The 99,477-nt window shown below is 65.1% G+C and carries 94 protein-coding genes; 27 read left to right on the top strand and 67 right to left on the bottom strand.

Annotated elements, in window-relative coordinates; translation table 11 throughout:
- From gpmI to KMAL_RS04540, 4 genes are all read left to right on the top strand, one after another.
- On the top strand, positions 1-1,547 hold a 1,547-nt coding region (gene gpmI / locus KMAL_RS04525), incomplete at its 5' end, for a 2,3-bisphosphoglycerate-independent phosphoglycerate mutase (protein WP_408887889.1).
- Between the two features lie 41 nt (positions 1,548-1,588).
- Positions 1,589-2,902, top strand: a complete 1,314-nt coding sequence (locus KMAL_RS04530; RefSeq protein WP_110094577.1) for a murein hydrolase activator EnvC family protein — start codon at positions 1,589-1,591, stop codon at positions 2,900-2,902.
- 149 nt (positions 2,903-3,051) lie between these two features.
- Positions 3,052-4,683, top strand: coding sequence for a S41 family peptidase (locus KMAL_RS04535; protein WP_110094578.1), 1,632 nt, complete (start codon positions 3,052-3,054; stop codon positions 4,681-4,683).
- Complete coding sequence (locus KMAL_RS04540; protein WP_110094579.1) at positions 4,680-5,192, top strand: RNA pyrophosphohydrolase; 513 nt, start codon at positions 4,680-4,682, stop codon at positions 5,190-5,192. The genes KMAL_RS04535 and KMAL_RS04540 overlap by 4 nt, the downstream gene beginning before the upstream one ends.
- Positions 5,193-5,286: 94 nt before the next feature.
- On the opposite strand, the gene KMAL_RS17520 is transcribed toward KMAL_RS04540, so the two are convergent.
- The 7 genes from KMAL_RS17520 to KMAL_RS04570 form a co-directional block, all read right to left on the bottom strand.
- A complete protein-coding gene (locus tag KMAL_RS17520; protein ID WP_239019944.1) occupies positions 5,287-5,445 on the bottom strand; it encodes an NUDIX hydrolase in 159 nt (52 codons plus the stop codon).
- Positions 5,435-5,689 carry an NUDIX hydrolase gene (locus KMAL_RS17525; protein WP_239019945.1) on the bottom strand — a complete coding sequence of 85 codons (255 nt, stop codon included), beginning with the start codon at positions 5,687-5,689 and terminating at the stop codon, positions 5,435-5,437. The genes KMAL_RS17520 and KMAL_RS17525 overlap by 11 nt, the downstream gene beginning before the upstream one ends.
- The gene (locus KMAL_RS04550; protein WP_110094580.1) at positions 5,686-7,263 is read right to left on the bottom strand and encodes a DHA2 family efflux MFS transporter permease subunit; all 1,578 of its coding nucleotides are present in this window, start codon (positions 7,261-7,263) and stop codon (positions 5,686-5,688) included. The genes KMAL_RS17525 and KMAL_RS04550 overlap by 4 nt, the downstream gene beginning before the upstream one ends.
- Complete coding sequence (locus KMAL_RS04555) at positions 7,260-8,351, bottom strand: HlyD family secretion protein (protein WP_110094581.1); 1,092 nt, start codon at positions 8,349-8,351, stop codon at positions 7,260-7,262. The genes KMAL_RS04550 and KMAL_RS04555 overlap by 4 nt, the downstream gene beginning before the upstream one ends.
- A 148-nt stretch (positions 8,352-8,499) precedes the next feature.
- Positions 8,500-10,296, bottom strand: a complete 1,797-nt coding sequence (locus KMAL_RS04560) for an ABC transporter ATP-binding protein (RefSeq protein ID WP_239019946.1) — start codon at positions 10,294-10,296, stop codon at positions 8,500-8,502.
- 84 nt (positions 10,297-10,380) lie between these two features.
- On the bottom strand, positions 10,381-11,607 hold the full coding sequence (locus KMAL_RS04565) for a CCA tRNA nucleotidyltransferase (protein ID WP_110094582.1): 1,227 nt from the start codon (positions 11,605-11,607) through the stop codon (positions 10,381-10,383).
- Between the two features lie 49 nt (positions 11,608-11,656).
- Positions 11,657-12,247, bottom strand: coding sequence for a DUF1285 domain-containing protein (locus KMAL_RS04570; RefSeq protein WP_110094651.1), 591 nt, complete (start codon positions 12,245-12,247; stop codon positions 11,657-11,659).
- 207 nt (positions 12,248-12,454) lie between these two features.
- On the opposite strand from KMAL_RS04570, the gene KMAL_RS04575 reads away from it, so the two are divergent.
- The 5 genes from KMAL_RS04575 (at position 12,455) to KMAL_RS04595 (ending at position 20,232) form a co-directional block, all read left to right on the top strand.
- Positions 12,455-13,504, top strand: a complete 1,050-nt coding sequence (locus KMAL_RS04575; RefSeq protein ID WP_110094583.1) for an AAA family ATPase — start codon at positions 12,455-12,457, stop codon at positions 13,502-13,504.
- Between the two features lie 26 nt (positions 13,505-13,530).
- Positions 13,531-14,532, top strand: coding sequence for a DUF58 domain-containing protein (locus KMAL_RS04580; protein ID WP_408887890.1), 1,002 nt, complete (start codon positions 13,531-13,533; stop codon positions 14,530-14,532).
- Positions 14,529-17,387 carry a DUF4159 domain-containing protein gene (locus KMAL_RS04585; RefSeq protein ID WP_110094585.1) on the top strand — a complete coding sequence of 953 codons (2,859 nt, stop codon included), beginning with the start codon at positions 14,529-14,531 and terminating at the stop codon, positions 17,385-17,387. Before KMAL_RS04580 ends, KMAL_RS04585 begins: the two co-directional genes overlap by 4 nt.
- The gene (locus KMAL_RS04590; protein ID WP_110094652.1) at positions 17,387-19,528 is read left to right on the top strand and encodes a hypothetical protein; all 2,142 of its coding nucleotides are present in this window, start codon (positions 17,387-17,389) and stop codon (positions 19,526-19,528) included. Before KMAL_RS04585 ends, KMAL_RS04590 begins: the two co-directional genes overlap by 1 nt.
- 101 nt (positions 19,529-19,629) lie before the next feature.
- Positions 19,630-20,232, top strand: a complete 603-nt coding sequence (locus tag KMAL_RS04595) for an ankyrin repeat domain-containing protein (protein ID WP_110094586.1) — start codon at positions 19,630-19,632, stop codon at positions 20,230-20,232.
- A 79-nt stretch (positions 20,233-20,311) separates the two neighbouring features.
- Here the strand turns inward: KMAL_RS04595 and KMAL_RS04600 are convergent, their stop codons facing one another.
- The 4 genes from KMAL_RS04600 to KMAL_RS04615 all read right to left on the bottom strand — a co-directional run bounded on the left by KMAL_RS04600 (position 20,312) and on the right by KMAL_RS04615 (position 23,867).
- Entirely contained in the window at positions 20,312-21,571 is a 1,260-nt protein-coding gene (locus KMAL_RS04600) for a DNA adenine methylase (protein ID WP_110094587.1), read from the bottom strand.
- 23 nt (positions 21,572-21,594) lie between these two features.
- The gene (locus tag KMAL_RS04605; RefSeq protein ID WP_110094588.1) at positions 21,595-22,704 is read right to left on the bottom strand and encodes a site-specific DNA-methyltransferase; all 1,110 of its coding nucleotides are present in this window, start codon (positions 22,702-22,704) and stop codon (positions 21,595-21,597) included.
- Between the two features lie 7 nt (positions 22,705-22,711).
- The gene (locus KMAL_RS04610) at positions 22,712-23,404 is read right to left on the bottom strand and encodes a ribonuclease HII (protein ID WP_110094589.1); all 693 of its coding nucleotides are present in this window, start codon (positions 23,402-23,404) and stop codon (positions 22,712-22,714) included.
- A 160-nt stretch (positions 23,405-23,564) separates the two neighbouring features.
- On the bottom strand, positions 23,565-23,867 hold the full coding sequence (locus tag KMAL_RS04615) for a CsbD family protein (RefSeq protein WP_110094590.1): 303 nt from the start codon (positions 23,865-23,867) through the stop codon (positions 23,565-23,567).
- Between the two features lie 116 nt (positions 23,868-23,983).
- Here KMAL_RS04615 and KMAL_RS04620 point away from each other — a divergent pair, with 116 nt between their 5' ends.
- The 5 genes from KMAL_RS04620 to KMAL_RS04640 all read left to right on the top strand — a co-directional run bounded on the left by KMAL_RS04620 (position 23,984) and on the right by KMAL_RS04640 (position 35,027).
- Positions 23,984-25,453, top strand: coding sequence for an MFS transporter (locus tag KMAL_RS04620; RefSeq protein WP_110094591.1), 1,470 nt, complete (start codon positions 23,984-23,986; stop codon positions 25,451-25,453).
- A gap of 185 nt (positions 25,454-25,638) precedes the next feature.
- Positions 25,639-26,892, top strand: coding sequence for an MdtA/MuxA family multidrug efflux RND transporter periplasmic adaptor subunit (locus KMAL_RS04625; RefSeq protein ID WP_110094592.1), 1,254 nt, complete (start codon positions 25,639-25,641; stop codon positions 26,890-26,892).
- Positions 26,893-26,962: 70 nt separating this feature from the next.
- The gene (locus tag KMAL_RS04630; protein ID WP_110094593.1) at positions 26,963-30,139 is read left to right on the top strand and encodes an efflux RND transporter permease subunit; all 3,177 of its coding nucleotides are present in this window, start codon (positions 26,963-26,965) and stop codon (positions 30,137-30,139) included.
- Positions 30,136-33,435, top strand: coding sequence for an efflux RND transporter permease subunit (locus KMAL_RS04635; RefSeq protein ID WP_110094594.1), 3,300 nt, complete (start codon positions 30,136-30,138; stop codon positions 33,433-33,435). The genes KMAL_RS04630 and KMAL_RS04635 overlap by 4 nt, the downstream gene beginning before the upstream one ends.
- A 5-nt stretch (positions 33,436-33,440) precedes the next feature.
- Positions 33,441-35,027 (top strand): efflux transporter outer membrane subunit, encoded by a 1,587-nt coding sequence (locus tag KMAL_RS04640; protein ID WP_110094595.1) that lies wholly within the window; start codon positions 33,441-33,443, stop codon positions 35,025-35,027.
- A gap of 66 nt (positions 35,028-35,093) precedes the next feature.
- On the opposite strand, the gene KMAL_RS04645 is transcribed toward KMAL_RS04640, so the two are convergent.
- The 47 genes from KMAL_RS04645 to KMAL_RS04875 all read right to left on the bottom strand — a co-directional run bounded on the left by KMAL_RS04645 (position 35,094) and on the right by KMAL_RS04875 (position 76,660).
- On the bottom strand, positions 35,094-35,270 hold the full coding sequence (locus KMAL_RS04645; protein WP_110094596.1) for a DUF1328 domain-containing protein: 177 nt from the start codon (positions 35,268-35,270) through the stop codon (positions 35,094-35,096).
- Between the two features lie 97 nt (positions 35,271-35,367).
- On the bottom strand, positions 35,368-35,583 hold the full coding sequence (locus tag KMAL_RS04650; protein WP_110094597.1) for a hypothetical protein: 216 nt from the start codon (positions 35,581-35,583) through the stop codon (positions 35,368-35,370).
- A gap of 130 nt (positions 35,584-35,713) precedes the next feature.
- Positions 35,714-36,544: an ABC transporter ATP-binding protein gene (locus KMAL_RS04655; protein WP_180999740.1), complete on the bottom strand. Its 831-nt coding sequence runs from the start codon at positions 36,542-36,544 to the stop codon at positions 35,714-35,716.
- A gap of 2 nt (positions 36,545-36,546) precedes the next feature.
- Positions 36,547-37,311, bottom strand: a complete 765-nt coding sequence (locus KMAL_RS04660; protein WP_110094598.1) for an ABC transporter permease — start codon at positions 37,309-37,311, stop codon at positions 36,547-36,549.
- Entirely contained in the window at positions 37,308-38,348 is a 1,041-nt protein-coding gene (locus tag KMAL_RS04665; protein WP_167400055.1) for an ABC transporter substrate-binding protein, read from the bottom strand. The genes KMAL_RS04660 and KMAL_RS04665 overlap by 4 nt, the downstream gene beginning before the upstream one ends.
- Positions 38,349-38,524: 176 nt before the next feature.
- Positions 38,525-38,950 (bottom strand): 50S ribosomal protein L17, encoded by a 426-nt coding sequence (gene rplQ, locus KMAL_RS04670; protein ID WP_110094599.1) that lies wholly within the window; start codon positions 38,948-38,950, stop codon positions 38,525-38,527.
- 33 nt (positions 38,951-38,983) lie between these two features.
- The gene (locus KMAL_RS04675) at positions 38,984-40,003 is read right to left on the bottom strand and encodes a DNA-directed RNA polymerase subunit alpha (protein WP_110094600.1); all 1,020 of its coding nucleotides are present in this window, start codon (positions 40,001-40,003) and stop codon (positions 38,984-38,986) included.
- 133 nt (positions 40,004-40,136) lie between these two features.
- A complete protein-coding gene (rpsK, locus tag KMAL_RS04680; RefSeq protein ID WP_003621069.1) occupies positions 40,137-40,529 on the bottom strand; it encodes a 30S ribosomal protein S11 in 393 nt (130 codons plus the stop codon).
- Positions 40,530-40,616: 87 nt separating this feature from the next.
- Positions 40,617-40,994, bottom strand: coding sequence for a 30S ribosomal protein S13 (rpsM, locus tag KMAL_RS04685; RefSeq protein WP_110094601.1), 378 nt, complete (start codon positions 40,992-40,994; stop codon positions 40,617-40,619).
- 237 nt (positions 40,995-41,231) lie between these two features.
- Positions 41,232-41,891, bottom strand: a complete 660-nt coding sequence (locus KMAL_RS04690) for an adenylate kinase (protein ID WP_110094602.1) — start codon at positions 41,889-41,891, stop codon at positions 41,232-41,234.
- Positions 41,888-43,237: a preprotein translocase subunit SecY gene (gene secY, locus KMAL_RS04695; RefSeq protein ID WP_110094603.1), complete on the bottom strand. Its 1,350-nt coding sequence runs from the start codon at positions 43,235-43,237 to the stop codon at positions 41,888-41,890. Before secY ends, KMAL_RS04690 begins: the two co-directional genes overlap by 4 nt.
- Before the next feature lie 156 nt (positions 43,238-43,393).
- Positions 43,394-43,888 carry a 50S ribosomal protein L15 gene (gene rplO, locus KMAL_RS04700; RefSeq protein WP_110094604.1) on the bottom strand — a complete coding sequence of 165 codons (495 nt, stop codon included), beginning with the start codon at positions 43,886-43,888 and terminating at the stop codon, positions 43,394-43,396.
- A 1-nt stretch (position 43,889) separates the two neighbouring features.
- Entirely contained in the window at positions 43,890-44,078 is a 189-nt protein-coding gene (rpmD, locus tag KMAL_RS04705) for a 50S ribosomal protein L30 (RefSeq protein ID WP_110094605.1), read from the bottom strand.
- Positions 44,071-44,649, bottom strand: coding sequence for a 30S ribosomal protein S5 (gene rpsE, locus KMAL_RS04710; protein WP_110094606.1), 579 nt, complete (start codon positions 44,647-44,649; stop codon positions 44,071-44,073). The genes rpmD and rpsE overlap by 8 nt, the downstream gene beginning before the upstream one ends.
- 17 nt (positions 44,650-44,666) lie before the next feature.
- Positions 44,667-45,029, bottom strand: coding sequence for a 50S ribosomal protein L18 (rplR, locus tag KMAL_RS04715; RefSeq protein WP_110094607.1), 363 nt, complete (start codon positions 45,027-45,029; stop codon positions 44,667-44,669).
- Positions 45,029-45,562 (bottom strand): 50S ribosomal protein L6, encoded by a 534-nt coding sequence (gene rplF, locus KMAL_RS04720; protein WP_110094608.1) that lies wholly within the window; start codon positions 45,560-45,562, stop codon positions 45,029-45,031. Before rplF ends, rplR begins: the two co-directional genes overlap by 1 nt.
- A gap of 10 nt (positions 45,563-45,572) precedes the next feature.
- On the bottom strand, positions 45,573-45,971 hold the full coding sequence (gene rpsH / locus KMAL_RS04725) for a 30S ribosomal protein S8 (RefSeq protein WP_110094609.1): 399 nt from the start codon (positions 45,969-45,971) through the stop codon (positions 45,573-45,575).
- A gap of 12 nt (positions 45,972-45,983) precedes the next feature.
- Positions 45,984-46,289, bottom strand: coding sequence for a 30S ribosomal protein S14 (rpsN, locus tag KMAL_RS04730; RefSeq protein WP_110094610.1), 306 nt, complete (start codon positions 46,287-46,289; stop codon positions 45,984-45,986).
- A gap of 105 nt (positions 46,290-46,394) precedes the next feature.
- Positions 46,395-46,964: a 50S ribosomal protein L5 gene (rplE, locus tag KMAL_RS04735; RefSeq protein ID WP_110094611.1), complete on the bottom strand. Its 570-nt coding sequence runs from the start codon at positions 46,962-46,964 to the stop codon at positions 46,395-46,397.
- A 10-nt stretch (positions 46,965-46,974) separates the two neighbouring features.
- Positions 46,975-47,295: a 50S ribosomal protein L24 gene (rplX, locus tag KMAL_RS04740; RefSeq protein ID WP_110094612.1), complete on the bottom strand. Its 321-nt coding sequence runs from the start codon at positions 47,293-47,295 to the stop codon at positions 46,975-46,977.
- Positions 47,295-47,663, bottom strand: coding sequence for a 50S ribosomal protein L14 (gene rplN, locus KMAL_RS04745; RefSeq protein WP_003621089.1), 369 nt, complete (start codon positions 47,661-47,663; stop codon positions 47,295-47,297). Before rplN ends, rplX begins: the two co-directional genes overlap by 1 nt.
- 15 nt (positions 47,664-47,678) lie before the next feature.
- Positions 47,679-47,966, bottom strand: coding sequence for a 30S ribosomal protein S17 (gene rpsQ, locus KMAL_RS04750; RefSeq protein ID WP_110094613.1), 288 nt, complete (start codon positions 47,964-47,966; stop codon positions 47,679-47,681).
- 13 nt (positions 47,967-47,979) lie between these two features.
- The gene (gene rpmC, locus KMAL_RS04755) at positions 47,980-48,216 is read right to left on the bottom strand and encodes a 50S ribosomal protein L29 (protein WP_110094614.1); all 237 of its coding nucleotides are present in this window, start codon (positions 48,214-48,216) and stop codon (positions 47,980-47,982) included.
- Position 48,217: 1 nt separating this feature from the next.
- Entirely contained in the window at positions 48,218-48,634 is a 417-nt protein-coding gene (gene rplP, locus KMAL_RS04760) for a 50S ribosomal protein L16 (protein WP_048858897.1), read from the bottom strand.
- Positions 48,635-48,687: 53 nt separating this feature from the next.
- The gene (gene rpsC / locus KMAL_RS04765; protein WP_003621098.1) at positions 48,688-49,365 is read right to left on the bottom strand and encodes a 30S ribosomal protein S3; all 678 of its coding nucleotides are present in this window, start codon (positions 49,363-49,365) and stop codon (positions 48,688-48,690) included.
- A 3-nt stretch (positions 49,366-49,368) separates the two neighbouring features.
- Positions 49,369-49,776, bottom strand: a complete 408-nt coding sequence (rplV, locus tag KMAL_RS04770; RefSeq protein ID WP_003621100.1) for a 50S ribosomal protein L22 — start codon at positions 49,774-49,776, stop codon at positions 49,369-49,371.
- Positions 49,777-49,778: 2 nt separating this feature from the next.
- Positions 49,779-50,057: a 30S ribosomal protein S19 gene (rpsS, locus tag KMAL_RS04775; RefSeq protein ID WP_003621102.1), complete on the bottom strand. Its 279-nt coding sequence runs from the start codon at positions 50,055-50,057 to the stop codon at positions 49,779-49,781.
- 12 nt (positions 50,058-50,069) lie between these two features.
- Positions 50,070-50,900 (bottom strand): 50S ribosomal protein L2, encoded by an 831-nt coding sequence (gene rplB / locus KMAL_RS04780; RefSeq protein ID WP_048858898.1) that lies wholly within the window; start codon positions 50,898-50,900, stop codon positions 50,070-50,072.
- 16 nt (positions 50,901-50,916) lie between these two features.
- Positions 50,917-51,213 (bottom strand): 50S ribosomal protein L23, encoded by a 297-nt coding sequence (locus KMAL_RS04785; RefSeq protein WP_171791019.1) that lies wholly within the window; start codon positions 51,211-51,213, stop codon positions 50,917-50,919.
- A 35-nt stretch (positions 51,214-51,248) separates the two neighbouring features.
- Complete coding sequence (gene rplD, locus KMAL_RS04790) at positions 51,249-51,863, bottom strand: 50S ribosomal protein L4 (RefSeq protein WP_110094616.1); 615 nt, start codon at positions 51,861-51,863, stop codon at positions 51,249-51,251.
- Positions 51,864-51,875: 12 nt separating this feature from the next.
- Entirely contained in the window at positions 51,876-52,559 is a 684-nt protein-coding gene (rplC, locus tag KMAL_RS04795; RefSeq protein WP_110094617.1) for a 50S ribosomal protein L3, read from the bottom strand.
- Between the two features lie 10 nt (positions 52,560-52,569).
- Positions 52,570-52,878 (bottom strand): 30S ribosomal protein S10, encoded by a 309-nt coding sequence (rpsJ, locus tag KMAL_RS04800; protein WP_007282720.1) that lies wholly within the window; start codon positions 52,876-52,878, stop codon positions 52,570-52,572.
- 108 nt (positions 52,879-52,986) lie between these two features.
- Positions 52,987-54,177, bottom strand: a complete 1,191-nt coding sequence (tuf, locus tag KMAL_RS04805; RefSeq protein WP_110094618.1) for an elongation factor Tu — start codon at positions 54,175-54,177, stop codon at positions 52,987-52,989.
- Positions 54,178-54,270: 93 nt separating this feature from the next.
- On the bottom strand, positions 54,271-54,747 hold the full coding sequence (rpsG, locus tag KMAL_RS04810; protein WP_003621106.1) for a 30S ribosomal protein S7: 477 nt from the start codon (positions 54,745-54,747) through the stop codon (positions 54,271-54,273).
- 14 nt (positions 54,748-54,761) lie between these two features.
- Complete coding sequence (gene rpsL, locus KMAL_RS04815) at positions 54,762-55,133, bottom strand: 30S ribosomal protein S12 (protein WP_003621118.1); 372 nt, start codon at positions 55,131-55,133, stop codon at positions 54,762-54,764.
- Positions 55,134-55,579: 446 nt separating this feature from the next.
- The gene (rpoC, locus tag KMAL_RS04820; RefSeq protein ID WP_110094619.1) at positions 55,580-59,776 is read right to left on the bottom strand and encodes a DNA-directed RNA polymerase subunit beta'; all 4,197 of its coding nucleotides are present in this window, start codon (positions 59,774-59,776) and stop codon (positions 55,580-55,582) included.
- A gap of 105 nt (positions 59,777-59,881) precedes the next feature.
- The gene (rpoB, locus tag KMAL_RS04825; protein ID WP_110094620.1) at positions 59,882-64,054 is read right to left on the bottom strand and encodes a DNA-directed RNA polymerase subunit beta; all 4,173 of its coding nucleotides are present in this window, start codon (positions 64,052-64,054) and stop codon (positions 59,882-59,884) included.
- 290 nt (positions 64,055-64,344) lie between these two features.
- Positions 64,345-64,719: a 50S ribosomal protein L7/L12 gene (gene rplL, locus KMAL_RS04830; RefSeq protein ID WP_110094621.1), complete on the bottom strand. Its 375-nt coding sequence runs from the start codon at positions 64,717-64,719 to the stop codon at positions 64,345-64,347.
- Between the two features lie 102 nt (positions 64,720-64,821).
- Positions 64,822-65,340, bottom strand: a complete 519-nt coding sequence (rplJ, locus tag KMAL_RS04835; RefSeq protein WP_110094622.1) for a 50S ribosomal protein L10 — start codon at positions 65,338-65,340, stop codon at positions 64,822-64,824.
- A gap of 288 nt (positions 65,341-65,628) precedes the next feature.
- The gene (gene rplA / locus KMAL_RS04840; protein WP_110094623.1) at positions 65,629-66,324 is read right to left on the bottom strand and encodes a 50S ribosomal protein L1; all 696 of its coding nucleotides are present in this window, start codon (positions 66,322-66,324) and stop codon (positions 65,629-65,631) included.
- Between the two features lie 5 nt (positions 66,325-66,329).
- The gene (gene rplK, locus KMAL_RS04845; protein WP_110094624.1) at positions 66,330-66,764 is read right to left on the bottom strand and encodes a 50S ribosomal protein L11; all 435 of its coding nucleotides are present in this window, start codon (positions 66,762-66,764) and stop codon (positions 66,330-66,332) included.
- Positions 66,765-66,870: 106 nt separating this feature from the next.
- A complete protein-coding gene (locus tag KMAL_RS04850; RefSeq protein ID WP_408887891.1) occupies positions 66,871-68,499 on the bottom strand; it encodes an efflux transporter outer membrane subunit in 1,629 nt (542 codons plus the stop codon).
- The gene (locus tag KMAL_RS04855) at positions 68,496-69,791 is read right to left on the bottom strand and encodes an efflux RND transporter periplasmic adaptor subunit (RefSeq protein ID WP_110094626.1); all 1,296 of its coding nucleotides are present in this window, start codon (positions 69,789-69,791) and stop codon (positions 68,496-68,498) included. Before KMAL_RS04855 ends, KMAL_RS04850 begins: the two co-directional genes overlap by 4 nt.
- Complete coding sequence (locus KMAL_RS04860) at positions 69,788-72,970, bottom strand: efflux RND transporter permease subunit (protein WP_110094627.1); 3,183 nt, start codon at positions 72,968-72,970, stop codon at positions 69,788-69,790. The genes KMAL_RS04855 and KMAL_RS04860 overlap by 4 nt, the downstream gene beginning before the upstream one ends.
- Positions 72,971-73,157: 187 nt before the next feature.
- Positions 73,158-74,597: a sensor histidine kinase gene (locus KMAL_RS04865; protein ID WP_110094628.1), complete on the bottom strand. Its 1,440-nt coding sequence runs from the start codon at positions 74,595-74,597 to the stop codon at positions 73,158-73,160.
- On the bottom strand, positions 74,584-75,321 hold the full coding sequence (locus tag KMAL_RS04870) for a response regulator transcription factor (protein ID WP_110094629.1): 738 nt from the start codon (positions 75,319-75,321) through the stop codon (positions 74,584-74,586). The genes KMAL_RS04865 and KMAL_RS04870 overlap by 14 nt, the downstream gene beginning before the upstream one ends.
- Positions 75,322-75,373: 52 nt before the next feature.
- A complete protein-coding gene (locus tag KMAL_RS04875) occupies positions 75,374-76,660 on the bottom strand; it encodes a DNA recombination protein RmuC (protein ID WP_110094630.1) in 1,287 nt (428 codons plus the stop codon).
- 246 nt (positions 76,661-76,906) lie between these two features.
- On the opposite strand from KMAL_RS04875, the gene KMAL_RS04880 reads away from it, so the two are divergent.
- Both KMAL_RS04880 and KMAL_RS04885 read left to right on the top strand, forming a co-directional pair.
- Positions 76,907-78,244 (top strand): dicarboxylate/amino acid:cation symporter, encoded by a 1,338-nt coding sequence (locus tag KMAL_RS04880; protein ID WP_110094631.1) that lies wholly within the window; start codon positions 76,907-76,909, stop codon positions 78,242-78,244.
- A 46-nt stretch (positions 78,245-78,290) separates the two neighbouring features.
- Positions 78,291-79,592 carry an MFS transporter gene (locus tag KMAL_RS04885; RefSeq protein WP_110094632.1) on the top strand — a complete coding sequence of 434 codons (1,302 nt, stop codon included), beginning with the start codon at positions 78,291-78,293 and terminating at the stop codon, positions 79,590-79,592.
- Positions 79,593-79,713: 121 nt separating this feature from the next.
- On the opposite strand, the gene KMAL_RS04890 is transcribed toward KMAL_RS04885, so the two are convergent.
- Together KMAL_RS04890 and KMAL_RS04895 are read right to left on the bottom strand one after the other, a co-directional pair.
- Positions 79,714-80,889, bottom strand: a complete 1,176-nt coding sequence (locus KMAL_RS04890) for an FAD-dependent oxidoreductase (RefSeq protein WP_110094633.1) — start codon at positions 80,887-80,889, stop codon at positions 79,714-79,716.
- 172 nt (positions 80,890-81,061) lie between these two features.
- Positions 81,062-84,466, bottom strand: coding sequence for an AsmA-like C-terminal region-containing protein (locus tag KMAL_RS04895; protein WP_338043480.1), 3,405 nt, complete (start codon positions 84,464-84,466; stop codon positions 81,062-81,064).
- Between the two features lie 20 nt (positions 84,467-84,486).
- On the opposite strand from KMAL_RS04895, the gene KMAL_RS04900 reads away from it, so the two are divergent.
- Positions 84,487-87,549, top strand: a complete 3,063-nt coding sequence (locus KMAL_RS04900) for a bifunctional [glutamine synthetase] adenylyltransferase/[glutamine synthetase]-adenylyl-L-tyrosine phosphorylase (protein WP_110094634.1) — start codon at positions 84,487-84,489, stop codon at positions 87,547-87,549.
- 117 nt (positions 87,550-87,666) lie between these two features.
- Positions 87,667-88,164 carry a peroxiredoxin gene (locus tag KMAL_RS04905; protein ID WP_110094656.1) on the top strand — a complete coding sequence of 166 codons (498 nt, stop codon included), beginning with the start codon at positions 87,667-87,669 and terminating at the stop codon, positions 88,162-88,164.
- Between the two features lie 22 nt (positions 88,165-88,186).
- Here the strand turns inward: KMAL_RS04905 and KMAL_RS04910 are convergent, their stop codons facing one another.
- The 4 genes from KMAL_RS04910 to aat form a co-directional block, all read right to left on the bottom strand.
- Positions 88,187-88,426: a hypothetical protein gene (locus KMAL_RS04910; protein ID WP_110094635.1), complete on the bottom strand. Its 240-nt coding sequence runs from the start codon at positions 88,424-88,426 to the stop codon at positions 88,187-88,189.
- A 250-nt stretch (positions 88,427-88,676) separates the two neighbouring features.
- Positions 88,677-89,312 carry a DUF4412 domain-containing protein gene (locus KMAL_RS04915; protein ID WP_239019947.1) on the bottom strand — a complete coding sequence of 212 codons (636 nt, stop codon included), beginning with the start codon at positions 89,310-89,312 and terminating at the stop codon, positions 88,677-88,679.
- Between the two features lie 2 nt (positions 89,313-89,314).
- On the bottom strand, positions 89,315-89,899 hold the full coding sequence (locus KMAL_RS04920; protein ID WP_239019951.1) for a hypothetical protein: 585 nt from the start codon (positions 89,897-89,899) through the stop codon (positions 89,315-89,317).
- A gap of 148 nt (positions 89,900-90,047) precedes the next feature.
- On the bottom strand, positions 90,048-90,716 hold the full coding sequence (gene aat / locus KMAL_RS04925) for a leucyl/phenylalanyl-tRNA--protein transferase (RefSeq protein ID WP_110094658.1): 669 nt from the start codon (positions 90,714-90,716) through the stop codon (positions 90,048-90,050).
- Positions 90,717-90,838: 122 nt separating this feature from the next.
- Between aat and KMAL_RS04930 the strand changes: the two genes are divergently transcribed.
- Together KMAL_RS04930 and KMAL_RS04935 are read left to right on the top strand one after the other, a co-directional pair.
- Entirely contained in the window at positions 90,839-91,813 is a 975-nt protein-coding gene (locus tag KMAL_RS04930; protein ID WP_110094637.1) for a 2-hydroxyacid dehydrogenase, read from the top strand.
- 14 nt (positions 91,814-91,827) lie between these two features.
- Positions 91,828-92,016 carry a hypothetical protein gene (locus tag KMAL_RS04935; RefSeq protein WP_110094638.1) on the top strand — a complete coding sequence of 63 codons (189 nt, stop codon included), beginning with the start codon at positions 91,828-91,830 and terminating at the stop codon, positions 92,014-92,016.
- 36 nt (positions 92,017-92,052) lie between these two features.
- Here the strand turns inward: KMAL_RS04935 and KMAL_RS04940 are convergent, their stop codons facing one another.
- From KMAL_RS04940 to KMAL_RS04950, 3 genes are all read right to left on the bottom strand, one after another.
- A complete protein-coding gene (locus KMAL_RS04940) occupies positions 92,053-92,895 on the bottom strand; it encodes an EcsC family protein (protein WP_110094639.1) in 843 nt (280 codons plus the stop codon).
- A gap of 282 nt (positions 92,896-93,177) precedes the next feature.
- Positions 93,178-93,591 (bottom strand): EVE domain-containing protein, encoded by a 414-nt coding sequence (locus tag KMAL_RS04945; RefSeq protein WP_110094640.1) that lies wholly within the window; start codon positions 93,589-93,591, stop codon positions 93,178-93,180.
- A gap of 7 nt (positions 93,592-93,598) precedes the next feature.
- Positions 93,599-93,892, bottom strand: coding sequence for a YciI family protein (locus KMAL_RS04950; RefSeq protein WP_110094641.1), 294 nt, complete (start codon positions 93,890-93,892; stop codon positions 93,599-93,601).
- A 178-nt stretch (positions 93,893-94,070) separates the two neighbouring features.
- Between KMAL_RS04950 and KMAL_RS04955 the strand changes: the two genes are divergently transcribed.
- From KMAL_RS04955 to ccmI, 7 genes are read left to right on the top strand one after another with little or no spacing between them, the layout of a single operon-like run.
- Positions 94,071-94,859 (top strand): heme ABC transporter permease, encoded by a 789-nt coding sequence (locus tag KMAL_RS04955; protein WP_110094642.1) that lies wholly within the window; start codon positions 94,071-94,073, stop codon positions 94,857-94,859.
- Complete coding sequence (gene ccmD / locus KMAL_RS04960; RefSeq protein WP_110094643.1) at positions 94,856-95,017, top strand: heme exporter protein CcmD; 162 nt, start codon at positions 94,856-94,858, stop codon at positions 95,015-95,017. Before KMAL_RS04955 ends, ccmD begins: the two co-directional genes overlap by 4 nt.
- Positions 95,014-95,547 (top strand): cytochrome c maturation protein CcmE, encoded by a 534-nt coding sequence (gene ccmE, locus KMAL_RS04965; protein WP_110094644.1) that lies wholly within the window; start codon positions 95,014-95,016, stop codon positions 95,545-95,547. The genes ccmD and ccmE overlap by 4 nt, the downstream gene beginning before the upstream one ends.
- 8 nt (positions 95,548-95,555) lie before the next feature.
- Positions 95,556-97,535: a heme lyase CcmF/NrfE family subunit gene (locus KMAL_RS04970; RefSeq protein WP_110094645.1), complete on the top strand. Its 1,980-nt coding sequence runs from the start codon at positions 95,556-95,558 to the stop codon at positions 97,533-97,535.
- Positions 97,532-98,110 (top strand): DsbE family thiol:disulfide interchange protein, encoded by a 579-nt coding sequence (locus tag KMAL_RS04975; protein WP_110094646.1) that lies wholly within the window; start codon positions 97,532-97,534, stop codon positions 98,108-98,110. Before KMAL_RS04970 ends, KMAL_RS04975 begins: the two co-directional genes overlap by 4 nt.
- Positions 98,107-98,583, top strand: a complete 477-nt coding sequence (locus tag KMAL_RS04980) for a cytochrome c-type biogenesis protein (protein ID WP_110094647.1) — start codon at positions 98,107-98,109, stop codon at positions 98,581-98,583. Before KMAL_RS04975 ends, KMAL_RS04980 begins: the two co-directional genes overlap by 4 nt.
- Positions 98,584-98,590: 7 nt before the next feature.
- Positions 98,591-99,313, top strand: coding sequence for a c-type cytochrome biogenesis protein CcmI (gene ccmI, locus KMAL_RS04985; protein WP_110094648.1), 723 nt, complete (start codon positions 98,591-98,593; stop codon positions 99,311-99,313).
- Positions 99,314-99,477 lie beyond the last annotated feature (164 nt).

Below are 99,477 nucleotides of genomic sequence, written 5' to 3' on the forward strand. Positions count from 1 at the left end.
CCCATGCACCCACCCCCCAGACCCGCCGTCCCGTCATGCTGGCGATCCTCGACGGCTTTGGCTGGCGCGAGGACACGTCCGACAACGCCGTCGCCGCCGCCGATACCCCGACCTTCGACCGGCTGTGGGGCCATGACCCGCACGCATTCCTGCGCACATGTGGGGAGGATGTCGGCCTGCCGGAAGGGCAGATGGGCAATTCGGAGGTCGGGCACCTCAATATCGGCGCGGGCCGCGTCGTCATGCAGGAACTGCCGCGCATCACCACCGCGCTGCGCGATGGCAGCGCGGCCGAAGCGCCGGTCATGCGCGATTTCCTTGCCGCGCTGAAGGCCAGCGGCGGCACCTGCCACCTGATGGGCCTTGTCTCCACCGGCGGGGTGCACGCGCACCAGGCCCATGCCGTCGCACTGGCGAAGATCGTCTGCGCGCAGGGGATTCCCGTCGCGGTGCATGTCTTCAGCGACGGGCGCGACACCGCGCCACATTCGGGACGCGAATACGTGGCGCACCTGCTGCGCGACCTGCCGCCGCAGGCCCGCATCGCCAGCATTTCGGGCCGGTATTACGCCATGGACCGCGACCGCCGGTGGGAACGCGTGCAGAAGGTCTATGACATCATCACCGCCGCCCACGGCCCGCATGCCGACAGCGCCGATGCCGTGCTGGAAGCGTCCTATGCCAAGGGCACGACGGACGAGTTCATCGAACCCACCGTCATCGGCGATTACCAGGGCATGAAGGATGGCGACGGCATCGTGTCGTTCAACTTCCGCGCCGATCGCATCCGCCAACTGCTCGACGCGCTGCTGGAGCCGCAGTTCGAGGGGTTCCACCGCGAACGCGTCATCCATTTCTCCGCCGTCCTTGGCATGACGCGCTATTCCGACCGGCTGGCGCAGCTGATTTCCGTCCTGTTCCCGCCACAGGAACTGCGCGACCTGCTGGGCGATGTGGTTTCGGCGGCGGGACGCAGGCAGCTTCGCATGGCGGAGACGGAGAAATATCCCCACGTCACCTACTTCCTCAATGGCGGGCGCGAGGAGCAACTGCCCGGCGAAGACCGGATCATGGTCCCCTCCCCCAAGGTCGCGACCTATGACCTGCAACCCGAAATGTCGGCCCCCGAACTGACGCAGCGCGCGGTGGAGGCGATCGACAGCGGCGAATACGACCTGATCGTCCTGAACTTCGCCAATCCCGACATGGTGGGCCATACCGGCGTGCTGGCCGCCGCCATCAAGGCGGTCGAAGCGGTGGATACCGGCCTTGGCCGGATTGTCGAGGCCATCGACCGCGCGGGCGGCGCGCTGCTGGTCACGGCGGACCACGGCAATGCCGAAACCATGTTCGATCCCGAAACGCAGGGACCGCACACCGCCCATACCCTCAATGTCGTGCCGGTCGTGCTGCATGGGGTGGCGGGCGCGCATGTGCATGACGGGCGGCTGGCGGACCTTGCGCCGACGCTGCTGGCGCTGATGGGCCTGCCGCAGCCCGCCGCCATGACCGGGCGCTCCCTGCTGGATGGACCGACGCCATCCTGACGGCCGCCCCATCCGCCATCACCCTGCGTCGCGCTGTTTTCGTGGGGGTCTGCCTTGCCATCGCGCAGGCTGCCTTCCCCTGCCCCGGCGCGACGCCCCCGGCTACCCATACGCTCCATCATGCGCACGCCACCGCGGCCACGGCGGCCGATGGGCATGAAACCCAGGCCATCCGCCGCCAGATCGAGAATGCCCGCACCGCGCGCGAAGCCCTGCTGGCGCGTGAGAAACAACAGGGCGCGGAAATGCAGGCCCGCATAAAGGCCCAGCACGAAGCCGAGGCACAGGCCCAGCGTGACGCCGCCCGCGCCACCGAACTGTCGGCGGCGACGGTGGACGCCACGGCGCGCCTGCAGCGCACGGAACAGGACACCGCCGACCTCGACAGCAGGATTGACGCCCTGCACACCGAACAGGACACGCTGCGCCGCGCGCTGTCGCAGGATGTCGCGGCGCTGACGCCGCTGCTGCCGGTGGTCGAACGCCTCTCCCTCTATCCCGCCGATACGCTGCTTGCGGTGCCGCTGCCCGCCGATCGCGCGGTGACGGGACTGCTGGTCATGCGGGGGCTGACGACACGCATTGCCCAGCAGGCGCGCCAGATCCATGAGCGCCGCGCCCGCCTGGTGCAGCTTGACGCCGAACTGGCGCAGCAGAAGGGACGCATGACGCAGCTTCTGGCGCAGCAGGAAAGCCAGCGCGACAGCGTCAACCGCTCCGCCCATGCCGCGCTGGAGGCGCAGAAACAGTCCAACGCCGCCGTCCGCAGCGCCACCCAGCAGGTCGAGGACGCAGCCCGCAGGGCGTCGAGCCTGCAGGATGCGATCGGCCGGATCGAGGAGGTCGAACGCACAGCACAGGCCAACCTTGAACGCGCAGCCCAGGAGGCCGAACGCGCCCACCGCACGCAGGAGGCCGAGGCCACGCGCGCCCGTGCCCGTGCCCTTGCCGCCGGACCCGGCCCCGGCGTCAACGCGACACGCCCCGGCAGCGCGGGCGCCCCCGTACCCGGCAACATCGTCACCAGTTGGGGCCAGTCCACCGAAAGCGGCCCGGCCAGCGGCGTGACCTATGCCCCCCCGTCACGCGCGACCGTGCGCGCGCCATGCAGCGGGCGAGTCGATTTCGCGGGGCCGTTCCGCTCCTACGGGCAGATGATGATCCTCAATTGCGGGCAGCATTACCGCTTTGTCCTGGCCGGAATCGGGGACATGGCCGTCGCCCCCGGACAGCAGATCGTCAAGGGCGCGCCGGTGGGGCAGATGCCCCCCTGGTCAGGTGCGCAGGCGCGGCCGACCCTGTTCGTGCAGTTGCGGCGCGGGGGCACCGCCGTCAACCCCGCGCCATACCTGTAGAATTGGTTTACACGGTTTCCGTGTGCAAGAAGTTCGGTATAAGGTGTGCGACCGATGACGGACTATGACCCTCCCTCCCACATGGGACTGGTCACCATATGCAGGTCAGACGCCGATTGCGTGGATGGCCATTCAGGAGACGACGACGCATGAAGTTCCGTAATGGCCTGCTGCTTGGTTGCGCCTTTCTTGCTGGCATCGCGGCAGGTCCCCAGCTCGCCTTCCATTCGGGGGGACGCTGGCTTGACCTGACATCCATCGCCCATGCGGACAGCCCGTCACCCAAGGACAATTCCCCGCACGAGATCGAACAGCTCATGTTCCTGTTCGGCTACGTGCTGGAAAAGGTGAAGGCCAATTACGTCGAACCCGTCTCCACGCGCGACCTGATCACCAACGCGCTCAACGGCATGCTGACCGGCCTTGACCCGCACAGCTCCTACATGACGGAAAAGCAGTTCTCCGACCTGCAGGTCCAGACAAAGGGCACGTTCGGCGGCCTCGGGCTGGAGGTGCAGGGCGAGGACGGGCATGTGCGCGTCGTCTCCCCCGTGGACAACACGCCCGCCGCGCGCGCGGGCATCCGGCCGGGCGACTTCATCGTCGCCATCGACGGCAAGAACATCGACGGGCAGCCGCTCGACCAGGTGGTCACCCGCATGCGCGGCAAGCCCGATACGCGCATCACCCTGACGCTGATCCGCGAGAAGACGCCCAAGCCCATCATCGTGACCCTGACGCGCGCGATCATCCCGCTGCAGGTCATCAAGTCGGCGCTGTATGATTCCACCGGCTACATCCGCATCGCACAGTTCAACGAGGAAACGCAGCGCGGGCTGCTTGATGCCTACAAGAAGCTGCAGGCCCAGACGCATGGCAAGCTCAACGGCCTGGTCATCGACCTGCGCTCCGATCCGGGCGGACTGCTGACGCAGGCGATCGACGTTGGCGGCGACTTCATCAAGAATGGCGAGATCGTCTCCACCCGCGCACGCCATGCGCAGGACAGCCAGCGCTGGGATGCGCACAACGTGGACATCACCAACGGCCTGCCGATCGTGGTGCTGATCAACGGTGGTTCCGCCTCCGCCAGTGAAATCGTGGCCGGTGCGCTGCAGGACCACCATCGCGCCGTGCTGGTGGGTGAAAAGACGTTCGGCAAGGGATCGGTGCAGACCATCCTGCCCATCCCGGGCGAAGGGGCGATCCGCCTGACCACGGCGCGGTACTACACCCCGTCGGGGCGTTCCATCCAGGGCCTGGGCATCATGCCTGACATCGTGGTCAAGGAAAGCCGCGATGATGACAGCTACAGCATCCGCGAGGCGGACCTGGCGCACATCATCAAGAACAGCGGCGGCAACACGGCGCAGGCCCCGACCCGCACCGACCTGCCTGCGATCGCCAAGACCCTGCCGCATGAACCGCCCGCCGGGTGGCCGGATTACGACCCGACCAAGCCCACCACCGATTTCCAGTTGCAGGAGGGCCTGAAGGTCGTCCATGCCATGGCGGGCCTGCCGGTCACCCCGGAGACCACCAAGGCGAACGCGGCGGCACCGACCACGGTCAACACGCCGACGACGCAGGCCAAACCCGCGACGAAGCCGACCCCGGCGGAACAGCAGGCACCTGCTTCCCCCGCGCCTGCTGCGCCTGCGACCCCTGCGCCGGCTGCCCCCGCCACGCCAACACCGCCCGCAGCGCCGACGGCGCCTTCCGCACCGGCAACACCTGCCAGGCCCGCACCCCCCGCAACCCCAACCCCCGCGCATCCATGAGCATCGACAAGGCCTCCCTGCCCTATCGCCCCAATGTCGGGGCGATGCTGTTCAATGCGCGCGGCGAGGTGCTGATGGCGCGCCGCACCGACATGCCCGGCGCGGGCGGCCCCGCGAGCGAGGGCGTGTGGCAGTGCCCGCAGGGTGGCATTGACGAAGGGGAAAATCCCCACCAGGCGGTGATGCGCGAACTGATGGAGGAGATCGGCACCGACCATGCCGTCATCCTTGGCGAATACCCGCAATGGATCAGCTATGACCTGCCTGACCACCTGATCGGCAAGGCGCTGGGCGGGCATTACCGGGGACAGACGCAGAAATGGTTTGCCCTGCGCTTTACGGGGCGCGACGGCGATATCCGGCTCGACACGCACCTGCCCGCCGAATTCGACATGTGGCAGTGGGTGCCTGCGGCGGACATCTCGCGCCTCAATGTCGGGTTCAAGCGTCCGATCTACGATCAGGTGATGCAGGAATTCAGCCGGTTTGCGCGACCGGCCGGGGCATAGATTCGTTAAATAATAAAAGTTTTCGGGTGTCGCCTTTTTCCAAAAATGCGGCGTCTTTCGAAGCTTTTTGGAAAAATCTTCACCAAAAACTTCTTTACGACTGGCGTAATCGCGGCATGACCTGCGTGCGCAACAGCGGGGCCAGCATGGGTTCCACCGTACGATCATGCAGATCGACCCAGCGAAGTTCCGCGATTTCCGCCTGCGCCCGTGGCGCGCCTGACAGGTCCGCGCGCCACACATCAGCCTGCACGGTGCACCCCACCTTCATGCGTGGCAGGCGCGGCATACTGCCCCAGCAGGCGCGCACTGCCCGGACGCAGGCCACAGCCGAGTTCCTCCACCAGTTCACGGTGCAGGGTGGCCAGGGCCTCCTCCCCCGCTTCGGGCTTGCCACCGGGCAGCATGAACAGCGCCGTCCCCGACTTGCGCACGCACAGCAACGCGCCGTCGCGCACGATCGCGGCGCAGACGACGCGGATGTCGCGCATGCTCATGGCTTGTCATCGCCCTTGAGCGGCGACATCAGGAAACAGAACGGCACCACCAGCAGCGAGCCGATGCCAAGGATCATAAACACCTCGTTATAGGCAAGGATCGCGATCTGCTTGGAAAACTGCTGGTACAGCTTGCCCATGGCCACGGAATTGACGACGGGTTCGGCAAATCCCCGCGCCAGCGCCGCAACGCGCGCCTGTGACAGGTATTCGTTGAAGGGCTGGTGAAACGGCGTCATCCAGTGGACCATATGGGTCTGGTGCGCCTGGCGCAGTTCCGTCACCAGCGCCGTCGCCCCGGAAATGCTGAGCGAACCCAGCACGTTGCGCACCATGCTGAACAGGGCGGACCCGTCCGCGTTCAGTTCACGCGGCAAGGTGGCGTAGGTGATGGTGGAAATCGGCACGAACAGGAACGCCATCGTCGCCGTCTGGCTCATGCGGAAGAAGACGAGGTGGCGGAAATCGAGGGCCGGCACCAGCCGCGCCGACCACAGCATCGACATGCCCATCAGGAAGAAGCCGAAGGCGATGATGTAGCGCAACTGGACCTTCTTCATCACCATCCCGACGATCGGGATCAGGATGATGACGGCCACGCCGCCGGGCGACAGGATCAGGCCCGACAGCGTCGCGGTATAGCCCATGACCTGCTGCGCGAACTGCGGCACGATGATGGCGGAGGAATAGAGCAATGCCCCCACCGCCCCCATCAGCGCGGTGCCCACGGCGAAATTCCGGTCCTTGAACACCCGCAGGTCCACCGCCGGTTTCTTGGCATGCAGCAGCCACAGCACCGCGCCGCCGATCCCCAGCACCGCAAGGATAGCCATGACGACGATGATGCGCGACCCGAACCAGTCCTCGTCCTCGCCACGGTCAACCGCGACCTCGAGGCAGCCGAAGCCGATGGTGATCAGGCCGATGCCGACGAAATCCAGCGGGGCCGACTGCTTGCGCGCCCATGGCGGGTCATCGATCATGAACGACACCGCCACCGTCGCCAGCGCGCCGACGGGCACGTTGATGAAGAACACCCACCGCCACGAATAATTGTCCGTGATCCACCCGCCCAGCGACGGGCCGATGACGGGGGCCACCACGGTCGCGATCGCCGTCAGGCCGAAGGCCGCGGCGCGCTTGGCGGGGGGAAAGGTGTCAAGGATGATCGACTGCTGGTTCGGCTGCAGCCCGCCACCGAAAAATCCCTGCAGCAGGCGGAAGAAGATCAGTTCCGGCAGGCTGGTCGATATCCCGCACAGGAAGGAGGAGATCGAGAACATCGAAATGCAGATCAGGAAGTATTTCTTCCGCCCGAACAGCTTCCCCAGCCATCCGGAAATGGTCAGCACGATGCCGTTCGCGACAAGGTAGGACGTCAGCGTCCATGTCGCATCGTCATAGGTGGACGACAGGTTGCCCGCGATGTGCGGAAGCGAGACGTTGACGATGGTGGTGTCAAGGATCTCCATGAACGCGGCAACCGTGACCACCACGGCGATCAGCCACGGATTGTGCTTCGGCTTCCACGCCTGGTCGGCGTGGTCATCGGTGGGGGCTGCCGCCGCACTCATCGCGTATAGACCGTGGGTTCGACCGACAGGCCCAGCGACAGCGGCACGTCAGGACGCAGCCCCTCGTCGATCAGGATCTTGACCGGCACGCGCTGCACGATCTTGACGTAGTTGCCCGTGGCGTTTTCCGGCGGGAAGGCGCTGAAGGTCGAACCGGTGCCAAGCTGCAGGGAATCGACATGCCCCTTCAGCTTCAGGAACGGATAGGCATCAACCGCGATGTCCACCTTCTGCCCCGGGCGCATGTTCGCCAGCTGCGTTTCCTTGTAGTTCGCGATCACCCAGACTTCAGGCTCGACAATGGAGAAGACCGCCTGCCCGGCCTGCGCCAGGGTTCCGCGTTCGATATTACGCTGCGAGATCCAGCCGTCATGCGGGGCGCGGATGGTGGTCCATTCCAGGTTCAGTTCCGCCTGTCGCAGCCGGGCCTCCGCCTCATGCACCTGTGCCTGCGCCTGCGACACCTTGGTCTGGGTGCTGGAAATATTGGGCTCGACCGGAAGCGCCTGCTGCAGTTCCCCCTGCGCCTGCAGCACGCGGGCCTTCGCCGCGTCCAGTGCCGCGGTGGCGTAGTCGATATCCTGCTGCGACGTTGCCGCACGGGCGACGGAATGCTGTCGTCTGAAATCGGTCTGGGCACGGAATTCCTGCGCCTGCGCGCCCTGCAGCGCGCCTTGCGCCGCCAGCAGCCGGCCGGGGAAGTTCTTCTGCGCCACCGCAAGCATCAGTTCGGCGCTGGCGGCCTGCGCGCGCGCGACCTCCAGGTTGGCGGCGGCCTGGTCGCGCTCGGCCCGCCAGTCACGGTCGTCAAGCCTTGCAAGGACCTGCCCCTCATGGACAAACTGGTTGTCATTGACCAGCAGTTCGGTCACATAGCCACGCACATGCGGCGCCACGGTGACCGCACGCCCCGTGGTGAACGCATCATCGGTTTCCACCTCCCCACGATGCAGGAACCAGTAAACCGCCGCCGCGAGGACCAGCACCACGAGGGCCGCGATCATGATGACCTTGCGCGATGATTTTTCCGCGGGCTTGTCCTCGCCTGCCTGTCCATTATCTGGCGTCTGGGCTTCGTCACCGGCCATGTGGTTCCCTCATTTCGTACGATTCGTGTCCCGGTTCCGCGCAGCGCGACCGCATTGACCGAACGGGTCGGTCAAGGCATGACACGAACACGGTGTGACTTCAACCATCGCACGCAGCTTATTCGACCGGAATGTCCCGGCAGGCGGCCTACAGGCCAAAGGCCTGCGTACGGACCATGCGGGCATAGACGCCGTCCTGACGCATCAGGTCATCATGGGTTCCGCGCTCCACCGCGCGCCCCTGCGCCATCACGACCACAAGGTCGGCGGAGCGGATGGTCGACAGGCGATGGGCGACAACGATGGTCGTGCGCCCGCTGCGCAGGTGGGCAAGGGCCTGCTGCACCGTCGCCTCGCTCTCGCTGTCAAGCGCGCTTGTCGCCTCGTCCAGGAGCAGGATGCGCGGGTTGCGCAGCAGCGCGCGCGCCAGGGCGACACGCTGGCGCTGCCCGCCCGACAGACGCTGCCCCCCCGGCCCGACAAGCGTGCCGTACCCCTCCGGAAGGGCCATGATGAATTCATCCGCCGCCGCCGCGCGGGCCGCCGCACGCACCTGCGCCTCATCCGCGTGGCGGTTGCCCATGCGGATATTCTCCCCCACCGACATGTCGAACAGAAGCGAGTCCTGGCTGACATAGGCGATGGCGTCACGCAGGTCCGGCAGGATCAGGTTGCGCAGGTCCTCCCCATCCAGCACGATCCCCCCGCCCGAGACATCATGCAGGCGCGGCACAAGCGACAGGGCCGTGGACTTCCCCGCACCCGACGCCCCCACCAGCGCCACGGTCGTGCCGGGACGCGCGATGAAATCCAGCCCCGCCAGCCCCATCCGCCCGTCGGGATAGACAAAGGACACATTGTCGAAACGCAGGTCCCCACGTCCGGGGGGCAACGGGCGCGCATCGGGCGACTGGCGCACGGCGGCGGGTTCGTCGATGACCTGGAAGACACGCTGCAGCCCGGCCATGCCTTCCTGCAGCGCGACATTGAGCGTGCCCAGCGCCCGCAGCGGCCGCGCGGCCAGCAGCAGCGCCGCGACAAAACCGGAAAAATCCCCCAGCGTCGCGCCCCCCTGCGTCGCACGCCACCCGGCAAAGCCCAGCACCGCCGCCACCGCGACCCCGCCCAGCACCTCCAGCATCGGATCGACGCGCGCGCGCCCCCGCGCAATGCGCAGCAGCCCCGCATGCAGCATGTCGAGGACATGGTTCGCGCGCTTCTGCTCCACCTCCTCCAGTCCGTAGACGCGGATGGTGCGTGCCTGCGCGAAACTTTCGGTCAGGAGTGCCGCCGTGCTGCCGGTCTGTTCATGCACGCCGCCCGATTCCCGGCGCAGGCGCTTGCCCAGCCTGCGCACCGGCATGGCGGCGATGGGATACAGCACGGCGGCGATCAGGCTGAGTTCCCAGTCCATGTAGAACATCGAGACGATCAGCCCGATGACCGTCACCGCATCGCCCAGCGCATTGGTCGCGCGGATCAGGGCCTCGCGGATGGAGACGGCGTCGGTGGTGAAGCGCGCGGCCAGTTGGGCCGGGGCCTCCGCCTCGATGCGGGAGATGTCGGCATTGACCAGGTGGGCGAACATGCGTCCCTGCAGGCCACGGATGACCGACAGGACCAGTCCCTGCACCGCGACACTCTGCCAGTACTGGGAAATGGCCTTGGCCGTGGTGATCAGGACGACAAGGACCGGCACCTGGTACAGGATGCGCCGGTCCTGCGCCGCGAACATGTCGAGCGCACGCTGGATCACCAGCGGATAGAGTGCGCTGAAGATGGCCATCAGCGCCGTCAGGATCACCACGCCTGCGATGCGCAGGCGGTAATGGCTCAGATCCTCGCGCCACAGGCGGCGCACAAGTCCGGCCAGCGGCGCCGGGGCATGCGGGTCTGGCTGCGCTTTTCCGGCGGCGCCGGGCCGCGTCGATCCAACAACGTTCATACGGCCCTATAAACTCCCGCACGCCTGAAATGCAAAACTGATCCCCGCTTTCCTCATGACGCAGGCGTCCGGGCGCGCCGTGCCTCAGCCCGCGAGCACCTGACGCAGGTGCCCAAGGCAGGCGGCGCGCCCGGCGGCACATCCCCCCGCCAGCCACCACTGGCGCACCTGCTCCAGCACCTCTCCCACACGGGGGCCGGGCGTGCATCCCGCCGCCACCACGTCACGTCCCGCCAATGGAAACACCGGACGCGGGGTGCGGGCAATGACATCGCGCAGGGCATCCCACCGGGCATCGGGCTGCCCGAGTTCCTCCGCCTGGCGCAGCCATGCGCGCGCGATCAGGATGTCCGCCGGGTCCGCGGCCAGCATGCGCGCGATGTCATGCGCCGTCATGCCCGGATGCGGGGCCGCCCCGCCCTGCACCGCCAGCACGAAGCGCGCGTCCGCGCGCGACAGGCGAAGGCGTTGGGCGATCCCCCCCATATCCCCCGCGAACAGCGCGGCACAGCGCAGCAGCGCATCCACCGGCGCATCGCACGCCAGAAGCCGGCCAAGCCGCGACAGGTCATACCCTTCGGGCAGGATGCGCCCAAGGACACCCGCATGTTCCATCAGCGCCAGCGTCTGCGCCACCCTTGGCCCGGCAAGGATACGGCGCAGTTCGGACCATATCCGCTCGACCGACAGGTGATCGACCATGGGGGCAAGCGCGGTGGCCGCCGCCATGGCCTGCGCATCGGGCACGTCGCCACCGTAACGGGCATTGAAGCGGAAAAAGCGCAGGACCCGCAGCGCGTCCTCCGTAATGCGCGCACGCGCGTCCCCCACGAAGCGCACGCATCCGGCGGCAAGGTCCGCCCGCCCGCCAAACGGGTCATGCACGACGCCCGCGCGGTCACAGGACATGGCGTTGATGGTGAAATCACGCCGTGCCGCGTCCTCGCGCCAGTCATCGGTCCATGCCACCTGCGCGTGGCGGCCATCGGTCCGCACGTCGCGGCGCAGGGTCGTGATTTCGTGCGGCAGGCCGTCGATCACCGCCGTCACCGTCCCATGCGCCAGTCCCGTCGGCACCACCTTCACCCCCGCCGCGCGCAGGCGTTCCATCACGTCCTGCGGGGGCACGGCCGTGGCAAGGTCGATGTCCGTCACCGCGCGCCCGCACAGCAGGTCGCGCACCGCCCCGCCCACCAACCGCGCATCGGGCAGCACGTCCCATATCCGCGCCAGTGCCGCGACCGCGTCCGGCCGCGTGCGGTACAGCAGTCCCAGCGGTCCGGTGGCGGCCGGGGCGGGCAGGTCGCTCATGGCCCGGCACCCGTCACGGGCGCGCCATCATCCGGGGATGCCATCATCGTCAATCACGGCATTCCTCCCCATCGCGGCACGAAGGCAGGCGGGCAAGGGGAAAGAAGACATTGCGGCTCCATACCCCAAGGCAGGGCACCCCACGGCAATGTCCCGGCACCGCAAGCGCCGCGAGTTCGTAATAGACGGGGCGGGACACGCGCGCCTCGACCGGCAGGTCGCCATCGCCGGCACGCACCTCGATATACGGGACGGCCCCGCCCCCCTCCTCGTCACAGGGGCGGTCCCAGTCGGCACGAATCGGATGTTCCGGCCCGGCGCAGATCACCTGGTCCACGTTGGTACGAAAGGAGAGGACCTGATCGCGCCCGCAGCCGCACCATTCAAGGGCGACGGCGACAAAGGGCGCGTCCTCCACCTCGATCGTGCCGGATTCCACGGGGGTCTGCAGCCGGAACACCCCCGCCGCATCGCGCCGCAACGTCCCGGCGAACAGGCAGATCATCGGTTTGCGCGTAATGGGCGACCCACGATACAGCCACGTCCCGTCGCGACGTATCCGGAAAGGCAGCGCCCCGCATATCGTCCCCGACGCCGTCCGCGCCGCGCCCATGGCATATCCCTGCCCTTGCGCAGGCATGGCCGGGGCGGCATCGTGCCCCTGCCGTGCGGTGTCGGGCTGTCCGACAGCGGGGCGTCCAGCGGTGGGGCGCATGCCGCCGAATGTGACTCTCGTCTCGAAATCGTCCGTCAAGTGCGTTAACCCGAACATTATGAAACCTTGCTCCACCTGATATAGGGAGCAACCCCGGCTTGATGAAACCCCCGGACGTGTCAGACTGAAGGAATGATGACCTCCGATGCCTTTTCCCCCTCCCGCGCGGAGCCTGCGAGCATGACGATATCCTCCCCCCCTGATGCCACACAGGCCGCGGCGATGGCCGACGCGACCTCCGCGCGGCTGCACGCCGCCCGCGCGGAGGTCGGGAAGGTCATCCTGGGACAGAATCGCGTGATCGACCTGGCCCTGACCTCCATCCTCGCGGGGGGGCATGCGCTTCTGGTGGGCGCGCCGGGACTGGGCAAGACGCTGCTGGTCACGACGCTTGGCCGGGTGCTGGGGCTTGATGCGCGCAGGGTGCAGTTCACGCCCGACCTGATGCCGTCGGACATCCTCGGCAGTGAAATCCTTGACGAGGACGCGCAGGGCCGGCGCAGCTTCCGCTTTGTCGCGGGGCCGGTCTTCTGCCAGTTGCTGATGGCTGACGAGATCAACCGCGCCAGCCCGCGCACGCAGTCGGCGCTGCTGCAGGCGATGCAGGAACACCATGTCGCGATCGCGGGCACCGACCATGCCCTGCCGCGCCCGTTCCATGTGCTGGCAACGCAGAACCCGATCGAGCAGGAAGGCACCTATCCCCTGCCGGAGGCGCAGCTTGACCGCTTCATGATGCAGATCCTGCTCGATTTCCCCGACAGCGCGTCCGAACGCGCCATGCTGCTGGCGACCACCGGCGCGACGCAGGCCACTGCTGACCCGGTCATGAGCGCGGATGACGTCATCGCGGCACAGCAGGTCGTGCGCGCCCTGCCCACGGGGGAAAAGGTGGTGGACGCCATCGTCCGCCTGGTGCGCGAGGCACGGCCCGAAACCACCACCGACCCCACCATCCGCGAGACCGTGGCCTGGGGGCCCGGCCCGCGCGCGGCGCAGGCGCTGATGCTGGCGACGCGGGCGCGCGCGCTGCTTGACGGGCGGCTGTCGCCCACGCTTGATGACGTGGCGGCGCTGGCGCGGCCCGTGCTGGCGCACCGCATGGCCCTGACCTTTACCGCCCGGGCCGAGAACCTGAAGCTGGAGCAGTTGATCGACGGGCTGCTTGGGCATCTAGGCTGACATGGGCCGTGGCTGAGCGCATGCCCGTGCCCGCTTTCCTCCGGCGCCTTTTTTCGCGTGCCGCGGACGCACGTCCCGCCGCCGGGGCGGCCACACCCACCGGCACGTCCCGGCCGGTCTCCGCGCAGGAGGGGCCGGCGCTGGCGCAGGCCCTTGCCGCGCGGATGCCCGCCCTGATCCTCACGGCGCAGAAGATCGCCCTGACAGTGCAGCAGGGCAGCCATGCCCGCCGCCGCGCGGGGACGGGGGAAAATTTCTGGCAATACCGCCCCGCCCAGCCGGGAGAGGCCGCATCGCGCATCGACTGGCGGCAGTCCGCGCGCGGCGACCGCCCCTTCGTGCGGGAGAATGAGGCGCAGTCATCACAGACTATTTTCATCTGGTGCGATAACAGCCCGTCCATGGGCTGGCATTCCTCCGCCGCGGTGCCAGCCAAGGCGGAACGCGCGCTGCTGCTGGCGCTGGCGCTGGCGGCGATCCTGCTGCGGCAGGGGGAACGCGTGCGTCTGCTGGGCGCGGATGGCGGCACGGTCGCGGCCATTTCGGGCAAGGGCGCGCTGGAACGCATGGCGACATTGCTGATCGATGCGATGCGCCACCCCTCCCCGCCCGCGACCCTGCCGCATGTGGGGCAACTGGCGCGCAACGGGCGGCTGGTCCTGCTGGGCGACGGACTGTATGACCCGGCCGCATTTTCGGGCCTGCTGCGCGCGGCGCTGGCGCGGCAGGTGCGCACCAGCCTGATCGAGGTGATCGACCCGGCGGAACGCGACCTGCCCTATGCCGGGCGCACGCGCTTCATGGGGCTGGAGGACGAGGCCCCGCTGACGCTGTCCGCCGGGGGCGACCTGCGCGCGGCCTACCGCACGGCATTCGCACGACACCAGCAGCAGCTTTCGGACCTGTGCCGCGCGGGCGGGAACGCCATGATCGTCCATACCACGGATGAACCACCCGAACGCGCCCTGCTGGCGCTGCACATGCAGCTTGCCGCGGCACACCAGGGCAGCGGGGGAGCACGCGCATGATCCTGACGACACCATGGGTCCTGTGGGCGCTTGCGGCACTGCCGGTGGTCTGGCTGCTGCTGCGCGCGCTGCCGCCGCGCCCGCGTGAACAGGCATTCCCCCCCATCGCCATCCTGCGCGGACTGGGCGCGCGCAATGACGACGTGGCCCGCGCGCCGCCATGGCTGCTGGTCCTGCGCTGCCTGGCGGTGGCGCTTGTCATCGCGGCCTGCGCGCAGCCCTTCATCACGCGCGATCGCGCGGGCATCACCACCACGGCCGATACGCTGCTGGTGATCGACAATGGCTGGGCCGCCGCGCCCGGCTGGACCGAACGCCTGCGCGCGGTGGACAGCATCCTGCAACGCCTCTCCCGCAATGGCCACGCGGTGCGCCTGCTGCTGACGGCGCCGCCTGCCGGGAACGAACCTGTGCGGGTCAGCGAGGCGCAGGACCCCGCCATCATGCGCACGATGCTCGACCCCACCGAGGCACAGCCATGGGGCGTGGACCGCCATGCCGCCGCCACGGCACTGCAGGCGCTGGCGCAGGGGGGGTGGCACGGGCCGGTGCTCTATCTGGCCGACGGGCTGGCGACGCCTGACGACGCGGCCTTCGCCACGGCGCTGCGCGCGGTGGGGCCGGTGCGCGACCTGCGCCTGCCGGATGCGGACATCGTGACACTCGCCCCCGGCCATAACGGGAGCGAGGCGCTCGACCTGCGGCTGCGCACGGTCCCCCGCCCCACCCTGCGTGAACTGGCGGTGCGGGCGCAGACCCTCGACAACAGCACGCTGCAGGTCGTGCATGTGACCCTGCCCCCCGATGCGCGGCAGGCCGACGTGCGGCTGAACCTGCCGGTCGAACTGCGCAACCAGCTGGACCATGTGGATGTCGATGCCATCAGCGGCCCCGCCAGCGTGCGGCTGCTTGACGAAAATGACCGCAGGCGGCCCGTGGGCCTGATTTCGGGCAATGCGTCGGATACGCCCCTGATGGGCAGCCTGTTCTACCTGCGCCGCGCACTGGCGCCGGGGGCCGAACTGCGTGAAGGCTCGCTCGACAGCCTGCTGGCCCGGCCCCTGTCCATCCTGATCGCGCCTGACGGCACGCTGGGCAGCCCCGATGCCCGCCACAAGGTCGAGGACTGGGTGCGCAGGGGGGGCACGCTGATCCGCTTTGCCGGCCCGCTGCTGGTGCAGGCCGCCGGTGGGCCGGGGCTTGCGAACCCCACCCTCCCCGCGCCTGGCGCCGAACGGCCGGGCGCGAACACGCCTGCCCCCGATGCGCTGCTGCCGGTGCAGTTGATGGACGGGGAGCGCGTGCTGGGTGGCGCGATGTCATGGAGCAGGCCGGAACACCTTGCCCCCTTTGACGCGCAATCCCCGTTCCACGACCTGCCGGTGCCCGGCGATGTCACGGTATCCAGGCAGGTGCTGGCCCGGCCATCGGCCGACCTTGATACCCATACATGGGCGCGGCTGACGGACGGGACGCCGCTGGTGACCCATGCGGCACTGGGGGCGGGACAGGTCGTGCTGTTCCATGTCACCAGCACGGCGGACTGGTCCAACCTGCCGCTGTCGGGGCTGTTTGTCGGCATGCTCCAGCGGCTTGGCGAACGCGCGATGGGGATCGAGACCCCGGCGGACCAGAGCCTGCTTTCGCCTTACCTGACGCTGGACGGCGCGGGGGTCGAAGGGCCGCCGCCCGCGGGTGCGCAGGCCGTGCGCGCCGATGCGTTCGGGCATATCGCGGTCTCGGCCACGCACCCGCCGGGCCTGTACGGCCCGCGCGCATCGCGCCGGGCGCTGAACGTGGGGGACGAGGCCGGGGAGATGCTGCCGCAAAGCCCGATCGGCACGGCCATGGACCTGCGTGGGCAGGCGCCCGACATCGCCCTTGGCCCGGTCCTTGCCGTGCTGGGGCTGGCGCTGATCCTTGTGGACGGGATCGTGGCGATCCTGCTGCGTTCGAGCGCGGGGCGCGGGGCCGGGCGGCTTTCGGGGCGCATGACGATGCTGGTCCTGGCGGTGGCAGGCGCGGCGCTGGCGTTCCCCAACCGGGCGCCGGCACAGGACGCGCCGCCCCCCGCGCGGGCAGGCAGCGAGCACCCGAACGACACGTCCGCCGTGCCGGGCGCGGCGCTGGAGACGCGGTTGGGCTACATCGTCACCAACCATGAAGATATCGACACCGTATCGCGCGAGGGGCTGCAGGGCCTGTCGGATTACGTCAATGCCCGGACCTCCGCCGTGCTGGGCCATCCCGATGCGCTGGTGCCCGAACGCGATGACCTGTCCTATTATCCCATGATCTACTGGCCGGTGACGGCGGACGCCACGACCACACCCGCGCGCACGGCGGCGCTGAACGCGTATATGCGCCATGGGGGCATCCTGATGATCGACACGCAGGGGCAGGACCCGGCCACGGCGCAGGGCGACAAGGCGGACAATGGCGATGACAGCTTCACCGGCTCCGCCCCCGGCACGGCGGCGGCGCTGCGGCGCATGACGGCGGGGCTCGACATCCCGCCGCTGATGAAGCTCGATGACCATCACGTGCTGACACATACGTTCTACCTGCTGCATGATTTCCCGGGCCGTTATGACGGGATGCCCGTCTGGGTGGCGCAGGAAGGCGACAGCACCAATGATGGCGTCAGCCCCGTCATCATCGGCAGCAATGACTGGGCGCATGCCTGGGCGGTGGACGACAGCGGCAACACGCCCTATGCCACCATCCCCGACGGGACGGAGCAGCGCACGCTGGCCTACCGCTTTGGCGTCAATGCCGTGCTGTATGCCCTGACGGGGAACTACAAGGCCGACCAGGTCCATGTCCCGGCCCTGCTGAAACGCCTGGGGGAATGATGCCGTCACTTGACCGCCTGCATCACATGATCGGCTTCCAGCCGCTGGTGCCGTCCTGGCTGCTCTGGGCGCTGGGGGGGCTGCTGCTTGCGATGGGCGCGTGGGGGATCGCACGGCGCGTGCGCGGGACCACGTGGCGCGTGCTGGCGGGGGCCGGGCTTGTGCTGTGGCTGTCGGGGCCTCAGCGGCTGAGCGAAAGCTGGCGTCCCCTGCCGCAGACGGCGCTGGTCGTGGTGGACCAGTCGGCCTCCATGTCCATCCGCGACCGCGCGGTCATGGCGCATCGCGCCGCCGCGCGCGTGCAGGAGGAAATCGGCCATATCGACGGGCTGCAGACCCGCACCGTAAGCGTGCGCGACGCCCACCATGACGGCACGCGGCTGTTCGCCGCGCTGTCGCAGGCGGCATCGGACATCCCGCCTTCGCGCCTTGCCGGTGCGATCCTGATCACCGACGGGCAGGTGCACGACATCCCCCCCCACCCGCCGGAGATCCTGACGCCATCGGACGGGGATGACCATCACGTCACGCTGCCGCTGCATGTGCTGCTGACCGGGCGGGGCGAGGAAACGGACCGTCGCCTGCGCATCCTGCAGGCCCCGCCCTATGGCATCGTGGGGCAGGACGTGACGGTGCGCGTGCAGGTGGACGACCTTGGCCGTCCCGACACACGCGGGGCGACGGCCGAACTGACGATGACGCAGGGCGGCGCGCAGCCCGTCAGCCGGACGGTCCTGATCGGGCAGCCGCAGGACATCACCCTGCCCGTCACCCGTCCCGGCCCGATGCTGGTGGGGCTGTCGGTGCCGGAACTGCCGGGCGAGGCCTCGACCGTCAACAACCAGGACATCGTGCGCATCAACGGCGTGCGCGACCGCCTGCGCGTGCTGCTGGTTTCCGGCACGCCGAACCAGGGTGAACGCGTGTGGCGGCGGCTGCTGAAGGCCGACCCGTCGGTCGATCTGGTCCACTTCACCATCCTGCGGCCGCCCGACAAGGATGACGGGACGCCGCTGTCGGACCTCGCGCTGATCGCGTTTCCCGTCAACGAACTGTTCCAGCAGAAGATCGGGCAGTTCGACCTCATCATCCTCGACGGGTTTGAAAATCACGGCATCCTGCCGCAGGCCTACCTGCGCAACATCGCCAACCATGTGCGCGAGGGCGGCGGCCTGCTGCTGATTGGCGGGCCGGAGTTCGTCGGCCCGGGATCGTTGCAGGATACGCCGCTGTCGGAAATCCTGCCCGCCCATGTCCGGCCCGACGGGGTGACGGTCGAGAAGTTCCGCCCCATGCTGACCGAGGCGGGGCAGCGCCATCCGGTGACGGCGAACCTGCCCGGCGCCCCGGCATCGGCCAGTGCTCCGGGCTGGGGGCCATGGTACCGCAGCCTGCAATCCGATTCCGTCAACGGTGAAGTGCTGATGACCGGGCCGCACCAGCAGCCGCTTCTGGTGCTGGATCATGCGGACAGGGGACGCGTGGCCTTCCTGCTGTCGGATCAGGCGTGGCTGTGGTCACATGGCGAGGGCGGCGGCGGACCGCAGTCCGAACTGCTGCGGCGCATTTCGCACTGGCTGATGAAGGAGCCGGAGCTGGAGGAAAACCAGCTTGAGGCGGAAATCACGGGCGGGCAACTCAACATCACCCGCCGTTCGCTCCTGCCCGCGCCACCGGGGACGGTGCGCGTCACCCATCCCGATGGCACGGTGCAGCAGGTGCCCCTGCTTGCCACCGGGGCGAAGGGCGTCACCACCGCGCATGTTCCCGCCCATGAAAACGGGATCTGGAGCGTGCGTGACAGCGACGGGCACGAGGCATTTGCCGCGCCCCGCGCCGAAGACCCGCAGGAATTCGCGGACCTGCGCGCCACCGCGACCCGCCTGCAGCCACTTGTGGAGATGACCGGCGGGGGCGTGCACTGGCTGGGCGACCGGGCGGACGCCCCGTCCCTGCCGGCCATGCGTATGGTCGAGGGCGCACCACGTTCAAGCGCCACGCGGTTCGACTTTCCCGACCGCCATGCCCATGTCGTGACGGGACAGCAGGCGCGTGCGCTGGTGCCCGCATGGGCGGTCCTGCCGTTCGTGCTGGCCATGCTGATGATCGGCTGGTGGCGGGAGGGACGCAGGCGCACGTAAGACAAAGTTTGCGTTCCCCCGCCGCCGTGCGATATTGCTGCACCATTGTTATGCAGGCCTGCATCGCGTACGGGGCGCAGCGTTCATTTACGGGACAAGACATGATTTCCAGACCAGGCATCGGGCTTCTTGCGGCGTTTTTCCTGTCGGCTGTTCCCTGCATCGTCATGCCGCTGCATATGGCCCACGCGCAGGAAGCCGATGATGCGGAGGCCGAGGCCGAAGCCGCCGAGGCCGCCAAGAAGGCGGAGGCCCGCCGCGCCGCCAAGGCCGCCGCCCCCCCTGCCGCCCTGCCTGGCGCGGAATCGAACGAGGAAGAACGCGGGCATGCCAGCAATGACATGAACCCGACCGACGCCCTGTTCGATGCGATCAACCGTGGCAGCCTTGGCGCCGCGAAAGAGGCGCTGAACCGTGGGGCGGACATGACGGCGCATAACGTGCTGGGACAAAGCCCGCTGGACATGGCCATCGACCTGAACCGCAACGACATCACGTTCCTGCTGCTGTCGATGCGCACCTTCTCTGATTCAGACCCGCATTTCGCCTCTGGCTCGACTGCGGATTCGGACATGGATGAAGCGGCGGACACGGTCCGCACCCCGCCACTGGCCGGACGGACCCGGCGCACCCAGTCGCGCTATGACACAAGCGGCGGACATGCGAACCCGACGGCGGGCTTCCTCGGCTTTGGCGGCAGCTGACGCTTCGGCGGACATGCGGTATCCGGGGCGCCTCCGTTCAGAAAGGCCCCAAAGCTTCACCAGGTACTTTTGACCGCCTTCACTCAGCCACGTCGCCGGTTGCGGTTTCGGGGTGCTGGGCCAGGATACGGGCCTCCGCCGTGCGGATTTCATCGACGATCTGCGCGACGCTGCGCCTGCATTCATGCCCCACCCGCGTCAGCAGGATGAATTCGACATTCATCGGCTTGGGGGAAAACCGCTGGCTGCTGACGCGATAGCGTTTGTAGCCGCGCGTGAACACCGACACCTGCCCCAGTTCACGGTTCGCCGCGACCATGTCCGGCAGGGAAATCATCCCGTCCGTGCTGTAACTCGTCGCGATCCAGCGCACCGGCAATGTCTGCAGCAGCTGGGCATAGGCCGCCGTCGCGCGATCGCGATAATTGTAGGCGCTGCGCCGCACGGTGCGCCAGTCGGTACGGATCGCGGCCTTGTCGCGGCCGCTGATCTTGGGCGACAGCGCGGGCTGGTCCCACAGCACGATGCTGTTGAGGACATGGTAGTTCGCGCCATAGGGATGCTGGTTATAGGGCGGGTCGATATAGGCGATGGCCGGCCCGTGCAGGTACTGCCCAAGGTCGCACGCCACATCCTGCGCATCGGCACGCAGCACCACATTGTCGCGCCCGTTATCAAGGAACGTCGCAGGCCGCAGGCACAGGTCGGCCGCGATCCGGTACAGCGCGGTGCCCGTCCGCCCGCCCCACCCGTTGTGAAATCCCTTGAACAGGCCGCTGGTATTGCTGTTGTAGCATGCGCTGTACAGCAGCGGCGCCAGCAGGCAGGCCCGTTGTACGGGCGACAGCAGGCCACGCGCCTCCCACACCGCCACCTGTTCACGGATGGCGTCGATCCGCCGCCCGTTCTTGCGCATGTAGAACATGCGGTCGCGCGCCACGTCATAGGCTTCATCATCATCGGGGCACAGGTGGCGCGTCACCCACCCATCCACCGGCGGCAGCGCATTGAGACGGGCGATGACCTCCGCATACGTACTGCCATCGAAAAAGCATGGCGCGCGCTGGGCCTGCAGGTAGCAGCGGCCAAGGACCTCGCCATAGGGTTCCCAGTCATTGGCAATCACCCGGAAGCCCATCTTCTTCGCCATGCGCCCGACGACCCCGGTCCCGGCAAACAGGTCGATGAAGTCAGTGGCGCACGGGTCTTCCCCCGTGGCGCTGATCGCCCGCACGATCAGGTCGAGCAGCTTGCGCTTGTTGCCGATATAGGGAATGAGCTGGCTGAACAGGAAATCGTCGGTACTGTTCGCGGAATGCGTGGTGCGGTTCCATTCCATCGCCTGCAACCGGCCCCGGACGATTACGCCCGGGCCTGCTCACCCCCCTGCTCCGCGCGCAGTTCATTGCGCAGGATATCCAGCGGATGCAGTTCGCCCGCCCGCTCGAAATACCAGAAGGTCCAGCCATTGCATGACGGCGCGTTCGTCAGTGTCGCCCCAAGTTTATGGATCGAGCCACGGTGCCCGCCGCTGATCAGGGTGCCATCGGGGGCCACCGTCGCGGACACGCGCTTCTGCCGGTCCATCAGGACCGTGCCCGCCGGCACCATGCCGCGCTCCACCAGTGTACCGAACGGAATGCGCGGGGATTCGCGCCGCGCGGGCGTGGTCAGCACACTGTCGAGCGGCACCGGTTTTTCACGCCGGGCGCGGCCGATCGCGGCCTCGGCATAGTCGGGATGGCGTTCGATCCCGATGAAACGCCGCCGCAGCCTGCGGGCCATCGCGGGCGTCGTGCCGGTCCCGGTAAAGGGGTCGAGCACCACGTCATCAACATTGGTCGAAGCAATCAGCACGCGATGCAGAAGGCTTTCGGGTTTCTGCGTCGGGTGCAGTTTCAGCCCATGTTCGTTGCGCAGCCGCTCCCCCCCGGTACACAGCGGCAGGTACCAGTCCGAGCGCATCTGCACATCGTCATTGAGCGCCTTCATCGCCTGGTAATTGAAGCGGTAGCGGCTGTCGGGACCACGCGCGGCCCAGATCAGCGTTTCATGCGCGTTGGTGAAGCGTCGCCCCCGGAAATTGGGCATGGGGTTGGATTTGCGCCAGATCACGTCATTGAGGATCCAGAACCCCAGATCCTGCAGGATCGCGCCGATGCGGAAGATGTTGTGGTACGACCCGATGACCCAGATCGTCCCGTCCTTGCGCAGCACGCGCCGCGCCTCGCTCAGCCAGGCTCGGGTAAAGCGGTCATAGGCCTGCAGGTCCGCGAACTTGTCCCAGTCGTCATCGACGCCATCGACGATGCTGTCATCGGGACGGCGCAGTTCGCCGCGCAGCTGCAGGTTATAGGGGGGATCGGCAAAGACACAGTCGATCGACCCGGTGGGCAGGGTCTGCATCATTTCCACGCAGTCACCGCGCAGGATCTGGTCCAGCGGCAGTTCCATCATGACTGCACCGCTCATGAGTTTGTCAGCATGATGGCTGCTCCGCATTCTTGGGGGTAGGTCGGGCCGCGGACCGGGCGCGGGATCGGGTCGGTACATCCGCCGGGGACAGGGACCGGGCAATGGCGCGCACCGTGCCGAACGCGGCGCGGTGGTGCGGCGTGATGCCGTCGGCGCGCAGTGCGGCGCGATGGGCGGCGGTGCCGTACCCGGCATTGCGTTCCCAGCCATAGCCGGGCCAGCGCGCAGACAGGCGCTCCATCAGGCGGTCACGGATGACCTTCGCCACGATGGAGGCCGCCGCGATAGAAAGGCTTTTGGAATCCCCGCCCACGACGCACTGCGCCATGCAGCCGAAATCCGGCGCGGCGTTGCCATCGACAAGCACAAGGTCGGGCGGCAGGGGCAGGCGCATGACCGCGCGCTGCATCGCGATATGGGCGGCACGCAGGATGTTGTGGCGTTCGATTTCCGCAACCGACGCCGCGGCCACACCGATCAGGGCGGAGGGAAGGGCCTGCAGGTCCGCAAAGGCGCGCAGGCGTGCCGCGGGGCGGAGCTTCTTTGAATCATCAAGGCGGGAGGCAAGGTCGTCGGGCACGCCATGCGTGAACATGACGGCGGCAGCCACGACCGGCCCCGCAAGCGGGCCGCGTCCGACTTCGTCCACGCCCGCGACCCTGCCGCCATGTGCGCTCTCGCGTGAGTAATCTGGCATCCACCTCTTCCCGACTCGCTGCGAACCACGCTGTCACAGCCCGATTCGCTTGCGAATTCCGCTCTGGAAGGATGAAAACCATTTTTAAGTACTGTTGCGCAAGATGCTCTGGAATCAACGAGTCCCTTAAAATGAAAAAAAAGCGACTCGATGGCTTTCCTCAGCCTTTGCGGCGGGGAACAAACAGCAGCGCAAGCAGCGTCCCGATGGCCGCGGCGATGCCCAGCGACGTCAGCGGGCGTTCGCGCACGAACGTCACGGCCTTCTCCAGCTTGCCTTCGGTTTCCTCATAAAGTTCGGCGAATTCCTCCCGCGCCATGCCGGACAGTTGATCGACCTTCCCTTCCGCCTGCAGGCGCGCATCCCCCGTCAGGCCGCCTGCTGCGTCCTTGACGCGGCCCACGCCCTGCTCCACCAGGCCTTCTGCCTTGTTTTCAAGTGCTTCACTCTTGTTGTCGGACATGTTCAATGCTCCTGAATGTGTCTGTGTGTGTTTCCAAGATTCAACGCGTCGCCGGAAAGCACGTTCCCTTCGGCTATTGCCTATCTTGCACGATAATGCGTTGATTGCCGACCGTCATGCCAACGACCCAGCCCCCACCTTCGTGCGCGATCCCGCCATCGCGGCGGCGTACTGTCGCCATGATCGTCGCCAGCATGCTGTTCATGGAACAGATGGACGGCACGGTCCTGACCACCGCGCTGCCGACCATGGCGCGGACCTTTGGCGTCGATGTGGCGCAGACCGCCGTCGCACTGACATCCTACATGCTCAGCCTTGCGATCTTCATTCCCGCCTCCGGCCCGATGGCGGACCGTTTTGGCGGGCGGCGCGTCCTGCAGTGCGCGATTGCCGTCTTCATGGCGGGATCGCTGCTGTGCAGCGTCGCCCCCGGCCTGTGGCCGCTTGCCGCCGCGCGCATGCTCCAGGGCATGGGCGGGGCGATGATGGTGCCGGTGGGACGACTGGTCATCCTGCAGAACGTCCCGAAATCCGCGCTGATCGGGGTGATGTTCTGGATGATGCTGCCCGCCACGCTCGGGCCGATGATCGGGCCGGTGGTCGGCGGCGTGCTGACGACCTACCTGTCATGGCGCTGGATCTTCTATATCAACATGCCCGTCGGGCTTGCGGCCATCGTGCTGACGCGCATTTTCATCCCGCAGGTCCGCGCGCCCGAAATCGTCCCGTTCGACCTGCGCGGCACCGCGCTGTCCGGCGCGGGCCTTGCCGCGCTGATGCTGGGGATCGAACTGTCAAGCCACGGGCAGATCTCCCTGCCGGAGATGCTCGTCCTGTGCGGGGCCGGCCTCCTCGGCCTGGTGGCCTACGCCCGCCATGCGCGCCATGTCGCCCATCCCGTGCTGGACCTGTCACTGTGGCGGGTCATGACGTTTCGCGTCTCCGTCTGCGCGGGGCTGTTCTCCCGCCTTGCGACGGGGGCGATCGGGTTCCTGCTGCCATCCTTCCTGCAACTGGAATTCGGCCTCAGCGCGGCCTCCAGCGGCGCGCTGACATTTGTCGCCCCCCTTGGCGCGCTGCTGGTGCGGGTGCTGGCGGTGCGGGTGTACCGGCAATGGGGCTTTCGCAACATCCTTGCGCTCAATGGCGCGGTTCTGCCTGCCGCATGCCTCTTCCTCGCGATGGTCGGGGCGGACTGGCCATTGTGGATCCTGGTGGTGATGATGCTGCTGCTGGGCATGTCGCAGGCGCTGCAGTTCACCGGATACAACACCATCGCCTATGCCGACATGCCGACACAGCGCATGAGTGCGGCGACCAGCTTCTATTCCACGGCGCAGCAGATGAGCCTGTCGCTGGGCATCTGCGTCTCGGCGGGCGTGCTCTCCCTCAGCCGCATGGCCTTCAGCACCCCCGCGACGGGAGACCCCACGGCAAGCACGTTCAGCGCGGCGTTCGTGACGATGGGCATACTGGCCGCGCCGGCATCCATCCTGCTGGCGCGGCTGTCGCCACGCGCGGGGGCTGAAATCAGCGGGCACACGCAAACACGAAACGCAACACCCCCAAATTATAACAAAAATTAAATCGACACTGAAACATTCATCTTTATAACGAAAATGACCCTTATCGAGACGTTACATTCCAATACTTTATACCCCAGTCCCCTGGACGTTATCCTGAACCGACCATGTCCGCGCGCGCGCCCTGGCGAACGGCCTGCTCCTCCAGCTTTATATGATGCAACCCGTGGTGGAAAACTGACCTGAACATGGATACCCCAAACCAGTCCCCGTCATCCCCTTCCCCCACCAGCAGCAGGCCCAATCCCCCCCCCAGGCGCAGGCGCCTCCTCGTATGGGGGGGCGTGGGGGCACTTGCCGTCATGCTTGCGGTGGCGTTCCTGCGCCCGCATGGCGGCGGCGGCAAGAAGCACGATGCAAACGGCACGCCCCAGCCCGTGGCTGTCGCCACCGTGCATGCGGGCGACATGCCGTTCGTCCTGACGGAACTCGGCACGGTCGTGCCCATCACCAACGTCACGGTGCAGTCGCGCATCGATGGCTACCTGATGCAGGTCCTCTTTACCGAGGGGCAGCATGTCCACAAGGGCGACCTGCTGGCCCTGATCGACACGCGCCCCTATGACGTGCTGCTCGCGCAGTACGAGGGGCAGCTGGCGCAGGACGTGGCGCAGTTGCAGAAGGCGCGGGTGGATAATGCGCGCTACCAGACCCTTATCCGGCAGAACAGCGTCGCCGCCATGACGGCGAAGGACCAGCAGTTCCTCGTCGAGCAGTACGAGGGCACGGTCAAGGCGGACCAGGCGCTGGTGGACAATGAAAAGCTCCAGATCCAGTACTGCCACATCATCGCCCCGGTGGATGGCCGCGTGGGCATCCGCCAGGTCGATGCCGGCAACTACATCACGGCAGGGCAGACGAACGGCCTGGTCATCCTGACGCAGATGCAGCCGATTTCCGTCATCTTCACCCTGCCGGAAAATGACATCGGTCCCGTGGCCGAACGCCTGCACGCGGGCAACGCGCTGGCGGTGGAGGCATGGGATAGCAGCAACGAACACAAGATCGCCGACGGGCAGGTCAGCGTGCTCGACAGCCAGATCGACACCTCGACCGGGACGGTGCGCATGCGCGCCATCTTCCCCAACAACGAGGAGACGCTGTTCCCCAACCAGTTCGTCAACGCGCACCTGATGGTCACGACGGAACATGGCGTGCTGCTGGTGCCGACCAATGCGCTGCAGACCGGCCCCAACGGGCAGTTCGTCTATGTCGTCAAGGCCGACCATACCGTCGACATCCGTGACGTGAAGACCGGGCACGCCAATGACAGCATGACGGTCGTGACCTCCGGCCTGAAGGATGGCGAAACCGTCGTGACCGACGGCGTCGATCACCTGCGCAGCGGCATCAAGGTCAGCATCCCGGCCGAAACGGCCACGACGGCTGCCCCCGCCGATGCCGCACCCGCATCGCAGACGCCCGCGTCAAAACAGGGATGATCCCGACAGCGCCCGCGACTGACACCGTCGCGTCCCTGCCCATCGCCCCGCCCCTGACGGAGATGTCCGCGTGAATCCCTCCCGCCTGTTCATCCAGCGCCCGGTCGCGACCACCCTGCTGATGCTTGCCATCATGCTGGCGGGGATGCTCGGCTATCACTTCCTGCCTGTCTCCGCCCTGCCGGAAGTCGAATACCCGACCATCACGGTGCAGACCTTCTATCCGGGGGCCAGTCCGGACGTGATGGCGACCTCCGTCACCGCGCCGCTGGAGACACAGTTCGGGGAAATGTCGGGGCTGGACCAGATGACGTCGCAGTCCTCTGGCGGGGCGTCGGTCATCACGCTGCGCTTTGGCCTGACGATGACGATGGACATCGCGGAGCAGGAGGTGCAGGCGGCGATCAACCAGGCCAATTCGCTGCTGCCGACCGACCTGCCCGCGCCGCCGGTCTATGCCAAGGTCAATCCCGCCGACACGCCTGTCCTGACGCTGGGCATCACGTCGAAGACCATGCCGCTGACGGAGGTGGAGGATTACATTGACACCCGGCTGGCGCAGAAGATCAGCCAGATTTCGGGCGTGGGCCTTGTCAGCCTGTCGGGCGGCAACCGCAAGGCGATCCGCGTGCGGGTCAACATCCCCAAGCTGACGTCCTTCGGCATCGACCTCGATACGCTGCGCACGACGATCGGCAACGTGAACGTCAACTCCCCCACCGGCACGTTCGACGGCCCGCAGCGCGCGACCACCCTGCGCATCGACGGGCAGATTTCGGGCGTGGACGAACTGCTCAACCAGGTCATCGCCTACCAGAACAACGGGCCGGTGCGCATCCGTGACGTGGCCAGCGTCGTGATCGGGCCGGAGAACACGGAACTTGCGGCATGGGCGAACACGACGCCCGCCCTCGTGCTCAACGTGCAGCGCCAGCCCGGCGCGAACGTCATCGCCGTGGTGGACAACATCAAGTACGCCCTGCCCCACCTGCAGCAGTCGCTGCCGCCGGGCATCACCATCACGCCGCTGACGGACCGCACCACGACGATCCGCGCGTCGGTGGAGGACGTGGAGTTCGAACTCTGCCTTGCGCTGTTCCTGGTGGTGGGGGTCATCTTCGTCTTCCTGCGCAACGTGCCCGCGACCATCATCCCCAGCCTGTCGGTCCCGCTGTCGCTGGTGGGGACGCTGGCGGCGATGTACCTGCTGGGCTTCTCGCTCGACAACCTGTCGCTGATGTCGCTGACGATCGCGACGGGGTTTGTCGTCGATGACGCCATCGTCATGATCGAGAACATCGCCCGCTACATCGAAATGGGCGATGACCGCATGACCGCGGCGCTGAAGGGGGCCGGGGAAATCGGCTTCACCATCATCTCGCTCACCGTCTCACTGATCGCGGTGCTGATCCCGCTGCTGTTCATGGGCGACGTGGTGGGACGCCTGTTCCACGAATTCGCGGTCACGCTGGCGGTCACGATCATCCTGTCGGCGGTGGTATCGCTGACGCTCGTGCCGATGATGTGCGCGCGCCTGCTGTCCGAAAAGCGCGAGAACCGCAAGGAGGCCGCCTGGGCCGTGCATGTGGAGCGCGCGATGGTCGCCACCATCGCCGCCTATGGGCGCGGGCTGGACGTGGTGCTGCGTCACCAGCGTCTGATGCTGGCGATCTTTGTCGCAACCCTGGGCCTGACGGGCGTGCTGGCGGTCATCATCCCCAAGGGCTTCTTCCCCACGCAGGACACGGGCGTCATCCAGGGCATTTCGGTCATGGCGCAGTCCACATCGTTTGACGCGATGAAACGCCACCAGCAGGAGCTTGCCGCGCGTATCCTCAAGGACCCCGACGTCGTCAGCCTGTCGTCGTTCGTGGGCGTGGACGGGCAGAACGTGACCCTGAACCAGGGCCGGTTCCTCATCAACCTGCGCCCGCAGGACAGGCGCCACGACAATGCCACCACGATCGCCAGCCGCATCCAGCGTGAAACCGCCGACATCGCGGGGGCCAGCCTGTATTTGCAGCCGGTGCAGGACCTGTCGCTCGATACCTCCGTCGCCGCGACGCAGTACCAGTTCCTGCTGGAAAACCCCGACTACAACCAGTTCACAAACTGGGTGCCGAAATTCCTCGACCGCCTGCGGAAGGAACCGGCCCTGTCGGATGTGACGTCCGACCTGCAGGCCGCCGGACTGGTGGCGCATGTGACGCTGGACCGCACCACGGGCGCGCGGTACTCGATCACGCCACAGACGATCGACAACGTGCTGTATGATTCCTTCGGGCAGCGGCAGATTTCCACCATCTTCACGCAGTCCAACCAGTACCGCGTGATCCTGGAGGCCGATCCCCGCTTCCAGACCAGCCTGACCTCGCTGGACCAGATGTACCTGCCGGGCATCAGCGGCAATTCGGGGGAAAGCACCTCCGGCCCGACCCGTTCGCCTACGTCGGGGCTGGTGCCGATGGCCTCCGTCACCTCCGTTACGCAGGACACGGCCCCGCTGCTGATCACGCATGTGGGACAGTTCCCGGCGACGACGATCTCCTTCAACGTCACGCCGGGCTACTCGCTGGGCAGCGCGACGGACGCGATCGAACGGGCGGAGCATGACATCCACCTGCCCTCCACCTTCCAGACGTCATTCCAGGGCACGGCGGCGGCGTTCCGCAACTCCCTGTCGAACGAGGTCTGGCTGGTGCTGGCGGCACTGGCGGCGGTCTATATCGTGCTGGGCATCCTGTATGAAAGCTTCATCCATCCCATCACCATCCTGTCCACCCTGCCGTCGGCGGGGATCGGCGCGCTGCTTGCGCTGCTGCTTACGGGATCTGGGCTGGACATCATGGGGATCATCGGGCTGGTCCTGCTGATCGGCATCGTCAAGAAAAACGCCATCATGATGATCGACTTCGCGCTGGAGGCCGAACGGGTCGAGGGCATGTCGCCGCTGCATTCGATCCGCCATGCCGCCCTGCTGCGGTTCCGTCCCATCCTGATGACGACGCTGGCGGCGATGCTGGGCGCGGTCCCGATGGTGATCGGCACAGGCACGGGTTCCGAACTGCGCCGCCCGCTGGGCATTGCCATCGTGGGGGGCCTGCTGGTCAGCCAGTTGCTGACGCTGTTCACCACGCCGGTCATCTACCTGTTCATGGACCGCATCAGCCTGCGCCTGCGCCGGCGTTTCGCCATGGATGACGACACCCCCGCGCGCACCACCGACCCGACGCAGGCGCCCTCGTGAATCCGATTGCCCTGTTTGTCAGGCGACCGGTCGCAACCACCCTGCTGACTGTCGCGCTGCTGATCGGCGGGGTGATCGGATACCTGACCCTGCCGGTGGCGGACCTGCCGAACGTGGATTTCCCCGTCATCCAGGTCCAGGCGCGGCAGGCCGGCGGCACGCCGGAGGAAATCGCCAGTTCCGTCGCCGCCCCGCTTGAACGCCATCTGGGGCAGATCGCGGACCTGACGGAAATGACGTCGCAGTCCACGGCGAACCAGGCGCGCATCACGCTGCAGTTTTCCCTGTCGCGCGACATCAATGGCGCGGCACGCGACGTGGAGGCCGCGCTGCAGGCCGCGCATGCGGACCTGCCGACGTCGCTGCGGCAGAATCCCAGCTATTTCAAGGCCAACCCCAACGGGGCGCCGATCATGATCCTGGCGCTGACGTCAAAGACACGCACCGCGCCGCAGCTTTACGACCTTGCCTCCAACGTGCTGCAGCAGCACCTCTCGCAGATCAGCGGCGTGGGCGAGGTCGAGGTCGGGGGCAGTTCGCTGCCGGCCGTGCGGGTGGAGATGAACCCGCTGGCGCTGTACAAATTCGGCATCGGGTTCGAGGACGTGCGCGCCGCCCTGGCATCGGCCAACGCGCACACGCCCAAGGGCTTCATCGACCATGGCAATTACCGCTACACGCTGGCGACCAATGACCAGGTGCACAACGCGCAGGCCTATCGCGACCTGATCGTCGCCTATCACGACAGCCGCCCGGTGCGCCTTGCCGACGTGGCCTATGTCGTGGACGGGGTGGAGGACGTGCGCAATGCGGGTTACGTCAATCGCGAACATGCCGTCCTTGCGATCATCTTTGCCCAGGCCGGGGCGAACATCATCCGCACCAATGACCAGATCCGCGCGGAAATCCCCGCCCTGCGCACCGCCCTGCCCGCGGACGTGACCCTGTCGAACATGATGGACCGTTCCACCACCATCCGCGCGGCGCTGGAGGATACGCAGTTCACGCTGGTCATGTCGGTGGTGCTGGTGGTGTTGGTGGTGCTGGTGTTCCTGCGGTCGTGGCGGATCACCATCGTGCCGGCCATCGTCGTACCGACCTCCATCATCGCAACCTTCGCCGCGATGAAATTCCTTGGCTACTCCCTCGACAACCTCTCGCTCATGGCGCTGACGGTCTCCACCGGGTTTGTCGTCGATGACGCGATCGTGGTGGTGGAAAACATCAGCCGCCACCTGGAGGGCGGGATGGGCCGCCTGCAGGCGACGCTGCTGGGCGCGCAGGAGGTCGCGTTTACGGTCCTGTCCATCACGGTCTCGCTGATCGCGGTGTTCCTGCCGATCCTGCTGCTGGCGGGGGTGGCGGGACGCCTGTTCCACGAATTCGCGATGACCATGTCGATCACGATCGTGATTTCCATGGTCCTGTCGCTGACACTGACGCCGATGATCACGGCGCGCGTGCTGTCGCGTGAAGGGGAGCAGCCCCCCACGAAAGGCGTGCTGGGGCGGATATCGCGCCTGCTCGAAAGTGCGCTGGTGGGATTGCAGCAGTTCTATGCCCGCACGCTGGACATCGCGCTGGCGCACCGGCGCCTGACGGTCATGTCGCTGCCGCTGACGGTCATCCTGATGGCCGCGCTGTTCATGAAGATGCCAAAGGGCCTGTTCCCGGAATCCGACACGGGCATGCTGATGGGGCGCCTGATGGGGGACCAGTCGATTTCGTTCCAGGCGATGCAGGGCAAGATCGACACGGTGCAGAAAGCCATCATGGCCGACCGCGACGTCTCCCGCGTGATGGGGTTCATGGGCGGGCGCGGGTCATCCAACCAGGCCAACCTGTTCGTCATCCTCAAGGACAAGTCGGAACGCAACGACACGCCTGCCACGACCATCGCGCGGATCAACCGCCGCCTGCGCAACATGGTCGGCGCGCGGTTCTATGCCACGGCGCCGGGCACGCTGCGGATCGGCGGGCGGCAGAGCAACGCGGCCTACCAGTATTCGCTACAGTCCGATTCCTCGGCCGACCTGTATGAATGGACGCCCCGCCTGGTCGCCGCGCTGCAACGCCACCATGAACTGACGGACATCTCGTCTGACGTGCAGCAGGGCGGCGAGGCGCTACAGGTTTCGATCGACCGCGATACGTCAAGCCGCGTCAACATCACCCCGCAGCTGATCTCCAACACGCTGTTCGACGCCTATGGGCAGCGCGCGGCATCGGTCATCTACAACCCGCTCAACCAGTATCGTGTGGTGATGGAGGTCCAGCCGCGCTTCTGGCAGGACCCCACGACCCTCAAGCAGGTCTGGGTCAGTGTCGCGGGCGGCAGTGCCGGCGGCGGGACCGTGTCGAACACCATCCGCGTCAGTTCGACCGCCAGCACGACGGAATCCGCGCTGAGTTCGCAGTCCTTCCGCAACCAGATCGCCAATACGCTGGCTGGCGGCAGCAGCACGTCCTCCGGCTCCGCCGTCTCGACCAATTCGGAAACGATGGTGCCGCTCACGCTGGTCTCGACGCCAAAGCCGGTGCTGACCGCGCTCAGCGTCAATCACCAGGGGCAGTCGGTGGCGACCACCGTCTCGTTCAACCTCGCCAATGGCGCCTCGCTCAGCCAGGCGGTGCAGATCATGAACGAGGAGATGGTCCGCCTGCACATCCCCTCCAACATCCAGGGCAGCTTCGCGGGGAATGCCGCGCAGTTCCAGAAGTCGGTCAACAACGAACCGCTGCTGATCCTTGCGGCGCTGGCTGCCGTCTATATGACGCTGGGCATCCTGTATGAAAGCTATGTCCATCCCTTCACGATCCTGTCCACGCTGCCATCGGCCGGCGTGGGGGCGCTGCTGGCGCTACAGGTGTTCGGGGAGGAATTTTCCCTGATCGCGATGATCGGGGTGATCCTGCTGATCGGGATCGTGAAGAAAAACGCCATCATGCTGGTGGATTTCGCCATCACGGCAGAGCGCGAGGACGGCATGACGCCGCATGACGCGATCCGCACGGCCTGCCTGATGCGCTTCCGCCCCATCATGATGACCACGTTTGCCGCCGCCCTTGGCGCGCTGCCGCTGATCTTTGGCCATGGGTATGGTTCCGAACTGCGCCGGCCGCTGGGCATCGCCATCGTCGGCGGCCTGCTCGTCAGCCAGGCGCTGACGCTCTATACCACGCCGGTTGTCTATCTTTACCTCGACCGCCTTGGCGCATCATGCCGGGAGCGTTATCGTCGGCTGACCTCCGGTATTTCATCCTCGCGCCCCAACCTTTCCAAACAGGATTCCTGACCCGGATGACATATTCCAGGCCATTACCGCGCACCTGCCCGCCACCTCGTGCCATCCTTCCCCGCAACAGGGCGCGGGCGCGACGCGCGCTGGCGCGGATCGTGTCGCTGGCGCTGCCTGCCGTCCTGCTGGGCGGGTGCATGGTCGGGCCGAAATACCACCGTCCCTCGGCCATCGTCTCCGCCCGGTTCAAGGAACTGCAGCCCGCGCCGGGATGGGAACTCGCCGCCCCGCAGATGGCCAGCCTGCCCAAGCAGAACTGGTGGACGATCTATAACGACCCGGTGCTCAACGAACTGGAATCCCAGGTCGCGCTATCGAACCAGAACATCAAGGAATACGAGGCGAACTACCGCAACGCACGCGCGCTGATCGACAGCGTGCGCGCGCAGCTTTTCCCCACCATCAGCGGCAGCCTCGGCTTCAACCGCAATGCGCACGGGTCGGGATCGCTGTCCTCCAGCGGCAGTTCACTGTATGGCAAGAGCCAGTACAACACCTATGACATCGGCCCGTCCGCCAGCTGGGACCTTGATATCTGGGGCAAGATCCGCCGCCAGATCCAGGAGCAGGTGACCGCGGCACAGGCCAGCGCCGCCGACCTTGCCAACGCCACCCTGTCCTATCAGGCGCAGTTGGCGACGGCGTATTTCAACCTGCGTTACCAGGATTCCCTGCACGACCTGCTGCAACGCTATGTCCAGTTCAATGAACAGGCACTGCAGATCACGCAGAACCAGTATGACGCGGGCACGGCCGACCCCACCGCCGTGCTGCAGGCGCGCACCACGCTGGAGCAGAACCGCGCCGCCCTGGTGCAGACCGGCGTCGCGCGTGCGCAGTACGAACATGCGATTGCCGTGCTGATCGGCAAGCCGCCCGCCGACGTGACCATCACGCCGGGCGAACTGACACGCACCATCCCGCCCATCCCGGTGACGGTCCCGGCCGACCTGCTGCAGCGTCGCCCGGACATTGCCGCCGCCGAACGCACGATGGAGCAGTACAATGCCCAGATCGGGGCGGACATGGCCGCGTTCTTCCCCGACATCACCATCAATGCCAGTTTCGAGCAGAGTGGCGGCGACCCGGTCACGTCGCTGATGAACGCGGCCAACCGCATCTGGTCGCTTGGCGCCGCCGCGACGGAGACGCTGTTCTCCGGCGGGTCGCGCACCGCCGCCGTGCATGAGGCAAATGCCCAGTATGACAATGCGGTCGCCACCTACCGCCAGACGGTGCTGACGGCGCTGCAGTCGACGGAAGACAGCCTGTCGAACCTGCGCATCCTTGCGCAGGAGCAGGAACAGCAGCAGAAGGCGCTGGAATTCGCCAACCGTTCGGTGGAAGTCGCGCTGAACCAGTACAAGGCCGGGACCGCGATCTACACCACCGTCATCACCAACGAGACCTCGGCCCTGAGTGACGCGGAAAACGTGCTGTCCATCCAGCAGCAGCGCGTGGTGGACAGCGTGAACCTTGTCGAAGCCCTTGGCGGTGGCTGGGATGTCTCCCGCCTGCCGACGAAGGGGTCCCTGCAGAAGGACAACCCGTTCCTGCCCGCCTTCATCCAGAAGGACAAAAACCAGTAAAAAAGGCCCCCGGCGCATGCCGGGAGCCTTCTGGTGGTGTCGCCTTCCCCAAAGGAAGAAGGGGGGTTACCTGAACAGCGTGAGGGCCAGCATGACGCACAGCACCACCACGATGGTAAACCCCAGGATCGCGATAAAGAGCAGGACCTTGGCCATCCCCGCCGAAACGGCGGAAATGCCGCTGAACCCGAATATCCCGGCGACCAGCGAGACCACCAGGAAAAACAACGCCAGTTTCAGCATGATGCAAAATCCCGCTTCTTCATGTCATTCCTGAACGCGGCATGACACGGCGGGGTTGCCCGCACATCACCCATGCCCCCACGGCACCTGACGCCGCTCAGCGACGCCGCCACAGCCATGTTGCGACAAACGCCGCGAATGACGCGCCCAGCAGGGCGAAGAGCGGGCGATCCGCCGTCAGGTCGCGCACCGTGTCGCACACACCGCCCAGTCCCTTTGCACCGCCCACACGCGGGGCGCCCGCGGCCCAGCCGTCAATGTCGTCCTGCAGGCGGCCGACGCCTTCTTCCAGTTGCGCTTCGAATTCATTCATTCCAGTTACTCCCTTGCCGGTGCCCCACATGGCAGCGGGCGTCACGCGACGACGCCCCTGCCCCATGGCCCGGTCATGTACGCCCCATCATGTCGGGGAGAGGGCGTGCTGTCCATCATGACGGCAGGATTCAGATTTCCGATGCCTGCCAGTATGCGGGACGCTCGCCTGGATCGGGTTCGCCCGCAATCAGCGCCTTCAGCCGTTCGACCAGCGCCTGCGTCGCAGGGGCGGCACGGTCACGCGGGCGCGGCCCCACCATGAAGTCCCCCCGCACCGAGGCCGGATGCCCTGACAGGACGATAATCCGGTCCGCAAGGATCAGGGCCTCGTCAATATCATGGGTGACGAACAGGACCGTCTTGTGCGTCTGCGCCCAGATCCGCAGCAGTTCATCCTGAAGGCTGCTGCGCGTGATCGCGTCGAGCGCGCCAAAGGGTTCATCCATCAGCAGCAGGTCGGGTTCCACCGTCAGGGCACGCGCCACGCCGACACGCTGCCGCTGTCCCCCGGACAACTGCCGCGGCCAGCGATCGGCCTTGTCCGCCAGCCCCACCAGTTCCAGAGACGCCATCGCGCGGGCATGGCGCTCGGCCCGTGACAGGCCGATTCCCTCCAGCCCCAGTTCCACGTTCTGCCGCACCGTGCGCCACGGCATCAGCTTCGCATCCTGGAATACCAGCGCGGTGGACCGCCCCAGTGGCGATGCCGGCGCCGTCAGCGTGACGGTCCCCTCGCTTGGTGGCGTCAGGCCCATGATGACACGCAGCAGGGTGGACTTCCCGACCCCCGACGGCCCCAGCAGCGCCACGAACTGGCCCTTGCCGATGCTCAGGTCCACCCCACGCAGGATGAAGCTTCTGCCCCTGTCATGCGACAGACCGATATTGGACAGGCGGACCATCGTCGTATCGCTCTCGCCCCCGGTCCGGGCCCCGGTTTCGGGCATCGCCATGTCCATACCTATCCCTGCCATCCCAGAAGACGCCTGCGCACCACCATGAACAGCATGTCCGTCAGTGCATACAAAAGCGCCATTGTCAGCATATAGACCACCACCAGGTCCGTCGCCAGAAGGCTCGAGGCCTGCATCATGCGCGCACCGATCCCCGGCACGCCAAACAGTTCGGCTGCCACGACCGACATCCATGCCTGCCCCAGCCCCGTGCGCAGCCCCGCCAGCAGTCCCGGTGCGGAAGCAGGCAGCACGACCTTCGTCAGCCGCCCGAAAAAGCCGCCATGGCCAAAGGCGGCCGCGACCTCATACAGGTCGGGGTCGATCGACTGCACCGCGCCATAGGCGGCATAGAAATTGATCCAGAAGACCGAAATCGCGATGACGAATGTCGCCCCTGCGGTATTCAGCCCGAACCACAGGATCGCGAACGGAACCCATGCCAGTCCGGGGATGGGGCGCAGCACCCGCACCACGCCGGCCAGCAGCGCATCAAGCACCCCGACCGCACCGCACAGCAGTCCGACCAGCGCCCCCAGCACGGTGCCGATCACAAGGCCAAGGAGGTAATGCGTCAGGCTGTCACGGATGGCCGCCTGCCATGCGCCGTTGCGGACCTCCTCCAGCCACGCCGGCCCCAGCGAGGACGGGGCGGGCAGCAGTCCCGCCGGCACCCAGCCCAGGCGCACGGCGGCTTCCCACACGCCAAACAGCACCACAAGGCCAATGACGCCCAGACCGAGGCGGGTCAGTGATTTGCTGTCAGGCTTCATTTGCCCAGACGCCGGTAGCTTTCCAGGTCAAACAGGTCCGCAACCGGCTGCGGCGCATGCAGAAGGCCGCTCTGGACCTCGAAATCCTGCAGTTTGGTCACGGATTCGACGATGCTGGCCGGATCGGACACGTAATGCGAGGCCGAAGCACGCAGCGACTCCTGCACGATCGCCACGGGCAGCATCCCGCCCGCCAGCGCGCCACGCACATAGGGCACGGCCTCGTCCGGTGAATGCGACAGCAGGTCGGTCGCACGCACGAACGCCGCGAGGAACCTGTCCTTCCACGCCGCGCGGTCCGGCGCGTCCTCGTTCAGGATGGCAAGGACCGATCCCGGCTGGCCCGGCATCATGTCGTGACCGGTGGCAAGGATACGCGCCTGCGGCAGGCGATGGCGCACCAGTGTAAGCGTCGGTTCACGCAGCACCGCCGCATCCACGGCGCCGGCAAGGAAGGCCTGCTGTTCCGCATCGAGGTCAACGCCCACGATATCCGCCGTCTGCGCCGGGTCGAGGTCGTTGCGCGCCTTCAGCCAGTAGCGCAGCATCGAATCCGGTACTGAGCCGAGCGGCTGCGCCCCGATCTTCGCCTTGCGGCCGCTGGTACGGGCGAAATCGTCAAACCGCTGCTTCAGCGCCGCGCCCTCGATCGGCTGGGACGGCGTCTCGGGCAGGCCCTCGGCCAGCGGGCCGCGCGCCATGACCTCAAGCTCCTCGATCGCCGCGCTGGCGACCACCTTCACGTTCACCCCATGCGCGCGCGCCTGCAACAGCGGCAGCACACCCGCCACATAGGCGTCGATCTTCCCCGCCGCGAGCGCCTGGATCGCCTGCGGCCCGGACTGGAAGCGGATCAACTGCATGTCGATCCCCGCATCCTTCAGCCAGTGTTCGCCATCCATGACAAACAGCGGCGCAGACCCCAGAACGGGAATGTAGCCCACGCGCACCGTCGGGGCCGCATGTGCCTGCGTGCACAGGGCCATGACCGCCGCAAAAACATACGTCCCGAAACGTGAAAATATAGACCGTGCCATCGCGCGCATTCCCGAAAAATTACCGGAACTTAATCGTTATTAATTTATACCGCCATTCATTAGACGATCTGAATCAGGAAATAAACCTGAGACAGCGCATAATATGGTACTTACCCGCACATGGCATAAAAAAAGCCCGGCCGGAGCCGGGCTTTTCCAGGATAATCCCGCAGCGATCAGGCCGCGAGGTCTTCCTTCGCTTCGGTGGTCGGACGCGGACCGCTATCCTTCCCCTTGGCCGTCACGTCGCGATCGACCAGTTCGATCACGGCCATGTCGGCCGCATCGCCATGGCGCATACCGGCGCGCAGGACGCGGGTATATCCGCCCGAGCGGGTCTTGTAGCGTTCAGCCACGGCCGAGAACAGCTTGGTCACGATCACATCGTCACGAAGCTGCGCAAAGGCCTGCCGACGGGCATGCAGGTTGCCCCGCTTGCCGAGGGTGATCAGCTTCTCGACGACCGGACGCAGTTCCTTTGCCTTGGGCAGGGTGGTCGTGATCTGTTCGTGCTTGATCAGGGCGACAGCCATGTTCCGAAACATGGCCTGTCGATGGGACGAGGTAACGCCGAGCTTCCGGCCAGCAACACCGTGACGCATGATGTAGTCTTCCTGTCTTTCCGGTTCAGAGGATCAGAACGGCTCGTCGAGCCTCTTGGCCAGATCTTCAATGTTCTCCGGCGGCCATGCCGGAACGTTCATACCCAGCGAAAGCCCCATGGCGGTCAGGACTTCCTTGATTTCGTTCAGAGACTTCCGCCCGAAATTCGGGGTACGGAGCATTTCCTGCTCGGTCTTCTGAACCAGATCGCCAATATAGACGATGTTGTCGTTCTTCAGGCAGTTCGCACTACGGACCGACAGTTCAAGCTCATCAACCTTGCGCAGAAGGTTGCGGTTGAACGGCAGGTCGTCCTGCGGTTCCTCGGTACGGACGGCGCGCGGTTCGTCAAAGTTGATGAACAGCTGCAGCTGGTCCTGAAGGATGCGCGCGGCCAAGGCCACCGCATCTTCGGGCGTCACCGCACCGTTGGTTTCCACCGTCAGCAGCAGGCGGTCATAATCCGTCACCTGTCCCACGCGGGTCTGTTCGACCTTGTAGGAAACGCGACGCACCGGGGAGTAGATCGCATCGATGGGGATAAGGCCGATCGGTGCGTCCTCGGGCCGGTTGGCCGCAGCGGGAACATACCCCTTGCCCATGTTGACCGTGAATTCCATCCCGAACTTCACGCCCTCATCAAGCGTGCAGATCACGAGATCGGGGTTCATCACCTCGATGTCATGGCCGGTCTGGATCTGGCCTGCGCGCACTTCACCCGGACCGGTGGCGGTCAGGACCATGCGCTTGGGGCCTTCGCCATGCATCCGCAGGGCGAGCTGCTTGATGTTCAGGACGATGTCGGTGACATCCTCGCGCACACCCGCAACGGAAGAGAACTCGTGCAGAACGCCGTCAATCTGGATTGCCGTAACCGCAGCCCCCTGCAGGGAGGACAGCAGAACACGACGGATCGCATTGCCGAGCGTCATGCCAAAACCACGTTCCAGCGGTTCCGCAACGACAGTCGCCGTGCGCGACGGTTCTGCCCCCGGTTCGACTTCCAGTTTTTCCGGCTTGATCAGGGATTGCCAGTTTTTCTGGAGGACCAAGGTAATGGCCTTTCAAGACTGATCTGCCGTCACTCAAGACAACAGATGGCACCCACACCGGGTGCCTGATGACAATCAGATCCCCCTGCCCGCCGCGAAGCGGGACAGGAGGAAGCGAATTCGAGTTCCCGGATCAGACGCGGCGACGCTTGCGCGGACGGCATCCGTTGTGGGGAACCGGCGTCATGTCACGGATCGCCGTGATGGAGAAACCAACCGCCTGCAGGGCACGCAGGGCGCTTTCACGCCCCGAACCAGGGCCCGAAACCTCGATCTCGAGGGTTTCCATGCCATGTTCACGCGCCTTGCGGCCGGCATCCTCGGCGGCGACCTGAGCGGCATACGGGGTCGACTTGCGCGAACCCTTGAACCCCTGCGCACCGGCGGAAGACCATGCAATCGCATTGCCCTGCGCATCGGAGATGGTGATCATCGTGTTGTTGAAGGTGGACAGAACGTGTGCCACCCCGGAAATGATATTCTTCCGCTCTTTCTTGCGAATACGCGGTGCCGCAGCTTTCGCCATAATCTTCTCGATCCTGTCAGTTCATTGGGCACGGCCGCAACGGCCCGCGCGGGGCCGGTCCGGTCCATGCAGGTCAGGGTGCCCGTTTTAGCGGGCCGCCTTCTTCTTGCCTGCGATCGCAACAGCCTTGCCCTTGCGGGTACGGGCGTTGGTATGTGTCCGCTGGCCATGAACCGGCAGGCCGCGACGATGGCGAAGGCCGCGATAGCAGCCAAGGTCCATCAGGCGCTTGATGTTCATCGCGACTTCGCGACGCAGGTCGCCTTCGACGCGATAATCATTGTCGATCAGTTCGCGGATCTTGACGATCTCGTCATCGGACAGCTCGTTCACGCGACGCTCGGCAGGGATCGAAAGCTTGTCGCAGATCGTCTGGGCCTTCGTCGCCCCGATACCATAGATATAACGCAGGGCAATCGTTACCCGCTTGTTCGTTGGGATGTTCACGCCGGCAATACGCGCCACGCCACTTACTCCTCGTCCGCCCGTCCACGACGGGCACTAACATTTCGGCAGGGCTGCTTCACGCCACCGGGTTACACCCCGCAGCGTCGTGAACATACCGGACAGACGCCGGCCAACCCCATCATCAATTCCAGTTGGTCATACCAGTGCCGCGCAGCCGGTCAACGACTCACGCAGCACTCATACCTTGAGGGCGCGGAATATACCCGCCAGCCCATCCAAGTCAATTATTCTGCATCACTTTTTCGTGATACCATCGACGGCAGCGAAGACCTGCTTCGTCACATCGTCGATATCCGCCATGCCATCGATATGGCACAGGCGTCCGTGCTGCTCATAGTAAGGCAGGATCGGCGCGGTCTGCTCACGATACGCCTTCAGGCGCGCCGCCACGGTTTCCCTGCGATCATCCTCACGCCGCACGAATTCGTGCCCGCCACAGACATCACATGTGCCCTCGACCTTGGGCCGCTTGTACAGGTCGTTATAGCCCTCGCCACACTTGGCGCAGGTGAACCGCCCCGCAATACGGTCGGCCAGCGCATCCTCGTCCACATCCAGCAGCAGGACCAGGTCAATGTGGCGGCCGGTCTTCTTCAGCATGGAATCGAGCGCTTCCGCCTGTGCCCGGGTCCGGGGGAAGCCATCAAGGATGAACCCCTTGGCGCAGTCCGGGCGGTCGATCCGCGCTTCAATCAGGGCGATGATCAGGTCATCGGGGACCAGTTGCCCCGACGCCATGATGCTTTTCACCTTCAGGCCCAGCGGACTGCCTGCCGCGACTTCCGCGCGCAGCATGTCGCCCGTGGAAATCTGTGCGATTCCATAATGGGCCTCCAGCAGTTTCGACTGCGTGCCCTTCCCCGCGCCCGGCGGCCCAAGAAAAATGATGTTCACCGGAATTTACCCTTCCTGCCACGCGCCTTGCGCATGAGTCCCTGATACTGGTGCGCCACGAGATGGGACTGGATCTGCGTGACCGTATCAATCGTCACCGTCACGATAATGATGAGGCTGGTCCCGCCGAAATAGAACGGCACGTTGTAGTGACTGATGAGGATCTGCGGCAGCAGGCACACCGCCACCAGATACATCGCCCCGATTGTCGTGATGCGTGTCAGGATCCGGTCAAAGAAGACCGCCGTATTCGCACCCGGCCGGATACCGGGGACAAAGCCCCCCTGCTTGCGCAGGTTCTCCGCCGTTTCCTGCGGGTTGAACGTCACCGCGGCATAGAAATAGGAGAAGAACACGATCATCGCGGCATAGAACAGCATGTAGAGCGGTTGCCCCTGCCCCAGCGACTGCCCCAGGAACGACAGCCACCCCGGCAGGGAACTGTTGTTCATGAAGCCCGCGATGGTCACGGGAATCAGCAGCACGGACGAGGCGAAGATCGGCGGAATCGAACCCGCGGTATTCACCTTCAGCGGCATGTGCGTGGAGTCGCCACCAAACATCCGCTGCCCCACCTGGCGCTTGGGATACTGGATCACCACCCGCCGCTGCGCCAGTTCCATGAACACGATGAACGCGATCGTAATGGCCGCAAGGACCAGGAATACCAGCACGAAGAATGGCGAAAGCGCGCCCGTGTAGCCAAGCTGGAACAGGCTTGCCAGCGCATTGGGCAGGTTGGCGACGATACCCGCGAAGATGATGAGGGAAATCCCGTTCCCCACCCCACGCGACGTGATCTGTTCACCCAGCCACATCAGGAACATCGTGCCACCCACCAGCGTCAGCACGCACGAGACAATGAAGAACATGCCGGGCGAGATGACGGCCGATCCAGCCTCGGTATGCATGTTCTCCAGCCCGATGGCGATTCCATACGCCTGGAACAGCGCGATCGCGACCGTCAGATAGCGCGTATATTCATTCAGCTTGCGGCGTCCGCCCTCACCCTCTTTCTTGAGAGCCTCAAGCGACGGAATTGCTGCCGACATCAGCTGCACGATGATGGATGCACTGATGTAGGGCATGATATTCAGCGCGAACACGGTCATGCGCCCGAGCGCACCACCCGTGAACATGTCGAACATGCCCAGGATACCACCCTGATGCCGGGCCAGCAGTTGCCCCATGACCGTCGCATCGACGCCAGGAACCGGAATATAGGTGCCAATCCGATAAACGATCAGCGCGCCCAGAGTGAACCAGATACGCTTTTTCAATTCCGTTGCGTTGGCAAAAGAATTGAAATTCAGATTGGCAGCCAGCTGTTCGGCCGCGGAGGCCATGCGCCCATCCTTTCACAAGAACAGCGTCACCACATAAAGCGGGACGCTGTCATGATAAAAACCTGTTTAAAATAATAAAGCGATGCGCCTGCACAGTGCAAGACGCATCGCTTTCATTATTCTGGCCTGGGGGAGATGGAACAGTCCCCCATCCAGTCATTTCGCAGGAGCGGCAACCGCCTTGGCGGCCTTTTCCTTGACCTGCACCTTGCCGCCGGCCTTTTCGACCGCGGCAATGGCACCGGCGGATGCCCCGGAAACTTCGATGGTCACGCCATGATGAAGTTCACCGTTGCCCAGCAGGCGGACACCCGCGACACCCGTCTGCGTCACCAGCCCTGCAGTGCGCAGGACGTCTTCGGTGACCGGGGTCTTGGCATCGATCTTGCCGGCTTCGATCGCCTTGTCCAGCACGTCGAGATTCACGATGGCAAATTCCTTGCGGAAGATGTTCTTGAATCCACGCTTGGGCAGGCGGCGGTACAGCGGAAGCTGACCACCTTCAAAGCCGTTCAGGGACACGCCGGAACGGGCCTTCTGACCCTTGACGCCCTTCCCCGAGGTCTTGCCCTTGCCAGAGCCGATGCCACGCCCCAGACGCTTCTTGCGGTAGCGGGCACCTTCGTTATCGCGAAGTTCGTTGAGATTCATCTCAATTCTCCACCTTCACAAGGTGGGCGACCTTGCGCACCATGCCGCGGACCGAAGGTGTATCCTCCAGTTCACGCGTACGGCCGATCTTGTTCAGTCCCAGACCGATCAGCGTAGCCTGCTGACCCGGCTTGCGCCCGTTGCCAGACTGGATCTGGGTGATCTTGATGGTTCCCTTTGCCTCAGACATCTGCAGCAGCCTCCGCCGATGCCGTCACCTCACGGCGACCAAGGATATCGGAAACCTTCTTGCCACGGCGGTTTGCAACCGAACGCGGGCTTGCGCAGCGTTCCAGGGCGGCAAAGGTCGCCTTGACCATGTTGTGCGGGTTCCGGGTGCCCAGCGACTTCGCCACGACATCATTGATGCCCAGGCTTTCGAACACTGCGCGCATCGGACCACCGGCGATGATGCCCGTGCCGGCGTCAGCCGAACGCAGCACCACCTTACCAGCGCCGAAATGACCCGCCACGTCATGATGAAGGGTACGCCCTTCCTTCATGGGGACGCGGATCATCGCGCGCTTGGCGCGGTCGGTCGCCTTGCGGATCGCCTCGGGGACTTCGCGGGCCTTGCCCGCACCGAACCCAACGCGACCCTTCTGGTCACCGACGACAACCAGTGCGGCGAAAGCGAAGCGGCGACCGCCCTTGACCACCTTTGCAACACGATTGATCGTGACCAGCTTGTCAACGAGGTCATCGCCTTCGCGATCACGATCGCGGCCGCCCCGGCCGCCTTCTCTCGGTTCACGTGCCATTGTGCGTGACCCTTTCGTCAGAACGAGAGACCGCCCTCACGGGCAGCCTCCGCCAGGGCTTTGATACGCCCATGATACAGATACGAGCCGCGATCGAACACGACCTTCGACACACCCGCCGCAACCGCGCGTTCGGCAAGCAGCTTGCCAACGGCACCGGCTGCCGCCACGTCCGCACCGCTCTTGAGCGAGGTACGCAGGTCCTTCTCGATGGAAGACGCTGCGGCCAGTGTGCGGCCGGCGACATCGTCGATCACCTGCGCGTAAATATTCTTGCCCGACCGGAACACCGAAAGGCGCGGCCGTCCGCCACTCTTGCGGCGAAGCTGGAAGCGAAGACGCTGACGACGCCGCTCCCGCAGATCCTGCTGCGCGCTCATTATTTCTTCTTACCTTCCTTGCGACGGATGGTCTCCGTTTCATAACGGACACCTTTGCCCTTGTAGGGCTCGGGCTTGCGGAAGCTGCGGATATCAAGCGCAACCTGGCCAACACGCTGCTTGTCGATACCCTCGACGGTCACAGCGGTCGGACGCGGGGTCGTGATCTTGATACCGGCCGGGATCTCATACACGATATCGTGCGAATACCCGAGGTTCATGACAAGGTTCTTGCCCTGAACCGCAGCGCGGTAACCCGTGCCACTGATTTCCAGCGTCTTGGAGAACCCTTCGGACACCCCCTTGACCATGCTGGCGATCAGGGAACGCGTCGTGCCCCACATCATGCGGGCCTGCGCCTGCGTGCCGACCGGCTTGACCGAAACCTTGCCATCCGCGACTTCGGCTTCGATGTGATGCGACAGGGGCAGCTTCAGCTCACCGAGCTTGCCCTTGGCCGTCAGCACACCATCAGCGATGGAAACCTGGACTCCCGACGTAATCTCGACGGGATATTTGCCAACTCTCGACATTCATCCCTCCTTAGAATACGCGGCAGAGAACTTCGCCGCCAACATTGGCAGCGCGGGCTTCCCCATCCGACAGCACGCCACGCGGGGTCGACAGGATCGACACGCCCAGCCCGGCATACACACGCGGCAGTTCCTTGATCTTGGAATACACGCGACGTCCCGGCTTGGAAACGCGGTGGATTTCCTTGATCACGGGCTCGCCATCAAGATACTTCAGCTCGATACGCAGCTGGGACACACCCTTGCGCAGTTCTTCCTTGGAAAAACCACGGATATACCCCTCGCGGCGCAGCGCCTCGAGTACGTTTGCACGCAGCTTTGACGCCGGTGCGACGCATGCCGCGTGACGCGCACGCTGGGCATTGCGGATCCGGGTGAGGAGATCACCCAAAGGATCAGAAAGTGACATCGTTCCCTGCCCTTACCAGCTCGATTTGACCATACCCGGGATCTGACCATTGGAGGCCAGGTCGCGCAGGGCGATACGGCAGAGTTCGAACTTTCTGTAATTGGCGCGGGGACGCCCCGTCAACTTGCACCGCAGACGGACGCGCACGCGCGATCCGTTCCGCGGGAGTTCAGCAAGCTTCAGCGATGCATCAAAACGATCCTCGACCGGCAGAGAGCGGTCCATGATGATGTTTTTCAATGCAGTCCGCTTTGCCTTGTCCCGTGCTGCCATGCGCTCACGCTTGGCATTCCGGTTTACGGCGGAAATCTTGGCCATGCCTTGTTTTATCCTCCGGAACCTGTCGGGCCATTCCCAACGGTTTTCCAAACTACGTGTGTCTTAGGTCTTCCGGGCTTCCAGTGAAAGCCCCTCTCGCAACTTTTATGCTGCGAAGGGCAGATCGAATGCCTTCAGAAGAGCCTTGGCTTCAGCATCGGTCTTCGCGCTCGTGACGAAGATGATGTCCATGCCGCGAATATCGTCGACCTTGTCGTACTCGATTTCCGGGAAGACGATCTGTTCCTTCAGGCCCATGGCAAAGTTGCCATGCCCGTCGAAACCCTTGTTCGCCGGCAGGCCGCGGAAATCGCGGACGCGCGGCAGGGCGATCGTCACCAGACGGTCAAGGAACTCATACATCTGCGCACGGCGCAGCGTGACCTTGCACCCGATCGGCAGACCTTCACGGATCTTGAAGCCCGCGATCGCCTTCTTGGCAACCGTCTTGACCGGCTTCTGACCCGCGATCAGGGTCATTTCCTGGTATGCGGCATCCAGCTTCTTCTGGTCGCCTGCGGCTTCACCGACACCCATGTTGAGAACGATCTTCTCAAGGGCCGGAACCTGCATCACGTTCTTGTAGCCGAACTCCTCGCGCAGTTTCGCGCGCAGTTCGTCATTGTAACGCTTCTGCAGACGCGGCACCGAGCGGGTTACGTTAGCTTCTGACATCCCCGCCTCCTCAGCCTTCGATGACTTCGCCGGTCGCCTTGGCGACGCGAACCTTGCGACCGTTCTCCAGAATGCGATAGCCGACGCGCGTCGGATCGCCACTCTTGGGGTCGATCAGCTTCAGGTTGGACAGGTGAACCGGCATCTCCTTCTCGATGATGCCTCCCTGCTCACCCATGCGGCTGGGGCGGGTATGGCGCTTCGCGACCGCGACACCGCGCACGATGGCCTTCTCGGCGGCGGGCAGCACGGTCACGACCTCACCGCGCGTACCGCGCGACGAACCGGTGATGACCAGGACCTGGTCGCCCTTCTTGATACGTGCGGCCATTACAGCACCTCCGGCGCCAGCGAAATGATCTTCATGAACTTGCGCGCACGCAGTTCACGCACGACCGGGCCAAAGATACGGGTTCCGATCGGTTCCTGCTGCTTGTTGATCAGCACGGCGGCATTGCGGTCAAAGCGGATGGCGCTGCCATCGGGACGACGCACGGGATAGGACGTGCGGACGATCACCGCCTGGTGCACATCACCCTTCTTGACCTTGCCGCGGGGAATCGCTTCCTTGACGGACACGACAATCACGTCGCCGACCGAGGCGGACTTCCGCTTGGAACCGCCCAGCACCTTGATGCACTGCACCTGACGCGCACCGGAATTGTCGGCGACGTCAAGGTTGGTCTCGGGATGGATCATGCTCTATGCCCTTCTTTACGCCTGTGCGCCAGACTGGGCCTCGGTCGCCGGAGCCGCCGCGAGGGGGGCGCCATTGCGAACCACGACGGTCCAGGTCTTGCGCCGGGAAATGGGGCGGCATTCTTCGATGCGCACCGTATCCCCGATCTTGCATTCATTCAGCTGATCATGCGCCGCGTACTTCTTCGAGCGGCGAATGAACTTCTTGTACAGCGGATGGATGACGCGACGATCGACAAGAACGGTCACCGTCTTGTCCATCTTGTCGCTGGTCACCCGTCCGGTCAGGACGCGCCTCGGCATCGCCCGTCTCCCTTCAGGACTTGACTGCCGGCGTGGTGCCGGCAGCGATCTTCTTCAACGCCTCAGACGCAATCGTCTTGACGCGGGCAATCTCGCGACGCACCGCACGCATACGCGACTGCCCTTCGGTCTGGCCGGTTGCATGCTGGAACCGAAGATTGAACTGCTCGCGCTTCAGATCGATGAGAAGCGTATCCAGTTCTTCAACAGTCTTGGCACGCAGATCGGCCGGCTTGGTTGCCTTTGCCATCTCACGCGTCTCCAATACGGGTCACAAACTTCGTCTTGATCGGCAGCTTTGCCGCGCCCAGAGCCAGCGCTTCACGCGCGACTTCCGGCGACACGCCTTCGATCTCGAACAGGATACGACCCGGCTTCACACGGGCCACCCAGTATTCAGGCGACCCCTTGCCGGAGCCCATACGCACTTCTGCGGGCTTTGTCGAGACCGGAAGGTCAGGAAAAATCCGAATCCACACGCGACCCGCACGTTTCATGGCGCGGGTGATGGCCCGACGGGCTGCTTCGATCTGACGGGCGGTAATCCGTTCCGGCTGCAGGGCCTTGAGGCCAAAGGCCCCAAAGTTCAGGGTCGTCCCCCCCTTCGCCAGTCCGTGGATGCGGCCCTTGTGGGCCTTGCGGAACTTTGTCCGCTTGGGAGAAAGCATTTTTTCAAATCCTCAGCGCCGCCTGGCGCACTCTGTTCCCTATTCCCCGCAGATCAGCGCTGCGGGGCCTGCTCGGCGGCGCGACGATCCTGCGCCAACGGATCATGGGCAAGAATCTCACCCTTGAAGATCCAGACCTTCACACCACAGGTGCCATAGGTCGTCTTTGCCGTCGCCACACCGTAATCGATATCGGCACGCAGCGTATGCAGCGGCACGCGGCCTTCGCGATACCATTCGACACGCGCGATTTCAGCGCCACCCAGACGGCCGGAGCAGTTGATCCGGATCCCCTGCGCGCCAAGGCGCATGGCGGACTGCACGGCGCGCTTCATGGCGCGACGGAAGGCCACGCGGCGTTCAAGCTGCTGGGCGATGTTGTCGGCCACCAGCGTCGCATCGATTTCCGGCTTGCGGATCTCGACGATGTTCAGCGCAACGTCGGTCTTCGCCATGCGGGTCAGATCCTTGCGCAGCACGTCGATGTCCTGGCCCTTCTTGCCGATCACGACACCCGGACGCGCGGCATAGATCGTCACGCGCGGCTTCTTGGCCGGACGTTCGATCACGACGCGCGACACGCCTGCGCCAGACAGCTTGCGGCGCAGGTAGGAACGCAGCTTCAGGTCATCATGCAGCAGACGCGCATAGTCGGCATCCGCGTACCAGCGGCTGTCCCAGGTGCGGTTGATGCCGAGCCGCAGCCCGATCGGATTGACTTTATGTCCCATGGATCAGGCCGCCTTCTTTCCGGTTGCCGCTTCAGCCTCGGGCTGACGCTCCGCCACGATGATCGTCAGGTGGCTGAAAAACTTCTCGATACGGGCCGAACGACCACGCCCGCGGGCGTGGAAGCGACGCATGACGATCGACTTGCCAACTTCCGCGCGCGCCACCACCAGCTGGTCAACGTCCAGCTGATGGTTGTTCTCGGCGTTCGCGATGGCGCTTTCCAGCGTCTTCTTGACCTGCTGGGCGATGCGGCGCTTGGAGAACGTCAGCGTCGCAACGGCCTGGGCGGCAGGCTTGTTGCGGATCAGACCCGCAACAAGGTTCAGTTTACGCGGGCTGATGCGGATATTCCGCGTGGTGGCCTGCGCTTCGGTTTCCGCGAGCGTGCGCGGATGCTTAGGCTTGCTCATGATCAGCCCCGCTTCGCTTTCTTGTCCGAGGAGTGACCCGTGAAGGTGCGGGTCGGCGAAAATTCACCGAACTTGTGCCCCACCATGTTCTCGGTCACCTGCACGGGCAGGAACTTGTGCCCGTTATAGACGCCGAACGTCAGTCCCACGAACTGCGGCAGAATGGTTGAGCGACGCGACCAGATCTTGATCACCTCGTTACGGCCCGACGCGCGCGACGCATCGGCTTTGTTCAGTAGATACCCGTCCACGAACGGGCCCTTCCAGACGGAACGTGCCATCTTGTATGCCCCTTACTTGCCGGTCTTCCGGCGACGGATAATCAGACTGTCCGTACGCTTGTTGACCCTGGTCTTGTAACCCTTTGTCGGCTTGCCCCACGGCGTAACCGGATGACGCCCGCCCGAAGTCCGGCCTTCACCACCACCATGCGGATGGTCGACCGGGTTCATGACAACGCCACGGTTGTGCGGACGACGGCCGAGCCAGCGGGCGCGGCCTGCCTTGCCCATGTGCTGGTTCATGTTGTCCGGGTTGGACACCGCACCGATCGTCGCCATGCACTCGGCGCGCACGACACGCAGTTCACCGGACTGCAGCTTGATCTGGGCATAGCCCATGTCCTTGCCGACCAGCTGGGCATAGGTGCCAGCCGAACGGGCGATCTTCCCACCTGCACCGGCCTTGAGCTCGATGTTGTGGATGATCGTCCCCACCGGCACCGCCGACAGCGGCATCGCGTTGCCCGGCTTGATGTCGGCGCGCAGGCCGGACACCACCTGGTCACCCGCCTGCAGGCGCTGCGGCGCGATGATGTAGGCGAGTTCACCGTCAGCATACTTCACCAGCGCGATGAAGGCCGTGCGGTTGGGGTCATATTCCAGACGCTCCACCGTGCCGACCACATCGAACTTGCGACGCTTGAAATCGACATAGCGATAGGACTGCTTGTGACCACCACCGATGAAACGCGAGGTGGTGCGGCCGTGGTTGTTACGACCGCCGCTCTTGTTCTTGCCCTCGGTCAGCCCCTTGACGGGCTTGCCCTTCCACAGCTCCTTGCGGTCGATCAGGACCGTTCCGCGCAGGCTGGGGGTAACCGGGTTAAAGTGCTTCAATGCCATTTCTTGTCACCCCGCGTCAGGACAGCTTGGCGGTCAGGTCAATGGACTGACCATCAGCAAGCTGCACGAACGCCTTCTTCACATCAGACCGCTGGCCGGGACGTCCCTTGAAGCGCTTCGCCTTGCCCTTCTGGACAAGGGTGTTCACACCAAGAACCTTGACGCCGAACAGTGTTTCCACCGCGACCTTGATCTCGAACTTCGACGCGCCGGACGCGACCTTGAACCCGACCTGGTTCTTTTCGGACAGGGCGGTCGCCTTTTCCGTGATCAGCGGCGCGCGGATGATGTCGTACATCGCCTCGCGCGACATACGCTCCGCCTTCTTGCGCAGTGCGAGGATGTTGGTCATGCCAGACGCTCCTTCAGACCCTCAAGCCCGGCGCGCGTGATGGCCAGCACCTCATGGTTGAGGATATCATAGACATTCGCGCCGATGGTCGGGAGGATGTCGATCTTTGGCAGGTTGCGTGCCGCACGACCGAAGTTTTCCTCAACCGCGGCATCCACGATCAGCGCAGACTTCCAGCCCAGCACCTTCAGCTTCTTCGCCAGGTCGGACGACTTGCCCGAAGCCGTGGCGGCGTCGAGCACCACCAGCTTGCCTTCGGCGGCCTTCTGCGACAGCGCGGAAATCAGGCCCAGGCGACGCACCTTCTTGGGAAGGTCATAGCCATGGTCGCGCACGACCGGACCATGGACCACACCACCGGTGCGGTACTGCGGCGAACGCAGCGAACCCTGACGGGCGCTGCCGGTGCCCTTCTGCCGGTAGGGCTTCTTGGTCGTGCCGGAGATTTCCCCCATGCCCTTGACCTTGTGCGTGCCCGCGCGGCGCTTCGCCAGCTGCCAGTGAACGACGCGGGCCATGATGTCGGCGCGCGGCTCAACCTTGAAAATCTCGTCGGGAAGCGTTGCCGTACCGGCGCTTCCGTTCTCGAGGGTTTTGATCTCGTAATCCATTGCCCTCTATCCTCAGCCCGCTACCTGGGCCAGGGCGGCCGGATACGGCACCTCGGCATGACGGGGCTTCTTGATCGCATCACGAACCAGAATCAGCTCATTCTTGCCGCCCGGGACGGAGCCGCAGATCATCAGCAGATTCTTCTCGGCATCGACGGCGGCCACTTCCAGATTCAGGGTGGTCACGCGTTCCGAACCGAGATGTCCGGCCATTTTCTTGTTCTTGAAGACCTTGCCCGGATCCTGACGGTTACCCGTCGACCCGTGCGAACGGTGACTGATCGAGACACCATGCGAGGCTTCGAGACCGGCAAAGTTCCAGCGCTTCATCGCGCCGGCAAAACCCTTGCCCTTGCTGGTGCCGGTCACATCCACTTTCTGCCCGACGACGAAGTGAGCGGCGGACAGCGTGGCGCCGACTTCCAGGACGGCATCATCGGCCACCCGGAATTCCACCAGCTTCCTCTTCGGCTCAACCTTCGCCTTGGCGAAATGGCCACGGCACGGCTTCGTTACATTCTTGACCTTGGCCTTGCCCGAGCCAAGCTGGACGGCGGAGTAGCCATCACGTTCCTTGGTGCGAACATCAACCACCTGCAGGTCATCCACCTGCAGGACAGTCACCGGCACATGTGTGCCGTCTTCCTTGAACAGCCGGGTCATACCCAGCTTCTTTGCGATCAATCCGGTGCGCATCGTCTGGACCTTAGAGTTTAATCTCGACATCCACGCCAGCGGCGAGGTCGAGTTTCATGAGAGCGTCCACGGTCTGCGGGGTCGGCTCGACAATGTCGAGCAGCCGGCGATGGGTCCGAATTTCGAACTGCTCGCGGCTTTTCTTGTCCACATGGGGAGAACGGTTGACAGTGAACCGTTCGATATGCGTCGGCAGCGGGATAGGACCCCGAACCCGCGCACCCGTACGCTTCGCCGTGTTGACGATCTCTTTTGTGCTGTTATCGAGCACCCGATGATCGTACGCCTTCAGGCGAATGCGGATGTTCTGGTTGTCCATCTTTCTGTTTCAGTCCAACTTTAACTGGTTCGGGGGAACCCGATCCGCCAATGATATCCCCGGCCAGATCGCTCCGACCGGGGACATCATCACTTCAGTTACTTACAATCACGCAGTGATCGAAGCGACCACGCCAGCACCGACCGTACGGCCACCTTCGCGGATAGCGAAGCGCAGGCCTTCATCCATGGCGATCGGAGCAATCAGTTCAACATCCATGGCGACGTTATCGCCAGGCATGACCATTTCCGTGCCTTCCGGCAGGTGAACGACGCCGGTGACGTCGGTCGTGCGGAAATAGAACTGCGGACGATAGTTGGTGAAGAACGGCGTGTGACGGCCACCCTCTTCCTTCGTCAGGATGTAGGCTTCCGCCTTGAACTTCGTGTGCGGGGTGATGGAACCCGGCTTCGCCAGGACCTGACCACGCTCCACGTCTTCACGCTTCGTGCCACGCAGCAGCGCGCCGATGTTGTCGCCGGCTTCGCCGCGATCCAGCAGCTTGCGGAACATTTCGACGCCCGTCACCGTCGTCTTCTGCGTCGGACGCAGGCCAACGATTTCGATTTCGTCACCGACGTTCACGGCGCCACGCTCGACACGGCCCGTCACCACGGTGCCACGACCGGAGATCGAGAACACGTCTTCGATCGGCATCAGGAACGGACGGTCGATCGGACGCTCCGGCTGCGGGATGTATTCGTCAACCGCGTTCATCAGGTCGAGAACGCGCTTTTCGCCAACTTCCGCGTCGCCGTCTTCCAGCGTCACCAGGGCCGAACCCTTGATGATGGGGATATCGTCGCCGGGGAACTGATAGGCGGACAGAAGCTCACGGACTTCCATTTCCACCAGTTCCAGCAGTTCCGGGTCATCAACCTGGTCAACCTTGTTCAGGAAGACGACCAGGGCCGGAACGCCAACCTGGCGGGCCAGCAGGATGTGCTCACGCGTCTGGGGCATCGGGCCGTCAGCGGCCGACACAACCAGGATCGCGCCGTCCATCTGCGCCGCACCCGTGATCATGTTCTTCACGTAGTCGGCGTGGCCGGGGCAGTCGACGTGCGCGTAGTGACGCTTCGCCGTTTCGTATTCAACGTGAGCGGTGGAGATCGTGATGCCACGGGCGCGCTCTTCCGGCGCCGCGTCGATCATGTCGTAAGCCTTGAACTCCGCACCGCCGCTCTTGGCGAGCGTCTTGGTGATAGCAGCGGTCAGCGAGGTCTTGCCGTGATCGACGTGACCAATCGTGCCGATGTTGCAGTGCGGCTTGTTCCGCTCAAATTTAGCCTTTGCCATCGTTTTCTCCGTTACTTCGGCCTCATGCCGAAAGTCGGGTTAGAAAGTTCCGTGTCGGAAGCCGAGCCGGTGAATATACCGACCTGACGCCCTTTACCAGCGGTAATGACTGAACGCCTTGTTGGCTTCCGCCATGCGATGCGTGTCTTCGCGCTTCTTGACGGCGGCGCCACGGTTGTTGACCGCGTCCAGAAGCTCGTTGGACAGGCGTTCCTGCATCGTGTTCTCGCCGCGCTTGCGCGACGCGTCGATGAGCCAGCGGATCGCAAGCGCCTGGCGACGCTCGGCCCGGACTTCGACCGGAACCTGGTAGGTCGCACCACCAACGCGGCGCGAACGCACCTCGACGGCAGGCTTCACGTTGTCCAGCGCGCCGTGGAACAGCACGACCGGATCAGCAGCAGCACCACCGCGGCGACGCAGCACCTCAAGGGCGCCATAGACGATCCCTTCGGCGGTGGACTTCTTGCCGTCGTACATCAGGGCGTTCATGAAACGCGTGATGACGACATCACCAAATTTCGGATCGGGAAGAATCTCGCGCTTAACAGCGCGATGACGGCGACTCATGCCTGGTATTCCTTTTACTTAGGACGCTTCGCGCCATAGAGCGAGCGACGCTGACGACGCTTGGCGATACCCTGGGTATCCAGAACGCCGCGCAGAATGTGATATCGCACGCCAGGAAGATCCTTGACGCGACCGCCGCGGATCAGGACGACACTATGTTCCTGAAGGTTGTGGCCTTCACCCGGAATATAGCTCACAACCTCATAACCGTTCGTCAGGCGCACCTTCGCAACCTTACGCAGAGCCGAGTTCGGCTTCTTCGGTGTGGTTGTGTAAACACGAGTACAAACGCCACGCTTCTGCGGACACCCCTGCAGGGCAGGTACCTTGTTGCGTTTGGCTGCGGGCTCGCGGCCTTTCGCGATCAACTGGTTGATGGTCGGCATACGCCTTTCCCGATCCTTACAAATTTCGGCCGGCCAACCCCAAAGTCTGGTTGCCGACTGTCGTTCACAACAAAACCCCAACGAATGAAGATCCATTCGGTCGGGCATCATATATGCATCCGGCCTGGGCCGCCCGATTCCCGGGAGGCGGTACCGCATGCGAGCATGCTGCATTCGACGGCCAACGACGTCATTCAGACAGGGCTAGCCGAGGGCGCGGAACCTACGAAGAGAATGGCTCGAAGTCAAGCCTTCGCTCAGGATTCGGACATGCACACGGCATGACCATTCCGCATGGGGTGTCAAAACACCCCATTAAAATATGAAACGGGATGATTCGGCAGCTCATGCGCCGAGTCCCGAATCGGAGTCCGCCACAGGCGGACTCCGATGCAGCATTGGCCGGTGGGCGGGAACGCGACAACGCCCCCACCCGCCGGCCGGTATCATTCGGCAGCCTTCGTCGTGGCTACCGCAGGCTTCGCCTGGGCAAGGCGCTGGCGGTCCTGCCCGGCGGCGACCGCACGCAGCTTGTTCATCACGCTGCCCGTGCCCGCCGGGATCAGGCGCCCGACGATCACGTTTTCCTTCAGGCCGTTGAGCGTGTCCTTCTTGCCCGCCGTGGCGGCTTCGGTCAGGACGCGCGTCGTCTCCTGGAAGGACGCAGCGGAGATGAACGACTGCGTCTGCAGCGAGGCCTTGGTGATGCCCTGAAGCACGGGCATGGCCACTGCCGGACGCTCGCCCATGTTCAGGCGCTTGGTGTTCTCGGTCTCGTATTCGATCCGGTCCACCGTCTCGCCGATCAGGTAGGTCGTATCGCCCGGCTCAAGGATCTCGACCTTCTGCAGCATCTGGCGGACGATCACCTCGATGTGCTTGTCGTTGATCTTCACGCCCTGCAGTCGATAGACGTCCTGGATCTCGTTCACGAGGTAGTCGGACAGCGCCTCCACCCCGAGGACCTTCAGGATGTCATGCGGCACGCGCGGACCATCGACGAGCGGATCGCCAACCTGCACGAAGTCGCCTTCCTGCACCGAGACATGCTTGCCCTTGGGGATCAGGTAATCCGTTTCCTCGCCCGTCTCGTCGTTCTTGACGATGACGCGACGCTTCGACTTGTAGTCCTTGCCGAATTCGACACGGCCTTCGGTCTCGGAAATGATCGCGTGATCCTTCGGGCGCCGCGCCTCGAACAGTTCGGCCACGCGCGGCAGACCACCGGTAATGTCACGCGTCTTCGAACCTTCGCGCGGGATGCGCGCCAGCACGTCACCCGCATTCACATGCGCGCCGTTTTCAACCGACAGCAGCGAGTCAGGCGACAGGAAGTAGCGTGCGTCGTTGCCGTTCGCCAGCTTGACCACATCGCCCTTGGCGTCCTTGAGCTGCAGGCGCGGCCGCAGGTCGACGCCCTTAGAGGCCTGCTTGTAGTCAACGACGACCTTCGACGTCAGGCCGGTGACCTCATCCATACGCTCGACAAGCGTGATGGAATCGATCAGGTCGAGATATTCGACCGTGCCCGCCTGTTCGGTGATGATCGGCAGGGTGTACGGATCCCACTCGGCCAGCTTCTGGCCACGCGTCACCTCGACCCCGTCCTCGATCAGCAGGCGCGCACCATAGGGCACGCGATAGCGCGCACGCTCCGTCCCCTTGTCGTCCGTCAGCAGGATTTCGCAGTTACGCGACATGACGATGGGCACGTTCTGGCTGTTCTGCACCACGTTGCGGTTGCGGATCGTCACCTTGCCATCGCGCGAAGCCTCGACCATCGACTGTTCCGCGCCACGCTGCGCGGCACCGCCGATATGGAAGGTGCGCATCGTCAGCTGCGTGCCCGGCTCACCAATGGACTGGGCGGCAATGACGCCCACGGCCTCGCCGATATTGACCGGCGTGCCACGTGCAAGGTCACGGCCATAGCAGTGGCCACACACGCCCACACGACTGTCACAGGTCAGGACCGAGCGGATCAGGATGCTTTCCACCCCGGCCTTCTCGATCTGTTCCGCCTGCGCTTCCTCGATCAGGGTGTTGCGCTTGAACAGCACCTCACCCGTTGCGGGGTCCAGCACGTCGGCGGCCAGCGTGCGGCCCAGCATGCGCTCGGACAGGGAGGCGACAACCTCGCCCCCATCCATGACCGCACGCACCGTCAGGCCGCGTTCCGTGCCGCAATCGTCCTCGACGATGATGCAGTCCTGCGCCACGTCGACCAGGCGACGCGTCAGGTAACCGGAGTTCGCGGTCTTCAGCGCCGTATCGGCCAGGCCCTTACGCGCGCCATGGCTGGAGGTGAAGTAGTCGAGAACCGACAGGCCTTCCTTGAAGTTGGCGATGATCGGCTGCTCGATGATCTCGCCCGACGGCTTGGCCATCAGGCCGCGCATGCCGGCCAGCTGCTTCATCTGCGCTGGCGACCCACGGGCACCGGAGTGGCTCATCATCCACACCGAGTTGGTGGGCTTGCCGATCTCCTGCTTGGAGATCTCCTTCATCATCGCGGCCTGCACTTCGTCCGTGCAGCGCGACCAGGCGTCAACCACCTTGTTGTAGCGCTCGCCCGCCGTGATCAGGCCGTCCTGATACTGCTGCTCGAACTCCTTGACCTCGTTGGCGGTATGCTCGACGAGTTCCTTCTTCTCCTTCGGCACGATCATGTCGTCCTTGCCGAAGGAAATGCCGGCCTTCGCCGCGTGCTTGAAGCCAAGCCCCATCAGGCGGTCACAGAAGATCACGCACTCTTTCTGGCCGCAATGGCGGTACACCGCGTCGATGACGTCGGACACCGTCTTCTTGGTCAGCTGCTTGTTGATCAGCGAGAACGGCAGCGCCGCGCTGCGCGGCAGGATCTGCGCGACCAGCATGCGGCCCGGCGTGGTGACGACGGTTTCACGCGTGACATTGCCTTCGGCGTCGATGTTCTCGATGCGCGCGCGGATCTTGTCATGCAGCTTCACCGCGCCGGTGGTCAGCGCGTATTCGACCTCACCCACGCTGGAGAACGACGACGCACCGGCCACCGTCACCTTACCCTGCGCATCATATTCGTTGCGGTCCGGGGTTGCGCGGAATTCGGGCGTCTCGAGGCTCAGGTAATACAGGCCCAGCACGATATCCTGCGACGGCACGATGATCGGCTTGCCGTTGGCGGGGCTGAGGATGTTGTTGGTGGACATCATCAGCACGCGCGCCTCGAGCTGCGCCTCAAGGCTCAGCGGGACGTGCACGGCCATCTGGTCACCGTCGAAGTCCGCGTTGAAGGCGGTGCAGACCAGCGGGTGCAGCTGGATCGCCTTGCCTTCGATCAGCACCGGCTCGAACGCCTGGATGCCCAGACGGTGCAGCGTCGGCGCGCGGTTCAGCATGACCGGATGTTCGCGGATCACTTCTTCAAGGATGTCCCAGACCTCGGGACGTTCCTTTTCCACCATCCGCTTGGCGGCCTTGATGGTGGTGGCGTGACCGTACTTTTCCAGCTTGGAGTAGATGAACGGCTTGAACAGCTCCAGCGCCATCTTCTTGGGCAGGCCGCACTGGTGCAGCTTCAGTTCCGGTCCGACCACGATGACCGAACGGCCGGAGTAATCGACGCGCTTGCCCAGCAGGTTCTGGCGGAAACGCCCCTGCTTGCCCTTGAGCATGTCGGACAGCGACTTCAGCGGGCGCTTGTTCGCCCCCGTGATGGCGCGGCCGCGACGGCCATTGTCGAACAGGGCGTCAACCGATTCCTGCAGCATGCGCTTTTCGTTACGCACGATGATGTCGGGCGCGCGCAGTTCGATCAGCCGCTTCAGGCGGTTGTTACGGTTGATGACGCGGCGGTACAGGTCGTTCAGGTCGGACGTCGCGAAACGGCCACCATCCAGCGGGACCAGCGGGCGCAGTTCCGGCGGGATGACCGGGATCAGCTCCATGATCATCCATTCGGGGCGCGATTCACTTTCGGAAAACGCCTCGATCAGCTTCAGGCGCTTGACCAGCTTCTTGCGCTTGGCCTCGGACGTGGTTTCCTTCAGTTCCTGGCGCAGTTCGACCTTTTCCTGATCGCAGTCGATGCGCTCAAGGATCTTCTTGATCGCCTCGGCCCCGATCCCGACCTCGATCCCCTCGTCGCCATGCTCGTCCATGACGTCGAGATACTGGTCTTCGGTCAGCAGGCTGTACTGCTTGAGCGGCGAGGTGCCGGGTTCAAGCACCACATAGCTTTCGAAATACAGGATCTTTTCCAGATCCTTCAGCGTCATGTCGACCATCAGGCCGATACGGCTGGGCAGCGACTTCAGGAACCAGATGTGCGCAACCGGGCTGGCAAGCTCGATATGGCCCATACGTTCGCGACGGACCTTCGCCAGCGTGACTTCGACGCCGCACTTCTCGCAGATGATCCCGCGGAATTTCATCCGCTTGTATTTGCCGCACAGACATTCGTAATCCTTGATCGGACCGAAAATCCGCGCACAGAACAGACCATCACGCTCCGGCTTGAAGGTGCGATAATTGATGGTCTCGGGCTTCTTGATCTCGCCATAGGACCATGACCGGATCTGCTCGGCCGAGGCGAGCTGGATCTTGATCTGGTCGAAGGTCATCGCCTGGCCAGTCTGGCCAAGGATCTTCATGAGTTCATTCATGCGCCGCAAACCCCCTGAGGGAAAAGGACGGGGACAGACCGACTATCTGCCCCCGACCCTGAAAATAAAACGTATGGACGGGTCGTTACCTTGCTCATGGAACGATCAGGTGCCGCTCTGTTCGAGGTCCACGTTCAGGCCCAGCGACTTCAGTTCCTTGATCAGGACGTTGAAGCTTTCGGGGATGCCGGCCTCGAAATCATCCTGCTCGCGCACGATGGCTTCATAGACCTTGGTGCGGCCCGACACGTCATCGGACTTCACCGTCAGCATTTCCTGCAGCGTGTAGGCCGCGCCGTAGGCTTCCAGCGCCCAGACTTCCATCTCACCGAAGCGCTGCCCGCCGAACTGCGCCTTACCGCCCAGCGGCTGCTGGGTCACCAGCGAGTAGGGACCGATCGAACGTGCATGGATCTTGTCATCGACAAGGTGATGCAGCTTCAGCATGTAGATGTAGCCGACCGTGGTCTTGCGCTCGAACGGCTCGCCCGTGCGGCCATCGATCAGCTGCGACTGCCCCGACTTGTCGAGCCCTGCTTTCTCCAGCATCGCCTCGATGTCCGGGATGGAGGCGCCATCGAACACCGGTGTCGCGATGGGCACGCCCTTGCGCAGGTTGTTCGACAGTTCGATCAGCTGCGCATCCGTCATGTCGGCAATGGTGGAGGCAAAGGCCTCGTCGCCATAGACCGAACGCAGCTCGTCAAGCAGTTCCTGACGCTTCTCGCCCGTCTTGTGATAGGTATCGACAAGCTGCCCGATCTCGCGGCCGATATTGGCGCAGGCCCAGCCGAGGTGGGTTTCAAGGATCTGCCCCACATTCATGCGCGACGGCACGCCCAGCGGGTTGAGCAGCAGGTCAACCGGGGTCCCGTCCTCAAGGAACGGCATGTCCTCGACCGGCACGACGCGGGAGACGACACCCTTGTTGCCGTGGCGGCCGGCCATCTTGTCGCCCGGCTGCAGCTTGCGCTTCACCGCGACGAACACCTTGACCATCTTCATCACGCCCGGCGGCAGTTCGTCACCGCGCTGCAGCTTTTCGACCTTGTTGTCGAAACGCGCCTGGATGCGCGACACCGCCGTATCGAACTCGCGGCGCAGCACCTCGAGTTCCGCCATCACGGCATCGGACGCCACGGTAATGTTGCGCCACGTACCACGCGGGTGCTCCGACAGGACCTCGTCCGTAATCACGGTGCCCGAACGGATGCCCTTGAAGCCCGCGCCCGCCGTCTGCCCGATCAGGTGTTCGCGCAGGCGGTTGTAGAAGGAGCGTTCCTGAATGGCGCGCTCGTCATCGCGGTCCTTCGCCAGACGCTCGATCTCCGCGCGCTCGATCGCCATCGCGCGCTCGTCCTTGTCCACGCCACGGCGGGAGAAGACGCGCACGTCAACGATCGTGCCGCTGGTGCCGGGCGGCAGCTTCAGCGAGGTGTCGCGGACATCGGATGCCTTTTCACCGAAGATGGCGCGCAGGAGCTTTTCTTCCGGCGTCATCGGGCTTTCGCCCTTCGGCGTGACCTTGCCGATCAGGATGTCGCCGGGGTTCACCTCTGCGCCGACATAGACGATGCCGGCCTCGTCGAGGTTGCGCAGCGCTTCCTCGCCGACATTGGGGATGTCGCGGGTGATTTCTTCCTGACCCAGCTTGGTGTCGCGGGCCATGACCTCGAATTCCTCGATATGGATCGAGGTGAAGACGTCATCACGCGCGATACGTTCGGAGATCAGGATCGAATCTTCGAAGTTGTACCCGTTCCACGGCATGAACGCGACGAGCACGTTCCGCCCCAGCGCCAGTTCGCCCAGTTCGGTCGAGGGACCGTCTGCGATGATTTCACCGGCCGAGACCTGGTCGCCCACGCGGACCAGCGGACGCTGGTTGATGCAGGTGGACTGGTTGGAGCGCATGTACTTGCGCAGGCGGTAGATATCGACGCCCTGCGTCGCACCGGCATCATCGGTGGCGCGGACAACGATACGCGCGCCGTCGATCTGGTCGACGACACCACGGCGGCGGGCAACGATGGTCGCACCCGAGTCATGGGCGACGGCGGCTTCCATCCCGGTGCCGACCAGCGGCGCGTCGGAACGCACCAGCGGCACCGCCTGGCGCTGCATGTTCGACCCCATCAGCGCGCGGTTCGCGTCATCGTTCTCAAGGAACGGGATCAGCGCTGCTGCGACCGACACAAGCTGCTTGGGCGACACGTCGCAGGCCGTGACCTCGTCGGGCAGGACCTGGCGGAAATCACCACCACGACGCACGGACACCAGTTCACCGGTCAGGTTGCCCTTGTCGTCCTGCTCCGCGTCCGCCTGGGCGACGATGAGCTTGTCCTCTTCCATCGCGGACAGGTATTTCCAGCCGCTCTGCAGGACGCCGTTCTCGACCATGCGGTAAGGCGTTTCGATGAAGCCGTACTTGTTGACCTTCGCATAGGTGGCCAGCGAGTTGATCAGGCCGATGTTCGGGCCTTCCGGCGTCTCGATCGGGCAGATGCGGCCGTAATGGGTCGGATGGACGTCACGGACCTCGAAGCCCGCGCGCTCACGCGTGAGGCCACCCGGGCCAAGCGCCGAAAGACGACGCTTGTGCGTGACTTCCGACAGCGGGTTGGTCTGGTCCATGAACTGGCTGAGCTGCGAGGAGCCAAAGAACTCGCGCACGGCGGCGGCAGCCGGCTTCGCATTGATCAGGTCATGCGGCATGACCGTGTCGATATCGACCGAGCCCATGCGTTCACGGATCGCGCGCTCCATGCGCAGCAGGCCGACACGATACTGGTTTTCCATCAGTTCGCCGACAGAGCGGACACGACGGTTGCCAAGGTTGTCGATATCGTCGATCGCGCCGCGGCCATCCTTCAGTTCGCACATGATCTTGACCGTGCGCAGGATGTCTTCCTTGCGCAGGACACGCACCGTGTCGGGCACGTCCACGCCAAGGCGCATGTTCATCTTCACGCGGCCGACGGCGGACAGGTCATAACGGTCGGGATCGAAGAACAGGCCGGAGAACATCGCTTCGGCCGTCTCGGGCGTCGGCGGCTCACCGGGGCGCATGACGCGATAGATGTCGGTCAGCGCGTCGTCACGCGACGTGTTCTTGTCAATCGCCAGCGTGTTGCGGATCCACGGGCCATTGGTCGCGTCGATCGCCAGCGTCACCAGCTTGGTGACCCCGTCTTCCTCCAGCGCCTCAAGGCGGGCTTCGGTCAGTTCGTCACCGGCCTCGGCAAAGATCTCGCCGGTTTCGGGGTTGACCATGTCGAACGCGATGAAGCGGCCGATCAGCCCCGCCGGGCCGACCAGCACGTCCTTCGTCGTTTCCGCGATCTTGCGCACCATGCGCGCCGTCAGCTTGGTGTCCACCTGGGCGACGATCTCACCCGTGTCGGCATCCACCAGCGGTTCGAGCAGCTTCTGGCCACGGAACGCATCGGGGTCGAAGCGGCGGGCCCAGCCCTTCTCGCTCTTGATGAACTCGACCTGGCCATAGAAATAGCCAAGGATTTCATCGGGCGTCATGCCCCGGATTTCCATCGACTCGACGTCGCCACCCTCTGCCGCCTTCGCATCGCGCGCGGCGCGGGATTCCTCGCCCTCAAGCGCGTACAGCAGCGTGGTAACCGGCAGCTTGCGCTTGCGGTCGATGCGGACGTAGATCAGGTCCTTGCTGTCGAATTCGAAATCGAGCCACGACCCGCGATACGGGATGACGCGCGCGGCAAACAGGAACTTGCCCGACGAGTGGGTCTTGCCCTTGTCATGGTCGAAAAACACGCCGGGGCTGCGGTGCATCTGGCTGACGATGACGCGCTCTGTCCCGTTGATGATGAACGTGCCGTTGTCCGTCATGAGCGGCATGTCGCCCATGTAGACCGGCTGTTCCTTGATATCGCGGATCGAGCGCGAGCCCGTATCCTCATCCACGTCCCACACGATCAGGCGCAGGATCACCTTCAGCGGCGCGGCGAAGGTCAACCCGCGCTGGATGCATTCCTCAACATCGTATTTCGGCTCTTCGAGTTCATAGCTGACGAATTCGAGTCGCCCACGTCCGGCAAAATCATTGATCGGAAAGACGGAACGGAACACTTCCTGCAGCCCGGTCGGTGTCCGGCTGTCGGGTGACACGTTCATCTGCAGGAATGCCTCGTAACTGGCACGCTGCACGTCGATCAGATTGGGCATCGGAGCGATTTCGGGTATACGCCCGAAGCTCTTGCGGATGCGTTTGCGTCCCGTGAACGATTTCGTAATCGCGTTCATCGCCTATCCAGCCCCCATCCACACAGACCTGCGCCCCGTCCGCCGTCATCGCCTTGCGGCCGCGGGACAAAGACAGATCCAGAAATTCTTTCAGGTCGCCCATCCTCATGGCCCGACCCCAGACCCGTCCCTCCACATGACTTGGGGACGACCCCTTCTACCGCCAAAGGCACCCGAGACCTTGCGGTCAGGGTGCCTGTAACGCCCAAGGGGGCGGAGATCAGAAGACCTCCACCCTCACCTGAATATCATATCAACATCCGCAAGCGGGAATGCCGACAGGATACATCTTATTTGATTTCGACAGAAGCACCGTTGTCTTCAAGGGTCTTCTTGATCTTCTCGGCTTCATCCTTGCTGACGCCTTCCTTGACGGTCTTGGGCGCGCCCTCGACCAGGTCCTTGGCTTCCTTCAGGCCCAGGCCCGTGATGCCACGGATTTCCTTGATGACGTTGATCTTCTTGTCGCCAGCCTTCGTCAGCACGACGTCGAACTCGGTCTTCTCTTCAGCCGGAGCAGCGGCAGCGCCGGGAGCAGCAGCGGCAACGGCCACCGGAGCGGCAGCGGAAACGCCCCACTTCTCTTCCAGCAGCTTGGACAGCTCAGCAGCTTCGAGAACGGTCAGAGCGGACAGTTCGTCAACAAGTTTGTTCAGATCGGCCATGATTAAGTCTTCCTAATTTATACACTGGTTGGCGTGATACAATCCCGAAATTTCGGGAAAGTGCCATTTTGTTGATATCCCGGCGCACCGGGACATGGGTGGCTAGGCTGCCTCGCCCGTCTTGGCATAGGCGCCGAAAACCCGCGCAAGCTGTCCGCCCGGTGCCTGAAGCACACCCGCGATGCGCGTTGCCGGCGTGGAGATGAGCCCCACCAGCTGCGCCCGGAGCACGTCCAGGGACGGCAGTTCCGCCAGCGCCTTGACACCCTCGACATTGAGCATCTGGGAGCCAAGCGATCCGCCGAGCAGAACAAGCTTGTCATTGGTTTTGGCGAACTCGACCAGCACCTTCGCCACTGCCACGGGTTCATCCGCCCACGAAATCGCGGTCGGCCCCTTCAGCAGCGGCTTGATGCCTTCGAACTGGGTCCCTGCCAGGGCGAGATCGGCCAGCCGGTTCTTCGCGACCTTGTAAGTCGCTCCGGCCGCGCGCACACGCCGCCGAAGTTCCGTCACATCAGCCACATTCAGCCCGTCATTACGGGTGACAATGACCATGGACGTCTTGGCGAACACGGTCGCGAGGGAGGCAACAAACTCCCGCTTCTCCGTACGGTCCAAATCCCGTCTCCATCGTAATCCATCAGGAAACCTGACGGATTGGGTTTACCCTTGGGGCCCGCCCTGCATGGGCACACCCCGGTTCGCCTGTCCTTTGCAAACGGAACAACCAGTGTCAGGTGACTGGCACCTGTAATCCGGCAATCCCCGTCTTCCGGCTGCCGCCCCCGGATAAGGGGGCAATCAAGGCACAAAGGCCGCATCCGGTCATGGACAGGTTCGGAAAACGACCCGCGGACGGGCCATTCCCTGTTCATCCCACCCCGTCAGGGGCAGGACAATCCTTCATCAGGACGCGGCGAGTGCCGCCACATCCAGATGCACGCCCGGCCCCATCGTGGACGACAGGGACACCTTCTTGATGTAGGTGCCCTTCGCGCCCGTGGGACGGGCCTTCTGCACCGCATCGACGAACGCACGGATGTTTTCCGCCAGCTTCGCCCCGTCGAAGGATGCCTTGCCGATGCCGGCATGAACGATACCGGCCTTCTCGGCGCGGTATTCGACCTGACCGGACTTGGCGGCCGTGACCGCGCCCTTCACGTCCATCGTGACGGTGCCCAGCTTCGGGTTGGGCATCAGGCCACGCGGGCCGAGGATCTTGCCCAGACGCCCGACGAGCGCCATCATGTCCGGCGTCGCGATGCAGCGGTCGAACTCGATCTCGCCAGCCTGCACTTTTTCGGCGAGGTCTTCGGCACCGACCACATCGGCACCGGCGGCCTTCGCTTCCTCGGCCTTCGGGCCACGGGCGAACACGCCGACGCGCAGGGTCTTGCCCGTGCCGTTGGGCAGCGACAGCAGGCCACGGACCATCTGGTCGGCGTGACGCGGGTCAATGCCAAGGTTCATGGAGATTTCGACGGTCTCGTCGAACTTCGCCTTCGCACCCTGCTTCACCAGGGCGATGGCTTCGTCAAGGCCATAGGCCTTGGTCGCATCAACATTGGCGCGCGCGGCGGCCAGACGCTTGTTCTTTGCCATGGACTTTAGCCCTCCACCACGTCGAGGCCGATGGAGCGCGCTGAACCGCTCAGCATGCGCACGGCGCCGTCGATGTCATTGGCGTTCATGTCTTTCATCTTCACCTCGGCGATCTCACGCAGCTGCGCGATGGTCACCTTGCCGACGGTCGCGGCCTTTCCGACGGTGGAGCTGCCCTTGTTGATCTTGGCAGCCTTCATCAGGAAGTACGTGTTCGGCGGGGTCTTGGTGATGAAGCTGAAGGTGCGGTCGGCATACGCGGTGATGACCACGGGAATGGGCATCCCCGGTTCCATGCCCTGCGTCTTGGCGTTGAACTCCTTGCAGAACTGCATGATGTTCAGGCCGCGCTGACCAAGGGCCGGACCAACCGGCGGGGAGGGATTCGCCTTGCCGGCGGGAATCTGCAGCTTGATGTAGCCAACGATTTTTTTGGCCATATCCGGGGCTCCTGACTGTTTCACCCGGACCGCGGTTCAGGCGGTCACCCCCGCCATGACATGGCAGAGGCAATGGACCTCCCGCGTTCCGATAAGAGGCGGGCACCTACCGCTGATTCGGGGGGGCTGTCAACCCCTCCCCCGACAGGGCAGGCATCTGGAGGTCTTTCGACTCCGCGCCATTGTCCACGTTCACGCCGCCGGCCGCCTTTGGAATCCGCAGGTGGGAGTACTGCAGCGGGCCAAACGGGCGGATCTGTTTGTGGTTGGGCAGCTGGCTGCTGTCCCAGCCCCCGCCAAGCGCGCGGATCAGTTCCACCTGCGCCTGCATGTAGCGGGTTTCGACCTGCACCTCCGCGATGCGCGCGGTCAGCGCCGCCACCTGCGCCACCACCACGTCGAGGTAGTTGGTCAGCCCACCGGTATAAAGCTGCATCGTCATGTTCTGCGTGCGCAGCGACGCCTTGACGGCCTCGCCTTCCTGGTTGGCCTCGACATCAAGGTCGTGGGTCAGGCTCAGGCCGTCCTCCACGTCCTTGAAGGCCGCCAGCACGGTGGCGCGGTAACGGTCCTCCGCCTGGCGGTACTGCGACCAGCTGCGCTGCAGTTCGGCGCGCCGCATGCCCCCCTGGAACAGCGGCAGCACCGCCTGCGCGGCGTAGTTGTACATGCCGTTGGCGAACTTATCGAGGGTGAAGCCATTATCCATGAACCCGGCCATGGCGCTGAAGGTCACGTGGGGATAGAACGCCGCGCGCGACACGCCGATCGCCCGGTTCGCCTGCGCCATGTTGCGTTCGGCGCTGGCGACATCGGGACGGCGTTCGAGCAGGGTGGAGGGAATCCCCGTCGCGATCTTCACCTTCGGGAAGCGGATTTCGGAAACCGGCGCGATGTGGAAGGCGGAAGGCGAGACATTCACCAGCACCGCGATCGCATGTTCCATCACCGCGCGGCGCGCCAGAAGGTCGGTGTCGGACGCCTGTGTCGCCGAAAGCTGCGTCTGCGCGCGCGACACGTCGATCCCCGCCGCGATCGCCCCGGCCTGGCGCATCTTGGTGATCTGCACCGCCTTTTCATAATAACCGATCGAGTCCTGGTACACCGCATGCTGCGCGTCCATGCCGCGCAGTTGCATGTAGTCATTGGCCAGTTCGGACTGGATGCTCAGCCGCGCCACGGCGAAATCGGCGGCGGATGCCTGTGCCTGCTGCTGGCGCATGCGCTTGCGGTTGCGGATCGCGGACCAGAAATCCGGCTCCCACCGGACGGATGCGCCCCATTGCTGCGATGACATGTAGGTCGGGCCCTGCGACCCCGCACCACGCCACAGGCGGTGCTGGGACGCCTGGTTGTTCGACGCCCCGGCATTGCCGCCGATCTGCGGGTACAGTTCCGATGCGGCCTCCGCCGAGAGGTCACGCGCCTGCGTGAAGGTTTCCGCCGCCGCCTGCAGGTCGGGGTTCAGCCGTCCCGCCCGTTCCTCCAGCTGGTTGAGGAGCGGGTCGTTGAAGACCGTCCACCAGTCCCCCCGTGGCGCATCATCGGCCGGGACGCCGTAATGCATGATCCCCTCCCCCTTCCAGTTGTCAGGGTAGAGGTAATGCGCATGCCTGTATTTCGGCGCGAGGTCCACGCACCCGCCAAGGCCCGCGGCCATCATCGCGCATCCGGCGAGGCAGGCCGCGCGCATTGACCGGCGGCGCGCGCGCATCCACATGAAGCGTCCCCTCATCGGCGCGCCCCGGCGTCCGTCGCCCCCTGGTCGGACGGCATGGCCCGGACATCGTCATCCTTCGTCGCATCGGTCGTGGGCGCCCTGGCCATCGCCGACGCGCCCACGTCGTTATATCCGGGGGTGGAGCCGACCAGGTACACCTCCTGCCCCTCCAGCAGGCCGGAGGACGGGTTGTTGACCACGCGGTCATGCAGCCCCACCCCGGCAAGGATCTGCACCTTGGTGCCAAGGTTCGTCCCCACCGTGACATTGCGCAGCCTGATGCGGTTATGGTCGTCCACCACGGCCACCTGCATGCCCTGCGCACGGAACAGCAGCGCACCTTCGGGCAGGATCAGGATATCCGGGTCGCCAGGGGCTGTGAAATGCACCGTGGCATAGGAATCAGGCCACAGTTCGCGCTTGTCATTATCGACCACCAGTTCGGTCGTCACCGTGCGGGTCGCGGCGTTGAACGCCTTGGCCGTGGCAAGGAACTTCGCCTTGAACACACGCCCCGGATACTGCGGCACGGTGATGTCACCCGTCAGCTTCGGCCCGATGATGTCGGCATAATCCTGCGGCACGGACACGAACACGCGCATGCGGTGCACGTCGGCCACGCTGAACAGTTCGGTCGCCGTCCCGCTGGAGGATACATCCCCGCCGCCCGCGTTCACGTAATCACCCACATCGGCAAGGCGCGACGTCACCACGCCATCAAACGGGGCGACGATCTGCTTGAACCCGATCAGCGCGGCATAGCGGGAGACCTCGTGCCGGGCGGCCTCGACCTCGGCGGCCTGCGCCTCCGCATTGGCGGCCTGCACATCGACCTCCTGCTGCGAGACGGCCTGCGTGCCCTGCAGCGCCTTCCAGCGTTTCGCCGTGATCTGCGCCAGCTTGTAGCGCGCCATCGCCACGTCGAAATTGGCCTTCGACGCGGCATACTGCGCATCGAGGCCCGGCGTGTCGATGGTGGCCAGGATCTCGCCCGCCTTCACCTTCGCGCCGATATCCTTGTACCACATCTGCACATAGCCCGAGACCTGCGCATAGATCGGGGCCTGGTACCAGGCGGAGATATTGCCCGGCAGGTCCAGCGTGCGGGTCTTTGGCCCGTGTTCGGGTTCGATCACCTGCACGCGGGGGATGGCGGCATCGGCGGTCTGGCGGGTCAGGCTTTCGACATGCATGCGCCGTTCGACAATCCCGCCGACGACGATGACGGCCACGACCACCACCCCCAGCCCGACCCAGATCCTGCTGCCGCGCCCGCGCTGGCCCTTGATATCATCGGCGCCCGTCATGCGCGTTCTCCCTCGGCAGTCGTGGTCTTGGATTTTCTTGAATGAATGAGCGCGAACACGCACGGCACGAACAGCAGCGTGGCGCAGGTGGCCACCAGCAGGCCGCCCATCACCGCACGGCCCAGCGGCGCGTTCTGCGAATTGCTCAGCGACATGGGCAGCATGCCGATGATCATGGCCGACGCGGTCATCAGCACGGGGCGGATACGTTCAAACCCCGCCTCGATCGCCGCCTTGACCGCGTCGCCGTGCAGGTCCATCCGCTCCCGCGCGAAGGACACCACAAGGATGGAGTTCGCCGTCGCGGTGCCCATACACATGATCGCCCCCGTCAGCGCCGGCACCGACAGCGCGGTATGCGTCAGGAACAGGCTCCATGCGATACCGGCCAGCGCACCGGGCAGCGCGGTGATGATGATGAAGGGGTCAAGCCACGACTGGAAATTGACGACAATGATCAGATAGACCAGCAGGATCGACATCGCGAGGCCGGATATCAACTGCGTATAGGCGCCGTTCATGGTTGTCGCCTGCCCGCGGACATACAGGCTCGACCCGTGGGGCAGCGACTTGCGCTCCTCCTCCACCACACGCGTCACCTCGCGCGAGACGGTGCCAAGGTCCAGCCCTTCGTTCGTGGCGTAGATGTCGAAGACCGGCATGATGTTGTAATGCGCGACCTCCCCCGGCGTGCCGGTCTGCACGATCTGGCTGAGGCCGCCGAGGATCTGCGGCGGCAGGTTCTGCGGGTTGCCGTCGCCACGGTCGATGGGGATCGTCTCCAGGTCGTTCATCGTCTGCAGGAACTGCAGCGGCGTCTGGATATCCACCAGATGCGACACCCCCGTCTTGGGGTCCAGCCAGTAGGTGGGCGAGACCTGGCCACTACCCGACAGCACGGCCAGCGCATTGTTCGCCACGTCCGCTTCCGTCAGGCCGGTGCCCAGCGCGTAGGTCCGGCGCGCGTTGACACGCAGGGTCGGGGTGTTCATCGGTTCCTGCACCGACACATCGGCCACGCCGGTGATCTTGCGCAGGCGGGCGGCAAGGTGCTCCGCGAAATCGAAATTGCCATACAGGTTGCGCCCCGACACCTGCACGTCGATCGGCGCGGGCAGGCCGAAATTCAGGATCTTCGCCGTCAGGTCGGCCGGCATGAAGGTGATCTCGGTGCCGGGGAATTTCTCCGCCAGCCCCTTGCGCAGGATGGCGCGATATTTCGCAACCGGCGCTTCCTCGTCCTTCAGCGTCACCGTCAGATCGCAGTCCTGCGTGCCGACGGTGGGGGTGGGAATGAAGGCCTGGTTCAGCGGGCTGAACGGCAGGCCGCAGTTATTGACGATGCCCTCGACCTCGCCGGGGAGCAGGCGCTCGATCTCGTAGTTCACCAGCATGGAGATCTTGCCGGCTTCCGCGATCTTGGTGCCGAGCGGGGCGCGCATGTGGATCGACAGCGCGTTGGAATTGATTTCAGGGAAGAAATCCTGTCCCGCGAAGAACAGCAGACCGAGCGAGCAGAACGCCAGCAGGGAGAACAGCGGCACGAAGCGCCTGCGCGTGGCCAGCAGGTGCATCAGGATGTCGCGGTAGCGGTTGCGGAAGATGACGAAATACGCCTCGAACCCGCGCTGGAAGCGCGCGAAGATGCTCTGCGACGGTGCGATCTTCCCGGCGGCCAGCGCATGGTGCGCCGCGACCTGCGCCGCGAGCATGTATTTCGCCATCGTCGGCACCAGCGTGCGCGACAGGATGAAGGAGGCGATCATGGCGAAGATGATCGCCTCGGCCATCGGCATGAACAGCCAGCCCGCAACCCCGGTCAACTGGAACAGCGGCATCCACACGATACAGATGCACAGGGTGGACACGAAGGTGGGGATGACAATCTGGTTCGCCGCGTCGATGATCGCGGTTTCCAGGTCCTTGTCCATTTCCAGATGGGCGTCGATGTTCTCGATCATGACGGTGGCGTCATCGACGAGGATGCCGACCGCAAGCGCAAGCCCGCCAAGCGTCATGACGTTGATCGTCTGCCCCGCCATGCCCAGCCCGATGACCGAGCACAGCATCGCCAGCGGGATTGAGGTCGCGATGATGACCGTCGAGCGCCACGACCCCAGGAACAGCAGCACGACGAGGCTGGTCAGCAGGGCGGCGGTGCCCATTTCCTGCACCACGTCGCGCACCGCCTCCTTCACGAAGGTGGAGGCATCGCCCAGCACGGTGATGTTCACCCCTGCCGGCAGCGTCTTTATGATGCCCGGCAGCAGCGCCTTAATCCCGCTGACGACCGACAGGGTGGAGGCGTCACCGCTTTTCATGATGACGATCAGGACCGCCTGGTGCCCCTTGACCAGCACCATGTTGGTCTGCGGCGGCCCGCCCGCATGCACCCACGCCACGTCACGCAGGTAGACGACGGAGTTGCCTTCCTGCTTGATCGGCATGTTGTTGAAGCTGTCGATCTCCTCGGGCGAGGCGTTGGTCTGCACCATGTAGTCGAAGGCGCCGATCTGCTGGTCACCGGCGGGCAGGACGATGTTCTGCTTGCCCAGCGCGTTGCCGATGTCGGTGGCCGACAGGCCATGCGCCAGCAGCTTCGTCTGGTCGAGGTCGACCATGATGTTGCCCGGCTGGCCGCCATACGGGTTGGGGATGGCCGCCCCCGCCACCGACACCAGCGCCGGGCGGATCAGGTTGGACGACATGTCATAGATCTGCGAGGCGGTCATGGAATCCGACGACACCTGCAGCGTCAGCACCGGGACGGAGGACGCGTTGTAGGTCAGCACCAGCGGCGGGGTCATGCCGGCGGGCATCTGCTTGATGACCGTCTGCGACACGGACGTGATCTGCGTCTGCGCCACGGCGGTATCGGTCCCGGGCTGGAAGAACACCTTGACGATGCCGCGCCCGTAATAGGACTGGCTTTCGATATGTTCGATATTGTTGACCGTCGCGGTCAGCGCACGTTCGTAATAATAGACGACGCGGCCGGACATGTCCTCCGGCATCAGGCCGGTATAGGTCCAGCAGATCGCGACGACGGGGATGTTGATGCTGGGAAAGACGTCGGTGGGGGTGCGCAGCAGGCCCCGCACGCCAAAGACAACAATCAGGATGGACAGGACGACGAACGTGTAAGGCCGCTTGAGCGCGGTAACAACGATACCATTCATGCGCGGGTTGCTTCCTCCGGCGCTGGAGTCCGGTCGCCGGTGGCGTTTTCCATTGCGGGCGGGAAAGGGTTTTCCCCATCGCGTGCGCCCGGCAAGGCTTGCTCATGCATCGTCATAATCTCTCCGTCCCTCATTTCGTGTTAAAATGGGGAACGCCCCAGACAAATGAAAATTCTGTTTAATGTCTTCACGCCTCCTCCTCTGGCGGGGGGGGCGCATGGGGTGCGGGGGCGAAACATATGGTGAAAACCGCGCCCGGCAGGCTGGCGTCACACCGCGCGGCGCCAATGCGCAGGCTGGCGTTATGGAGTTGCACGATCGCCCAGACCAGACTCAGCCCAAGCCCGCTGCCGGGAACGTGCCTGCTCTTGTCGGAGCGGTAGAAACGCCCCGTCACCGCGCGGCGTTCCTCCGGCGGGATGCCGATTCCCGTATCCTCGACCTCCAGCGTCACGCCCTGCGCGTCGCCGCCGGTGCGGATCGTGACATGCCCGCCCTCCGGCGTGAACTTCATGGCGTTGTCGACCAGGTTGGCCAGCACCTCGATCAGCAGGTCGCGGTCGCCATGCACCTCCCCCACGCCCGGCCCGCGCACATGCGCCAGCATGATGCCCCGGCTTTCGGCAATGGGTTCGTAAAGGTCGATGATGTCGTCGGCGAGGCTGTCGAGGTCCACCATCCCGAACCCGACCCGGCGGCGGCCATTCTCGATCTCGCCAATGCGCAGCAGCGCGGTGATGACGGCAAAGGACTGGTCAAGGTCGTCGATGGCGCGCGCGATGACATTGCGCAGCGCCTCGGCCGAATGTCCGGCGGAACGCGCCCGGTCGAGGCGCGCGCGCACACGCGTCAACGGCGTGCGCAGGTCGTGGGCGATGTCGTTGCCGACATCGCGGATCTCGTCCATCAGGCGCTCAAGCCGGTCGAGCATCCTGTTGACGCTGCCGGCAAGGCGCTGCAGGTCATCGCGCTGCCGCCCGGCAGGCAGACGTTCGTGCAGGTCGCCTTCCATGATCCGGTCGATGGCCTCGTGCATGTCCTTGACGCGGGCAAGGGCGCGGTGGCTGAGCACGATCCCGGTCATCAGCGCGAACAGCACCGTCGGCACGATGGACACCAGCAGCGAATGGCGCATCATCAGGCGCAGTTCGCTGCGCATGTGCCAGCTTCGCCCCAGCACGAGGACACGCCCGCCGCGCACGTTCACCGCCAGCATGCGCAGCACGCCGGGCGAATGTTCCGCCGCCGCGCCACCGGGGGGCATGCCGCTGGCGGGGGGCTGGATGTTGATTTCATGGACATGCCCGTCCACCACCAGCCCGTCGGGCCAGTCATGCAGGTCGCCCACGATGTACTGGTGGTCCTGGCTGAACAGTGTCGTGACATTCATGATGACGCGCAGGTCATCGGTCGCGCGGTCACGGACCTTGCGCTCCAGGTCCTCCGCGCTTTCGGTCTGCAGCAGGGCGGCTTCGCGATACAGCAGCGTATCCGAACGCCGCGCTTCGAACACGGTGGCCTGGCTGTAGCCAAGGAAGAACTGGAACGCGGCCGACCCGATCATGGCCGCGACAACCGCCAGCGTCAGGCGGAATGTCGCGGTCCGGAACAGTTCATTTAGAAACACGAAGCATGAACCCGGCGCCGCGTATGCTCTGGATCAGGGAAGGGGCGCCTGCTTCGTCCACCTTGCGCCGCAGCTTGCCGATATGCACGTCGACAAGGTTCGTCTGCGGGATGAAGCGGTAATTCCACACATCCTCCAGCAGCATGTTGCGTGTCAGCACCTGGTCGGGGCGGCGCATCAGGTATTCCAGCAGCCTGAATTCGCGCGGCAGCAGTTCGATCGGCTCCCCGTCGCGCGTCACGGTGCGTTCGATCAGGTCCATCGTCAGCGGCCCGGCATGGAGCATCGTCTCGCGCGAGTTGTTGGGGCGACGCAGCAGCGCCTCGAGCCGGGCGGCAAGTTCCTCCATCGCGAACGGCTTGGTCAGGTAGTCGTCGCCCCCCGCCTTGAGGCCGCTGACACGGTCATCGACCGCCGACAGCGCGGACAGCACCAGCACCGGCGCACGCACCCTGCGTTCGCGCAGCGTCTCGATCAGGCTGAGGCCGTCGAGTTCGGGCAGCATGCGGTCGACGATCATCACGTCGAATTCATGCGCAAGCCCGACCTCCAGCCCCTGCGATCCCGAAACCTCGTGCCGGACGCGGAAACGGCGGCTTTCGAGTTCCTCCACCACTTCCTGCGCGATCTTCACGTCATCTTCGACCAGAAGCACGCTCGGCCCGGCGGAAATCGCGGGGGAGGTCGTGTTTTCAACGCGATCGGGGGTGTTGGGACCTATCATGACAGCTCCGACTATGTGCGAGGAGGACGGCGCGCGCCTATTAAAATCCCTTTCACTCCAGCGGCGCGGTGACGGGCGGCCCCTCGTGGTGGGCGGGATCGTCCGTCATGTCCCCAACGAACGACGCAGTGTCAAGGTCGCGCAACTGCCGTGTCACGATGCCGGTGCGGCGTCGTGCCTCGTCGATCGAGTTGCTCATGGCCGAGGCGTTGCGCGCCAGCTTTTCGAGCACGCCGTCCATCCGCAGCATTTCCTGGCGTGTCGCGCCAAGCAGGCGGGCGATGTCATCCGTACGCTTTTCCAGCGCCAGCGTGACATAGCCGAGGTGGATCGTGCGCAGCATGGCGGGCATCAGGCCCGGCCCCATGATGATGACGCGACTGGTGCGGCCGATTTCGTCGATCAGGCCGGGAATGCGCGCGACCTCCGCATACAGCCCGTCGGTCGGCAGGTAGAGGACGGCGAATTCCACCGTGACGGGAGGCAGGATGTATTTGGCGGCGATCTTGCGCGCCTCGATCCGCACGGTGGTCTCCAGCGCGCGGCGGGCGGCGCGTTCGGCGTCGGGATTGACGTCCTCGACCGCCTGCAGCAGCCGTTCATACGCCTCGGTCGGGAATTTGGAATCAATCGCCAGCACGGGCGGCACCGACGCCCTGACCGGCATGCGCACGGCGAATTCGACCACGTCGCGGCTCTTGTCGCTCAGGCGGCAGTTCATCTCGTACGAACCTTCGGGCAGCACGTCATCGAGGATGGCGCGCAACTGCGCCTCCCCCCAGCCACCGCGCGTCTTGACGTTGGAAAACAGCCGCTTGAGGTCGCCCACCTGCGCGGTCATGGCCGAGACCTCGCCCATCGCCTTCTGCATGGCGCCAAGCTGTTCGAGCACGCGCTGGAACGAGGTCTGCATCTGCCGTTCCACCGCCTCATGCAGGCGTTCATTGACCGCAAGGCGGATCGCCTCAAGCTGGCTGGCGCTTTCGGCGGCCATGGCGCGCAGGGCCTCCGACTGGCTCAGGCGCATCTCCCCCATCTCGCGGCTGACGATATTGGCGATGCGGCCAAGGCCCTGCGACGTGTCCTGGTGGCGCTGCTCGATCCGGCCGGTCAGGACGCGCTCGATTTCCGCAAGCCGCGCGCGCTGGTGTTCCGCATCGGCCATGCGGGCGCTGCCCTCGCGCTCCATCATCACATACAGGCGCGCAAGCAGGTCTTCCTCCCCCTGCCCGCCCTCGCGCTGGCGCAGCAGCGGAAGCAGCAGCAGGCACGCAAGCCCCGACCCCAGCGCGGCCACCCATATCGCGATCGTGCTCAGCGTATCGAACAAATCAGGTATCCCCCAGGGCCGTTATGCACGTTCAAAAGAACAAACCATGTCCACAGGCTGTAATGCAGTTATGGCAGGCCGACCATACATTTTTGGAATATCTGATCTTCATGCTATGCCGGACGTGGCCCGCGTCCCGCCCGGTCACCAGTTTTTCAATCCCCGATCCGCCACGGGCACGATAGGCTGCATCCCTTACCCACTTCCCTTTCCCCGGCATGGCCGGACCTGTTTCCTCACCAAGGCCCCACCCCCATGATCCACGTTTCCCCGCCACCCGCGTCCCAGCAGCGTTCCCCGTTCCGGAGCCTGTATTTCCAGGTCATCGTCGCGGTTGTCGCCGGGATTGCGGTCGGCCATTTCTGGCCCCATGCGGGAACCGCGCTCCAGCCGCTGGGCGACGGGTTCATCCGGCTGGTCAAGATGATCATCCCGCCGGTCATCTTCCTGACGGTGGTGACGGGGGTCGCGGGCCTGTCGGACCTTGGCAAGGCGGGGCGCCTTGCGGGCAAGGCGATGGTCTATTTCCTGACCTTCTCCACCCTTGCGCTGGTGGTGGGGATGCTGGTCGCCAACATCGTGCGCCCCGGCGCTGGCGTGCATGCCGACCCGTCCAGCATGGACGCGCACTCCGTCGCCGCGTTCGTGGCGCGCGCGCAGGCCCATTCCTTCAGCGGGTTCATGCTCAACATCATCCCCGACACCGTGCTCAGCGCCTTTGTGTCGGGCGATATCCTGCAGGTGCTGCTGATCGCGATCCTGTTCAGCATCAGCCTGTCGCACATGGGCGCGCGCGGGCATGCCATCCTGTCGCTGTTCAAGCAGTTGACCGAACTCGTCTTCGGGGTCGTGCGGCTGGTAATGCTGGCGGCCCCGATCGGGGCGTTCGGGGCGATGGCGTTTACCATCGGGCGCTTTGGCATCGGGTCCGTGCTCAACCTCGCCTTCCTCGTGGTCACGTTCTATGCCACGTCGGCGCTGTTCATCGTGGTCGTGCTGGGTCTGGTGGCGCGATATAACGGGTTTCGCATACTGCCGCTGCTGGCCTACCTGCGCGAGGAGCTGCTGATCGTGCTGGGCACCAGTTCGTCGGAATCCGCGCTGCCGACCCTGATGACCAAGATGGAGAACGCGGGCTGCGCGCCATCGGTCGTGGGGCTGGTGGTGCCGATGGGCTATTCCTTCAACCTTGATGGCACCAACATCTACATGTCGCTCTCCGCCCTGTTCATCGCGCAGGCGACGGGCGTGCATCTGGGGCTGGGGCAGCAGGTCTCCCTGCTGCTTGTGGCGATGATCAGTTCCAAGGGGGCCGCGGGCGTGACCGGGGCGGGATTTGTCACGCTGGCCGCGACCCTTGCGGTGGTGCCCGACGTGCCCGTCAGCGGCATGGCCCTGATCCTGGGGATCGACCGGTTCATGTCGGAATGCCGATCACTGACGAACATCATCGGCAATGCGGTGGCCACCATCGTGCTGGCGCGGTGGGAAAACGAACTGGACACGCAGCGCCTGCACGCCGCACTCAGCGGGAGCATCCCGGAGGAGGAAGCCGACCGCCCGGTCCTGAGCACCGGCGCGCATAACGCCTGATCCCGCCATCCTTCCCACACCAGACGCGAAAACAGTTCGGACCTATATGGAAATCCCTCCCCTGCCCCATGCCCCGCTGACCACCCGCCAGCGGATACACAGCATCATCGCCGGTTCATCGGGCAACCTGATCGAATATTACGACTGGTACGTCTATGCGGCGTTTTCGCTGTATTTCGCCCATGCGTTCTTTCCCCACGGCAACCAGACGGCGGAACTGCTGCGCAGTGCGGCGATCTTTGCCATCGGGTTCCTGATGCGCCCGATCGGGGGATGGATCATGGGGCTGGTGGCCGACCGGCATGGACGCCGCTTCGCGCTCAGCCTCTCGGTGCTGGCGATGTGCGTCGGGTCGCTGACGATCGCGCTGTGCCCCGGATATGACAGCATCGGCGTGTTCGCGCCGGCCATCCTGCTGCTGGCACGTCTGGTGCAGGGTCTCAGCCTCGGCGGGGAATACGGGGCCAGCGCCACCTATCTTTCGGAAATCGCGCCCCCGGCCCAGCGCGGGTTCTACGCCAGTTTCCAGTATGTGACGCTGGTGGCGGGGCAGCTGCTCGCCCTTGTCGTGCTGCTGGTGCTGCAGTTCGCGGTCCTGACACCGCAGCAGATCGGGGCATGGGGATGGCGCATCCCGTTCGGCATCGGCGCGCTGCTGGCGCTGTCGGTGCTGTGGTTCCGGCGCGGCATGGTCGAAAGCGAGCAGTTCAGCAACGCGACCCGCGACCCGGCGACAAAGGGGGGGGTGCGGGTGCTGCTGCATCACCCGCGGGAGGTCGTGGCGGTCTGTGGCCTGACGCTTGGCGGGACGGTCGCGTTCTATACCTTCACCATCTACATGCAGAAATACCTCGTCAACACGACGGGACTGACCAAGGAAGCCTCGACCGTCATTTCCACCACCGCCCTTGCGGTCTTCGCGCTGGCGCAGCCCTTCTTCGGCGCGCTATCGGATCGCATCGGACGGCGGCCGCTGCTGCTGTCGTTCGGCATCATCGGCTGCACCGTCACCGTCCCGCTGATGCATGCGATGGCGCATGCGTCTTCCCCCGTCGTGGCGCTGGGCCTGCTGGTGACGGCGCTGCTGTGCATTTCGGGCTATACGTCGATCAATGCGGTGGTGAAGGCGGAACTCTTCCCCGCGCGTATCCGCGCCCTTGGCGTCGCCCTGCCCTATGCGCTGACGGTGTCGATATTCGGCGGGACGGCGGAATATGTGGCGCTGTGGTTCAAGCAGGCCGGGCACGAGGACTGGTTCTACTGGTATGTCACGGGCTGCATCGCCTGTTCGCTGCTGACGGTGCTGTTCCTGCTGCCATCCCGCGACCGCATCACGCCGGAGGCATGAGTAAAAGTTTTTGGTGAAGCTTTTTTCAAAAAGCTTCGAAAGAACGCCGCCTTTTTCGATCAAAAGGCGGCACCCAAAAACTTTTATTACTTTATCCTGTCAAAACCGGATGGGTCCGGATTCAGACGTTATAGCCCATGCTTTTGTACAGACCGTTGATGATGGAAACACCCCTGCGCGCTTCGTCCACATTGGGCGTCTCATCGGTGCGATTATATCCGTGTCCCATATCCTCGCCCTGCCACTGCACGACGATGCCGTCACGGCGGGAGACGACATAGACATTTTCATATTCCATGCTGAACAGCGCCTCCGGCTGCGGAATCAGCCATGCGATCTGCCCCCGGACCGGAATGATGCTCTCGTCATTCCACAGCGCACGCGCGCCATAGCCGGTGCAGTTGATGAAGACGGGATCCGGCAGGGCCGTCAGTTCCGACGGGTGATGCAGCGTCATGGTCCGGATTTTGCCGCCACGCTCGAAAAACTGCCGCATGAGGTAGTCGGCATAGGTGGTGACGTTGAAGATCAGGTTCGGCTGCTTGAGCACCTCGCAATAAGGCAGGCGGGCATCATGAACCGGAACCCGGTTACCCTGTGGTTCGATGTCGCGGATACGATCGCCAAGTTCGGCAAAGCCGATGGGATCGGGTGGCGTCGGCCGGGCATCACGCGACTTCAGTCCATAGAACGTGTCCCATTCGATCGGATTGCCCGGCAATCCCTGCAGGTTCTGGTAGCAGGAGAAGGAATAGCGGGCCATCTGCTCCCACCGGGCTGCGAATTCAGGTGTCAGGTTGCTCGTCTTCACGATGCGCGAAGACGGCGTCCAGCTTCCCGATGCCCGGGCGGAGCGCACGAAGGGCGGCGTTTCCTGGGCATAGATCGTGACCTGCGCGCCGGCCTGCTGTGCGACGATGGCCGTCGTCAGCCCGATCGCACCACAGCCGATCACGCCGATCTTCTGCCCGGGACTGATCGCGGCACGTTCAACCGCCAGTTTCGCCGTCCCCCACGACAGCGACCAGCCGCTTCCCCCATGCCCATAGTTATGGACGACCGACTTGCGGCCGACCTGCTCGACCTCCAGACGCGGCCCCGCCGCGCGGAAGGGGCGCAGGCAGACCGTGATGCGGTCGATCCGGTCGTTACGCGCCCGGATGACCGGAAGATGGCGCACATCCGCATCAAGGTCATGGCGGCGCGAACGCGCACCCGCGCATCCCGGCAGTGCGGACAGCCCGGCCAGCGAGGCCGCAGTCATCAGGGCTTTTCGACGATGAAAAGGACGCGTCATGAAAGGGAACACTTCTTTTTGCCAATATCCAGCCATGTTGCGAAAGAACGAAATCGACCGGCCAGGACCACAATGGCTGACAATCCCGCAAAACCAAAGTTTCAAAGACTGATTCCGGCATTTCTTTCCGGCCCGGAATAAAAGCGTCCCGGCCGGCGCGCCCATTTCCGGATCAGTGCATGTGGGTCAGGTCACGCAGGAAGCCGGGCAGCAGCAGGGCATACGGATTGACATGCACGCTCGGGTTATCGAACGACCCGTTGATCTGGTATGTCGCCGACACCACGCCACCATTCTTTTCCGGGCTGAACAGCCAGCCCAGCACGCCGGGTAGGTGGCCGGGGGCGGCATTGACCGCAAAGGCCGGGATGATCGTCCCGTCAAGGTCCAGCGTCGCCTTGTCGAGGTTGATGCGCCCCGCCACCGTCGCGCCCAGCGACGCATTGCTGACCAGGCCATCGGTGATGTTGACCACCCCATCGCGGAACGTCAGGGGCATCTTGACGTGCTCGACCTCGAATTCCGGCGCATGCGGGGCCTTCATCCAGCCATAGATGGAGGCATTGTTGACCATGCGCACCACGGCGGGCACCTGGCGCAGGACAAACGGCCCGGTCGTCAGTTCGCCGGAGAATGGCGCGCTGAGGTCCACGTCATCGAACGATCCTTCCAGATCGACCTGCCCGCCCTCCATGCGGTCGCCAAGCTTCATGTCCTTCAGCAGCGCGCCAAGGTCCGCGATATGCATCGACAGCACCCTGCTCTGTCCCCGCGGCGTCAGCGTGGCGGAAGCGGCGGTCGGCCCGGTCATGGAGAACGACGCACGCGTCAGGCGCACGCCGTCATCCTCCAGATGGCTGCGCACGCCCTGGATCGACTGCATCCGGGTATAGAAGACGGTGCGCGCATCGACATTGATGTTCCAGCTATGCCCCGGCGCGCCCTTCACCCGGCCGGTCGCGGCTTCGGGCATGTGATACCCCTTTGCCGGGGCGGCGGCGCCCGTGGCGGCCTTCTCGTCCTGGCGCTGGTAGGTCAGCAGCGGGGAAAGGTCGAGCACGCGCGCTGCGACCGACACGCCATACGGCTCCTTCTCCCCCGCCGGGATGGTGATGATGGCATTGCCGTTCGACCGCCCGACGCGGAAGCCATGCAGGATCAGCCGCCTGCCCTTCCCCTCCGCCGTTTCGGCATGCCCGTCAATCAGCAGTTCGGGACCGGCCGCGCGGATGTCCTCGATGGAGGAGACATGCCCGTGGTCGAGGTTGATGACGACGGAGGCATTGGCGTCCTCGCCCACCTGCTTGCTCCAGATCGGGATGGTCAGGGCCGAACGCTTGAGGTCAAGGTCGATATCCACCTGCGCCCTGCCACCGGAATAGCGGTCATAATCCACGTCCAGCGCCGCGCTGCCGCCGAAATGATCCCCCATGTCAAGGCCCGCGCGGCGCAGGCCGGCAGGTGTCAGGTATCCCTGCACGCTCGCACTTTCCACCGCGCGGTCCGACGGGCCGGAGCGGAAATCCATCGTATAGAGGATGGAGGAAGGGATGCCCGACAGGTTCCCCGTCCCCTTGAGCATCAGCCCGTCGATCGAGGCGTCGATGCCGAAACGCCCGGCATCGAGCGGTCGGCCCATCACCACATTGCCCAGATGCACCTGCGCAAGGTCGGTATGGGTGCGCAGGTCGATCTGCGCCAGCTTGACATGCGCATCGAGCGGCAGCGCGATATGCAGCGAGACGTTGGCCCTGCCCGAAGGGGAGGTGAAGCTCATCGGGTGGCGCGACAGCACGTTCAGCCGCGGTTCCGCCAGCAGGGCAAGGATGTCGCGCGCATTGCCCTGCAGGGTGGTGTTGATGTCCCCCATCTGGATCTTCTTCATCAGGCCGGTGATCAGCATGGAACCCGGCCCGACCTCGATCCGGCCGATGCCGGTCGCGTTGACATGGCGGTCGGTGCGGTCCACCAGTTGGTAGGCATGGCCGAAGCTGATCGCGATCTCGTCCGGTCCCTCGAACGTCAGGTGGGCATCCATGTCATGCAGCGGCGGGATCGGGCGCAGCCAGTACAGCTCCATCCCCTCCGCACGGATGTCCCCCGCCAGCGACGTCAGATCCAGCCCGTCCCAGCCATCATGGCTGACCAGCCCGACACGCGCCTGCAGTTCGCTGACATGGCCCTTGGTGATGTTCGTCGTCACCCAGCGCCGCGCGCCCTTCATCGCGCCGGGCGGCCAGAAATCCCCCAGTGTCGCGAAATCGAGGGCCAGCGCCTCGGCCGAGACGCCGATGCCGACATCATGCGGATGCAGCATGGACGACGCATGCAGGCTGCCCGTCGCCGTCAGCGTCGGGCCGCTGCCGTCATCGGCCGGGTGGCCGGGCGCGCGCAGGTGCACGACCATCTTCTCCAGCGTGGCGCGAACGGGACCATCGAACGGCGCATCGGCCGGACCGGGATCGAAGGAGGCGACAAGATGGGCCTGCCCGTCCCCCACCAGAAGCGTGCCGTTGCGGCGCGTGACCACCGTGCCGTTACCGACCTTCAGATAGGCCCCCAGCGTGCGCGGCACCATGAACTGCCCCGTGCCATCGGCCGCAAGCGACACCTGCAGCGTCCCGCCCACCGGCAGGTCGAGCGGCGCGACCTCCTTCTGCCCCGGCGCGAAGGCGGACGGGCTGACGGGATCGAGCTTCATGGTCCAGCTGACATGCCCCGGCGCGGTCTCCTTGCCTTCGCCGCGCATGACAAGGTGCTTGCCGCTTCCCTCCAGCATGAAGCCGATCGACCCGCTGGCGCCGACCTGCCCGTGATAGGACAGGACATGCAGGTTGGCCGAGGCATCGCGCGTCTGCCATGTCCGGCCTGAGATCTGGTCGCTGAATTTCACCTGCGCGTCGGAAACGATGATCCGCCGCAGGAGCGACAGGTTCACCGAACCCCCATGGGAATGGGTGCTGTCCTCCGGCGTGCCGGGACCAAGGTCAAGCCCGATATCCCCCGCCCGGTTGCGCGCCAGCGCAAGGTGGACGTCACTGACCGACAGCCGTTCCAGCACCACGTCACCATGCACAAGCGCGGGCGTGTCGAGGATGACATGCCCGTGGCTGATGCTGTTGGCGACGGTGCCATCGGCGCTCATGATCGCGACATTGTCAGCCCAGACTTCCAGAGGGGTGCGGATGCCCGCATGCAGCGCGTTCCAGCCGATGCGCACATGCTGCACCGTCAGGCGTCCCTGCCGCCGGCTTGTCCCCGACCCGTGCAGGACCGACAGCGGCGTCATCATCCGCACCACCGGCGTCACGTCGATCGGCCCCGCCGACAGGCGCAGCGTCAGGACCAGCAGCAGCACCGCCGGCCCGACGATACATGCCAGCGCGGTCCACACCAGCACGCGCAGCACCCGCAACCCGATCAGGCGCAGCCGCCCCCCCTGCGCGCCGCCGGGGGCAGTGCCAGGCGTGCCGTTCGCCCCGTCGGGTGGCGTGGCCGACGACGCGGGGGCATCTTGACCGTCGTGCTTCATGGCGTCCACGCTGCGCCCCGGCGCGATCGTGCGCCACGTCGCCACTGCTGCCCAGGTTGTCCCGGATGTCCCACGCCCCTGCTGCCCCCGACCTCCATCGCGGATGGCGCGCCTGCACATGGCCCGCGCCGGCCGATGCGCGCGGCGCACGACTGCTGCACGAGGACATGGCGCGCGCCTTTGCCGAACATGGCCTGGACGCGGCGTGGCTGTCCATCCCGCCCGTCGCCGCGATGGTGGCCGCAATGGGGGGCAACAGCCCCTACCTGTCGGACCTTGCGCGGCGTGACACCGACCTTTTCGCGCGCCTCCTGCATGAGGGACCGGACACCGTCATGCGCGACATCCTTGCCCATGTGCGCGCCGAATCGCCACGGCAGCCCCGCCACGCGATCGCCCATGCCCTGCGCACGGCCAAGCGGCATGCCGCCCTGACGATCGCGCTGGCCGACATCGGGGGGGCATGGTCGCTGCAGCAGGTGACGCACGCGCTGAGCCACCTGGCCGAAACAACCCTGCAGGTCGCGGTCAGGCATCTGCTGCGCACGGCCCACGATGCGGGCCATCTGGTTCTGCCTGACCCGGACGAGCCTGCGCGCGGCAGTGGCTTCGTTGTCCTGGCCATGGGGAAATTGGGCGCGCGGGAACTGAACTACTCCTCCGATATCGACCTGATCGTCCTTTACGACCCGGCCTGCCACCCCGAACACGAGGACCTGCGGCGTATCTTCGTCCGCATGACTAGCGACCTTGTCGGCCTGATGGAAGCGCGCGATGCAGATGGTTACGTTTTCCGTACCGACCTGCGCCTGCGTCCCGACCCGTCGGCCACGCCGCTGGCCGTCTCGTTTCCCACGGCCATCACCTATTATGAAAGCATGGGCCGCACATGGGAACGCGCCGCGATGATCAAGGCGCGCCCGGTCGCGGGCGACATCGCCGCGGGGCAGCGTTTCCTTGCCGCGATCCAGCCCTTTGTCTGGCGGCGTCATCTTGATTTCGCGGTGATTGACGACATCCACGACATGAAAGCACGCATCGACAGGCACCGGAATGCCGGGCGTGGCGGACTGCCTGACGTGGCGGGCGACACATCCGCCTGCGCCCTGGCCATGCGCGACTGGCTGCTGGGCCATGACGTGAAGCTGGGACAGGGCGGCATCCGGGAGGTGGAGTTCGTGGCGCAGGCGCTGCAACTGGTCTGGGGCGGGCGCAGGCCGGACCTGCGCGCCCCCACGACGCTGGGCGCGCTGCGGCGCCTGACGCAGGCGGACCTGATCACACATGCGCAATACACAATCCTGTCTCGCAACTACCACATGATGCGACAGGTCGAACACCGCCTGCAGATGCGCGCCGACCACCAGACGCACAAACTGCCCGAGACCGCCGACAGATTCGCACAGTTCGCCATTTTCATGAACGAGGCGGACGGTCCCGCCCTTGCCCGCGCCATGCTGCCCACCATGCAGGAGTCGCGCCGCATCTTCGAACAGCAGTTCTCCGAACCCGGCCGCCCGGACGAGACCATCGCGCCAGAGGACGCGGAGCTTGGCGAGCGGCTGGAACAGGCGGGGTTCGCGGCCGCGACGCTCGATGATGCGCGCGCCATCCTGCAACGCTGGGACACCAACCGCCTGCGCGCGCTGCGTTCGGACCGCGCGCGGATGCTGCTGCATCGCCTCCTGCCGGGGATACTGCGTGAAATCGGGGCGCGGCGTGACCCGCTGACGGTGCTGCGCCGCTTTGACTCGCTGCTCGAACGGCAATGGGCGGGGGTGCAGTTCCTCTCGCTGCTGGAACGCAATCCCGCGCTGGTGCACCGGATCATGACCGTGCTGGACTGTTCCGCGTTCCTGGCCAACCATCTGGCGCAGGCGCCCTCCGCGCTCGACGGACTGCTGGATGCCAGCATGATCGAGGCCACGGACGACACCGCCCGCGCCGCCGTGACACTGGTGCGCCAGCACGTGGCGCAGGCCGTGGCGCAGGCGGCGGGGCCGGAGCGCCTGCTGCCGGTGCTGCGCGGCCTTGTCTGCGGGGAGGAATTCCGCCTCTCCGTCGCGCGCCTCGAACATCGCATGACCGAGGACCGTACCGCGCGCGTGCGCACCGCGATGGCCGATGCGGTCATGCGCGGACTGCTGCGTACCGTCACGACGGAACATCGCGCCCGCCACGGCCATGTGCCGGGCGGGGCGATGGCGGTGGTGGCGATGGGCAAGGCCGGATCGCGGGAGATGATGCCCGGCTCCGACCTTGACCTGATGCTGGTGTTCGACCACCCCGATGACGTCATGGAAAGCGTGGTGCCCCGCACGCGGCGGGCGGGCATGCCCGTGGCGCGGGCGCTGGGGGCGGGCACCTATTTCGTGCGGCTGGCGCATGCCTTCATTGCCACCCTGACCGCGCCGGGCGCCGAAGGCCCGCTGTACGAGGCCGACATGCGCCTGCGCCCGTCGGGATCGAAGGGGCCGGTCGCGGTCTCGCTCTCCTCGTTCCGGCGTTACCATGCGGAATCCGCCTGGACGTGGGAACGCATGGCCCTGACGCGCGCGCGTATCGTGGCGGGGCCGCCGGAACTGACGCGCCGCCTGCGCGCGGCGATTGACGCGGCACTCGACGGGGAAGCCGATACCGGGCGCGCCGTGACGCCGGACACGCTGCGCGAGGATGTGCGTGCGATGCGCGCGCGCCTGATGCGCGACCTGCCGCCGCAGGGGCCATGGGACATCAAGCGCCGGGCCGGGGGGCTGATGGAGGTCGAATTCATCGCACAGGGGCTGCAACTTCTGGCCGCCCGCCCCGCCGCGCGTTCGCCCTGCACGCGCGTGGCATTTTCGCGGCTGGCGCGCGCGGGCATGCTGTCGGCTGCGGATGCACGCCTGCTGCGGCGGGCGGACCTGTTCTGGCGTTCGGCGCAGAGCATGCTGCGCATCCTGATGGGCACGGAAATTCCCGACCACCTGCCCCCAGCGGCGCAGGAGATCATGGTGCGTGAACTCGGCGTCCATGACGAAGCGGACATGCTTGCGTGCATGGATGACATGGCGCACCACGTGCGCGACGCCTTCAGCCGCCTGATCGCCCCCCTGCCCGCCATTGGCGACACGCAGGGCGGGGCATGAAGGAAACCGTTGCGCAACGGCGCAAAGCCCCACACAAACACGGCGGCATGAAGGGTGGGTTTCCCCCATCCGCCCCACGATGATTTTTCCCACGATGAGTTTCAAAGGCATTTCGTGATGAATGAGACTTCACCCCCTGTCTTTCCCGAACCCGGCGCGCCCGTGCCCGATTTCGACATGGCCGCAAGCTGTGGCCGCCGCGTCAGCCTGTCGGCACTGCGTGGAAAGCCGTTCATCCTGTATTTCTACCCCAAGGCGAACACTTCGGGCTGCACCAAGGAAGCGTGCGGTTTCCAGGAGGCGCTCGACGAACTGGGCAGCACGGGCATCGCCGTGATCGGCGTGTCACGCGACGCCATGCCCGCCATCGAGAAATTCGCCGACGCCCAGAACCTGTCCTTCCCCCTTGCCTCCGACGCGACGGGCGAAGTGACGGAGGCCTATGGCGTCTGGGTGGAAAAATCCATGTACGGCCGTACCTACATGGGGATCGAGCGCGCGACCTTCCTCGTCGATGCGCAGGGGCGGTTGGTGCAGGCATGGCGCAAGGTCAAGGTGACCGGCCATGTCGCGGCCGTGATGAAGGCCGCCAGCGCCCTGCGCGCCGCAGGATGAAGGCTGCGGCCCCCGCACCCGCTCAGTAGGGCGGCGGCCCGTAATACCCGCCGCCATAGCCACCATAACCGGCCTGCGGCGGGGGTGGTGGGCCATAGGCATCCATGACCGCGCCTTCGACAATCCCGCCGACCATCCCGCCGACAAGCCCGCCCACAAACGCATCGCCCGGCCCCCTGTGGGCCTGCGCCATGGGGGCGGCGGCAAGCAGCACGCCCCCGATCACTGGCACGACCATCAATGTCCGCAAGAAACCACGCATGAACCTGAAACTCCCTTGACCATGCCGTCGGGAACGGCCGTGGGATCAGGAAACACCCCGGTGATGGCGATTTGCGGGCAGGGTCTGCCCCTTTCACGCCACAAACCCGCAATGCGGGGCATGCGGGGAAAGCGGACAAGAGAGTTGGGTGCCGCCTTTTTTCAGGAATGCGGTGTCTTTCGAAGCTTTTTGGAAAAAGCTTTACCAAAAACTTCTTTGGTTTTCAGCGACTTTCCCAAAATGGCTGACCTCAGGGATTGGCCGCCCTGACTTCCTTCAGGCCCGAAGGCACGTCGAACGTGGACGCATCCTGCGGCGTGGTGCTGATGCTCGACGCCTCGACCATCACCTTGCCGTCGCGCACGACCTCCAGCATGACGCCGTCATCGGTATAGCAGATCTCGCTGGGGCGCTGGTCCGTGTCGCTGGTCTGCCACAGGGTGCAGGGATGGCCCGCCACGGTGGCCCCGCCCGTGCGCAGCCATGTCCCCTCCGCCCGGCGTGACGGGTCGACCGACGCGGCCCCCGGCGCGGGCACGATGGTCTTGATCTTCCGGTCCGGGTCGATCACCGTCAGCGTCTTCGCACGGTAATCCGTGATCATGTAGGTGCCGGTATTGCCGGGATCGATGCGCTGCATCATCCGTGCCTCCGACCAGCGCATGCGCTGCGTCAGGGTCATCTGCGACGCATGGGGCGGATAGATCGTATAGGTCACGTCCACATCGTGCTGCGGCGTGACAAAGGGGCTCTGCGCCGCACCGTCCTGCGCCGGGGCACCAGCGGCATGCGCACGCGCCCCCGCCGAAACCGCAAGGACGCACGCAACCGCACTGGCAAGGCCGGCACGCAGGAGCGCGCCCGAACGGGTCTTAACAGGTGCCATGTTCATTTCTTTTCCCCTCCCTTCGGGGTGCCGGGCGGTGGCGGCGGGTCAATGCGACGGTAATTGGCGGGGGGCTGGAACATGTCCGACGCGATCGGGGCATAGGTGACATGCACCGCCTCGATCCGGCCCTTCAGCCCGTCGCCATCAACCCCGACCTCCCTCAGGATCACGCCGTCATCCGTGACGCAGGCAACGGCCGTGCCCTGGTCGGTGCGGACATCCCATTCGGTGCAGGCCACGCCCGCGACGCTGGACGTGCCCTTGCGCGAGAACGACATCGACAGGTCCAGCAGGAACGGGTTGCTGATGCCGTAACGGGCATCCAACTGGCTGTAGATCTTCTGCGTGTTGATGATGATCGTGACCTGGCGGGTCATGCGGTTGAGGATCGTCTCCCCCATGCCCTGCGGGCTGTCGATTCGCATCAGGCCCCCATTGTCGGCGAACCATGTCCGTACCCGCTTGGGTTCGGGCACGCCATCGGGCTGCACGTCATAATCGACCTGCACGTCGCGCGTGGGCGTCAGGGGGGGATGTTCGCCCACGGGCGGGGCATCCTGCGCCATTGCCACGCCACAGCCCATGCCTGATGCCAGCAGGGCCGACAGCAGCACCCGCCGGGCCGCCCGCGCGCGCGGGGCGGGTGACGTGTCATCATGCATAAAGACCGGTTCCGTCATGGCTTTCCCCATCATGGTGTCGCGCTGACCCAAACCCGCAGGGCGGGCCGTGTCAACCTTCGCCACGGATTGCACGCATGGCAGCCACGATTTCAGGGCCATGGCCATCGCCGGGCCACGTCGCCGGCAGTTCAAGGGCATGGCGCAGCCTGTCCTTGTACTCCGCGGCAGGGATCTCCACCCCGCCGAATGTCGCAAGGTGCGTCGTGCCGAACTGCGTATCGAGCAGGCCGTATCCCCCCACCCGCAACCGCGCCACCAGATGCACCAGCGCAACCTTCGATGCGTCGCGTTCGCGGCTGAACATGCTCTCGCCAAAGAATGCCCCACCGAGGGAGACACCATACAGCCCCCCCACCATCTGCCCGTCGCGCCATACCTCCACACTGTGGGCGTATCCCATGTCATGCAGCGCGCAGAACAGGTCGATGATCTGCGCGTTGATCCATGTCTGCTCCCGTCCCGGCGCGGGCTGGGCACAGGCCTCCATGGTGGCGCGGAAATCACGGTCGCACACGACATCGAACCGGCCGGACATGACCGTGCGGTACAACCGGCGCGGGATATGGAATGCGTCAAGCGGCAGGATGCCGCGCATCGGCGGGTCAAACCATTCCAGTTCCGTGGCCCCTGCGTCCTGCGCCATGGGGAACAGCCCGATGGCATAGGCGCGGATCATCAGATCCGGCGTGATTTCCAGCACTTCCCCTTGACCCGTCATGATCTTCGGATAACCCTCCCGCCTGCGCCGCAACCCGGTCCCATGCCCCGCGTCATAAGGCGGGAGCCCCATTGCGGACAAGCCGCAAGTCGCCATTCTGTTTGAAGGGAAGACGTTTTACCATGGCCCCTCCCCGTCCCCGCCTGCTCCTTGGCCAGCGCCAGACACCTGCCGTAATGGCACGCCTGCAAAGGGACTTCACGCTTTTTGGTGTCCCCGAAACGCAGATGACTTCGGCGGAACTGGTTGCGGCGGCGCGGGCGTTCGAACCGGACGCCATCATGGTTTCCACGTCCCTGCCGGTGCGCGCGGCCGACGTGGCGCAACTGCCGCCGTGCGTGCGCGTGATCGCCACCGTCAGCGTGGGCACCGACCACCTCGACATTCCCGCCATCCTCGGGCGCGGAATCGCGCTGAGCAACACGCCCGACGTCCTGACAGACTGCAACGCGGACCTTGCCCTCATGCTGATCCTTGCGGCATCGCGCAGGGCTGCGGAATATCTCGACCTGATGAAGAAGGGCTGGGGACGCGGGCTGGCGATGGACGAGATGCTGGGCTGCCGCGTGACGGGCAAGACGCTGGGCATCATCGGCATGGGCCGCATCGGGCGCGCGGTGGCGCAGCGCGCGCGCGGCTTTGGCATGAAGATCCTGTATTCCAACCGCCGTCGCCTGGGCGCGGACGATGAACAGGGCGCGCGGTATTTCGCAACGCCGGAGGAGATGCTGCCCCATTGCGACATCCTGTCGCTGCACCTGCCGGCATCGGCGGCGTCCGACGGGATGATCAACGCACGGATGCTGTCGCTGCTGCCGCGCGGGGCGATTTTCATCAATGCCGCACGCGGCGCGCTGGTGGATGAGGACGCGCTGATCGCCGCCCTGCGTGACGGGCACATCGCGGCGGCGGGGCTGGATGTGTTCCGCAACGAACCCAGCCCCGACCGGCGCCTGCTGGACCTGCCCAACGTGTTCGCGACCCCGCATATCGGCAGCGCCACGATGGAAACCCGCACCGACATGGGCATGCTGGCGGTGGACAACATCGAGGCCGCGCTGGCCAACCGGCCACTGCCGACGCCGGTTACGGCCTGACGGGGGGCGGGATCATGGGAATCGCGGGTGTCTTCCTCATCTTCGTGGCGGTGGCCTACCTGACGGAACTTCTTTTCCCGCATATGGGCGGCTACTGCCGGACCCTGGAAGGGTTCTACCTGATCTTCGCGGTGGCGGCGCTGGTACTGGGCATCACGCGGCGCGCGCCAGACACGTCACTGCCGCCCCCGGCCGGGAAATAGCCGCCCGCCCCGGCGGCCATCCGCGCGGCCGGGGCGTCAGACCTGTCCCGTGGCCGCCTGGGTCGCCACATGGGTGCGCAGGTCCTGCGCGGTCCGCCGCACCTCCGGCCCGTATTCGCGCTCCAGCCGGCGGATGGTGAAATGGGCCTGCGCCACGGCCCGGTAATGCGCGAGGAAGGCGGAATTGAGCGACGCGCCACACAGCGCCCCGGCCACCGGCATCATCTGCACCGCCAGCTTGCGCGACAGACCCAGCCCGTAATGGGTGGCGACCTCGCTGATCAGCATCACGACCGGGCGGCCACGCAGCATCGCCCGGGCGGAGAAATATCCCAGTTCGCTTTCCTGGTCGCGCGCGGCGAACGGGAAGGCCCGCAGCGCGAACACCTCCAGGCAGGCCGTGCGCGATTCCTGCGTGGACAGGTCCTCGCCCTGTTCGCGGGCGATGCGCGCGATCTCGCGCATGATGGTCATGGTGGTGAAGCCGACATCGGCCACCAGGCCCGGCAGGCCGGTAAAGCCCCCCACGGCCCCGGATACCGCGACCGCCGTGCGGACCGCCGGGTCACGCCACTGCGACAGGACGCCGGGTTCGGCGCGCACGTCCTCGGTCGGGCTCATGCCCAGCACCGCCACGTCAAAGGCGCGGGTGATCGCCCCTTCCGCCATGGACTGGAGCTTCGCCTGGAAAGCGGGCGCCATGCCGAGGCTGCGCACGCCAAGCCGCGCCGCCTGCCCCACCGCGCCGCCCATCAGGTCCGCAAGGCGGACGATCACGCCACGCCCGCTCTCCACCCGCTCAAGCGCCTGCTGGAGTTCGGTCATCGACGTGCTGTCCAATGCCATCGGCGCCAACTCGCTCCCGGTACCTGTACTCATTGCAATGCCCTCTTGCCTGATGGTGCCTTGTGGTCCCGCCGCCCGTGCCTGCCTGCCGGCCGCCCCGCCGCCGCCCTAGCGGCCCATCGGGGTGCCGACGGCCGCACGCGCGCGGACCGGTCTGGTGGTTTTGAACATCATAGCATGCCTTTGGCAATTCGCCTGCCGCCGGGCGGCCCCGCGTAAAAAGCCGGGCCGCCCGTGCGGGCCCGTCCGCCCCGACAACGCGCACGGGCGGGGAATCGTACCCGCCCGCGTTTCACGCGCGATGCGGCGTGGCGTTCATCCCGCCCATTCCCCCATCCGGCACAGGTGGGTCCAGTGCGCGTCAGACACCGGCACGACCGACAGGCGCGACTGCCGCACCAGCGCAAGGTCCGCCAGCGTGGAATCGGCCTTGATCTGCGCCAGGGTGACGGGGCGGGGCATCGGCCCCACCGCGCGCACATCGACACAGACCCACCGCCCCTGCGGGTCCGTCGGGTCGGGATAGGCCGCGCGCACGATTTCCACCACGCCCACGATCTCCCGCCCGACATTGGAGTGGTAGAAGAATGCCAGGTCCCCCACCGCCATCGCCATCAGGTTTTTCTTCGCCTGGTGGTTGCGCACGCCCGTCCAGGGTTCGACGTCATTGGCGACCTGTTCATCCCACGAAAACGCATCGGGTTCGGATTTTACCAGCCAGTAGGCCATGCCCGTTTCATTCCACCCGCGCGCCATCACGAAAAACTGAACGGAACGGGCGGATGACCACGCTCTCGAACAGGTCGGCCTTGGCATACGGGTCGCCCGCGGCGAACCCTTCGGCGGCGGCGCGGTCGGCCACGTCAATCAGCAGAAGACTGCCGCACGGACGGTTGTCCGCGTCCAGAATTGGCCCCCCCTGCACCAGCCGTTCGCGATAGGTTTCGAGGTAGGCCAGATGCCGCGTGCGCGTGGCCTGGCGGGTTTCATGGGATCCGGGTTTGTCAGTACAAATAATCGCGAACAGCATGTTTTTCTCCTCTTTGCACGGCCCCGCGCCTTGTCTGGACAGGACTGGCCGTGTCTTTTTTGACACGATAGTGTAGAGCAGGAAAACACAGGCACACGCACATGTGCCAAGAGACTGGTTTTTTGCGGATCCCTTTCCCTTATTGACGGGTGCCCCACGGCACGGATGGACTTAAACCTTGAACGCGACGCAGAGCCTTACCGCACGGACAGGCAACCTCTTTCATCGCTATGCCAACCCCGGCCGCTTCCTGCGGCTTGGCGCACGCCTGCAGCCATGGCTGACCTGGCCCGCCCTCGTGCTGTCCATCACCGGACTGGTGTGGGGGCTGTTCCTCTCTCCCGCCGACTGGCAGCAGGGGGACAGCGTGCGGATCATGTATGTCCATGTGCCTACCGCATGGCTGGCATCGTCGGGATATATGGCCCTTGCGGTCTGCTCGCTCCTCTCGCTTGTCTGGCGCCATCCGCTGGCGGACCTCGCCGCCGTGGAAATCGGCCCGGTGGGCGCGGCCATCACCGCCGTATGCCTTGCGACCGGCTCCCTGTGGGGCAAGCCCATGTGGGGGACGTGGTGGGTGTGGGACGCGCGGCTGACATCGGTGCTGGTCCTGTTCTTCCTCTATCTGGGCCATATTGCCATGATTCGCGCGTTTGACGAACCACAACGTGGTTACCGCGCCGCCGCGATCCTGGGGCTGGCGGGCGCAATCGACCTGCCAATCATCAAATTCAGCGTGCAGTGGTGGAACACCCTGCACCAGCCCGACAGCATCACCGTGACGGGCGCGCCGACCATGTCCACCTCCATGCTGTGGCCGCTTGCGGTCGTGACGCTGGGCTTCACGCTGGGGTTCGGGGCCATCGTGCTTGCACGCCTGCGCGCCGCCGTCATGGAAAGCCGCATCCGCACCGCCCTGGCCGCGAACCGGGGCCGACAGGACACCTCCACCGGTAACGCCTCATGACCCATCTTCCCTATATCATTGCCGCCTACGGCCTGACGCTTGGCGTGGCGGTCGTCCTTTCGGTCAATGCCGCGCTGCGTCTGCGCCGCGCGCGCGCGCGCCTTGCCACGATCGAGCGCCCCGGCCGCAACGCCCGCACGACGGGACGCCCGGCATGACGCGCAAGACGCGCCGGCTGTGGCTGGTGATCGCATGCCTCGTCGGACTGGGTTCGGCCGCGGCGCTGACGCTCAACGCGTTTTCGTCCAACATCGTCTTCTTCATGGCGCCGTCGCAGGTGCATACGAAACCACCGCCAAAGGACCGCACCATCCGCCTTGGCGGCATGGTGGTCGCAGGCAGCGTCCGGCGGGAGAAGGTGAAGGACACGCCGGTTGCGATCTTTGACGTCACCGACGGACAGGACGCCGTGACCGTGCGGTATGAAGGCATCCTGCCGGACCTGTTCCGCGAGGGGCAGTCCGTCGTGGCGGTGGGCACGATCAATCCCGACGGCACGATGCGCGCGACCGAGGTCCTCGCCAAGCATGACGAGACCTACATGCCCAAGGAAGTGGCCGAGGAACTCAAGCGCACCGGCAAGTGGGACCCGCGTTACGGCAAGGCCCCCGACGCCGCGAGCTGGAACACCATGACCGCCAAGGACGCGCCTGCGAAGGCATCCGACCCCACGCAGCACGGAAGCTGATTGCCGCCATGAATCCGGAACTTGGAAACTTCGCCCTGGCGCTGGCCTGCGGGATCGCCGCCGGGCAGGCCATCCTGCCCCTGGTTGGCGCGCAACGCCGTGACCCGCGCCTGATGGCGCTGGCACCCGCGCTGGCAGTGGGACAGATGCTGTGTCTGATCACATCGTTCGCCTGCCTGATCCATGCGGCGATCACCAACGATTTCTCCGTCCAGAACGTCGCGGCCAACAGCGCGGTAGACAAGCCGCTGCTGTACAAGATCACCGGCGTCTGGGGCAACCATGAGGGATCGGTCCTGCTGTGGGCGATGATCCTGTCGATCTGCGGCGGCGCGGTCGCGCTGTTCGGGCGCAACCTGCCTTCCGCCCTGCAGGCGCGGGTAATTGCGGTGCTCGGCGGGGTGGCGGCCGGGTTCGAACTGTTCTGCCTGCTGACCTCCAACCCGTTTGCCCGCGTCTGGCCCGCCCCGATGGACGGGCAGGGCATGAACCCGCTGCTGCAGGACCCCGGCCTCGCGTTCCATCCGCCCATCCTCTACACCGGCTATGTCGGCTTTGCCGTGCCGTTCGCCTTCGCCATCGCCGCCCTGATCGAGGGACGGGTCGATGCCGCGTGGGGGCGCTGGGTGCGGCCGTGGGCGGTCGCGGCATGGTGCTTCCTGACCTGCGGCATCGCGCTGGGGTCGTGGTGGTCGTACTACGTGCTGGGCTGGGGCGGGTACTGGTTCTGGGACCCGGTGGAAAATGCCTCGCTCATCCCGTGGCTGACGGGCACGGCGCTGGTACATTCGGCCATTGTCGTCGAAAAGCGCGAAGGACTGAAGATCTGGACGGTCCTGCTGGCGATCGGCACGTTCTCCTTCTCCCTGTCGGGCACGTTCCTCGTGCGGTCGGGCATCCTCAATTCCGTGCATGCGTTCGCCAATGACCCGGCGCGCGGCATCTTTATCCTCGGGCTGCTGGCGCTGGTCATCGGGGGATCGCTCCTGCTGTTCGCCATGCGCGCGCCGCAACTGACGACGGGCGGCCTGTTCGCCCCCGTCTCGCGCGAGGGGCTGCTGGTGCTCAACAACATCCTGCTGTGCTCGATCTGCGCCGTGGTGCTGACGGGGACGATGTATCCGCCCTTCATGTCGCTGCTGTTCGGCAAGACGATTTCAGTGGGCAAGCCGTTCTTTGACGCGACCACCATTCCGCTGGCGATCCCGCTGATGGCATTCATGGGCTTTGGCCCGATGATGCCGTGGAAGCGCGCGCATATGTGGCCGGTCCTGCGCCGCCTGTGGTGGGCGGCGGCGATGTCGCTGGTGGCACTGGTGATTGCCGTGGTGCGCATGCGCGACATCCTGCCGATCCTTGCCACCGGCATGGCGGTCTGGGTGATCGCCAGCAGCGCCACCGACATCGTCGAACGCCTGCGCCTGTTCCGCCAGCCGCTGTCCGCCAGCCTGCAGCGCGCGCGCAGCCTGCCGCGCGCGGTGTTCGGCGCGGCACTGGCGCATGCGGGCGTCGGCGTGACGGTCCTTGGCCTTGCCGGCATGTCGCAGGCCAGCCACCGCATTGTCGAGGTGCATATCGGCCAGACCGAGATGCTGGCCGGTGACGCATGGACCCTGACGGACGTGCGCAACGCCAGGGGGCCGAACTATGACGCCATGATCGCCACGATCGAGGTGCGCCACAACGGCCGCCTGGTCACGACGCTGCACCCGGCGAAGCGGACCTTCGCCAGCCAGCACCAGACCACGACCGAGGTCGCGATCCACACCAACCTGATTTCCGATACCTATGGCGTGCTGGGTGACAAGCATGGGACGGATGCCGACCCGACCTATGTCCTGCGCCTGCATCACAATCCGCTGGCGCCGTGGATGTGGCTGGGCGGACTAATCATGGCCATTGGCGGCGCACTGTCGCTGTCGGACCGGCGGGTGCGCGTGGGCGCGCCGCGCCGGGCGCACGCGGCAAACATGGTGACACCGGCATGAACGACAACACCTCCCCCCCTTCCCCCACGCGGCGGCGACTGCTGATGGCGACTCCCCTTGTCCTTGCCGGGGCGACGGGGGTTGCCTTCTGGCGGATGCTGTCGGGCATGTCGCACGGCTCCTTCGATCCGCATGACATCCATGCGCCTGTGCTGGACAAGCCGGTGCCGGATTTCACCCTGCCGGACCAGCCCCCGTCGCAGGGATTTGGCGCCGCCGACCTCCGGGCACTGAAAACGCCGGTGCTGGTCAATTACTTCGCGTCATGGTGCATCCCGTGTGTCGCGGAAATGCCGACGCTGAACGCGCTGAAGACGCAGGTGCCGATCTGGGGCATCGCATACAAGGACAGGCCCGAACATGCCCTGGGCTTCGTACAGCGCGCGGGCAATCCCTATGCCCGCATCGCGGCCGACCATGACGGGCTGGCGGCGATCGACTGGGGCGTGTCGGGCGTGCCGGAAACCTTCCTGATCGGGCCGGGGGGCATCATCCGCTGGCATACCGCCGCCCCGATTACCGAGGACCTGATCCGCACGACCATCCTGCCCCTGGTGGACCGCCTGAAACAATGACCGTCCGTATCCTGCGACGCGCGCTGATTGCGCTGACCCTGTGCCTTGCGCTGCTGCCGCTGGTGGCCGGTGCGGTGGATGACCCGTCCGAAATGCTGCCCGATCCCGCGCAGGAACAGCGCGCCGAGGCCATTGGCGCGCAACTGCGCTGCCTTGTCTGCCAGAACGAATCGATCGAGGACAGCAGCGCCGACCTTGCGCGTGACCTGCGCCATGTGGTGCGCGAACATGTGGCCAAGGGCGAAAGCAACAAACAGGTCATGGACTGGATGGTTGAACGATATGGCAACTTCATCCGCCTGCGCCCGCCGCTGACCACCGGCACGCTGCTTTTGTGGCTGATGCCGGTGCTGGCGCTGCTGGTGGGTGTGGCAGTCGCGCTGCGTGCCTTCCGCCGCCCCAGGACATCCTCCCCCCCGCCCCTGACCGACGCCGAGCGCGCGCGGTTGGCCGACCTGACCCGACCGCGCTGAGAAAATCATGATCTGGATTGGTATCTTCCTGCTCAGCGTAATCGCGCTGCTGCCCTGCCTTATCTCGTTCCGCAGGACGACATTGCTGCGTGATGAACGTGAAAGCGCCTTTGAACTGCATCAGGCGCAGATGGTCGAACTTGACCGTGACCTTGCCGAAGGGCTGATCGCGCCCACCGAACATGACAGCGCGCGGCTGGAGATCCAGCGCCGTCTGCTGGGTTCGGACAACATGGCGGTGCCCGCCCCGCGCCGGGGCGCATCCACGCTGGCGATTTCGGCCGCGCTGCTTGCGCTGCCGCTGGCGTCGGTGGGGCTGTACCTGACCTGCGGCCATCCCTCCATGCCGGCAATGCCACTGGCCCCGCGCCTTGCGGCGGCGGACAAGGCGGACCATCGCAATGACGACCTGATCAACCGCCTGCGCGACAGCCTGCAGCACATGCCCGCCGACGATCCCAGCCGCTTCCAGGGTTATGTCCTGCTTGGGCAGGCGGAAGCGGCGCGCGACCATTACGCCGCCGCCGCGCAGGCATGGCGCGAAGCCATCGCCAGCAAGTTCGAACCCGAAGTTGCCGCCCGCGCGGCAGAGGCGCAGACCATGGCCGATGGCGGCCATATCTCCCCTGAAACGGCGGACCTCTACCGGCGCGCGCTGGACGCCGCCCCGGCGGATGCACCATGGCGCATGGCCGTCCAACAGCGCATCGCGCAGTCGGAACATCAGTAAAAGCCAAATCATAAAAAGTTTTTGGTGAAGCTTTTTTCAGGGTCTGTTGGGAATTATGGTTTTTAAAAGCGTGTGATTGTGATTCAAGGTCTGCATGGATCGCTTCGTACTGACAGACGCCCAATGGGCGAAAATGGAACCGCTGTGCCTTGGCAAGAAAACGG

Source organism: Novacetimonas maltaceti (assembly GCF_002906255.1).
GTDB lineage: Bacteria > Pseudomonadota > Alphaproteobacteria > Acetobacterales > Acetobacteraceae > Novacetimonas > Novacetimonas maltaceti.

Coding starts and splice junctions, on each gene's coding strand:
- KMAL_RS04535 (WP_110094578.1), top strand. CDS start 3,052: ATGAAGTTCCGTAATGGCCTGCTGCTTGGTTGCGCCTTTCTTGCTGGC.
- KMAL_RS04540 (WP_110094579.1), top strand. CDS start 4,680: ATGAGCATCGACAAGGCCTCCCTGCCCTATCGCCCCAATGTCGGGGCG.
- KMAL_RS17525 (WP_239019945.1), bottom strand. CDS start 5,689: ATGAGCATGCGCGACATCCGCGTCGTCTGCGCCGCGATCGTGCGCGAC.
- KMAL_RS04550 (WP_110094580.1), bottom strand. CDS start 7,263: ATGAGTGCGGCGGCAGCCCCCACCGATGACCACGCCGACCAGGCGTGG.
- KMAL_RS04555 (WP_110094581.1), bottom strand. CDS start 8,351: ATGGCCGGTGACGAAGCCCAGACGCCAGATAATGGACAGGCAGGCGAG.
- KMAL_RS04560 (WP_239019946.1), bottom strand. CDS start 10,296: ATGAACGTTGTTGGATCGACGCGGCCCGGCGCCGCCGGAAAAGCGCAG.
- KMAL_RS04565 (WP_110094582.1), bottom strand. CDS start 11,607: ATGAGCGACCTGCCCGCCCCGGCCGCCACCGGACCGCTGGGACTGCTG.
- KMAL_RS04570 (WP_110094651.1), bottom strand. CDS start 12,247: ATGCCTGCGCAAGGGCAGGGATATGCCATGGGCGCGGCGCGGACGGCG.
- KMAL_RS04575 (WP_110094583.1), top strand. CDS start 12,455: ATGATGACCTCCGATGCCTTTTCCCCCTCCCGCGCGGAGCCTGCGAGC.
- KMAL_RS04585 (WP_110094585.1), top strand. CDS start 14,529: ATGATCCTGACGACACCATGGGTCCTGTGGGCGCTTGCGGCACTGCCG.
- KMAL_RS04590 (WP_110094652.1), top strand. CDS start 17,387: ATGCCGTCACTTGACCGCCTGCATCACATGATCGGCTTCCAGCCGCTG.
- KMAL_RS04595 (WP_110094586.1), top strand. CDS start 19,630: ATGATTTCCAGACCAGGCATCGGGCTTCTTGCGGCGTTTTTCCTGTCG.
- KMAL_RS04600 (WP_110094587.1), bottom strand. CDS start 21,571: ATGGAATGGAACCGCACCACGCATTCCGCGAACAGTACCGACGATTTC.
- KMAL_RS04605 (WP_110094588.1), bottom strand. CDS start 22,704: ATGAGCGGTGCAGTCATGATGGAACTGCCGCTGGACCAGATCCTGCGC.
- KMAL_RS04610 (WP_110094589.1), bottom strand. CDS start 23,404: ATGCCAGATTACTCACGCGAGAGCGCACATGGCGGCAGGGTCGCGGGC.
- KMAL_RS04615 (WP_110094590.1), bottom strand. CDS start 23,867: ATGTCCGACAACAAGAGTGAAGCACTTGAAAACAAGGCAGAAGGCCTG.
- KMAL_RS04620 (WP_110094591.1), top strand. CDS start 23,984: ATGCCAACGACCCAGCCCCCACCTTCGTGCGCGATCCCGCCATCGCGG.
- KMAL_RS04625 (WP_110094592.1), top strand. CDS start 25,639: ATGGATACCCCAAACCAGTCCCCGTCATCCCCTTCCCCCACCAGCAGC.
- KMAL_RS04640 (WP_110094595.1), top strand. CDS start 33,441: ATGACATATTCCAGGCCATTACCGCGCACCTGCCCGCCACCTCGTGCC.
- KMAL_RS04645 (WP_110094596.1), bottom strand. CDS start 35,270: ATGCTGAAACTGGCGTTGTTTTTCCTGGTGGTCTCGCTGGTCGCCGGG.
- KMAL_RS04650 (WP_110094597.1), bottom strand. CDS start 35,583: ATGAATGAATTCGAAGCGCAACTGGAAGAAGGCGTCGGCCGCCTGCAG.
- KMAL_RS04655 (WP_180999740.1), bottom strand. CDS start 36,544: ATGGACATGGCGATGCCCGAAACCGGGGCCCGGACCGGGGGCGAGAGC.
- KMAL_RS04660 (WP_110094598.1), bottom strand. CDS start 37,311: ATGAAGCCTGACAGCAAATCACTGACCCGCCTCGGTCTGGGCGTCATT.
- KMAL_RS04665 (WP_167400055.1), bottom strand. CDS start 38,348: ATGGCACGGTCTATATTTTCACGTTTCGGGACGTATGTTTTTGCGGCG.
- rplQ (WP_110094599.1), bottom strand. CDS start 38,950: ATGCGTCACGGTGTTGCTGGCCGGAAGCTCGGCGTTACCTCGTCCCAT.
- rpsK (WP_003621069.1), bottom strand. CDS start 40,529: ATGGCGAAAGCTGCGGCACCGCGTATTCGCAAGAAAGAGCGGAAGAAT.
- secY (WP_110094603.1), bottom strand. CDS start 43,237: ATGGCCTCCGCGGCCGAACAGCTGGCTGCCAATCTGAATTTCAATTCT.
- rplO (WP_110094604.1), bottom strand. CDS start 43,888: ATGAATCTCAACGAACTTCGCGATAACGAAGGTGCCCGCTACCGCAAG.
- rpmD (WP_110094605.1), bottom strand. CDS start 44,078: ATGTCTGAGGCAAAGGGAACCATCAAGATCACCCAGATCCAGTCTGGC.
- rpsE (WP_110094606.1), bottom strand. CDS start 44,649: ATGGCACGTGAACCGAGAGAAGGCGGCCGGGGCGGCCGCGATCGTGAT.
- rplR (WP_110094607.1), bottom strand. CDS start 45,029: ATGAGCGCGCAGCAGGATCTGCGGGAGCGGCGTCGTCAGCGTCTTCGC.
- rplF (WP_110094608.1), bottom strand. CDS start 45,562: ATGTCGAGAGTTGGCAAATATCCCGTCGAGATTACGTCGGGAGTCCAG.
- rpsH (WP_110094609.1), bottom strand. CDS start 45,971: ATGTCACTTTCTGATCCTTTGGGTGATCTCCTCACCCGGATCCGCAAT.
- rpsN (WP_110094610.1), bottom strand. CDS start 46,289: ATGGCCAAGATTTCCGCCGTAAACCGGAATGCCAAGCGTGAGCGCATG.
- rplE (WP_110094611.1), bottom strand. CDS start 46,964: ATGTCAGAAGCTAACGTAACCCGCTCGGTGCCGCGTCTGCAGAAGCGT.
- rplX (WP_110094612.1), bottom strand. CDS start 47,295: ATGGCCGCACGTATCAAGAAGGGCGACCAGGTCCTGGTCATCACCGGT.
- rplN (WP_003621089.1), bottom strand. CDS start 47,663: ATGATCCATCCCGAGACCAACCTTGACGTCGCCGACAATTCCGGTGCG.
- rpsQ (WP_110094613.1), bottom strand. CDS start 47,966: ATGCCGAGGCGCGTCCTGACCGGACGGGTGACCAGCGACAAGATGGAC.
- rpmC (WP_110094614.1), bottom strand. CDS start 48,216: ATGGCAAAGGCAACCAAGCCGGCCGATCTGCGTGCCAAGACTGTTGAA.
- rplP (WP_048858897.1), bottom strand. CDS start 48,634: ATGCTTTCTCCCAAGCGGACAAAGTTCCGCAAGGCCCACAAGGGCCGC.
- rpsC (WP_003621098.1), bottom strand. CDS start 49,365: ATGGGACATAAAGTCAATCCGATCGGGCTGCGGCTCGGCATCAACCGC.
- rplV (WP_003621100.1), bottom strand. CDS start 49,776: ATGAGCAAGCCTAAGCATCCGCGCACGCTCGCGGAAACCGAAGCGCAG.
- rpsS (WP_003621102.1), bottom strand. CDS start 50,057: ATGGCACGTTCCGTCTGGAAGGGCCCGTTCGTGGACGGGTATCTACTG.
- rplB (WP_048858898.1), bottom strand. CDS start 50,900: ATGGCATTGAAGCACTTTAACCCGGTTACCCCCAGCCTGCGCGGAACG.
- KMAL_RS04785 (WP_171791019.1), bottom strand. CDS start 51,213: ATGTCGCGCGAGGCGATGTACGACATCATCCGCGCGCCGCTGATCACG.
- rplD (WP_110094616.1), bottom strand. CDS start 51,863: ATGGATTACGAGATCAAAACCCTCGAGAACGGAAGCGCCGGTACGGCA.
- rplC (WP_110094617.1), bottom strand. CDS start 52,559: ATGCGCACCGGATTGATCGCAAAGAAGCTGGGTATGACCCGGCTGTTC.
- rpsJ (WP_007282720.1), bottom strand. CDS start 52,878: ATGGACAACCAGAACATCCGCATTCGCCTGAAGGCGTACGATCATCGG.
- tuf (WP_110094618.1), bottom strand. CDS start 54,177: ATGGCAAAGGCTAAATTTGAGCGGAACAAGCCGCACTGCAACATCGGC.
- rpsG (WP_003621106.1), bottom strand. CDS start 54,747: ATGAGTCGCCGTCATCGCGCTGTTAAGCGCGAGATTCTTCCCGATCCG.
- rpsL (WP_003621118.1), bottom strand. CDS start 55,133: ATGCCGACCATCAACCAGTTGATCGCGAAAGGCCGCGAGCCCGCAGCC.
- rpoC (WP_110094619.1), bottom strand. CDS start 59,776: ATGAATGAACTCATGAAGATCCTTGGCCAGACTGGCCAGGCGATGACC.
- rpoB (WP_110094620.1), bottom strand. CDS start 64,054: ATGAACGCGATTACGAAATCGTTCACGGGACGCAAACGCATCCGCAAG.
- rplL (WP_110094621.1), bottom strand. CDS start 64,719: ATGGCCGATCTGAACAAACTTGTTGACGAACTGTCCGCTCTGACCGTT.
- rplA (WP_110094623.1), bottom strand. CDS start 66,324: ATGGCAAAGAACAAGCGTCTGGCCGCCGCGCGCGCCAATGTTGATGCG.
- rplK (WP_110094624.1), bottom strand. CDS start 66,764: ATGGCCAAAAAAATCGTTGGCTACATCAAGCTGCAGATTCCCGCCGGC.
- KMAL_RS04850 (WP_408887891.1), bottom strand. CDS start 68,499: ATGAGGGGACGCTTCATGTGGATGCGCGCGCGCCGCCGGTCAATGCGC.
- KMAL_RS04855 (WP_110094626.1), bottom strand. CDS start 69,791: ATGACGGGCGCCGATGATATCAAGGGCCAGCGCGGGCGCGGCAGCAGG.
- KMAL_RS04860 (WP_110094627.1), bottom strand. CDS start 72,970: ATGAATGGTATCGTTGTTACCGCGCTCAAGCGGCCTTACACGTTCGTC.
- KMAL_RS04870 (WP_110094629.1), bottom strand. CDS start 75,321: ATGATAGGTCCCAACACCCCCGATCGCGTTGAAAACACGACCTCCCCC.
- KMAL_RS04880 (WP_110094631.1), top strand. CDS start 76,907: ATGATCCACGTTTCCCCGCCACCCGCGTCCCAGCAGCGTTCCCCGTTC.
- KMAL_RS04885 (WP_110094632.1), top strand. CDS start 78,291: ATGGAAATCCCTCCCCTGCCCCATGCCCCGCTGACCACCCGCCAGCGG.
- KMAL_RS04890 (WP_110094633.1), bottom strand. CDS start 80,889: ATGACGCGTCCTTTTCATCGTCGAAAAGCCCTGATGACTGCGGCCTCG.
- KMAL_RS04900 (WP_110094634.1), top strand. CDS start 84,487: ATGTCCCACGCCCCTGCTGCCCCCGACCTCCATCGCGGATGGCGCGCC.
- KMAL_RS04905 (WP_110094656.1), top strand. CDS start 87,667: ATGAATGAGACTTCACCCCCTGTCTTTCCCGAACCCGGCGCGCCCGTG.
- KMAL_RS04910 (WP_110094635.1), bottom strand. CDS start 88,426: ATGCGTGGTTTCTTGCGGACATTGATGGTCGTGCCAGTGATCGGGGGC.
- KMAL_RS04915 (WP_239019947.1), bottom strand. CDS start 89,312: ATGGCACCTGTTAAGACCCGTTCGGGCGCGCTCCTGCGTGCCGGCCTT.
- KMAL_RS04920 (WP_239019951.1), bottom strand. CDS start 89,899: ATGGGCTGTGGCGTGGCAATGGCGCAGGATGCCCCGCCCGTGGGCGAA.
- aat (WP_110094658.1), bottom strand. CDS start 90,716: ATGACGGGTCAAGGGGAAGTGCTGGAAATCACGCCGGATCTGATGATC.
- KMAL_RS04930 (WP_110094637.1), top strand. CDS start 90,839: ATGGCCCCTCCCCGTCCCCGCCTGCTCCTTGGCCAGCGCCAGACACCT.
- KMAL_RS04935 (WP_110094638.1), top strand. CDS start 91,828: ATGGGAATCGCGGGTGTCTTCCTCATCTTCGTGGCGGTGGCCTACCTG.
- KMAL_RS04940 (WP_110094639.1), bottom strand. CDS start 92,895: ATGAGTACAGGTACCGGGAGCGAGTTGGCGCCGATGGCATTGGACAGC.
- KMAL_RS04945 (WP_110094640.1), bottom strand. CDS start 93,591: ATGGCCTACTGGCTGGTAAAATCCGAACCCGATGCGTTTTCGTGGGAT.
- KMAL_RS04950 (WP_110094641.1), bottom strand. CDS start 93,892: ATGCTGTTCGCGATTATTTGTACTGACAAACCCGGATCCCATGAAACC.
- ccmD (WP_110094643.1), top strand. CDS start 94,856: ATGACCCATCTTCCCTATATCATTGCCGCCTACGGCCTGACGCTTGGC.
- ccmE (WP_110094644.1), top strand. CDS start 95,014: ATGACGCGCAAGACGCGCCGGCTGTGGCTGGTGATCGCATGCCTCGTC.
- KMAL_RS04970 (WP_110094645.1), top strand. CDS start 95,556: ATGAATCCGGAACTTGGAAACTTCGCCCTGGCGCTGGCCTGCGGGATC.
- KMAL_RS04975 (WP_110094646.1), top strand. CDS start 97,532: ATGAACGACAACACCTCCCCCCCTTCCCCCACGCGGCGGCGACTGCTG.
- KMAL_RS04980 (WP_110094647.1), top strand. CDS start 98,107: ATGACCGTCCGTATCCTGCGACGCGCGCTGATTGCGCTGACCCTGTGC.
- ccmI (WP_110094648.1), top strand. CDS start 98,591: ATGATCTGGATTGGTATCTTCCTGCTCAGCGTAATCGCGCTGCTGCCC.